The following is a 114,692-nucleotide window of genomic DNA, read 5'->3' as shown; positions in this document are numbered from 1 at the left end:
CGAGGTCAAGTCGCTGGCGGAGCAGACCGCCAAGGCGACCGACGACATCTCCAACCACATCTCAGGCATGCAGGCGGCGACCCAGGAGTCGGTGACCGCGATCAAGCAGATCGGCGGCACCATCCGCCAGATCTCGACCATCGCCTCGTCGATCGCGACCGCGGTCGAGCAGCAGGGCGGCGCGACCCAGGAGATCGCCAGGAACGTGCAGAGCGTCGCTGCGGGCACGCAGGCCGCCGCCACCGACATCACCCAGGTCAATCGCGGCGCGACCCAGACCGGCGAAGCCTCGGAGGAGGTGCTGCGCTCGGCCCAGTCGCTGTCCTCGGAGAGCGCCCGCCTGCGCGCGGAGCTCAACCGCTTCATGACCAACATCCGCGCGGCGTAAGGTCTCACCACGGCTTGTCCACACTGCATCGGCAGTGAGAGCGGACCTGCTCCCGTCACATTCCGCTGTCGTCCCCGCGCACGCGGGGACCCATACGCCGCAGCAGTCGTGGGACGGGCGGTATCGGTCGCCTGCCCCAATCGTGCAATCCCGCGGTATGGGTCCCAGGTCTGCGCCCGCCGACGCTTCGGGTCAGCGGACTTGCCCGGGACGACAGCCAAGTGTGAGGCGGCATTTTGGGGCTCGCCACGCGACCGTCTGACCCGGCCTGATTGGTGCCGAGAGTAGGTTCCCCACCCCGCTTGGGGGAACCCAGCGCTGGCCGAGACGTTGGGTCGCAGCGGCAGGGTTTCGCTGCCGCATTTGCTTCATCCTCTCGGTCGAGCATGCGGTGCGACCCGCGCCGTCGCATTGGGATTCCATGGCACCCCGACAGGCATCCTTTCCGCACCTCCGCGTCATCACGTCAGCGCCGCCATCCAGCGCGCCGCCGGACGACACGGCAGGCCAGGATCGCGTCATCGAAACCAACATCCCCGCCCGGCTCGACGACCTCCGCTGGAGCGCCTTCCACACCCGCGTCGTGCTCGCGCTCGGCATCACCTGGGTGCTCGACGGGCTCGAGGTGACGCTCGCCGGCGCCTTGTCGGGCGCGCTGAAGCAGAGCCCGGCGCTGCACTTCTCCAATCTCGACATCGGGCTTGCCAACAGCGCCTATCTCGCCGGCGCCGTGCTCGGCGCACTCGGCTTCGGCTGGCTGACCGACCGCATCGGCCGCCGCAAGCTGTTCTTCATCACGCTCGCGCTCTATCTGTCCGCGACCGCCGCCACCGCCTTGTCGTGGAATGTCGCGACCTACGCGCTGTTTCGCTTCCTGACCGGCGCCGGCATCGGCGGCGAGTACACCGCGATCAACTCGACGATCCAGGAGCTGGTGCCGGCGCGCTATCGCGGCTGGACCGATCTCATGATCAACGGCAGCTTCTGGCTGGGCGCCGCGCTCGGCGCCGTCGGCGCCATCGTGCTGCTCGATCCTGATGTCACCGGCCCGGATGTCGGCTGGCGGCTGGCCTACGGCATCGGCGCCTGTCTCGGCCTGGTCGTGCTGATCATGCGGATGTGGATTCCGGAAAGTCCGCGCTGGCTGATGATCCATGGCCATCCGGACCAGGCGCACGACATCGTCGCCGCCATCGAGCGCGACGTCACCGGCCACGACCGCGAGGAGCGCGCCAAATCCCTGCCCAAGATTCGCCTTCGCATGCGCGATCACACGCCGCTCGCCGAGGTCGCGCATACGCTGTTCTCGGTCTATCGCCAGCGCTCGCTGGTCGGCTTGACGCTGATGATCGCGCAGGCGTTCTTCTACAACGCGATTTTCTTCACCTTCGCGCTGGTGCTGACCGACTTCTACGGCATCAAGTCCGATCACGTCGGCTGGTACATCCTGCCCTTCGCGGCCGGCAACGTGCTCGGGCCGCTGCTGCTCGGCCGCCTGTTCGACACGCTCGGCCGCCGCGCCATGATCACCTTCACCTACGGCGTCTCCGGCGTGCTGCTTGCGCTCACCGGCTATCTGTTCTCGATCGGCGTGCTGAGCGCCGCGACCCAGACCGCGGCCTGGATGGTGATCTTCTTTTTCGCGTCGCCGGCCGCAAGCGCCGCCTATCTCACCGTGTCGGAGAATTTTCCGCTGGAGGTGCGCGCGCTCGCGATCGCGCTGTTCTACGCCATCGGTACCGGGATCGGCGGCGTCGCGGGACCGGCGCTGTTCGGCGTGCTGCTCGACAGCGGCGCGCGCGGCGCGGTGTTCGCCGGCTATCTGTTCGGGGCCGCGCTGATGCTGGTGGCGGCGCTCGTCGCCTGGCGCTATGCCATCGCGGCCGAGCGCAAATCGCTCGAGCAGGTGGCGCGCCCGCTCGCCGTCATGGAGTAGATGATGATGTCCGACAACTCCGATCTGATCAGGTCTCCGGCGTCCGAACCCGCCGAGATCGTTCCGGCGCCCGCCAGTCTCGTGCCGCACCTTCGCGAGGTGGCGATCCTGCTCGATATCGACGGGACCCTGCTCGATCTTGCGCCGACGCCGCGCGAGGTGTGGGTGCCGCCGGGTCTCGCCGAGGCACTGAACGCGTTGCTGCAACGAACCTCCGGCGCGCTGGCGCTGGTCTCGGGCCGCTCACTCAACGACATCGATCTCATCTTCGCGCCGGAGGTCTACCCCGCCGTCGGCGGCCATGGCGCGGAGATGCGGCTCGGCGGCGGCGGCGAGGCGGATGCGATCAAGGCGCCGCCGCTGGACAAGGAGCTGAAGCGCAGGCTCGCCGCGATCGCCAAGCTCAGCCCCGGCATTCTGCTCGAGGACAAGGGGTACTCGCTGGCGCTGCATTATCGCCTCGCGCCGCAGGCGGAGAAAGCGATCTACGAGGAGGTGTCGCGCATCCGCGCCGAGTTGCCGGGGGCGCCGATCGAGGTGCTGCCCGGCAAGTGTGTGTGCGAGATCAAGCACGCCGGCTTCACCAAGGCGAGCGGCGTGCGCGAGCTGATGCGGCACGCGCCGTTCAAGGGACGCAAGCCGTTCTTCATCGGCGACGACGTCACCGACGAGACGGTGTTCGCGATCATGCCGGATTTCGCCGGCCTGTCGTTCTCGGTCGGCCGCCGCGCGCTCGGTGTCGACGGACATTTCGACGCACCGGACGACGTGCGCGCGTTCCTGGCGCGCCTCGCCGACGGCGGAACTAATTCGTCGACCTAGCAGTCCGCGCAGGGGTTCCGCATCGCCGCGTTATTAGTTCCATTCGCCATGCATTCGCATGTTGCATGCGTCGCTCTTGATTAGAAACGTTCTGACTTGATTGACGCTGTGATTACACCGCGCGAATGCCCGAATTTGGTTTCATTTGGTTGAAAGGGTGGCCTGGAACCATATTGATGAACAGCTGTTAACCGACATGACCAACAGGAGGGAGCTGTGAACCTCGTCGTGGTTTCGAATCGGGTGGCGCGTGGCAAAGCCAACGAGCCAATGACCGGCGGACTTGCGGCAGCATTGCTGCCCGTTGTGGAGAAATCGGGGGCAGTATGGGTGGGGTCTTCGGGACGTGTGCGCGACGGCGCGCAGACGGAACCGATCGCGGAGATCGAGCAGATCGGTGAAGGCGCGCTGGCGCTGCTCGATCTGCCAGCCGCGCATTATGCCGGCTACTACGAAGGCTTCGCCAATTCGGCACTGTGGCCGGCGCTGCACTCACGCAGCGATTTGATCAGCGTCTCGCAAGATGATTATCGCTCCTATCGCGAGGTCAATGCCTTCGTGGCGCGCGCGCTGCTCCGGTTCCAGAAGCCGGACACATTGTTCTGGATTCAGGACTATCACTTCCTGTCGCTCGGTGCGGAGTTGCGCACGCTCGGTGTGAAGAGCCCGATCGGTTTCTTCCTGCACACGCCGTGGCCCGCGCGCAGCGTCATCGACAGCGTGCCGAATCACCGCGATCTCGTCACCGCGATGCTCGCCTATGATCTGATCGGCTTCCAGACCGAGGATGATCGGGAGAATTTCACCGCCTGCATCCGCACCGATCTCGGCCTTCAGGTGCGCGACGGCGTGGTCAGGTCGCTGCACGGCCGCACGCGTCTGGCCGTGTTCCCGATCGGCATCGACGCCGACAAGTTTGCGCAGCAGGCGGCGAAGGCGGTGGCGCATCCGGACGTGTCGCGGCTGCGCCGCAGCCTGAATGGCGAGAAGCTCGCCATCGGCGTCGACCGGCTCGACTACTCCAAGGGCCTCGTCAACCGCGTCAATGCCTTCGATCGCATGTGGACGATGCACCCGAGCCTGCTGCGTGCCGCGTCGCTGCTGCAGATCGCGACGCCTTCGCGCGAATCGATCGAGGCCTATGGCAATCTGCAGAGCGAAGTCGCGCGCCTCGTCAGCGAGGTCAACGGCCGCCACGGTGAGGTCGACTGGACGCCGATCCGCTACCTCAACAAGGGCTATGGCCAGGGTGTGCTGGCCGGACTCTATCGCAGCGCCCAGGTCGGCGTCGTCACGCCGCTGCACGACGGCATGAACCTGGTGGCGAAGGAGTATGTCGCCGCGCAGAGCCCGGTCGATCCGGGCGTGCTGGTGCTGTCGAAATTCGCCGGCGCCGCCAACGAGCTCGACGCGGCACTCCTGGTCAATCCGCATGACATCGATGGCATGGCCCGGACGATCGCGACGGCGTTGTCGATGCCGCTCAACGAGCGCCGCATGCGCTACGAGATCATGATGACGAAGCTGCGCCGCCATTCGATCCAGCAATGGTTTGCCGACTTCGTCGAAACCCTGCAGGACGGCGACGCCGCCGAGGTCGAGATCGAACCCCTGCCTGCGGCGCCCGCGGGCTTCCTGGCCGGCCGCATGCTCTCGCCTGGTGCGCGCTATCACTGAATGGCTCGCGCCTCGCCGCCGGTGGCGGCGAGGCTCACAGGCTCAATGGCAGTAGGACACGCCGTCGAGCACGGCGCAGCGCAGCTTGTTCGGCGAGCTCGGATTGTCCATCGGCACCATGCCCTTGCCCTGTCCGACGAACACGCCCGGCCCGACGACCACCGAGGCCTTGTTGCCGATGATGACGGACGGGTGTGGATTCAGGCTGGACCTGGTCCCGTCCGGCCACAGGATCGCGTCGCCCTGCCAGATCCCCTTGCGCCCGTCGTCGCAGGTCACGTCGACCCCCTGTTTGGTGCATTGATCGGCGCGCGCCGCCCCGGCGGCGGCGAGGCTGAACGCCGCGGCCAGCAGGATGGCGAGACAGGCAGGGGAGGATGGCGGCATGGCGAGGTCCCTCATGGGCAGCCGGATCGAGGCCGCAAATCAGTGGTCGTGCCGTCCGCCCGGCCGGTTCACGGTGGGGCCGGCCGGGCGGGGGCGATGCCAGATCGAGCCCGCAACCAGGGCGGATTGATGATTTTTATCAGCGATTTGGGGGAAATTTGCCGCCGAGGCCCCCGCCCGGCTTGCAAAACGCCGCCGACCCCGCCAAGAGAGGGCCGCCGGAGAGATGGCCGAGTGGCTTAAGGCGCACGCTTGGAAAGCGTGTGTGCGGGAAACCGTACCGTGGGTTCGAATCCCACTCTCTCCGCCAATATATCCGTTTAAGCCTTTGAAATCATAGCGAAATTACTAAATTGGCGGCTCGGGGCCCCACAATTCACCCCACATTCTGTTTTGGATTGCCCCACCATCAGGAAATAGTCCTAGAGGTGCGCCTCACGTTGCCCTCTCGAGCCTTAAATACGGAGCAGGGGTGCCAAGTCTTGATGGACGGCCACTCGACGCAGCCTGCATCATCAGAGCTTCGAATGCCCGGTTTCTTCCGGCGCAGATATGGTTCACTACACCCAATTCCATTGAACGATCAGATCCAACCAAACCAACACCCAGAACACATTCAGTGCCAGTCAAGCGACCTCTACCGATCCGGAAGCCCATCAAACGCCCGATACCAATAAAGCGCCCGATCCCGCCCAGGCGCCCACGGCCGGCGATTCGTTCCGGCCTGCTCATCCGGTCCAACCACGCGCCGACCTGCTGAATCAACAATTCCACGTCCGGTGTTTGCAAACCGGGGCGCCAGTTGGCCGCGGACTACACCGCGGCAGAAAGTTCAGAGATTCCGAGCCGCGCACGACAAGCTGGCGGCTTCCCACCGGCTCACCCTTTCTCTTTGTCGCAATCCTCGATCCGTCGTTCTTTGCTATGTCCACCTCGGTGGCCTCGTCGAGAAGTGACCCGCCCGTGTGTCACTCGTCCGCCCGACCCTTGCTGGGCGAAGCGAGTCTCTACTTGCTGCTCTACCAAGCCGCGCGCTCAGGATCACCGGCAAGCATTTGAATGTGCTTCTCAAAATTCTGGACAATCGGCATGCCGCCGGCCGATGGCCTTCCCTCACAGCCACACTATCGTCATGCGTATGGGGCGCTTGGCGCGATCACCGCTGTAAGTTGCAATGACCATGTTTTATGATGCCTTTCGGAAGCGTGCTTACTGAGTCGGTGATGCCATGCCTTCTCTTCCTGATGACCTTAGCGAGCTTTTTGCGTTCGATGCGGGTTCGAGAGCCGTCAGCGGACGTGAGAGCAAGCGGCTGGAGTTCAAGCAGGACTATGACCCTGCCGATGTCTCCGAATACACCAAAGTCCTAGCATCCTTCGCCAACACCGCCGGTGGCACCATTGTCTTCGGCATCAGCAACAAACCGAAGCAGATCGTCGGCTGCACCAATATGGTCGATGAGGCGGACTGGGTGAATGCACTTCGTGGCGACTTCGATCCCGAGATCCCCATTTCGGTCAAAGAGTATCGGGTCGGCGGTGCTACGATCTACGCGGTGTCGGTCGATGAGGGCCTTCACAAGCCCATCCTTTGCAAGAGGAATCGCACCAAGCAAGTCACCGACAAGAAGGGCAACAAGAAGGACGTGCTGATCCTGCAGGAGAGCGCGATTTATTTTCGTTACGCTGGCCAGACTAAGACGATCGGATACGCCGATCTCCATAACATGCTGGCCGAGCGCGAGGCGAGCTATCTCCGCAAGATGATGGAAACATTGCAAGTTGTCCAGAAGGTCGGTCTATCCAGCGCCGGGGTCGTAGACCTATCGGCGCCGCGTTCCAGCATTTACATGTCCAGAGAAACGGCGAAGGGCCTCAATTTCATTGATAAGGCGACCGTGGTTGAGGAGAAAGGCGCCCCCGCCTACGCCATCATGGGCAACGTTGAGGTCAAAGATGTCATCCATGCGCCTCTGGATGATGCCGACAAGAACCTGCCTTCCGAAGCCGCGCAGAAGCTGTTACCAACAGTGGTGCAGGCCTATGGCCGAGGTGCCCGTATCTCTCCCTCTCAGGTGACCCAACTCCTCAGGCACCTGAAAATCGACGGCGACAACGTCCACTGCGTTCTCGAACGCAAGCTGCGCCGGAAATACGTCACCCGCATGGGTATTTCGGCGATTGAATCATTCATCCGCGACGAGCCCGAGAAGGCCATCCGTGTTTTTGGTTCCAAGGCATCGATCGCGCATTACGATGCCGAACATAAAAAGCCGGAAGCTGCCGCGGAGGCTGCTGCTGCTCAAGAGAAGCCCAAGAAGGCGGCTAAGCGTGGAGAACCAATCACCGTGAGCGACGGGGGCAGAGTCAACCCTTCTCTATCCGACATGATCCTCGATGAATTCCCACTACCCCTAAAGGACGGTGATAACGTCGAAGTCTAACGATCGACCTCGAAGGAAAAGCTCAAGGGCAATTGCTAGCTAGCGCCTCGGGAGGCGCCGGTGGGCAAATCGACAAGCCGGTCCCGATCGTATGTGGCGTCGCCGCGACGATCCGTTGGCACTCCTGCAAGTGACGCGCACTTGCGGCCTGCGCCCGGGCCAGACACTGCTGGCGAGCTGCGTATTTCGCATTCGCTTGCTGAATTTCGTCTCGATGCCGCGCTTCCGCTGCTTCCCTCTCTTGCTGCAGCCGGAATTGCTCTTGCTTGGCAGCTTCGCTGTCGGGATCCTCGGGCGTCCCGGGAACCACGGGCAACGGCAGTACAATTTGTCCGCTACCGGTCTCATCGATGCGGACCAGCCGCCTCCCCGATCCATTTTCGTAGTGGCCGAAATCGAAATCGTACGCACCGACATAGTGCGCCAAAGCCAAGGTAGTGGCGCAGGCGTCCGTTGTTATTGGCGCCAAAACGCAATAGCCAGGCCAGTACTCGACACGCTTATCTGTGCCGTGATGCGTGTTAGCGAACCAAGTGAGGTGGATGGCAAGTCCGACAGCGGCTACGAAGACTAGACTAAAGAAGTGGCGGATGACAAACATGAAATCGAATGCTTTCTGATGATCGGATGTACTCGTCATGCTGGGGTGCGTCGGCCTAAAAGTGACCCGGGATAAACCTGAAATGTTCTATTGATCGCCCACGGCCTGCGCCCACCGGACAATACGTCTGCTTGGGTTATCGGGTGAGTAATATCACCCTGGTATGTCCGCGGCCGTCTGGCTGCACGGCATAGTGACGAGTGGGCAGGTCTCCCGTAGCCTTTTGCACGGCCCTCATCCGGTCCATCAATTCTATCTGTCGTTGAGAATAGACCTTTCCTTCCGGATCCATCACCGCCACGAGGTGCTTGAAGACGCCCATGTCAACCGTGTACCGAACCTCGCAAGTCGCGCGATCCAGGCCAGGATCGTAGTCAACCGCGGTTGGATCGCGGAAGACGAAGAATCGGTCGCGGATGTTCGGCAGCTCCTTCAGCGTGGGTGCCATCTCACGGTCCGCCGCCGCTTTTAGCATTGTGGCCTTGTTCGCGGCCCGAGCGGCTTCATTCGTGACGCCGCGTTTGGTCAAGGTATAGTCGATAAGCTCGCCGATCACACCATCCGCGCCGACCTCGTCGATCCCGTCAGCCAAATCGGTGAATTTTAGATCGTCAGGCATCTCCAAGAACCTGGCTATGCCGGTCATCAACGATCTCGCGGCATCACTGTCGTTCACGAATAGCTCCCGGAAGGTCGCGAAACCATCGACGCACGATCTGTTGGCGTCGGCCGCCCTAACAGTCGGTGATATTGTTGCGGACGCAAGCAGTGCTACCGCGGCAGCGCAAAGTCTCATCACAATCGATCTCCCTTAAATGAGCCCAACGGGCTGCTCGCAGATGCGCTTGAGGCTTTAAAGCCGTGGGCTAATAAACCACGAATTGGTTGTCTGGGACATGGATCTCCGCCAACTTTTCGCTGCTAACCTTCGGCGTATCCGCCACGAGCGGAAGCTGTCGCAGGAGCAGTTGGCTCACGATGCGGGGGTGGACCGGGCTTATATGAGCCGGGTCGAGCGGGCGGTGACCTACGTCGGCCTAGAGATTATCGGGAAATTGGCCGACGTCCTGGAGGTGGAGCCGGCCGAGTTTTTCCGCCGGCCGACCCGGCCGAATCGCCGGTCTATCTCGTAAAACCGAAAGGGTATCTCAGATCCACGCCGGACCTCTCCGGTCATTCGAATATAATCGGCCTTGTTCGGCACCAGCCCGGGCGGAGAAACGATCCTCTGCCCTCCTAGACGGTGGACTGCAATCTCCCCGGCTGTGGAATAGCCAAAGCGAAGACTATCGCCCTGCGAGGGCGTCATGCCGGGCCCTGCCGTGGGGTCTGATCTAGTATGATCGTAAGCGTCACACGCTGCAATTTCTGCCGAACTTACGAAGCCGACGCTCGCGAGGGCGATTGGTGCTGCGGAGCACACTCGACTCATTACCCAGCTGGTGGATGCTAACGCCGCCAGTGCCTCTTCGTCGCCCACGCAGACCCTGCCGGGACGCCAGCGGAAGTTCATCATAATTCAGGGTGTAAAGCCGTGAGGATGCGAGCTGGCCGGTTGACTCGCAGTAATTGAATCTTGAATTTGATAGGCGGTGTGCGGCCGATTCGCGCATCCGTCGGAAAACCGGGGTCTCGAACACCCCGGCTCCCGTGATCTACAGTAAGCCTTGGAGCTCTTTGCAGATGTCATACACAACTGCACCGTATTGGTGCGGCGACTCCTGTCAAGAGTCTCCTTGGCCTTTTTTGAAAAGGTCAATGAAATGAAGCCTCCGACTTATCAACTGACATTCGAGGATGCTGTGGAAATCTGGCGCCGCCATTGGACGGGAGAATTCCAGCATCGAATCGCTGCCCACTTCGACGTTAATCCGGGCCGCGTAAATGAGGTGCTGAAAGAGTCCCGCCATGTTGGCAGCCGCGAGGCTGCACTCACTGGCAAGTCAGCCTAAGTGCGTTCCTCAGGGCCCGGTCAGCAATGACCGGGCTTTTCATTTCAAATCCTAAGGAGATCTGATCATGGCCAAGAAGCCACCGTCTAAAACAGTCACCGTTCACCCGATCACCGCACCTAAGATCAAGCATATTGCGAGCGTCGCCACGCGGACACCTAGCAAGGTGACGACCAAGCAAACGCAAGAGCTTGGGGCGTCAGTAATGCGGCACATTGAGCCGCGAGGCGGCAAGGTCAAGTAGAGCCCACTTTGTACTGATTGCGCGCTGCGGGACTCGAATAATCCCGCACGCCTGCGCATTGGTTGCTGAATGCCTCTCATCTTAGGCGCCAGCCCGATAGCAAAGATCGTCTCGGCGCGGCGGGACTCTTCACACGACTCAGAATGTACGCCTTATATTCAATCACGAAAAATGTGGACGCGATCTGGCGCCTTTTCGGCGTCGACGGCTCCCGAGATCGTACTGGCGGTCTATCGTCGATGCCGGGCAAGCCAGGCTGAAGGTAGTCGATGGCGACCTTTTTCAACGAGTATTTCGGCGTCTCCCAAGATCAAGTCGATGACTATGGAGCGTTCAACGTTTCGATCATCAATGACTTGCCGTTATTCATCGACCCATTTCTTCTCTTCAACAGCGACAAGCCGGAATACAAGGCACTGCATGACGGCATATTGAAGTATATCGTCTTCCTGCGTGACGCGGTAATTGATCGCCGTGTCAACGGCGACCTTGTAAAGGCGTGGTTCCATTTTCCGGAGGTCAAGCAGAACTGGCTTGGCTTCTCGCTGAGCGGAAACGGTGGCACCGGCTTGGGTGCTGATTTTGCAGCTGCACTGCGGGCAAATCCTGCAACACTGTTCGCAGACTTTGGAGAAGAACAGGTCACGGAGTCGTCCCACCTTGAGAAGGTATGCCTAGTGCGTGACGGCGTCGGCCGTGACAACATCAGCGACTTTACCGTGAACCTCACGCTCGATTTCCTGTGCAGATACACACAGGAGTTCGCTGTCCTCCACATTGATCCATCCCTAAGAAAGATGGTCTGGGTAAAAAAGGCGATCTTCAATTACGAAACGGAAAGCTGGGAACGACGTTCATATGACCTACCATGGATGGACGATGACTTCATTCTTCTCACGCCAAAGGACATCCTGACCAGGGACGAAAATTGGATCAACCGAACGGACATGATCCGCGACTTCGATCGGATACCCTCTGCTATTCCTGATGCAGAGCTTCGCGGGCTGGTCTTCAATTACTTTCAATCTGTACTCTCGCGACCGCCGACCCGCCCCGGGCGGAAGGAGCGCGCTCCGAGCCAAAAGGACCGGGATGCCGCCGCCGCACGAACGCTAACGCAATTTCCGCAGTTGATAGATTATTATATTAAGATCAAGGAAGACACGGGGGACGATGCAGCCGACCTGAGCGCGGAAAAAGTAGCGATTACAAAGTTCGTATTCGAAAAGCAGGTGCGTGATCTACAACAGTCGCTGGCAGCAGAGTCGGCGTTCTATTCGACTACCGGCGGGTCTTATGTCGAGGCTCACCAACGATTAGCTTATCTGAAGGACGTGATCGAAAACAAGGGCGGCCACCGCATATTCTATCACGATGGGAAACCAATTCAGCGCGAGAGCGATCTGCAAATCCTATATCGCTTTGTGTGGTTCGGGACACCGTCGGATGTGGGACGTGAGGCAAACGACGGTCGAGGACCGGTCGATTTCAAGATTTCACGAGGCCGGGATAAGACACTGGTCGAGATGAAGCTGGCCAAGAATACAGCTTTGGAGCGGAACCTTCAAAAGCAGCTGCCCGTCTATCAAGCTGCGAGCGACGCCCAGAATGGTATCAAGGTGATTGTCTATTTCTCGGATCAAGAGAAGGCGCATGTCGAAGGCATCTTGGACAGGCTGAAAATTCTAGGGCACAAGGATATCGTCCTTATCGATGCGCGGAATGACAACAAGCCGTCTGGTTCGAAGGCTTGACTGTAGCGGCTGTGGATGTTGGCTTCGTTTCTTGGGGCGTTTCGAAGAACTATTGTATGCCGCTCCTCGCTGGAGCGGATCGAGAGCCATCTTCTGTATCAGCCCGACGAGCACGCAAAAAAGAGATGGATAAGCTGTTCACTCAGCGTGGTTCGTGACTGGACGCGCTGCTTCCGCGAGGCCGTCAGTGAAGCCCTTTCAGAGCTATCGATCAGGGATGAACGTCCTGCACGTCACGCGAGTCTCGCGGCCGGTCTGGATACACCGAGTGCATACAAATGAACTGAACTGCTCGCCGGTCCGATGATCGGTACGGCGGTGTTCGACGACGGTGCTTGAAGCGACACCTTCGGTTTCGAGACACAATTTACAGATAAATGAGTCGGTAGAGATCATTGAGGCTTTGGTCCTGATCGTTGAGCATCGAGGCTGGGTGCCTCGCCCATTCATTTATCTGACTGCAAAATGAATTCGGCACTGTCGGCGGCGCAGGGTGGGGCGACGGCCAGCGAAGACTGGCCGCCGTCGGATCGGCGATCAAGCTGCCTTCTTGGGCTTCCCGACCGCGCCCGTCTTCGCGGCTTGGCTGAAGATGTCGTCCAACTCGCCGGCACGGACGGCGGCGATCAACGTGTCAATGACGGCCGGCAGCTTGTCCTTCGAGCCGACCACGATCCCCGCTTTGCCCTTCTCAAACTCAACGGGCTTTGCCCCGAACTTGACGGACATTACGACCTGACCGGACGCGTCGGTCTTCCACCATGGTCGGACCGCCTGCTGCTTGGTGACGGCCTGGCGCTCGCCGTTGACCTTGGTCCACCGCTGGACTGTGCGGACGTAGGCCGGGTCTTTCAGGAGCAGTTTTTGCTCCTCCAGCTTGGCGACGAAGTTATCGCGACGCACCTGGACGGGATCGTAGCTGGACTTCGGGAGGGCGGTGAACGAGAGTGATTTGAGGACGGGCATGTGGGGTTCTCCATATTGGACAAACCCGCGCCATCATAACGGGATGCATGAAGTTGTACACAGCACGGTCTCGACAGAAGAAGTTGAGCCCGCGCTGCGAATCAGAGATGGGCGAAGTGAGCAATCACGCTCGCCTGATCTAATTGCCCCAAGTCATAAGCGGAGCTAAGGAGGATGGCCGGAATGCGAACGCCCGACTATGCGAAGCATTATGAAATACTGATGGCAGTCGTGACGCACCTCGCCGTCAACAGGTGGTGCATACGTCAGCCAAAGGGGATCGCAAAAGACCTATCGATCGACGATGTGGATTCCGTTCGGGACGTCCTGAAGACCTTTAAGGGGCTATTCAGGGAGTCACAGGGTACCTCAAAGGACCACGGCGATCACTATTACTCGTTGCATCTGCGATACGCGCGCGATGCAAGCGGCGTCTCTGATGAGGAGCGTCCTCCTCTTGACCCCGATACTCTCTTCTCGTTACTTCGGTTTGTCTCCGACAAGTCGGCCCAACAGTCCCAGCAAGCCACATCTCTCAGGGTTGCCGTAATAACGTCGATCATCTCGCTGATCGTTGCTGCATTCTCGATGGTTGTAGCGCTCCACAAGAGCTAGCGGAGGCGAGCGTTAAGCATGCGACCGCTTCAGCGTAGCAACAAAATGGATTATTAGGCGCGTGGTTGAGCGCATCTGGCTAATGAGCTTGCAAGCCCTCAGAAATCACCGCAACGGGGCCGGCCAAAGCGAGAGAGACCATTATTGACCGACAATGCTACATATAACGGGAAATAGAAAATGCTCGAAGATCTTGCAGATTCCGTTCGCCTTTCGGAGGCTAACATAGAAAGGCGCTGCGTTCAGGTGGCGTCAGCTGCAGACGAGTATGACTTCCCAGGCCGATCCCGAACGTGTGAGCAATACGAGGCTCTAATTCGCCTATTTTCCCGGCTAGACTTCGAGTGCGACAACGATTTGCTCGCTGGCTCCTTGGCCGTCTATGGCTGGATGCCAACGATGATGGACGATCTCGCTTCGAGGGACGCTCTGAAAGCGTTGATTGCCGAACTCAAGCAAGTTAGTTCGGACAGTGTCCCATCGATTCTTGAGAAATACCGGGCAACGGGAGTTCTTAGGGCGATCAACAACAGCATAGTTGGGACGTCGAAACTGCTACATTTTTTTCTTCCAGAGAACATCCCTATCTGGGATTCGGTACTGGGGCGGTCCTTTGGAATGATCCATCGTCACCAGTTTCATCGCGAGGATAGATTCTTAATATACGTGCAGGCTGTCCATAGCGCGGTCCGGTCCGCAGCCATCTCCTGGAAAGAACTGGACATCGTGGCCTCTCAGTCCTCCGGACCCGTGTCCAAGGTTCGGAAAGTCGAATTTGCGCTGTATGCATTTGCTCGACGGCGGATGGCGCTCGAAGGAGTTCCATCCTAGGGGCCGGCAGTTCATTGGAGCCAGACTATGTGGCCCACGAGGACGCCGAGCGCGCGAGTTCTGCCACGGCCGAGATGGCTTGCCGATGAGACCGCGACTGTCGGCCGACTGATGATAGAAGGGCAATTCTATCATCAGTCCCAACAAGCCGTTGACCGAGCAATCAAAATTGCCGCTCGGCCCTGTACGTCCACTTATAACCCGTTACAATTTTGCAGCCTGCCACCAAAAGATAACGGGTCGGAGGATGAAAATGGGATTGGGAAAACAAGCGAAGACGCTGACCAAGGGCCAAATAGAGGCAGCGCTCGCCTACCTATCCAAGACGAGATATCCCGAACGAAACAGGTTGATATTCCTGCTTTCGGCCAAGGCTGGGCTGCGGGCAAAAGAAATCGCTCGACTGACATGGCGCATGATTTTTGATGCCGCGGGAGAGATCGGGCAGACGATCTGTCTTTTCGACTCCGCCAGCAAGGGCAAATCCGGCCGAGTTATCCCCCTAAACAGTGAGGAGAGGCGCGCGCTGATCGACTACCGGACGACGATACGGCACTCAGCCGGGGGGTTCATCATCGTGACCGAAAGGGGTCTATCCACTTCGCCTCAGGCGATCGTAAACATGTTTTACCGATGGTACCGGCACCTCGGTTTCTACGGTTGTTCGAGCCACAGTGGACGACGAACCTTTATCACCAGCGCCGCTAGGAAGATATCGGGCGTCGGAGGATCACTCAGAGACGTTCAGGCCCTGGCTGGCCACTCCAACCTGCGGACCACCCAGGGCTACATCGACCAGGACGTTGATGCTCAGCGGAAAGTCGTGCATTTGCTTTGAGCGAATAATCTATCTCTCGCGCCGTGCTGTCTGCTCGATTCTCTGCAGACACGCCTATCAACTGCTCAGCATTCCAAATCCACTTCGGGACGATTTCGAACCGCGAGAAGGGTGCGGGGTCCAGAAACAGCTATCAGGTCGAGACGTTGCGACGCGGTATCTTTGACGTCCTGGGGCAGAAACAGATTAGATAGGCGAGTCGCTGGCGCGAAAGGCGCTCTACCGGTAGTTGACAATACAAAACGATGGAATAAGCTAGAGACACTAAACAGTCTCCAGAGTTGAACCAAATTCCTTTATCCCGGAGTGGCTTACTATGGCTGACAACGTTAAAGAATTGCAGCAACTCGCCGAGGCGGCAGGCGGCGCGTCTACTCTCGAATGGAGCACGATCAGTCACACTCACGGCGGGGCCGCGGCTGTGAATGCCCAAAATGTCGCGATCGACATCAAAGACGGGATCAACTTCGTTCGCCAACTGCAGCAGCTCCCTCAGCCGGCCGGAGCACAGCCTCTCGATTGGAGCACGATCAGCCACACTCATACTTGAGTCGTCGGCGCAGGTGTTGTGGGCTGACCGTTTGCAACGCAGCCGGGAGGCGTGCAGTCTCCCGTGCTGATATTGTGAGGGAGCGAGTCCCCTTAGAAAGCTGGTCTTTTGTGGACGCTCCAGTGGAGCGTCTGTCGCGATTATCTTCTGGCTTTTGTCTCGGTGCGCGAGTGGAGCTACGCTTTAAAAAAGCCGCTCGATGTGTCGGCGCGTTAGGGGCGGCCGGCATACCACGCTCTCAGATTATCCTGCGTAGTGGATATGACCTAGCGCCGTAGCTATGAAGCATTTGGCTACTAATCCGGCGTTCGCTTCTGCCGAGATCATCCTCGCAATCTCTGTCGTAAGCCAGGCCGTTGCCGAGTCAGATCGAAAAGCTGCGGCCAAACTCGCGACTCGACGGCGGCGTGTTCCAGATAGCAGACTTCGCGCCTTTGATGATTATGCGGCCGGAAACGACAGATGATGATCTCTAGTCGCCTGCTTGAAATAGACGATTCAGAACCGCCCGAAAGGGAGGTGTGGGCGGTAAAAGCCATCTCCGCCAAGTGGGCAATAAAAAGGGCTGGCATTTGGACGCATGTTAGCTGTGGCCAACTCGCTAAGTTCGGCTGGAAGGTTCACGTCTCTGCGACTCTGGACGATGCTCCCACCGTGCTCGAATTAGTGTCGAGAATAGCGTTCGATCTCGAGTGCTCATTCAAGCATCTAAGTGGCGTAGATAGCTTCCTTGCACTTCATTTCAAGAATGCAAGCCGGCTTCAAAGTGGGAAGTTTATTGCGTTATATCCAGAAAATGAACTAGTGGCGGCCAGATTGTTGGAGTGCTTAAGCGACTGTCTCTATCCTTACCAAGGTTTGGATATCTTAACTGACCGAGCCTACAAGAATTCGACCAATCTTTTCTATAGATGGGGAGCGTTTCGTAGCACTGGAAGGCTGAATTCCGTAGGTGCGCCTGAAGAGCTGGTCCCTAATGGAAAAGGGCAAATGGTCCCGGATATTCGATATCCGCGTTTCCTACTGCCAGAAGGTATCGTTGATCCTTTTTCCGATGAGCCGTTGCCTATTCCCTTAGAATCGCCGCCAGAATCTGTCTCCCTCGACCAATTCAAAGTAGTTTCAGTTCTTCGGTTCACGAACGCTGGTGGGAGGTACAAGGGCGTATGTCAATTGTCCGGCGCCGAAGTCGTCGTGAAAGAGGCTAGGCCAAACACCGGGTTCGTTGGCAAGGAAAGTGCTATTCCAAGGCTTCATCGAGAGGTTGCGCTGATAGAGAGAATAAATGCCGAGTTCCAGGATTTGGCGCCGCCGGTGTTGCAACAATTTTATGTCCGCGATCATTATTACGTTGCGCTTCAGTACTTGCCCGGAACGCCGTTGAGCGAATGGATAGCTAGAGAAAATCCGCTTTACTCTTGCCTCTATCAGTCCCCAGAACGAACCCGCGAATATTTCAAAAGGGCTACCAGGATCTTGGAGTCAATTCAGGGCGCTCTAAGAAACCTGCACGGGTTGGGCCTGGCCTTTGGCGACCTTAGTCTCGGTAACATTATTATTGATGCGCATGACTATGCTCGCTTTATAGACTTTGAGGCGTGCACATCCGTTGACGACGTTGCGATTGGCCTGCGGACGCCGGACTTTTGCTTACTTTCTCCAAATCGTGAGATCGCCGCGAGGGATAGGGACGTATATGCTTATAATTGTATTGCAATATCTTTGGTCCTGCGATTGACTACTCTGGCGGAAATTTCCGATCACGTTCTGCAAGCCGTCACGGCGGATCTTATCAAGGGCATGCACGAGGTGCCCGAGTGGTGGTTTTCGGCGTGCAACTATCTTACTAGGACGACACAACGGGAGTCGTCGTGTAAGGCGACCGGATTTGTGCCCCCCTTGCTAGACACGGCGTCTTCGAGGCGGGAGTTACGGCAACTAATCGCAGATGCCGTGCTTGATTCCTGTATTCCGAAAGACGAGTGCCTGTTTCCGACGAGCGCGACTGCTCGGGAGGGAGCATTTCTTAGCTTCGGATTTGGGAGCAGTGGAGTGCTGCGCGCTTTGAAGCTTAATGGGAACCAGATCGATGAGCGCATCATAGCGAAATTTTCGGAAAGCATATGGCGTGCGGTAGAACGGCGGTCGCTCCCAATAAACTACGATGTAGGAATTGTCGGCCTAATTGATGCTTGCTCGTCGCTTGGCCTGGACGACCTGTCCGCAAGGATTCTTGAGATAGTGTGTCGTGATTGGGGGGCGATGACAGATCCAAGTCTTGGGACTGGGCTGGCGGGCATATCATTGGCTTTACGCCGTCAAGGCGATCTAGCGCTGGCGGAAGACGTGATGACGAAAGCAGTTCGTCTTGCGGAGAGCTATAAGTGGACAAAGAATGGATTGCTATATGGACGATCCGGCGTAATTGCCGCTGCGTGCCAATTTAATCCCCTTTTACAATCGAGCGATGAGCTTGAAAAAGTGGTACTTAAGATCATCAGAGAGGAGATTGGACAAACTGTCCGGCACCCCAACGGACATTCACTATCGCTTAGGGGGGAGGTGGACGGGAGTCGCCTTCTTCCATATCTCTGTGATGGTACCGCCGGCCTGTTGCTAGCTTTGCTTGCGGCTAGCGAGAACGAACATATTGATTACGATCTTAGTAGTGATGATGTCGTCGCACTATCGGCCGATCTTGGCACGCCGTTCATGTTGGAAGGGTCGCTAATGGACGGTGCGGCGGGCTTGGCTGTCGTCTTAGAGCTCTCGCGGCGAACCTTTCAGCGTGTGGCGGATAGAATTCCCGAGCCAGGCTGGGGGCGCATTCAAAAATACTTGTTACCTCTCAAATCTGGAGTCGGTGTATTACATCCCCGCACCTTGAGATTCGATATGAGTCATTCACAAGGCTCTATAGGGATATTAGAAGCACTTTTATGGGTTGACGGTTTGGCCGAACTAAACCTCTCGGGTTTGTATTTGCCACCTCTAAGAGTGAATTGATTTCTGATCGGCGGTTTCCATACTGGCTGCGAAGTAATCGGGTGAGTGCCCCCTAAGAGCCTAGCTGCCACCGCATACCGGGTCCTTCTCAGCGTTTGGCCTGCCAGGATAACAAATCTCAAATGGATAAGAAATCTCAGCGTCATTCAAGAACCGCGCACTCCTTTGTAGAGGGGTAACCACGGAAATCCCGGTGGGCTGAGATACCGGTCGGAGCATCGGGCAATCAGCTCGGTCCCCCTCCTTGAGCTAAACGACCAAAGCGGGCACGGTCGCTAAGCCAAGCCCGGCAAGAGACGGAAAAGCTTTAGACCGTCGAGGGTGGCGCGATCGGCGGATCGGTCGTGCCAGGGCCCTGCGCAGACAAGCAGAGGGTAACGGGGCTCACCGCACTGCCGGTCCCGACCGCCACGGTGGTTCCTCTGATCCGATGTGCCCGACGCCGCAATACGCAGACGGGATACACTTCGCCGTAATGGGCGAAGTGTATCCTCAACCACAACCGCAGCCGTTGGAATGTTTGGTTACTGTGGTTGGAAATGCCGTGGTCGTTCGAAGGGCGCTCACCCGAACGAAGTGAGGGTGAGTAGCGATGGTTGAGCTAGCGATGTGTGCGGCGGACTCTCGTGTCAAGCAGTCGGCTAGACCCGATGTTCTCGGTTGACCTTGTCGCCCCGCCATCTGAGAAACAGGAAAATCAATCCGAGTCCCGCGAGTTGCTGCAGGAGGCTGGTGCTGATCGCCAACCAGACGGACTTTGTCGCGCCGAAATTGTAGAAAACGCAGAATCCGAATACAGCCACGTAGAGGGCCGCTCCGCCGAACAGCGGTACCTGAGCCAGAGGGTCATTCGAGTTCGAGCCAGCGCTCCAGGCGCTGATAGACATTATCAAGATCGCGATCGGGAAGGCGATGAGGCTGATCCAGGTCGAGCCCAAACCCCAGAAATAAACGTCTCGGCGGTGGAGAGCCAGCACGGTTGCCGCGATCCAGACCAAGAGCAACACCGCAGCGGATGCACCAAGGATTTCTAGGGAAGTCCAGCCGTTCGAGGCCGGCAACGCTGAGTCGACCATGAGAAAAATCCACCCCTGGGGGAAATGCTGTGGAATTAAACCATGGCGTGTGTTTCTCGTACATGGTCCGTGTGGCCGGTGATCTCTCCAGAAGGCCACCGGCATTCGGCACATTTATTTTCTGAGACAGCCGATTTTCTTGGCTGCCGAGCGCTAAATCGGAGGTAGGGCCACGATCTTGTTGGATTGGCCACTCGATTTTTCCCTACTGCATAGGAATTTTGAAATGCGTTCTACGCCGGACCGCATATGGTCCACTATTGCCCAAACCACCCCAACAATTGAAATCAGCGACGTTCATCCACCCGCATTCACGAGCGGAGAACCGGTACATCAGTCAGGCGACCAAGCCGGTACGGCCGCACCGCTCTGCCCGTCAGACAACTCGGCCTGGCATCGACGCACGTCTTGGCCGGAAACGGATTGGCTTACCGGCTATAGCCAGATCGTTTCAGACCGAGTTCGTGATGGCTGGTCCTGCTACCTCTTGACCTTCCTGTTCGATCAGTTCCCCGGCTCACCGGCCGCCGTCATGGCGCAGATGAAGGACCAGGTGCAACGGGTCTATTCGACCCTCGTCACCAGAGTGCACAGGAAACCGAAAACCGCGCCGGTCGACGAGCTTCCGGTCCTGGTCGGATTCCTTGATCGGCCCGTCTACAAGCGTGATCGAGTCACCGCGCCGACTTCTCGCTGCAACGACGGACTTCATTTACACGCCTTGGTCCTGCTGCCGCCCACGTCGCGACTAAAGGAATCGCTCGTCGATCACTTTCGGGACAATGAGAGCCTTTACATCCGGCCCGGCACGTCCGTTCAAAGGATCCATGTCGAGCCGGCGAGTTCGGGCCATGACCGCGTGGTCGACTATGCGCTCAAGACTACCCGCAAGGGTCGCCTATCTTACGAGGACGCGGTCGTGGTCCTTCCGAGGGCGCGCTCGGAGCTTTGACCCCTCGACCGGATCCGGCTGGGTGAGCTAGGCGGCCTGCTCCGCGGGTGGCCCCCCAGCCGGTGCATTGCGCGCAGCGCTCTCCGTCATACGGTGCTCTTCCAACGGTCTCCGCAGCAGCCCGCCCATCCACGCCATGCACATGTCCAGCGTGTGGCCATCGTAGAAGGGGTCAAGAAATTCGAGGACCGGGTCAATTGCCTGAAGAAGGTGCGGCCTCCTGTTCTCCATCCCGGGATACTCCTTCTCGAAGTACTCCGCACTGTTGATGACGTCCCGCCACTTGCCGAAGATGTGCAGCGAGCGCATCTCAGATCTTCCGATCCCCTCGAACTGCGAGGCGTTCAGCTGTACCTCGGCCTCGGCCGGGTCATCAGACAGGTTTTCGTCCCGCAGCTCATTCCACTTAGTCTTAGTCCTGCAAAAGTTGCCGTACTCGGGATCGGGCCGCGCCCCGAGTTCAAGCTGCAGGAAAACGAGCACTGCGGAAAGGGCGACGTCAACGTCGTGGTGCACGAGCGATAGTTCAATCGCCTCCCTCAAGATGAGGTTCACCTTGAAGAAGGTGCTGAAGGTCAACCGCTCGACACGCAACAGCTGCTTCAGCAGCTTCACGCCCTCGCTCCGGTCGCCCGGCGACGTCCTGTAGCGTGCGTGGAAGAACTGCTCGGCGGGCCCCCCGTGCCTCAGGTGCTCATCGCGCGGATCCAAGACGGCCCTGATCGGCATCCAGAATCGGCCATGAGCTTCCCACCTGATGCGCAGGCTTTCCTCCGCATTCGGTCTCCCGTCCTTCTCGACCGGCAAGGACTTCATGCTCTCTGCGTAGATCTGTGCGATGGTCTTCATTTTGCTTGGATGCCTTTCTCTATGCTGGACCACAACGATCACGCGCCGGATTGGTCCTTACTTCCGGGTTGCCTTCAGTTTGCGTCGTTCTGAAGCCGATGCCGTCACATCAGCTTCGCCTTCGACGGCTTCGAAGAGCTTGCGTCGGATCTCGTCTTCCCTCTGGAGAGACAGCAAAGCTGGGAACGTGACCATGACCGACAGGTATTCCAGCTCGGCTGACGCCGACATGGGGCCATCGGCGGCTGCGCGCTGAGCCACGAACCTTTTCACCTCTTTCTCGCTCAGCTCGGGCCGCAGCTTCCCCGACGCAGCCAGCGTTTGGAACAGCGGCTCGGGTAGCTTCGCCACCTCATGCAGCACGGTCCATGCGCAAGGCAGCGATGCCTCGATGCCAGAAAACCTGTCGCGGCACGAATAGATCGTGATGAACTTGCTTAGCGTGCCGGCGGATAACCCGAGCATTTTGGCGAGCTGCCTAAAACCGGTGTGGTCTAGCGCGTCTCTTGCTGCCGAGATGATTGCGGCTGCCTCTAGAGTGGCCAGCGCTGAGCGGCCTAGAGCGGATCGGATTAGGCTCACATAGGCGCCTATGTCCTTGATTTCGGAAAGCGCGCGCTCTCCATAAAGGACAAGAGCATGCGACGCGTTTCCATTTGGAAACGGCTGGGCCGAGACGGCGTGCTCCTTCCGTGGTGCATCGTCGCTCACGACCGCTCCCGGGTGGCAGGAACACCGTCATCGACCAGCCGCTGGATCTCAGCTTCTTTCCACGCAGTAATGCGCGCACCCAGCTTGACTGGTTGCGGATAACGCCCAGCCTTGACGCCTGCCCACCACGAGGAGCGCGACACCGGTATAGGGCCGTCTGGTTTGATGATTGAGCTAAGGCGCAGCAAGCGTCCAGGTGGTGCGTTCATCTCGTTCACTCCGTCCAGCGTTGATCTTCGCCGTCCAGAATGACCCGAGCGATGCCCGGGTTACAGGGACGAATTCCCGGGCATGGGCCCGCTGAATATTTGGCCGGCCTGCTGCAGCGCCTGCTCAATCTCCTTCAGAGTCTTGGGCCTCGGTCTAAGGAAGCGATCAAACTCTTCCGAGAACTCCTTACCGAACGCACGCTTCAAGCCACGGAAGAAGTCTTTATTCATCGGCCCGACATCTTTAAGCAGCTTTTCAATTCGTTCGCGTCCCACGCCATCCGGGTACTTCGTTTTGTACGAGCCGCGCTCAGAGTTGAGCTTTTTGTATGCTTTGTCGATGCTGAAGCGTTTGCCCTCCTTTTTGAATTCGGCATTAATCTTGAGTAGGTCAAAGCCCAGCTGCAAGGTGCGTTTGGCGGGCCATTGTCTCGGGCCAGGTAATGCCAAAAAAGTGCGGCACAAAACCTCTAGGAGAGTTCGCCATACGAACGGATCGGTGCCGTCTGCGAGATGGCGAGTGACGTAATATTTGCCGTGGGCAAGCTGCTTGGCCTTGGGTATTCTGTAAAGTGGCTCAAGGTCGTCATAGGTTAGCATTCCGAGATCGATAGCTAGTCCGATCCGCGGATCGTTCGTCTCGATCCCGCCGACGCGTTGATCGGCTAATCCAAGGCGTTTTGCAGTTTCTATTACAGCCGCTTGTAGCAATGGATCCATAAAGAGACCAGCAATCGAGTCCCTAGTATCGGAGTGAGTAGCAGGCTTATGCGGCAGCGATAGTTCCGACCGTTTGAGGATGGGAGCTTCGAAAAGATAGCGCCAAGGATCGCCCGACAGATCGGAGTCTGTATTCGAATCTTCCCGAGCTTTGCAGGATCTTTTATAGTTGGCCCAGAAATCTTCATAGATCTGAGCGAAGTCAGCCGCATGTTCTCTAACTTTGCCGGAGAATGTCTTATCGCCCACTGCTATTTCCCGTTTCGATGAATTCAGCCCATTCAGCCATCAGCTCTGCTCGCTTTGCGAGGAGGTCGCCTCGCCGATATGCTGCTTCTGTCTTGTCCTTGATTGTGTGCGCCAGGGCCATCTCGCAAACCTCGCGCGGGTAGTTCGTGCATTCTGAGGCCCAATCGCGAAAGGCCGACCGGAAGCCGTGGGCCGTGAAGTCAACTCCCATTCTGCGCAAGACCATCAAGAAGATCATATTCGACATGGGCGTATCGGCATGCCGCCCTGGGAAGATGAAAGAGGAGCCATCAGTCAACTCTCGCGCCGAATGTAGAACAGCAGCGGCGCGCGGTGAAAGCGGCACCCGGTGATCCCGTCCCGCCTTCATCCGTTCTGCCGGAACGAGCCAGATGTTCTTCTCCAGATCGACTTCCCCCCACTCGGCTTTGAGCACCTCATTGGTCCGGGCGGCGGTCAGTATCAGGAATTCGAATGCGAGCTGGGCAAACTGGTTGGTCGGGACTTCTGGCAGTCGGCGGACGAAGCCTGGCACATCGGCATAGGGGATGGCGGTAAAATGCCTCCGACGCTCGCTTTGTCGCGGGAGGCCCTTGATGACGCCATCGACCGGATTGTCACCAGACCGGTAGCCGGCCGCCTTGGCCCAATCTAGAATCATCGATATCCTTTGCCGGAGGCGCCGAGCGGTCTCCGGTCTCGACAGCCAGATCAGCGATAGCACCTTCAGCACGTCAGAGGTTTCCACTTGGTCGAGCCGTTTGTCTCCCATCACCGGGAAAACGTGCCGCTTGAGACTCGACATCCACTGCACTGCGTGCTTCTCGTTCCGCCAGGCCGCGCGTTGCTGATCGAGCGTGATCTGGGCCGCTTCTGCAAATGTCGGAACCACCGCTCGCGATTTTCGCCGGGCCTCGATCGGGTTGCCACCCTCCCTGGCGAGTTTTCGGAATTCAAGGGCCTTCTCCCGTGCCTCGGCCAGTGGGACGAGCCGGAGCCCGCCAAGGCCGATGTCGCGACGCTTGCCCTGGACGATAATGCGCAAGACCCACCGTTTCGCCCCGCTCGGGTCGACGACCAGGTACAATCCATTGCCATCGGCGTACCGCCCTGGTGAGGACAGGTTGTTGACGCGCAGGGCGGACAAGGCCTTGTGGGGATGCTTTCGTGAGGACGTCATGACCACAATCCATACCACAAAAATTTGTGGATTTGGCAGGTCCGCGCCGGTCTAAGTTGGACTATGCTTTCGGCTAAGATATTGAGACTATTGTCTAAGTCGGACGGGGCTGGATCGTGGTGGACTTCAGTTAGGATTCCACTCTCTCCGCCAGCTGCACGATTTTCTACGCCAAACTGCGCTATGGCGGGCCTTCGATAGGCGGCGTCCGCTCGTTGCATGGCGGAACTCGAACGTTCGGCTTGGGGCGAGCCAATTCCCGTCCTTTAACGGAAGGCTCAACTTCTCCTCGATCCAGACGGTCTTCCCCCAAGGTCGCCAACGGGATCGGATCATCCCGCACAACCTCATTGGAGTGGACCGAGCAGCCCCGGCCGTTTGGCACACGTCGGCGGGAGAAATCCAGGAGGTGAACTTCGCGATGCTCGCTCAAGCTCAGAGCGGTCTTGGCCGAACCGCGCGGCGTCGATGGGGCGAAAGCTGGCAGAGAGTCATCTTGTAGGTGCCCTTCGGCAGACTGCGCAGGGTTGCGCTCCCGTGGCTCTCCGTTTTTCCATGCCGAGGATGACAGTCTTCAGGATATTTCGCTCACACGACGCATCTTCAGACGTCGAGCACTTCCTGGACTGCCTCAAATATGTCGTCTGCCGTCCCTTCGATCTTGCTATCGGCCCAGGCTTGGTAAGCCTTGGCGTAAACCAACTTTTCGGCCCCTGGATCGCTCGTCGAGATCATCTCATCTCTGGATGCGCTCAGAGCGAGGGCTTTCACCTCCATGGCAATGGCGGTGATGAACCTCACGCGATCTTCGTGCTCGTCGAAAACATTCGCGGTCATGAGCGCTTCTCCGTATGACGGTCGGCTTGGCGGCTCCTGCTCATGCTGCACGCCGAAATGATCGGCGCTGGTCTATTTTTGCAGTTGCGAGCTACGACCGCGGCTCTCTTGCGGTTGTTCCTTCGGCCGCTCGCTCTTGCATGCGAAACAGACCGAACGTGCAACTTGAGTTCCGTTGATGGCCAACCGTTCGTGGACGTGAGGAGTCCTCATCGTACAGAACTCGCAATATGCCTGCGGCAATCGCAACGCAATTTCTCTTGAAGTGTCCACGAATCATCCCCCGTTCCCACAACATTCACTTCCCTCCTCCTTGGGGCGACTTTGAAGACAACCAGCGCGATGAGTCGTACGCTATCGTACGGACTTTGGACGTGGCGGCCTGCGGCAGCACGACGTCGAGCGAAACGGCGCGGCGGCCGCCGTGCTTCAGATCCCCGCGCGGATCAGTCCTCGTAGCTGTCGATGACCGCGTCAGCAATCGTACGCTTGGTGACGATGCCGACGATGTCAATTACCCGCGGGCGGGAGCCGCCCTGGAAGACGATGGCGGCACCGGCGCCGTGGCGCTTGAGTCTCGCAAACACCAGGCTCAGGAGGTCCTGATCGCGACAAATGACCATCCGCCGTTCGGCAAAGGTTTCGACAAACAGGTCAGGGTTGGTTTGAGATTCCATCCACAGACCCGAACGCGGCGGAATCAGCCCCACGATCCGGCCATCCCGCTCGACGACGATGGCTCGAGCGTCATCGGTATCTTCCGCGGGCAAGGCTTGCTTCAGCGTTGTGCCGGCCCTGGCTACGATAAAGCGACGCTCCATGATGTCTTGCGCCTGCTTAACCAGGTAAAGATTGATATGCCGCTCCTTGGGGATACGGTGGCCGCGATGACGCAGCTTGACCGTGTAGATCGTCTCATTGACGAGCGCGCGCCTTACGCCGGCAGCCAGCGCCACCGCGACGATCACCGGCACAATGATCGCGTAGTCACGCGTCATCTCGAACACCATGACGATGGCCGTCATCACACCGCCGGTTCCCGCGCCGACCATGGCCGCCATTCCAACGATAGCGGCCGAGGACGGCGTCAGCCCGGAATGAGGCAAGATCGAACTGGTCCCGGTCGCAAATGCCGCGCCAAGAGTGGCGCCAAGATAGAGCGAGGGAGAGAAGATCCCGCCTGAGGCCCCGCAGCCAAGGCTGACGGTGGTGGCGAGGAGCTTCAGCGCGAATAGCAGCGCAAGAAGACCCGTCGCGGTCATCTTGTGGTCTAGGATGTCCTGAATGACCGAATAGCCAACCCCATCGACGTAGGAATGGCCGAACGCGTGACTGAGTCCCACCATCATCAGGCCGATCACAGCCATGCCCACGATGTTCTGGACGTACTCGTTTCCGGACAGTTTCGGAAATCCATCCTCCATGAAAACGAGCAGCCGAATGAACGACCAGGCTGCTGCGCCGCACAGCACTCCAAGCAGGACGAACGCAACCGCCTCCTGCGGATTGAACGACGCAACCATGGGAAATTGAACGTCCGGCACCGCAAAGGCCGGGTCCGGGCCGATGAGAATTCGCCCGATCGTCGTCGCAGCGCCCGTCGCCACGACGACGGGAAGGAAGGTGCGGTTCGACACTTCCGGCAGGAGAATTTCGAGGGCGAACAGCACACCGCCAAGCGGCGTGTTGAACGTTGCGGCGATGCCCGCGCCGGCGCCCGCGGACAACAGCGTTATCTTCTGCCGCGTGGAGAGTCCGATGAATTGAGAGAAGGCCGAACCAAGCGCCGAGCCGATCTGGATGATCGGCCCCTCGCGCCCGACGGCGGCGCCGCTACCGATCGATATCGCGGAGGCCAGCGCCTTGATCACGGCGACCGTGCCGCGGATATTGCCGCGCTTGTAGAAGATCGCATCCATCACTTCGGGGACGCCGTGTCCCTTTGCTTCGGGAGCAAAGCGCCTCACGAGAAAAACGACAATCAGGCCCCCGACCATCGGGGACAACAGAACGAAGTCGCCAAAGCGGTTGGGACCCTCGCTGATATTGGCGTCGTAAACGAAACTGAGTCTGCCATTGTAAGAGACGTTGTGCACGAAGCCGATCAGGGCGCGGAACACAACCGCGCCTAGTCCAGTCATCACCCCGATAACCAAGGCGAGGCCACAAAGAACGAGCAGGCTCACCCGCCGTTCCTCCAGCAGCGATTTGCGGCCGCCGGCTGCGATCGCTTTGATATTGTCGGAAGTCAGTCCTGTGGGCATCCGGGTCACACGAAATGGCTCAAGGTGGGGATCGCAAGATACGGACTGGTCGGCCATAAAAGCGTTCCGGACGCCGTCCGCACTGGGCAACAGGGACTTGGACGGCTTTGACGCAGAGTGCAGCGTCAGGGCAAGTGCTAATCGATCGCCCTTCTGCTGAACAATGGCCAACTATACTGCGGAAGTTCCAAGGAATCTGTGATGTCACGCCCGATAGCGAGCCTGGCCAGGCCGGGAAGAGCAAACGCTTTGACCACCAAGTTGCGGAATCGCAGCCCGAACTCTGTCTTCGGTGCAAAAGCACCGGCAAAGCGCTCGGCTCCACGCTGCTTGGCATTGATGTAGCTTCGCAACAATGTTTCGTATCTCCGAAATGCGAGTTGATACTGCCCGTCTGCAGCTGCGAGTTCACCGGCAAGGACGTAAGCCGAGATCATTGCCAGCGCCGAGCCCTGCCCGGCCAGCAGCGAGACGCAGAATGCCGCGTCTCCCACCAGCGCGATGCGGCCGTGGGACCAGTTTTGCATCCGGATCTGACTGACGCTGTCGAAATAGAGCGACTCAGTTTGCTCGAGTTCGGCCAGAATCTTGCAGCATTCCCAGCCATCGTGCCGATAGAGGTCGTCGAGGAGCGCCTTCTGGGCATCCATCGTGGTGGGCAACTCCTCTCTCGTCGAAAGGAAAACAAACAGAAACAGCGTGCGATCGTCGCGCAACGTGAAACGACCGAGCATCCGGCCCGGTCGTCCGTACATCAGATAAATATCCTCGTCGCGAGGGCGATAGCCGCGCGCCTCGAACGCCGCGACGGCATAGCCCAGGTGCTTTTCGAACCTGGATTGCGGTCCGAAGGCGAGTGCGCGCGTACGCGAATGCAATCCGTCCGCGCCAATCACGAGATCGAATCGTCGTTCACGCTCGCGCTCGAACCGGACCCGGACGCAATCCGCCTGCTCTTCCAAGGCGACGATCGTATCGCCGAAGATGCTTTCGACCTGTCCCTGTGATCTCTCAAACAGCAGCCGGGAAAGGTCGCTTCGTTGGAGCGTCACATAGCGCCCGGCAGTCAATTCCGAGAATATCGCTGCGCCGAATCCGGCAACGGACCGGCCCCCGCCGTCTACAATGCGCATCTCCCGCATATGATAACCGACGCGATTGATGTCGCCGAGCAGACCCATGCGCTCCGCGAGATCATAGCCAAGCCCCCAAACGTCGATGACATAGCCACCTTGGCGCAAGGCCGGGGCCCGCTCAACGAGCGTTGGCTCGAAATCGGCCGCCTTCAACCAATATGCGAGCGCAGGCCCCGCGATCCCGGCGCCGGAAATCAAGGCGGTTCTCATGAGGTGGACCAACTTCGCTGATCGAGCGTCCTGTTGCACGTTGGTAACGCATGGACAAATTTTGCGGGCTATCAGCAACAGCGCTTATAGGATGCAAAGTGGAATAGTCGGTACGCTATCGTACGCAGTACAGCGGAGCTTGGTGTGGTTGGCCGCTCCTGGCTCTGTTCTTCGATGGATCATCGAGATGGAGCAGCAGCGGCGAGCTGGCGGTGGCACGGGCGACCATGCCGCTCGTGTTCTACGACAAGGCGGCGTCTGCCAAAGCGTCGGCGCAGATCGCGTTGCCGCTCAATCTGCTGTCGGCCGTCTGGGCGCCTGTCCTGGCTGCGCTGCTCACCAGCTATGGCGGCAACGCGTCGCTGGGGTGACCTTCGCTTGCTCCTCCGCCGCCCCGCTCATGCTGTTGCTGCTTCGCCGGCGGCGACCGGCGCACGTCATGGCCGGCACGTGGTCCGAGCCCCCTCATCGGTGACAGGACGCAATTCCGAAACAGCGGGGCTCGTGCGGCTCGAATGCTCTAAAACCAGCACTGTGGCGCGTGTCGCGCGCCCTCTCCTGTAGTGCCCTCGCCCAGAAATGCCCCCCGTCATCGCCGATCCCTCCCTCCTGCGCGTCCTGATCGTCCTCGCCGTCACGCAGCTCATCGCCTGGGGCACGCTCAGCCTGCCGGCGGTGATCGGCCGGGCCATGGCAGCGGATCTGGAGATGGACCTCACGGCGATCTTCGCCAGCACGACCGTGCTGTACATGTCGATGGGGCTGTGCTCGCCGCTGCTGGCGCGGCCGTTCGTCAAGCAGGGCGGCCGACGCGTCATGATCGCTGGCACGGTGCTGGCCGCACCCGGCTATGCGCTGCTGTCGACCGCGCAGGGGCCGCTGACCTATTATGCGGCGTGGCTGCTGCTCGGCATCGCCGGCAGCGCCACGCTCTCGACCGCCTCCTACATCGTGCTCAACGAGATCGCGGGCCTGCGCGCGCGCAGCGCCATCGGCGCACTGATGCTGGTCACGGGGCTGTCGAGCAGCATCTTCTGGCCGGTGACCTCGGCCCTCTCGGCGCATATCGGCTGGCGCAGCACCTGTCTCGTCTATGCCGGTCTGCTGCTCTTGGTCTCGCTGCCGCTGTTCGTGTTCCTGCTGCCGCGGCGCGTCCATGATCATCTGCCGCCGTCCTCGGATGCGGCAGCGTCCGCCCCCGCATCGACGCCGACGCGTAGCACCTTCTATCTGCTGGTCGGCGCCTCCGGCCTCAACGCCTTCGTCGCGTTCGGAATGGGGGCGGTGCTGATCGAGCTGTTGAAGGCCGAAGGCCTGTCGGCGGCCGAGGCGGTCGGCTTCGGCTCGATGCTGGGCGTGATCCAGATCAGCGCCCGCGCCATCGATTTTCTCGGCGGCGGCCGCTGGGACGGCATCAGCACCGCGATCGTCGCCGGACTGGCGCTGCCGGTGGCAATGCTGCTGCTGATGCTGAGCGACGGCTCGCATGCCGCGATCGGCGGCTTCATCCTGATCTACGGGCTCGGCAGCGGTGCGCTCGCCGTGGCGCGGGCCACGATGCCGCTGGTGTTCTACGACAAGGCCGCGTTCGCCAAGGCGTCAGCCCAGATCGGACTGCCGCTCAACCTGCTGTCGGCGGTGTCGGCGCCCATCCTGGTCGAGCTCCTGACCCGCTACGGCAGCAACGCGCCGCTGGCGCTGAGCCTGGCCTGCTCATGCGCGGCCGTGGTCATCCTGCTGCTGCTGCGGCGGCGCCGTCCGATGCGCGCGGCGGTCTCGTCCTGAGGCGTTCGACTGAGTCGCCCGTCGGGCCGGTCATGGGCTCGGCGGGAAGCGCCGGACCGCGGGACAGGCCGCGTCCGTCCTGCGCCAAAACACGAAGTTCGTTCGTTGCGTCAACGACATCGCCCCGGTGGCGCCCGTCTGCGCAAATTTGTTCTTTCGTTTTATCGGAATTTATGGTTCTCTATCGCCGTCCCGCCTCATCGACGAGGGGCGCTGCGCATCGTCAGGAGCGTTGGGGTGGGATGTGATGGACGGGCGGGCGCCGACTGACGAGCGGCGCCGGCACGGACGGTCAAGTCGCATGGTCCTGGCATCCCGACGCTGATGCCTGCGTGGCGTGCCTTTGGCGCGTCGTCGCAAACGGGGGCAAGAACGCCGGTCCCCGGGGAGAGTGCGAAGCAGCCGTAACACCATTGCGCAGGGAAGGCCGGGCAAACCCGGCTGAACCTGTGGTTCCTGCCCCGTGCATTCCTTTCCGCACGGGGGCCGCAGGAATCAGCCGATGCCTGGTCTTCCCTGCGCCCTCGATGACGTGAGGGCTTCGCTGCACAAAGCTCGGGCGCCTGACGCGTCGCGACGACGAAACTCCGTGGGAACTCGACACCTGACCCACCGGAACTGGCAGGGAACCGGCCGTCTCCTTGGACGATACCTTTGATTATCGCATGTTAATTCGAACGATCGCCACCCCGGGTCGGGTTGGTTGTTCTCTGGCCTGAGTTCGCGTGAGTGGATGATTTGTCCAAAAACTAATTAGTTCGCCGGGGTTCGGGCGGCACGGATAGCAAACCATTAATGTACGGTTGGTATCGTGCATACAGTCCACGCAACGAGAACCAGAAAATGCGACACCTGACTGTCTATCAGCGTCTCGCGGCGATCATCGCCGTGATGTCGATCGCACTGTTCGCCGTCTCCGCCATGCAGATCCTGATGCTGCGCGGAACCGTTCTCGAGGAGCGGCAGACCATGGTCCGCAACCTCGTCGAGTCCGCCGTCAAGGTGCTGAGCTATTATGACGCCGCTGCGACAGCCGGCAAGATGGCGCCGGAGCAGGCGCGGCAGCAGGCTTACGCCGCGATCGGCGCCATGCGCTGGGGCCAATACAACGACTATCTCGGCGTCTACGGAACAGGATCGTCGGATGCGGGCGTGACCTACGTCCACGCCAACCCGAAATACATCAACGTCAACCGCTGGGACTTCAAGGATTCCACCGGCAAGCTCCTGATCCAGGACATCGTCCGCATGGCCCGCGCCGGCGGTGGATTCGTCGAGTACAAGGTGCCGCGTGCCGGGGGCACGACCGAGCTGCCGAAGATGTCCTATGTCGGCGCCTATGGCAGCGGAGACAAGATGCTGGCGATCCAGGCCGGCGTGTATGTCGACGACGTCGATGCGGTCGTCTATCAGCGCGCGATGTGGGCCGGCTTCGGCGCGCTTGCCGGTCTGCTGGTTGCCGCGATCGTCGCCTTCTGGCTCGGACGCAGCGTCGTCGTTCCGCTCGACCGCACCTGCGCCGTGATGGACGAGCTGAGCAAGGGCAATCTGAGCTTCGAGGTGCCGTTCACCGATCGCCGGAACGAGATCGGCCGCATGGCGCGCAGCCTGCAGATCTTCAAGGAGCATCTCGCCGAGAGCGAGCGGCTCCGGGCCGAGCAGGAGCAGTCCAAGCAGCAGGCCGCCGAGGAGCGCCGTACGGTGCTGGTGCGGATCGCCGACGAGTTCGAGCGCTCGATCGGGGGCGTGATCCAGACCACCGCGACCGCCGCCGGCGAGCTGCAGACCTCGGCACAGTCGATGTCGAGCATCGTCTCCGGCACCACCGACCAGAGCGCGAAGGTGGCCGCGGCCGCGGAGCAGACCGCCAGGAACGTGCAGACGGTGTCGGCATCCGCCGAGCAACTGTCGTCATCGATCCAGGAGATCGCCAAGCAGGTTACGCAGTCGTCGTCGATCGCCCAGAACGCGGTCGGGCAGGCGACGCGGACGGAGGCGATGGTCGACCGGCTGGTCCACGCCTCGCAGAAGATCGGCGAGGTCATGGCGCTGATCCAGACCATCGCCGGCCAGACCAACCTGCTGGCGCTGAACGCCACCATCGAATCGGCGCGTGCCGGCGAGGCCGGCAAGGGCTTCGCGGTGGTCGCCAACGAGGTCAAGGCGCTGTCGGCGCAGACCGCCAAGGCGACCGAGGAGATCACCAGCCAGATCGAAGCCATCCGCGACGCCACCGGCTCCACCGTCAACGCCATCCGCGAGATCGGCGCGACCATCGGCCAGATGAACGAGATCACCGACGCGATCGCGGCCGCGGTTGAGGAGCAGGGCGCGGCGACGAAGGAAATCGCCCGCAGCGTGCAGCAGGCGGCGCAGGGCACGCAGGGCGTCATGCAGCACATCGTCGGCGTGCGCGAGGCGTCCGGCCAGGTCGGCGCCGCGGCGGCGCAGGTGCTGAGCGCAGCCTCCCAGCTCGGCAGTCAGTCGGATCAGCTCAAGACCCAGACCGGACGATTCCTCGGCAACGTCCGCGCGGCGTGACGCCGGCGGCGGATGGTGACAGCTCACCCTCCGCCGATCGCCACGAGGCGGTCGAGCAGTGTGGCCTGGGCCGGATTGATCCGGACCCTCGCCTCGGCGAGGTCGAACCAGGCGGCGCGGTCGACCTCGGGAAAACGCTGGAGACGGCCGCTGCGCGGCGGCCATTCGAGCTCGAATGCGTTGCTGGTGATGCCGCCGGCATCGAGATCGGTCTCGGCGGCGAATGCCTCGACCACCTTGCCGCCGCGCTGCTTGATCTCGCCGAGCGGGACGAGCGGCACCGTCAGCGCGGTGCCAAGCTCCTCGGCGAATTCGCGCCGCGCCACGGCTTCGGCCGCCTCGCCGGCGCCGAATTCGCCCTTCGGGATCGACCAGGCGCCGAGATCCTTGTGGCGCCAGAACGGGCCGCCGGGATGCACCAGCAGTACTTCCAATCCGTCGGCGGTCCTGCGAAACGCGAGCACGCCCGCGCTGCGCGCCGGCATGCCGCTACGCCTCGCCGGTGCGCTGGATGAGATCGCGCTCCCAGCCGAACACCGAGCGGCCGTCGAGCTCGGGCGAGGCGGCGCGCTCGGTGGCGATGTAGGCCTCGAGCGAGGGGCCGGTCGCGCTGCGCTCCAGCCGGCGCGCTTGGTCGTCGAGCCGCTTCAGGGCCGACAGCGCCTCGTCGCGGCCGAGCCTGGCGTTGCCGACGGCTGATTTGAGCACGCGGATGGTCTCGTCATAGACCTTGATCGGCACCGGATAGGGATGCCGGTCCTTGCCGCCATGCGCCAGCGAGAACCGCGCCGGATCGCTGAATCGATAGGGCGCGCCGTGCACGACCTCGGCGACCATGGCGAGCGAGCGCACGGTGCGGGCGCCGACGCCCGGCGTCAGCAGCAGGTCGGGAAAGTCGACGGGACCGCGCTCGGCCGCGGCAGCGAGCGTGCCGTGGAGGCGGCGGGCGAACACGTCCTTCGGCCTGACGTCGTGATGATCAGGCATGACCAGATGCGGCAGCAGGCCTTGGGCGGGCTCCGGCGTGCTCAGCCGCTCGAACTCGGTGACGACCCGGTCGGGGCCGAGATCGGTGAGCAGCTCGAGCTGCGCGTCGCGCGACGGCGCGGCGCGCTTGTCGGTGAGGTTGACGATCTCGCCCTGGACGGGACCATCGATGGCGCTGTGCGGCGCGTCGACGAAGCTCGCAAGCTCGCGCGAGTGCCAGTGATAGCGCCGCGCTTGGCGGGCGTCGCCATTCATGCCCTGCTGCACCACGGTCCATTTGCCGTCCGCGGTGACGAAGAAGCCGTGCAGATAGAGGTCGAAGCCGTCCTGCACCGCGGCGCTGTCGACCTTGGCGACCAGCTTGCTGGTCCGCACCAGCTCCTCGCCGTCGAGGCCGAGCCGGTCGCTGAGCAGGCGCAACTCGTCGGGCGTCTTGCGCGAGTGTTCGCCGCGGCCGCCGCAGACGTAGATGCCGAGCTCGCCGGACAGCGGCTTCAGTCCGCGCTTCAGCGCGCCGATCACGCTGGTGGTGATGCCGGAGGAATGCCAGTCCATGCCCATCACGGCGCCGAACGACTGGAACCAGAACGGATGCGACATCCGCGCCAGGAATTCGTCGCGGCCGTAATGATGCACGATCGCCTGGGTGATGATGGCGCCAAGCGAGGCCATGCGCATGCCGAGCCAGGCCGGCACGCGTCCGGAATGGAGCGGAAGATCGGCGCTGCCGGTACGTCGGGCCATCGGAACCTTGCAGAGGAGGCGTGTCGCACCAATCTAACAGAAGGCGCGCCGATGCGCGATCGATCCGATGTCGGGCGGACTTTGGCGTTAGCCGGTCTGCCCGAGATGGGCGATCCAGTTCCTGAACAGCGTCTGTGCAGCGCTTTCGGCGGCGAGGTCAGGCCGCAACGTCAACCCCGGAAGCTCGGCCGCCAGCGTCGGGTCGCGCCTTTCCTTGGCCCGCCACTCGAACGCGTTGAGCACCGCCTCGCTCTCGGCGCTGAAGTAGGATTTCGGCAGCCGCGGATAGTCGTCGCGCTGACCGGCGAGAAACCGCGCGATGTCGCGCATGTATTCGCGCTGCAGGGAGAGCGCGTCATATTCGGGATGGCCCTGGAAGAACACGAACCGGCTTGGCATCGAGCGCGCGAAGATGTCGACGCCGACCTCGTCAGACCGGGTCAGGATGTCGTAGCCGCGCTCCGCCAGCAGCGGCTCGTTGACGGCGTTGAGGCGGGAGTGCGGCACTTGGAGCGGCAAATGGATGCCGTGCGTGAGCCAGTCGTCCTGGACCTTCTCGCAGTCGAAGATGCCGGAGCATTTGCTCGCCAGCCGCTGCCGCTCGATGTCGTCGAGATGCAGCACGGCCGCGTGGGCCGCGAGACAGGACCAGATCGTCGAGCGGGTGTTGGTTCTGGCCCAGTCGATGACCGAGGTGAGGTCCGACCAATAAGGCTCGTCGCGCAAGGCCGCCGCGACGGGCTCGGCGCCGGTCACGATCAGGCCGTCGATGCCGAGCCGGTCGAGCGACCCGATGTCGGCGTAGGACTGGGCGACGTGGTGCCTCGCCGCCTGCGAGCGCATGATGGAGGGCAGCGAGAAGCAGTGCAGGCGGATGCGGACGTGCCGCGGCGCGCACTGTTGCAGCAGGCGGGCGATCTGGAGATCGGTCGCCTTCAAGGCGCTGTCCGGCATGTTGTTGACGAGGCCGATCGAAAGCTCGATCGGGCGCCGGCCCCGGTCGTCGAACTCGGCGGGCGCGAGGGCAGGGCTCGCGATCCTGCGATGTCGGTCGAACAGCAGGGTCATCGGCTGATCGCTCTACTCCGCCGCATCCAATTGACGCGGGCGAGGGCAGGCCTGGGCGAGCGCCTGGTCGAGATCCTCGATGATGTCGCTGACATGCTCGATGCCGATCGACAGCCGGATCGTCTCGGGAAGGACGCCCGCCTTGCGCTGGTCGTCCGGCGGCATCTGCCGATGCGTGGTCGATGCGGGATGGCAGGCCAGCGACTTCGCATCGCCGATATTGACCAGCCGCGTGACCAGCTTCAGGGCGTCGTAGAACGCCTTGCCGGCCTCCATGCCGCCGTTGATCCCGAACGTGAACAGCGACGACGCGCGACCGTCGAGATATTTCTGGACCAGCGGGTAATAGCGGCTGTCGGCGAAGCCCGCGTAGTTGACCCATGCCACGCGCGGATCGTTGCGGAGGAATTCGGCGACCTTGCGCGCATTCTCGACGTGACGCTCCATGCGCAGCGCGACGGTCTCGATGCCCTGCAGCAGCAGGAAGGCATTGAACGGCGACAGCACCGCGCCCATGGTGCGCTGATAGACGCTGCGCGCGCGCTGGATGTAGGCGCTGCGGCCGAAATGATCGGCGTAGACCATCCCGTGATAGGACGCATCGGGCTGGGTAAAGGCGGGAAAGCGGTCGGCGTGATCCTTCCAGGGGAAGTTGCCGCTGTCGACCAGCATGCCACCCAGCGTCGTGCCATGGCCGCCGAGAAATTTGGTCAGCGAATGCACCGCGATGTCGGCGCCGTAGTCGAACGGCCGCAGCAGGATCGGTGTCGCGACGGTGTTGTCGACGATCAGTGGCACGCCGTTGCGATGCGCGACCTTGGCCAACGCCTCGATGTCGCAGACATTGCCGGCGGGGTTGCCGATCGTCTCCGCGAACACCGCCTTGGTGTTGTCGTCGATGAGACGCTCGATGGCGTCGGGCGCATCGCTGTCGGCAAAGCGTCCAGTGATGCCTTGACGCGGCAGGATGTGACCGAGCAGCGTGTGCGTGGTGCCGTAGAGCTGCGGCACCGAAACGATGTTGCCGCCGCCATCGGCGAGGTTGACGAATGCAAAGTGGAGCGCCGCCTGCCCGGTGCCGACGGCGAGCGCGCCGACGCCGCCCTCGAGCTCGCTGACGCGCTTCTCGAGCACCGCCGTGGTCGGATTGGAGATGCGGCTGTAGCGGTAGCCCTCGGCTTCGAGATTGAACAGGGCGGCGCCGTGGTCGGCGCTGTCGAAGGCGTAGGCGGCGGTCTGATAGATCGGAACCGCGACGGCCTTGGTGGTCGCCTCCGGCTCATAGCCTGCGTGGATTGCAATCGTCTCGTTGCGCATCGGCGATCTCCACGCTCGCTTCGACCAATGCGGCGAGCTGCTCGTATTCCGCGAGTGGTGTCGTTGTAGGAGCGCAGGCGTAAAGCGGGCAATAATTCGCGACAAGAACGACGAAATAACCCTAACGAGATGTGGCCGAAGAACTTCGAATTAGCGCATAGAAGAAACCCGCAGCAGCGACCGGATCTGCTGCCCGACCAGCTCCAGCGCGACCTTGGCCTGCGGCAGGATCGCACCGAGCGCGTGGAAATTGTGGACCATGCCGTCGTGACAGACATGCGCGACCGTGACGCCGGCCTCCGCCAGCCGTGCCGCATAGGCATTTCCCTCGTCACGCATCGGATCGAACTCTGCGGTGTGGATCACGGCGGGCGGAAGCCCGGCCAGCGTCTCGCGGCACAGCGGCGATATCAGTGGATGCGCGACATCGGTCTTGCCGTCCAGACAGTCGCCGAGGTCGGCCTGCCAGGTCGCCCTGTTGATCAGGTAGCCGGTGCCGAACAGCTCGCGCGACGGCCAGGGGCTGGAAAAATCGAGCACCGGGCAGATCAGGCACTGCAGCGCGATTCTGAGAGGGCTGTCGCCGGCGGCCTGCTGACAAACGGCGGCCGCGAGCGTGGCGCCCGCGGAATCGCCGCCGAGCACAATGCGATTGCCGTCGATGCCGAGTGCGGCCGCGTGATCGATCGCGAAGTGAACGGCAGCGATCGCATCCTCGATCGCTGCCGGGAACGGGTGCTCGGGCGCGAGGCGGTAGTCGATCGAGAGCAGCCGGCAGCGCGAGGCGGCGGCAAGCGCAGCGGCGACCTTGTCGTGTGTGTCGATGCTGCCCGCCACGAGACCGCCGCCATGAAAGTATACGAAGCCAGGCGGCATCCCGAGATCGTCCGGACCCGCTGCCGGCGTGTACAGGCGGTAGCGAAGCTGCCCGGAGGGACCGGAGAAATCGCCATCCCGCGTGATGACGGCGCCGCAGTCGTTCCGCGCGAACTGCATCAGCTTGGCCAGCGACTGCCGGCGTTGCCCGACACTCGGATGCTGCCGGCTTTCCGGCATAGCGGCAGCTACCATCGAAAGCAGGCGCCGGGCGCGAGGGTCGAGCGGCATGACAGCTCCAGTTAACCAAGGCAGCGACCATTGTGCCCATCAGCAGTGAATCGATCATGAGCGGCAGGCCGCGACGGGGAAATCCTTAAAATCTTCACGCCAGAAGTGCAGACAACGATCGATGCCGAACGGGAGCGCCGCCATGACCCACATCGTCAAGCCTGTCAGCTACTCGCAGACCTGGACCTTCTTCGACGGCGAATGGCGCGAGGGCAATGCGCCGATCATGGGCGTACGGACCCACGCGACCTGGCTCGCATCGACCGTGTTCGACGGGGCGCGCGCGTTCGAAGGCGTGACGCCCGATCTCGATCGGCACTGCGCGCGTGTGAATCAGTCCGCGATCAATTTCCGGCTCAAACCCGTGGTGGACGTCGAGACCTGGATGGGGCTGGCGCGGGAAGGGATCGCGCGGTTCGGAGCGGGAGCCGAGCTCTACATCCGCCCGATGTACTGGGCGCAGCATGGCGCCGGCGGCGGTGTCCTGTTCGATCCCGACACCACCAATTGGTGCCTGTGCATCTATGAGGCGCCGATGCCGCAGCCAACGGGCAACGCCATCACGCTGTCGCCATTCCGAAGGCCGACGGCCGAATGCGCGCCGGTCGACGCCAAGGCGGCATGCCTCTATCCGAACAATTCGCGCGCGCTGATCGAAGCGGCCTCGCGCGGCTTCAACAACTGCCTGATGCTGGATCTGCTCGGCAACGTCGCGGAGTTCGGCAATGCCAACGTGTTCATGGTCAAGGATGGCGTTGTCTTCACGCCGGTGCCGAACGGGACCTTCCTCAACGGGATCACGCGACAGCGCGTGATCGAATTGCTGCGAGGCGATGGTGTGAGTGTGGTCGAGACGACGCTCCGATATGACGATTTCCTGAACGCCGACGAGATATTCTCGTCGGGCAACTTCGCCAAGGTCGCGCCGGTGATCCGCATCGACGACCGGACGCTGCCAATCGGTCCCGTCTTCAGCCGCGCACGCAGGCTGTACTGGGACTATGCCCACCGGGTCAGGGCCGCGGCATAGGTCAGGACCCATAGACGGGAAGTTCGGTATCGCTGAGATCGCCGAGCCGCCCCGGCTCCGGTCCCTTGACGTATTTGCGGCCGCGGCGTTCGGTGTAGACGCCGTAGAGCCCGGCAATCGGCCCGTCGGCGTCGACGACGACGGACACGCGTCCGCGCGGCAGCAGGAAACGGCCCACGGCGCCGGCGCAGGCAACATAGTCGGAGGTGCCGCGGCAGTAGATCAGCTGCATTGCCGGCAATGCGAACCGTCCTTGCCGGACCCGGAGCTGCTGCAACACCAACGGAATCGGGCCATGCTTCGACCGGACCACGATGCTGAGGCAGCCATAGCCTGCGTGGCGGATCAGCAGGTCAGCCTCGCTGGGCGGAAGTCCATCGAGCGCCTGGGCGTCAGCGGCGACCTGCTCCACTTGCGCGCCGCGGCCGGCAAATGACATGGCGGGCACTGAAAAGAACAAGCCGTGACAATAGGGACGAAAGCCCTGCGCCTCGATGATCGGCCAGGTCCGGCGCGCGGCGCTGATGTTGATGTAGGTCACCCCAGGCAAACGCTGTGCGATCCGGGTCAGCATCGTCGCATAGTTGCGAAACGACGGCTCGACATACCAGCTCGACAGGTTGCACCAGATCTGCGGCTGCGCGGGTGTGCCCCGGTTGCTGTAGATCAGCAACAACACGCCGACGGCCGTGCCGTCGTTCTCGAGCAGATAGCCATAGCGGGGATAGCCTTCGGGCGCCGGACGCGTCGTCTGTCGGTGCAGGCCCGTGGCCCAATACGCGCGGGACCGCCGCGGAAATCCGCGCGTGAGCAGATCGGCGACCGCGTCGAGATCGGGCTCCCCGATCTCCCGGCAGCGGATCAGCGGCTTGCGCGCGGTCATGAGATTGTCTGCCGATCTCCCGACGATGGCGACGCGGCGTCAGCCGACGACGTCGGGCTGACGCTCCACCAGCAGCGCGTCGCGCACGCGTGACGGCCAGCGCGTCGGATCGATGCCATGGGTATGGAACAGCGCGACCGCGAGGCGGTCCATGCCGAAGGCCACGCAACCGGTGTGCGCCGGCGCGCCGTCGGCGTCGGCGATGCCCCAGGTCGTGCCGAAATGCTCGCGATGATAGTTGAAGCTCATGCAGGCGGTCGGCTGCTCTTCCGATCGCAACGGCACCAGGAGCTCGAATTTCAGCGCCTGCTGCTTCTGGCTGACCGCCTTCATCTGGCCGACGCGACCGAAGAACGGGTCGCTGGCGTGATCGACGCGGAACGACAGCCCGAGATCGTGGGCGATCGTTTGCGCCTTCACCATCCAACGGTCGCGGAATGCCGAGACGTCGTCGGGTGTGCCGATGCAGACATATTCGCGCATACGGAACGACTGCAGGCGGTCGAGATGCCGCGACGGCTCGCGGCGGAAGCAATCGGCCGCGACGTCGAAGCGTAGGCCGCCGACCGGCAGTGCACCACGGCTCGCCGCGATCGGATACACCGGATAGCAGGCTGCGGGCGACAGCACGAGGTCGGCCGGCGACAACGAGGTGGTCCAGTCGCCGCCCTTGTCGAAACGTGCCACGGCTTCGTGGATGTCCCGCTCGGTGCCGTGCAGGCCACAGACGCAGCCGAGCAGATTTGGAAAGCTCTTGAGATAGCCGGACTTCTCAAGCTGCGTCCGGCTCATGACCGGCGGGAAGCGCATGACCTCCGTGCCGGGCTCACGATGCCGCGTGATGAGCGTCGTGAGCCGCTCCACAACACCTTCATACAGCGCGGTCCGTGCATAGACGCCATCCGCGCCCATGCGATGGAACAGGGCGTCGGTCAGATGATCGAGCGCGTCTGCCGGCTGGGGCGCAATCTCGGGCGACTGCGGGAGAACGGGGATCGTCATTGTGCAAATCCTGGGTGGAGGCAATGGCTGCGATCGGCGCGGTCATTCATGGAGCGAGGCCGGTACCGTGCTCATCAAATTGGCCGTGGCAATGTTCGTGAGAATACGGTCGTTGTTGATCATGATCGGCGCCGACAGAACATCGCGCAGGTGGCGGCCGATCGAGAACTCGCCGTCGTTGCGATAACCCGAGAGCCCGCAGGCGCGCATCGCATGCATCACGGTCTCGACGGCAAGCTCCGAGGCCTGCACCTTCAACAGCGTGATCGAGGATTGGAAGTCGAGCGAGCTCAGCGCCCGCTCGTCATATTCATGGGCGACGAAGGCATCCATGTTGGTGACGATCATTGCGCGCAGCCGGGCCAGCGCCATCTTAGCCGCGGTGTAATGTGCAGCTGCCGGCGGCATCTGTCCGCCGGCGCCGCGAGCGGCCTTGCGCAGGAAGCGCTGGGCGCGCTCCACCGCGGCCGCAGCAATGCCGGCCCAGGCCGATGACCAGCAGAGATGCGCGAACGGCGTCATCGTCTGGCCGTGGATGCGGTCATAGGATTCGGTGAACATGCGGTCGGACGGACAGCTCACCTCCAGCGCGAATCCTGTCGAGCAGGTGCCGCGCATGCCCAGCGTTTCCCAGCCAAGGGTACGCGAGATCGTATAATCGTCCGTCGTCAGCGCCAGCAACACCTGATCAGAGGCGGCTGCGCTGTCGGCGCGACGGGCAATGGTGACGAGGCCGTCGGCTTCGGCACCATAGGAGATCACCGTGGCGTCGCGCTTCAGCGAGATGCGGTTACCGTCGTGGCCGACGGCCGCGGCGCTGGCGCGGATGTTGCCGCCGTTGTGTCCCTCGGTGGTGGAAGAGGCCATCAACAGCTGCTCGGATGCGATACGGCGCATCAGGGATTCCATGTAGCCGCTGCCGCGGCCGTGACGCACAAGGCAGGCGACCTTGGTCTGGTGCATGGCGAAGATCATGGCGCTGGAGGCGCAGGCGCGGCCGAGCGCATAGCAGACGTCGGCGATGTCGTGGATCGACGCCCCGAAGCCGCCGAACTCGACCGGGATCTGCATCCCGAGCAGCTTGTGCTCGCGTGCCGCATCGATTGCGGCCTTGGGGAAGCGGCCGTCACGGTCGACCTCGTCGGCTTCCGCGGCGGCCTGCGCGGCCACAGCCGCGGTCCGCTGCAGGAACAAGGAGCTGCGATCGAGCAGAAGGCTCTCGCCATCATCGGGGATCGGGTTGCGAAGCGCGGTTCCCTGGAGAGTCATGACCGATCGATACTCCGGATTTTGTCTCGTTGAGAGATCGGCACGTGCGTCCTCGCAAGATCAGGACAGATGCACTGCGCCTTCTTTTTGGGGCTGCTCGCAGGGTATGGATTTGATTCAAATACGTCGACGAAATTCAGGGTAAACGCTGTGCAATCGACGGGTGGGGGTTAATTCCTGGTTGTTTCGGTCCGAGAATTTCGGGCCAAGCCGTTAGCGTTAAGACGAGTTCAGACCTGGAACGGGGATGCGGCGTAACTCTTTTGCCGCCGGATTGCGTTATCTCCCTGCGCGAGCGTCGATCAGATTCGACGTGCCGGAACAAGCCGCGAGTGAAGAGGTCCCCATGCCGAGTTTCGATGTCGATGTCAGTCACAGGATCGTGGCGCTCGTCCGCGATATCCTCGCGCAGAACGCCAGTTCTACCGACGTGACGGCGGATGCAAAGCTCGTCGACATCGGGCTGACGTCAATGGACATGGTCAACCTGATGCTGGCGCTCGAATCGGAGTTCGATTTCACCATTCCGCAGGAGCTGATCACGCCGGAGAACTTCCAGTCTGTCGCCACGCTGGAGCGTCTGGTGAGCGGTCAGCTGGCGGCAGCCAAGGCCGCCTGACCCGCTGCCACGCCCCGCGGTTCACCGCGTCGCTGTTTTCAATCCGTCGCAAAGCTGGCATTCTCGTCTCCATTGGAGATGGGGACGTCATGACGAAGGCTGTGCTTGGCATTATCGGCGGCTCGGGCATTTATGATCTGCCGGGACTGGAAGATGCCCGCGAAGAGGTGATCGCGAGCCCCTGGGGCGAGCCGTCGGCGCCATTGCGCCGGGGAACGATCGCGGGGCTGCCGATCGTGTTCCTGCCGCGCCATGACAAGGGACACCGGTTGTCCCCGTCCGACATCAATTACCGCGCCAATATCGACGTGCTGAAGCGCGCTGGCGTCACCGACCTGGTGTCGCTGTCGGCCTGCGGCTCGTTCAAGAAAGAGCTGCCGCCGGGCACCTTCGTGCTGGTCGATCAGTTCGTCGATCGCACCTACAAGCGCGAAAGCTCGTTTTTCGGCAGGGGATGCGTCGCCCACGTCTCGATGGCGCATCCGGTTTCGCCGCGGTTGCGCATTCATCTGGCGGCGGCGGCCGAGGCCGAAGGCATCGCGATCGCGCGCGGCGGCACCTATGTCTGCATGGAGGGACCGCAATTCTCGACCTATGCCGAGAGTATGACCTACAAGGCGTCGGGCTATTCGGTGATCGGCATGACCAACATGCCGGAGGCGAAGCTCGCTCGCGAGGCCGAGATCTGCTACGCGACGGTCGCGATGGTGACCGACTTCGACTGCTGGCATCCGGATCACGACGCCGTTACCGTGCAGGACATCATTCGCGTGCTCACCACCAACGCCGACAAGGCGAAATCACTGGTGGCGCGGCTCGCCCGCGAGTTTCCGCGCGAGCACGAACCGTGCCCGATCGGCTCCGACCGTGCGCTCGACACCGCCTTGATCACTGCGCCGGAGGCGCGCGATCCCGAGCTTCTGAACAAGCTCGATGCGGTCGCAGGCCGTATCTTGCGCGGTTGAAGGGGGATCGAACATGAAGGTGGACGGCCGGCACTATCGCAGCATCTGGCTCGACTCCGACGGCTGGTCGGTCTGCGCGATCGATCAGCGCCGGTTGCCGCACGAGTTCGTGGTGGCGAAGATCACGACATGCGAGGAGGCGGCGGATGCGATCCGCGGCATGCTGGTTCGCGGCGCGCCGCTGATCGGCGCCACCGCCGCCTTCGGCATGGCGCTGGCGATGCGCGACGACCGCTCCGATCCCGGCATCGACCGCGCCTACGAGATGTTGATCGCGACGCGGCCGACGGCGATCAACCTGAAATGGGCGCTCGACACGATGGGCACGATGCTGCGCCGGCTGGCGCCATCGGAGCGGCGAGATACGGCGTATTCCCGCGCCGTCGACATTGCCGGCGAGGACGTCACGATCAACCAGGGCATCGCCGCGCATGGCCTCGCGCTGATCGAAGCGGCCGCGGCGCGCAAGAAGCCGGGCGAAATCGTGAACGTGCTGACCCACTGCAATGCCGGCTGGCTTGCGACCGTCGATTGGGGCACGGCGACCGCGCCGATCTATCTCGCGCATGATCGCGGCATTCCGATCCATGTGTGGGTCGACGAGACCAGGCCGCGCAATCAGGGAGCGTCGCTGACCGCCTGGGAGCTCGGTCATCATGGCGTGGCGCACACCGTCATCCCGGACAACACCGGCGGCCATCTCATGCAGCATGGGATGGTCGATCTCGCCATTGTCGGCACCGACCGCGTCGCCGCCAACGGCGATGTCTGTAACAAGATCGGCACCTATCTCAAGGCGCTCGCGGCACACGACAACGGCGTGCCGTTCTATGTCGCGTTGCCGTCGCCGACGATCGATTTCGCGGTCGCCGAGGGACGACAGATCCCGATCGAGCAGCGCGGTGCGCAGGAAGTCACCGAGATGACCGGCCGCACCGCCGACGGCCGTATCGAGACGGTGCGCATCGTGCCGCCGGGATCGCCGGTCGCAAACTACGGCTTCGACGTCACGCCGGCGCGGCTGGTGAGCGGGCTGATCACCGAGCGCGGCGTGCTGCGGGCCGACGGCGCGGCACTGGCGGCGGCATTTCCGGATCGGGCCAAACAGACGAACGATTAGGATCAGCGCCGTTGCGAGGGCAGCGACGCAAGCCAGAATCCCACGAAGCCTTCGGATTGCTTCGGCGCAAGGATGCCTCGCAATGACGATCAGCGCAGGCTCAGACCCGTCGCGGCTTCCAACTCGGCGATCGCCTGCGCTGCGCTGACCACCTTGATCGTCGTCATGCCCATCTCGCGCGCTGGCTTCAGGTTGATGCCGAGATCGTCGAGGTAGACGCAGTCCGCGGGGCTGACGCCGAGCGTCTCGGTCATCATCTGGTAGATCCGGGGATCGGGCTTGCGCAGGCCGATCTTGGCCGACTCGATCACGTGATCGAACAGCGCCATCACCTCCGCGACGTACAACGAGCGTCCGCCCTGGCTGCCGATTGCGTTCGCCGGCAGATTGTTGGTGATGCAGCCGGTCTTGCACTCCGCCTTGATGCGGCGGAGCGCCTCGACCATGTCGGGACGGAGGTCGCCGGTGAGCAGTGGCAGCACCTCCCGCCCGCTGACCGCAGCGCCGCCCAGCGCCAGCGACTCCTCGGCGAACAGCCGGTCGAAAGTGTCGAGGTCGATCTCGGCCCGCTCGAATTTCGCCCAGGCGTTCTCGAGATGGTTGGCGGCATTGGTGTTGCGGATGATGTCGACAGGATAGCCGCGCTCCTTCTCGAACCGTGCGAATGCCTCGAACGGCGATGTCGTCAGCACGCCACCGAAATCGAAGATCACCGCCTCGACCATGTCAGTCCTGTCCTTCCTTGATCCCTGGATGATCGCTAGCATGGGATGCCGCACTTGGCGACCTCGGTCGCACTTGGCGACCTCGGCGTCAGCCGCTATTGCTGCCGCGATGAAGCCGTCTCACGCAATCATTGCAGCCGCCGCTCTGCTGGCGCCGTCGCAGGCCCTGGCCATCGTCGGCAATGCGCCGGCGCTGAATGATGGCATCGGCCGCGCCGTGGTCACGATCGTCGGCTCGCGCGGCAATTTCTGCAGCGGCGCGCTGATTGCCCCGAAGCTGGTGCTGACCGCCGGGCATTGCGTGCAGCCGGGTCTCGATTACCGCATCGTGGAATACGATCGCGACCGCAGGCCGGTTCTCAAGACGGTCCGGCGGGTGGCGGTGCATCCCAGCTTCAGCGTGCAGGCCATCCTGGCGCATCGCGCCACCGCCGATGTCGCGCTGCTGGAATTGGAGGCGCCAGCGAAGGAGCGCGTGCCGGTGGCGCTCGGCGTGCCGCAGCCGCCGCTTGCCGCCGGCAACGCATTCACGGTCGCAGGCATCGGTGTCGCCGTCCCCGGCGACGGCAAGAGCGGGGGCGTGGTGCGCGGCGCGGCGCTGGTGGCCACAGGCAGGCCAGGCACATTGCAGATCCGGCTGGTCGATCCGGCGACGCAAGGCGCGCGGTCCGGGCTCGGTGGCTGCACCGGGGATTCCGGCGGGCCTGCATTCGAGACGCAGGCGCAAGGACAGGTGCTGATCGGCGTCATCTCATGGTCGACCGGGCCAAATCTCGGCGATGGCTGCGGCGGCATGACCGGCGTCACGCCGCTCACGTTGTATCGCGATTGGGTCGTGCAGACCGCGCGGCAGTGGGGCATGCCGCTCGGCGGAAATTGAGGCGCAGCGTTCACGACGCCGCGCTTCGCGATGGGTTGACCGTCGCTGTGATCGGGTTCAGCCTGTCACGCGAGGAAACAACATCAAGACCAAAGCCCAGGGACTCCCATGAACGTCATCGCGCCCATCCGGGAGGCCGCGTCCTCTCACGCGACCGAACATTTCGACGTGCTCATCGTCGGCGCCGGCATCTCCGGTGTCGGCAGCGCCTATCAGTTGACCAGGCAGATGCCCGACAAGCGCTTCGTGATCCTGGAGAGCCAGGACGGCTTCGGCGGCACCTGGCGGACGCACCGCTATCCCGGCATCCGCTCCGACAGCGACCTGCACACATTTGGATACAGCTTCAAGCCGTGGGTCGGGCCGCCGATCGCGACCGCGGAAGAAATCCTCAGCTACATGGGCGAGGTGATTGAAGAGAACGATCTCGGCCGCCACATCCGCTACGGCCATCGCATCGTGTCGGCCAGCTGGTCGAGCGCGACCAATCTCTGGACGGTCCAAGCCGTGAAGGGCAGGGATCAGCAGCCCGTCACCTTCACCACGAATTTCCTCTGGATGTGCCAGGGCTACTACCGCCACTCCAAGGGCTACACGCCGGAGTGGCCGGACATGGCGAAATTCAAGGGCCGCATCGTGCATCCGCAACTCTGGCCTGAGGATCTCGATCTCACCGGCAAGCAGGTCGTGGTCATCGGCTCCGGTGCGACGGCCGCGACCATCCTGCCGTCGATCGCCGGAAAATGCGCGCATGTGACGATGCTGCAGCGCTCGCCGACCTACTTCCGCATCGGCCGCAACGCGATCGAGCTGGCCGAGGAGTTGCGTCGGCTTGATGTCAAGGAGGAGTGGATCCACGAGATCGTCAGGCGCAAGATCCTGTTCGAGCAGGATTGGTTCACCAAGCGCTGCTTGACGGAGCCCGAGCAGGTCAAGAAGGAGCTGATCGGCCAGATCAGCGCCATCATCGGCCCCGAACAGGCGGCCAGGCATTTCACCCCGAGCTATCGGCCGTGGCGACAGCGCATCGCCTTCGTGCCGGATGCCGATCTGTTCGAGGGCATCAAGAGCGGCAAGGCCTCGGTCGTGACCGATGAGATCGAGCGCTTCACCGAAGGCGGCATCAAGCTGAAGTCCGGCGACGAGATCAAGGCCGACATCATCATCACTGCCACCGGCTTTGATCTTTGCGTGCTCGGCGACATTGCATTCTCGATCGACGGCAAGCCGCTCGACTTTGCCGACACCGTGACCTATCGCGGCATGATGTTCACGGGTGTGCCGAATCTCGCCTGGGTGTTCGGCTATTTCCGCGCCAGCTGGACGTTGCGCACCGATCTGGTCGCGGATTTCGTGTGCCGCCTGCTCGCGCATATGAAGGAGAAGGGCGTGAGCAAGGTCGTGCCGGCGCTGCGCCCGGAGGATCACAACATGCCGCTGCTGCCATGGATCGACCCGGAAAACTTCAATCCCGGCTACATGATGCGCAACATGCATCTGCTGCCCAAGCGCGGCGACAAGCCGGAGTGGCAGCACAGCCAGGATTATTGGAGCGAGAAGGACGAGATCCCTGCGATCGATCTGGATGATCCGGCGTTCGTATATGGGTGAGCGCCGAGGGGTGGAGTACTCGCTGTCGCTCTAACCTCGGTGTCATCCCCGCGAACGCGGGGATCCATAACCACAGCCGGATATGTGAGGCACGACGCCAGCTTACATCCTGCCCCAAGCGAGATCACGCGGTATGGGTCCCGGGTCGGCGCCCGTTGACGCTGTGCGTCAGCGGGCTTGCCCGGGACGACAGCGAGTTTCAGAGCGCGCTTCTGAGTGCGCCGCCCGTCTCATCCCTCCCGCCGCGTCACCCCCGTCGCGATCGCCGCGGCGGCGGTTCGGTTCTCGACGCCGAGCTTGGCGTAGATCTGCTCGAGGTGCTTGTCGACGGTCCGCGGGCTCAGTCCCAGGATCTGTGCGATGTCGCGGTTGGTCTTGCCCTTAGAGAGCCATGACAGCACTTCGCCCTCGCGCGTCGTGAGACCGAACTCGCTGGAGAATTCCTTTGGCAACTCACCGGAGGACTCCTTGGCGAGCCGCAGCAGGAACTCGTTGGGCCCGGCTCCGCCCATGTAGTAGAGGCGCAATTCGGGATGATCGGGGATCGAAGCGGCGGCCTTCCCGCCGCCGTTCTGCGCCTGATCCAGCCAGAGCCGCAGCGCTTCGGGCAGAACGAGCTCGTCGGCGGTGCCGAAACTGTCCGACAGCAGCTTCTGGGCCTGCGGCGTTGCCCACATCAGCCGTCCCTCGCGGTTGACGGCCAGCAGGAAGCGGCCGGAGACGTCGAGCGCGGCGCGGGCGCTCTGCGTCATCCGGGCGTTGGCGAGATGCACGCGGATGCGCGCCAGCATCTCCGAGACGGCGATCGGCTTGGTGACGTAGTCGACGCCGCCGGCCTCCAGTCCCTTCACGATATGCTCGGTATCGGCGAGCCCGGTCATGAAGATGACGGGGACGTTGGAGAGACCTGTCTCGCGCTTGAGCTTGCGGCAGGTCTCAAAGCCGTCCATGCCGGGCATGACCGCGTCGAGCAGGATGATGTCCGGCGTGATCTGGTCGATGATGCGCATGGCCGCGGCGCCATCGAGTGCGACCATGACCGTCATGCCGGCACCATCCAGCGCGTCGGTGAGCAGCCGAAGCGTCTCCGGCGAGTCGTCCACCACCAGCGCGACGTCGCGCTTCCGGCTGTCAGTGCTCATAGGCATGCAAGGTCTTCAGAGTGGCCATGTACTGATCGAGATCGAAGCGGTCGATAAGCGTGCGCATCTGGGCGACGAAGTCGGCATGCTCCGGATGCGCGTTGCTGATGTCGTCGAGCTTGAGCTGAATGGCCCTGATATAGCCAATCTGGCCGAGGCTCATCAGCTCCTCGACATAGTTGAGCGGGGGCCGGGACCCGGTGTCCGGCCGCCAGCGTGGCGGCGCCACTGGGATGTCGGTCTGGTAGCTCCATTCGAGCTTCAGCAACTGACGTATCGCCTCCAGCAGCCTTGGGATGTCGATCGGCTTCATCAGGTAGCTGTCGTGGAATGGTTGCGCCAGCGGCCGGCCATGCGCTTCGAGCGCGCTCGCAGATGTCATCAGGATCCGGGCCTGATGATGACCGCTGTTGCGCAAGGTCTCGGCCACCGTCCAGCCGTCCATGCCGGGCATCGAGATGTCCAGAATGAACAGATCCGGCTGGCAGTGCTGTGCGAGCGCGAGGCAGGCGGGACCGTCGGGCGCGCTCAGCAGGATGAATCCGAGCGGCGTCAGCACCTCGCGCAGGAGGTCGCGATGGACGGGATCGTCGTCGGTGATCAGGATCGTCCTGCGCGGTCCGAGATAGCCGGCGACCGGCGCCTTCACCGGCGCATGCCGCGTCGGGTTGGTGACCTCGGACAGGAGGATCTTGATCTTGAAGGTGCTGCCGGTGCCGACCCTGCTCTCGACCTTGATGTCGCCGCCCATCACCCCGGCGAGCAGGCGGCTGATCGTCAGGCCCAGTCCCGTGCCGGTCTGCGGTTGAGCGGCCCCGAGCGCGCCGCGCTCGAACGGCGCGAAGATGCGCTCGAGGTCGTCGGGCTGGATGCCGGGCCCGGTATCAATCACCTCGAACTCGGCGACCGGACTGCGATAATGCACGACGAACTGGACGCTGCCTTCCGCGGTGAATTTGATCGCATTCGACAGCAGGTTGATCAGGATCTGGCGCAGCCGTTTCTCGTCGGCGTAGACGACCAGCGGCAGCACGGCCGGCCGCTTGAACACGAAGTCGACGCCCTTCGCTGCAGCCTGCAATCGGAACATGCCCACGAGCTGGTCGAGGAATTCGCTGAGACGGACCTCGTCGCGCGACAGATACAGCCGCCCGGCTTCGATCTTGGAGATATCGAGGATGCCGTCGATCAGGCCGGACAGATGATCGGCGCTGCGGCGGACGACGCGGACCTGGTCCCGCGGCTTCGGTGCGAGGCTCGTGTCCTGCTCGAGCAGTTGCGCATAGCCGGAGATCGCGTTCAGCGGCGAGCGCAGCTCGTGGCTGAGGCCGACGACATAGCGGCTCTTGGCGAGGTTGGCGGACTCCGCAACCTCCTTGGCGCGCTGCAGCTCGGCGTCGGTGCGCCTGTGCGCCTCGATCTCCTGAATCAACAGCTGCGTCTGCCGGCGTGTCTCGGCCTCGGCGGCGCGACGGCTCTGCTGCGCCAGCACGAACAGCCAGGTCACGACGCCGATGATGATGGAGAGAGCGAAGAACACCTTCCACAGCACGTCGGAGATGATGCCCTTGAATCCTGGCAGCGCCGCCGAGGTCTCCAGATAGATCATGCCGAGCGTCAGCGCGACGAGTCCGGCCGATGTCAGAAAGACACCGACATAGTGACCGAGCTGCGAGTTGATCTTGGCGAGCACCGACCCCGGCAGCATGCCGCCAAGCGCCGCGGCGACCTGGGCTTGCGCCCGCGCGTGCGGTTTGCACAGATCGTGACAGCGAGCGTCGAGCGAGCAGCACAGCGAGCAGATCGGGCCGGCATAGGCCGGGCAGGAGGCGGTGTCCTCCGGCTCGAAATGATGCTCACAGATGCAGCATTGGATCTGCTCGATGTTCTGCCAGCTCCGCTTCGGCTTGCGCGCCAGATAGTACTTTCCGTCGGTCAGATAGGCGATCGCGGGCGCCGTGACGAGCGCGACGCCGAGCGCGACGAAAGTCGACAGCGCCTTTCCGGTCGGACCGAACAGGCCATAGAAGGCGCAGATCGAGACGATCGTGGCGATCGTCATCGCGCCGACGCCGACCGGATTGATGTCGTAGAGATGGGCGCGCTTGAACTCCATCTGCGGTGGGCGCAGGCCCAGCGGCTTGTTGATCACGAGGTCCGCGACCAGCGCGCCGACCCAGGAGATGGCGATGTTGGAGTACAGCGCCAGCGTCTGCTCCAGCGCCTTGTAGACGCCGATCTCCATCAGCAGCAGCGCGACAACGACGTTGAAGACGAGCCACACGACGCGTCCCGGATGACTGTGGGTCAGGCGGGAGAAGAAGTTCGACCAGGCGATCGAGCCGGCATAGGCATTGGTGACGTTGATCTTGATCTGGGACACGATCACGAAGGTACCTGTCAGCGCAAGCGCCAGGTCCGGCCGGGCCAGCACGTAGCGGAACGCCTCGAGATACATGTGTGCCGGTTCGGCGGCGCGGTCGGCCGAGACTCCATGGCTGAGCGCGAAGTAGGCCAGGAACGAGCCCGCCAGCAGCTTCAGCGCACCGAGCACGATCCAGCCGGGGCCTGCGGATAACAGCGCAATCCACCATGACCGCCTCGACGTGCGGCGATCGCGCGGCAGAAAGCGCAGGAAGTCGACCTGCTCGCCGATCTGGGCGACCAGCGAGAACACGACCGCCGCCGCGGTCCCGAACAGCGCCAGATCGAGATGGCCCATGGGATCGCCATGCTCGCCGGGAAACTGCAGCCAATCGGCGAAGGAGTGCGGGCTCGCATAGGCGATTGCGGCAAAGGGCAGGACGTGCAGCACGACCCACAGCGGCTGCGTCCACAGTTGGAAGCGGCTGATCAGCGTGATGCCGTAGGTCACGAGCGGGATGATGACGACGGCGCTGATGAGATAGCCGACCGGGCGCGGAATGCCGAAGCACATCTCGAGGGCGGAGGCGAGGATCACCGCCTCGATGGCGAAGAAGATGAAGGTGAAGGAGGCGTAGATCAGCGAGGTGATGGTGGAGCCGATGTAGCCGAAGCCGGCGCCACGCGTCAGCAGGTCGATGTCGATGCCGCATTTAGCTGCATGATAGGCGATCGGCAGGCCGCAGCAGAAGATGATCACGCTGGCGACCAGGATGGCGGCGGTCGCATTGGTCACGCCGTAGTTCAAGGTGATTGTGCCGCCGATGGCCTCCAGCGCCAGGAACGAGATTGCGCCCAGCGCGGTGTTGGCGACGCGGGCGGCCGACCAGCGCCGCGCGCTCTTGGCCGTGAAGCGGAGCGCATAGTCCTCCAACGTCTGGTTGGCGACCCACTGGTTGTACTGGCGCCTGACGCGGTCGATCCGCTGCCGCCCTGCCACTTTCGAACTCCTCACCCGCGGGCGCTTGTCCGCAACTCGCCTGCCCCTCGCAAGACCTACGCAGAGCCTACGTCGCGCTTTTGCGGTGCAGTATACGCAATCTTGCGTATCCGTGCGTTGCACAAACCGCGCCATCCTTCGTCTGACCCAACGCGTGTCCTCGAACCAATAAATGGGGTGCTCATGTCAGACGAAACCAAAAAGGGCCTGAAGTCGCCGCTTCGGCGCCAATTGCTGATGGGAATGGCCGCAATCCCGGCGCTGGCCATGATGCCGCGGCCATCCTTTGGCGCCGGCCCCGCAACCTCCGCTGTCAACACCACCGGACTTGCAGTCACCGATAGCGAAGTGACGGTCGGCATCCTGCATTCGGTCACCGGCACGATGGCGATCTCCGAGACCGGGTCGGTGCAGGCCGAGAAGCTCGCGATCGAGCAGATCAATGCCGCCGGCGGCGTGCTCGGCCGCAAGATCAAGTACATCCAGGAGGACGGCGCCTCGGATTGGCCGACCTTCGCGGAGAAGGCCAAGAAGCTCCTGGTCAACGACAAGTGCGCCGCCGTGATGGGCTGCTGGACCTCGGCCTCGCGCAAGGCGGTGCTGCCGGTGTTCGAGCAGTACAACGGCATGCTGTACTACCCGACCTTCTACGAAGGCCTCGAGCAGTCCAAGAACGTCATCTACACCGGCCAGGAAGCCACCCAGCAGATCATCGCCGGCCTCGACTGGGTCAACAAGACCAAGGGTGCGAAGACCTTCTATCTGCTCGGCTCCGACTACATCTGGCCGCGCACCTCGAACAAGATCGCCCGCAAGCACATCGAGGGCCATCTGCAGGGCTGCAAGGTCGTCGGCGAAGAGTACTTCCCGCTCGGCCACACCCAGTTCAATTCGGTCATCAACAAGATCAAGCTGACCAAGCCGGACGTGATCTACGCGATCATCGTCGGCGGCTCCAACGTCGCGTTCTACAAGCAGCTGAAAGCCGCCGGCATCGACATGTCGAAGCAGACCTTGCTCACCATCTCCGTGACCGAAGACGAGATCGACGGCATCGGCGGTGAGAACATCGCGGGCGCCTATGCCTGCATGAAGTACTTCCAGTCGCTCGACAACCCCAACAACAAGGCCTTCGTCGCCGATTTCAAGAAGATGTGGGGTGAGAAGACCGTGATCGGCGACGTGACGCAAGCCGCCTATCTCGGTCCGTGGCTGTGGAAGCTGACCGTCGAGAAGGCCGGCAGCTTCGACATCGACAAGGTCGCCGCCGCCTCGCCCGGCATCGAGTTCAAGGGCGCGCCGGAAGGCTATGTCCGGATCCATGAGAACCACCATCTCTGGTCCAAGACCCGCGTCGGCCGCGCCAAGGCGGACGGTCAGTACGAGCTGATCTACGAGACCGCCGACCTGGTCGAGCCCGATCCGTTCCCGAAGGGCTATCAGTAAGTCGCGAGTCGCGCATTGCGACGGCCGATGAAGCGACGCCGTTGCCGCACAACCAGTGCGCTCCCTCCCCCCTTGTGGGGGAGGGTTGGGGAGGGGGGTACCCCACCCACAGTTCGTCGTGTGGACCCCCCTCCCTGGCCCTCCCCCACAAGGGGGGAGGGAACGACCTTACCGGCGGCAATGCTGCGGGCGCCAACGCGCATCGCAAGTCAGTGCGCACCGACACCACGCATCACAAGAGGACGGATCATGTTCGGTGACTATTCCATCGGCGACCTCGGGGCTATCTTCGCGATGCAGGGGTTCGCAGGCCTCATCCTGTTTTCGGTCTACGTGCTGATGGCGCTGGGGCTTGCCATCATCTTCGGCCAGATGGGCGTCATCAACATGGCGCATGGCGAGTTCATGATCCTCGGCGCCTACGTCACCTGGATGACCTCGAACGCCTTCCAGCATTTCCTGCCGTCGTTGTTTCCGGGCTACTTCTTCGTCGCGATGATGCTGGCCTTCATCGCCTCCGGAGCGCTCGGCATGCTGGTCGAGTGGGCGATGATTCGCCGGCTCTACAAGCGGCCGCTCGATACGCTGCTCGCGACCTGGGGCCTCAGCCTGATCCTGCAGCAGGCCTATCGCTCGGTGTTTGGCGCGCGCGAGGTCGGCGTCGAACTGCCTGAGTGGATGATGGGCTCCTGGCAGGCGACTGACGCGATCCAGATTCCGATCAACGGCATGTTCGTGATGTGCCTGACCATTCTGATCACGATCGTGGTCGCCTATGTCCTCTTCCTGTCGCGCTGGGGCAAGCAGGTCCGCGCCGTCGTGCAGAACCGCGTGATGGCCGGCGCCGTCGGCATCAACACCGAGAAGGTCGACCGCTACACCTTCGGTCTCGGCTGCGGCATCGCCGGTGTCGCCGGCTCCGCCTTCACGATGATCGGCTCGACCGGCCCGACCGCCGGCCAGCTCTACATCGTCGACACCTTCCTGGTCGTCGTGTTCGGCGGCGCCGCCAGCCTGATCGGCACCATCGCCTCTGCCTTCACCATCTCCCAGGCGCAGTCGACGATGGAGTTCTTCATGTCCGGCTCGATGGCCAAGGTGCTCACTCTGCTGGCGATCGTCGCCATCCTGATGCTGCGGCCGCAGGGCCTGTTCGCCCTCAAGGTCCGCAAATAGCCGGAACGCGCAGGAATCGGGAATCAGAAAGCACCGTCATGATCATCAATACGCGCTTCTTCAATCGCTCCGAGCTCATCGGCTTCGTCTCTCTGCTGCTTCTGCTCGTGGTCATCCTGCCGCTGGCGGTCGACATCTTCCGCCTCAACCTGGTCGCGAAGTACCTGACGTACTCCTTCGTCGCCATCGGCCTGGTGCTGTGCTGGGGCTATGGCGGCATTCTGAGCCTGGGGCAGGGTGTGTTCTTCGGCCTCGGCGGCTACTGCATGGCAATGTTCCTCAAGCTTGAGGCCTCCAGCGTCGCCAACACCAAGATCCAGTCGACCCCTGGCATTCCCGACTTCATGGACTGGAATCAGCTGACGCAGCTGCCGTTCTTCTGGAAGCCGTTCCAGAGCTTCCCGTTCGCGCTCGCCGCGATCATCCTGGTGCCGGCGATCTTCGCCTTCATCATCGGCGCTGCGATGTTCAAGCGGCGTGTCGGCGGCGTCTACTTCGCCATCATCACTCAGGCGATCGCGGCCATCATGACCATCCTGATCGTGGGACAGCAGGGCTACACCGGCGGCATCAACGGCATCACCGACCTGCGTACCCTGCACGGCTGGGACATCCGCACCGATCACGCCAAATACATCCTCTACTTCGTCGAGGTGTTTTTCCTGTTCGCCGCCATCCTGGTCGCGCAGTTCATCCGTCTCACCAAGCTCGGCCGCATCCTGGTGGCGATGCGGGAGCAGGAGGACCGGGTCCGCTTCTCCGGCTACAGCGTCGCCAATTTCAAGATCTTCGCCTTCTGCGCCGCGGCGGTATTCGCCGCGGTCGGCGGCGCGCTGTTCACGCTCGAGGTCGGCTTCATGTCGCCGTCCTTCGTCGGCATCGTGCCGTCGATCGAGATGGTGATCTACACGGCGGTCGGCGGCCGGCTCTCGATCTTCGGCGCGGTCTATGGCTCGCTCCTCGTCAACTTCGCCAAGACCAGCCTGTCGGAGACCTTCCCGCAGCTCTGGCTGTTCGGCTTGGGTGCCTTGTTCATCGCCGTGGTTCTCGCCTTCCCGAACGGATTGGCCGGAATCTGGGGTGACTACGTGCAGCCGCGCATCGACCGGCTGCTGGCGTCCCGCAGCAAGAAGCCCGGCAATGGCGGCCTGGTCGCCAACGGCGCCCCCGCAGAGTGAGGAGACAGCGATGCTCATCGGTCATCAGCCCAAGGAATTCCTGCTCGCGGTCGAAGCCCTCACCGTCTCGTTCGACGGCTTCAAGGCGGTCAACGATCTCTCCTTCTACGTCGAAGAGAACGAGATCCGCGTCATCATCGGCCCGAACGGCGCCGGCAAGACCACGGTGCTCGACCTGATCTGCGGCAAAACCAAAGCGACCTCGGGCTCGATCCAGTTCCGCGGCAAGGAGCTGACGAAGCTGCGCGAGAACGAGATCGTCAAGACCGGTGTTGGCCGCAAGTTCCAGACGCCGTCGGTGTTCGAGGATCTCAGCGTGTTCGAGAATCTCGAAATATCCTTTCCGCGCGGCCGCACCGTGTTCGGCTCGCTGACCTTCCAGCGCGACGCGGTCGTCAAGGATCGCGTCGAGGAGGTCGCGGAGATGATCTTCCTGAAGGATCGTCTCAAGACCTCGGCGGCCGAGCTCAGCCACGGCCAGAAGCAGTGGCTCGAGATCGGCATGCTGCTGATCCAGAACCCGGACCTTCTGATGCTCGACGAGCCTGTGGCCGGCATGAGCGTCAGCGAACGCGCCAAGACCGCCGAGCTGCTCAACCGCATCATCAAGGACCGTTCGGTGCTCGTCATCGAGCACGACATGAAGTTCGTCGAGGACATCGCCCACAAGGTCACGGTGCTGCACCAGGGACAGATCCTATCCGAAGGCACGATGGACAAGGTCAAGAACGACCCCAAGGTCGTCGAAGTCTATCTGGGGCACTGAGCGATGATCGCGATCTTGTTTGCTCCGAGTGACGCTGCGTTCCCCTCCCCCTTGTGGGGAGGGGCTAGGGGAGGGGGCCCACGGCGGCAGTATCGCTTGGGGCTACCCCCCTCCCCAACCCTCCCCCACAAGGGGGGAGGGAGCGCACTGCCGATGTTGCTGCAGCCTCGTCCCAATTCATCACTTTGCAGGAGCCATTGATGCTCGCAATCTCCGATCTCCATGTCGCCTATGGCCAGAGCGAGGTGCTGCATGGCCTGAATGTCAAGGTCGCGCCCAACGAGATCGTTGCGATCATGGGGCGCAACGGCATGGGCAAGACCACGCTGATGAAGTCGCTGATGGGCATCCTGCCGTCCAAGAGCGGCTCCATCGACATGAACGGCACCGAGCTGTCGGGCCTGAAGAGCTACGAGCGTGTCGCCAAGGGCCTCGCTTATGTGCCGCAGGGCCGCATGATTTTCTCGACCATGACAGTCAAGGAGAACATCGAGACCGGCCTCGTCGTCTCGGGCGAGTCCGAGGTGCCCGGCGACATCTACGAGCTGTTTCCGGTGTTGCTCGAGATGAAGGGCCGCCGCGGCGGTAATCTCTCCGGCGGCCAGCAGCAGCAGCTCGCGATCGCGCGCGCACTCGCCACCAAGCCGAAGGTGCTGCTGCTCGACGAGCCGACCGAGGGCATCCAGCCGTCGATCATCAAGGAGATGGCGCGCACCTTGAAGCGCATCCGTGACGAGAAGGGATTGTCGATCGTCGTCTCCGAGCAGGTGCTGAGCTTCGCGCTCGACATCGCCGACCGCGTGCTGGTGATCGAGAACGGTGAGATCGTCCGCGACGATCCGCGCGACTCCGTCGATGCCGCGCAGGTCTCGAAATATCTGTCCATCTAACCACTCCGTCCAAGCAAAGGTAAAGGGGAGCTCTTGATGCCTGACACACTGATCAAGGTCGATCTGACCAAGTCGGCCTACGAGAACGACAAGGTGCACAATCGCTGGCACCCGGACATTCCGATGGTGGAGTGGGTCAACCCCGGTGACGACTTCATCATCGAGACCTATGACTGGACCGGCGGCTTCATCAAGAACAACGACTCGGCCGACGACGTGCGCGACATCGACCTGTCGATCGTGCACTTCCTCTCGGGCCCGATCGGCGTCAAGGGCGCCGAGCCGGGCGACCTGCTGGTCGTCGACCTGCTCGACGTCGGTCCGCTGAAGGAGAGCCTGTGGGGCTTCAACGGTTTCTTCTCCAAGCAGAACGGCGGCGGTTTCCTGACCGACCACTTCCCGCTGGCGCAGAAGTCGATCTGGGACATCAAGGGCCTCTACACCTCGTCGCGTCACGTGCCCGGCGTGAACTTCGCCGGCCTGATCCATCCCGGCCTGATTGGCTGTCTGCCCGATCCGAAGCTGCTGGCGACCTGGAACGAGCGTGAGACGGCGTTGATCGCGACCAACCCGACCCGCGTGCCGGGCCTCGCCAATCCGCCGTTCGCACCGACCGCGCATGCCGGCCAGGCCAAGGGCGACGTCAAGGCCAAGATCGGCGCCGAGGGCGCCCGCACCGTGCCGCCGCGCGAGCATGGCGGCAATTGCGACATCAAGGATTTGTCGCGCGGCTCGAAGATCTACTTCCCGGTCTACGTGCCCGGTGGCGGCCTCTCGATGGGCGATCTGCACTTCAGCCAGGGCGACGGCGAGATCACCTTCTGCGGCGCCATCGAGATGGCGGGCTGGCTGCACATCAAGGTCGACGTCATCAAGGACGGCGTCGCGAAGTACGGCATCAAGAACCCGATCTTCAAGCCGTCGCCGATCACGCCGAACTATCGTGACTACCTGATCTTCGAGGGCATCTCGGTCGACGAGGCCGGCAAGCAGCACTATCTCGACGTCCACATCGCCTATCGGCAGGCCTGTCTCAACGCGATCGAGTACCTGAAGAAGTTCGGCTACTCCGGCGCCCAGGCCTATTCGATCCTCGGCACCGCGCCGGTGCAGGGTCACATCTCCGGCGTGGTCGACGTGCCCAATGCCTGCGCGACCCTGTGGCTGCCGACCGAGATCTTCGACTTCGACGTGATGCCGTCGGCGGCGGGACCGATCAAGCACATCAAGGGCGACATCCAGATGCCGATCTCGCCGGATAAATAACCCTCTCCCTGTGCGACGGGATGCGGGACGGCCGCGTATTTGGCCGCCCCGCATCCGCCGCGCGGACGAGAGAGACGATGTTGCGCAGGAGACGAGACAATGCCGGTCTATGAATATCTCTGTGACGAATGCGGCCCCTTCACCGACATGCGCCCGATGTCGGAATGTGACGAGCCGCAGGTCTGTCCGCAATGCCAGGACATGGCGCCGCGGGTGATCCTCACCGCGCCCGCCTTCGCCTGCATGCCGGCGGAGCGGCGTACGGCGCACGCGACCAACGAGCGCAGCCGCCACGCGCCGCAGACGGTTGCCGAGTACAAGGCCAAGCATGGGCCGGCCTGCGGCTGCTGCTCGCCGAAGAAATCGCCGCGGCTGATGACCAAGACCAGGAGCGGCGCCAAGGGCTTTCCGACGGCGCGCCCCTGGATGATCAGCCACTGAACGAACGCGAGGGGCGGCGTGTCCGCCCCTCAGCGTGAGGCCGGCACCCGGCGTGGTCCCGGCGCGGGCTGGCCGCCGAACTTGACCGTCATCGCATTGGCGCCGTCGCTGATGTCGACCAGCGTCTTGCGGCTCTCGTCGATCACCTTGGCGGACTTGCGCTTGAAGCTGTCGACGAGCTCGCGCATCGATTTGATCTGATCGAACAGCTGGCCCGGGTTGCCGTCCGCGAACCCGGGAATGGCGCCGTCGATCTTGGTGACCAGCGTATCGAAGCCCTTGAAGACATCCTCGGCCTTGTCGATCGCAGAGTCGAAGGCGGCGGTCTTGGCCTGCAGCGAGGCGGTCTCCGTTTCGAACGTCTGCAGCGCTTGCTTGATCGCCGGTGCGTTGCTGACGACGTATTTGTCGATGTTGTGCACCGTCTCGACCATCGTCTCCTGGTCCTTGAGGTCGGCCGTCAGCACCGGCACGCCGTCGCGATCCAGCGGCACCGGCGGAGCGGTCGGCGCGCCGCCGACCAGCGAGATCGCAGCGATACCGGTCAGGCCCTGGAACTCGATGCCCGCTGTGGTGTCCTTGCGGATCGGCGCCGACTTGTCGAGCGTGATCATGGCAACGATCTTGCGCGGGCTCTCGAGATTGATCGAGAGGATCTGCCCGGCCTGCACGCCATCGAAATTCACCGGCCCGCCCTTGCGGAGGCCGGCCGCCGAACCGCCGTCGAACACCACGCGCATGGTGCTGCGCTGCTCGGCGATGCGGCGCTTCTGCTTGATCAGGACGCCGCTGATCCCGGCCGCGACGGCCGCGATCGTCAGGGTTCCCACGATAAGATTGATCGCGCGCATTCCGTGTCCACTGCTGCCTTGGCTCGATTTTAGCCGCTATGTCTCCCGGTTGAAAGCTCAGCGCGCGAGGCCCGGCCGGGAGGGCGCGGCGAGGCCGGCCAGCAGCACCGCCAGGATACCGGTGAGAAAAATGCCATCGAACGTCCCGGCGCCGCCGATCGAGGCCACGGGCGCGCCGAGGCTGCCGATCTTGTCGAGGTTCATCAGGTCGGCGCCGACCAGCGTGCCCATCGAGCCGCCGATATAGGCCAGCGGCGCGGCATATTCGCGCGACAGCAGGAACGCCAGGATCGCGGTCACGACCACCGGCGCGAACACCGGCACGGCGATGCCGACGCCTTGCACCGGCGTCGCCATCGCGTGGATGATCACGGCGATCACCAGCACCGCGATCGCGGCGCGCAGCCAGAGCTGGTAGCGCAGCATGAGATAGGTCGACATGATCGTCGGGATCACCGCGCCGCCGACATTCACGGCGAGCAGAGTACCCGGCCATTGATGCACCAACGGCACGACATATTGCATGCCGAAAAAGTCGATGATCTCGCCAGAGCGCGCGACCTGCCCAGGCAGCATGGTGATCGGGATGTTGAAATAGCTGCCGACCAGCGAGCCGAACAGCAGCAGCATCGCGGTGCCCGAGCTGACGCCGAGCTTCATGTAGGCGTAGCGCAGGATGCCGAACTGGATCAGGACGATCAGGACGCCGAAGGCGAGCACCAGGATCGCAAAGAATACGGGCGTGATCGGCAGATATTGGATCTGGGAATGCATGTCGAAAGCGCTTCGATGATGGACCGTGCTGCCCGCGCAGGATCATCTCACGCGGGCGACAGGGTGACAAATGGTCATTCGGCGCCTGGTTCCCAAGGGCAGCCATGGTCTCGTTCATTCTTCAGACGCGATCAGCGTGGCGTGCAGCACGTAGCGCTCCGGGCCCTGTGTCAGCGCGTCGAACGGCCAGCAGGTGGAGAGCACGAGCTCAGGGCGTTCGGTGTCCGGATCGATGCCGGACGCATCGAAACGCACGACGCTGGCCCCGTCGGCGCGATAGCGGAAGGTCTTGCCGTCGCGCCTGACGATGTCGATCTCGTCGCCGATGCTGACGTCCTTCAGGAAGCGGAAATGCGTGTCGCGATGGCCCGAGTAGACGGCGACACCCGGCTCGCCCGGCTCGGCGCTGCCCTCGACATGGCCGGCGCCGAAGGCCAATGACTGGCCGCTCGAGCCGGCCAGCGCGATGGTGGAGACGCCGAGGCTCTTCACCTCGATGCGCGCCACCGGGACCATGTCGGCCCAGGACCACGGCTTGACCGGATGTCCCGTAGCGATGGTCTGGGAGAAGGCACGATCGAGCAGCACCTGCGCGACGATCGCCTTGGCATGGATGAGGGCGCCGTGGCCGAACAGGATGAGGCCGACAAGCGCGACTGCGAGCGGAATGACAAATCGTGGCATTCTCTCTCCTCTCGTCATTGCGAGGAGCGAAGCGACGAAGCAATCCAGAGTCACGTCTTCGGCCCCTAGATTGCTTCCGCCTACGCTCTTCGAGCTTCGGCGGACACGTCGCTTCGCTCGCAATGACGGCGGCGATTAGTTGGCAGCTCGTCGCCTGATAGCGACGAGCCAGATCAGTTCGAGCAGCAGCAGGCCGAGTCCCAGCAGCATGCTCAGCTCGGCATCGGTCGCCGTCTTCGGCAAGGTGATCGTCGCGGGCGCCGCTGGCACCACCGGTCGCTTCAGCGCGGCAAGGTGGACGTCGCGGTCTGCTTCAGCGCGACGCTCCTTCGGCATCGCCGGCATCCGGCCGCGTTCGCCGAACACCTTCTCGTAGTCCCAGCCGGCCGGCAGGTTGATCGGCAGCTCGGCGAGCCTGAGCGGCTCGCCGTCGGGACGGCGCGGCGTCTTGTCGACGGCGACGAGGCTGGTCAGGCGGCTCACCAGCTGGTGCTCCAGCGCGAGCTTCAGAATGGCGCCGTCGGCTTCCTCCGGCGTCATCTGCCGCATCGTCTTCGCCACCTCGGCATCGCCGATCTTGCGCCGCGCCCACAGCTTCGACAGGCCCTTGCCCTCGGCGGCGCCGGACAGCGGCAAAGTGATGGTCCAGGGCTGGTCGCCGATGCGGCCCTTGAGCTGCAGCGATCCGGCGAGACGATCGATCTTCGCGGCGAGCACCAGCGGCTCGTTGCGATAGACGTCCGGCAGCACGGCAGGGGTCAGATCTGCGGAGGCTTCCGAGAACGTCGCGCTGAGGCCGGTCACGACGGGATTTTCCAGCTTGGCGAACAGATCACGCATGCGGTCCTCGACCTGCTCGACCGAACCGATATGAGTGAAGGTGCCGCGGCCGAGCTCGGCGGCGCGCGTCATCAGATAGGTGTTCGGCGCCGAGCCGATGCCGACCATGAAGATGCGCGAGCGGCCGCGCATCGCGGTGATGGTCTCGAACAGCTGCTGCTCGTTGCCGATGGCACCATCGGTCAGAAACACCACCTGACGCACGCGGTCGGAGTCGCTGCCGTCGTCGGTCAGCGCCGCGCGCATCGCCGGCACCATCTCGGTGCCGCCGCGCGCGTCGAGCGCACTGACGAAGCTGGTTGCGCTGCCGACATGCTCGGCATCGGCCGGCACCGAGGCGGGAAACAGCACGGTCATGGTGTCGTCGAAGCGGATCACGTTGAAGCGGTCGCCCGGCTGCAGGCGGTTCAGCGCATAGAGCAGGCTGGCCTTGGCCTGGCGGATCGAGGTGCCGCCCATCGAGCCGGAATTGTCGATCACGAAGATCACGTCGCGCGGCTGCGGACGCTGTGCCGACGCCGTCACTGCGGGAGGCGTGACGAAGGCGAGCAGATAGTCGGCATCGCCGACCTGCTCGTGGAACAGGCCGACCGACGGCGTCGCGGCGGCCGCCGGCTTCCAGGTCAGCTCGAAATCGCGATCGGCCGGCACCACGCCCTCGGCGAGTGTCACGACACGCGTCTTCGCATCGGGGCTGTCGATCGTCACCTGGTGATGGTGGCTCTTGACCTCGCCGATGTCGAAGCCTGCCTGCAGCCGCACCGTGATCCTCGTCGGATTGACCGGATCGGTCTTGGCTGGGTCGAGCACCTCCGGCGAGATGCGGTCGCGATCAGGCACGGGATCGTTGCTCGCTGCGCCCCAGCCGTTGCCGCCCGGGCGCAGATCGACGCTCTGCACGATCGGCGCCGGATTGTAGCGCGGCGCCACGACCAGCGGCACCCGCAGCGAGAACTCGCCGCCGCTCGCGGCCACCGGCTGCTGATATTCGATCTGCACCAGCACGGTCTCGCCGGGGCCGATATTGGCGAGCGAGTTGGTGAAGATGTTCGGTCGCTCCTGCTCGGTGAGCGCCGCGGTCTTGCCGTCGCGCTTGGCCTGCTCATAGATCACCTTGGCCTGTTCGCGCGGCTTGATGTCGCCGACCACGACGCGGTCGCCGACGATCATCTTCAGTGTGTCGACCGCGCTGTCGGGTGGCAGCGGATAGACATAGACCGCCTCCATCCATTGCGAGCTGGTGTTCTTGAACAGCTGCGTCACGCGCGCCCGCGCGGTCGGGCCGGAGACGACGATGTCGACATCGATGCCGAGCCGCGGCGCCTCGGCATAGCGGCCGTCGGACTTGAACAGCAGTGCGCCGGAGCGGGCGTCGCCCGGCCTGGTCAGCGGCGCCAGCGGCCCTTCGGCGGACCAGCCAGGGGTGACGCTGAGAAACAGCGCCGTGAAGCCGACCAGCAGCACGGCGGCGGCCTGGAGCAGCAGGAATAGCAGCATGGTCACGATCCATGACCGGACCGGATGGGTGCTGCTTCTGATATCGTGGTCCATTGTCTCGCTCATCATTGCCTCCGCAACGAACAAATTCGGCAGGCCGAGACTGGGCGCAGCGCGCCGGCACCGCGAGCGGAATGGTCGGTCTTGTTCGGCCGCCGCCCGCCCGCGCATGTCCTGTCGTGGTCGAGAGCGCGGCTGATCTGTCCGGGTTTGTGCTGATTTGTCCGTCTGCTAGAAGAGGTGCGCATCACGCGGCAGGGGACAGGATGTCGATACCGGACAACAGCGAGCTTTCCGACGAGCAGAGCCGGCAGGTCGCCGAGACCGTCCGCGAGGAGATCGCGCGGCGCCGGATGTCGCGGCAGGCGCTGGCGGAGCAGGCCAGGCTGAGCCTCTCGACCCTCGAGAAGGCGCTCGGCGGCCGCCGCCCGTTCACGCTCGCCACCATTGTCCGGCTCGAGCAGGCGCTCGGCATGTCCCTGCGCAAGGCGCCGAGCGCACCTCTCGCCGCGCCTGCCGCGAGCGGCGGCATTGCACCCGACAGCCTCGGCTCCTATTCGCGGCGGGCCGTGGAGTGGATCGAGGGCACCTACGTCACCTTGCGCCCGTCATTCGGCGACAAGGACGCGATCTACGCCTACCGCACCGACATCGTCTGGGACGATGCCGCGTCGTCGCTGATGTTTCGCGAAGGCGCGCGGCTCGATGCGGCGTTCACGCAGTTCGGCGAGGTTGCCGTGCCCAACCAGTCCGGCTTCGTCTACCTCGTCACCAACCGCCACGGCCAGCACCGCCTGATCACGGTCTCCAGGCCGACCATCACCGGTGAGATGTACGGCATCATCACGACGCTCCTGGCGGGCCGCGGCTCGCTGCTGACCCCGATCGCCGCGCCGATCGCGCTGCTGCCGCTGCGCAATGTGGTGGAGCCGAGCTTCGGCAGACTAGGGACTGACGATCTACATTACGGGTTTTATCGCGAGCATCTGCGCAAGACCGTCGAGGAGCCGTTTGCGCTGTTCGTGCAGGGCGTGCCGTGAGATTTGTTAAAGACGACTATGTCGACGATCACGACGCCTGAATCATGGGAAACGACGCGGTGCGCGTGAATGCGCCCTCTCCCCTTGTGGGAGAGGGCATGTAGGAGGTGCGGCAATTGCGGTTGGGTGAGGGGTATGTCTCGGCACGCAACGCTCGTGGAGAGATACCCCTCACCCGATCTCGTGTGTAGATGCAGCTGAGATGCCCTCTCCCACAAGGGGAGAGGGCGCTGCATTGCGCAGCTCCAACGCTGAGACAGATTGCTCACGTTGCATCAACAACCACCCTTGTCATCCCGGCGAACGCCGGGATCCATACCCACAGGGAGTAGTGCTGGGCAGGCCGGTCGTGACCAGCCCGCGCTTCATGGCTGCTGCGGCGCATGGGTCCCGGATCGGCGCCGCGCCGTGCTGGCGCACGTCACGGTTTATCCGGGACGACAGCGATTGATACGACGGATTCACATCTCAAACAGCATGGACACGGACGCGCGTTCTCGCGGCGACACTCGCCCGAGGCCTGTCGTGATCGTGTCCCTCCCAAACAGTGCAGAGGGCGCAGGGAATGCCGGGTGAAGGCCTCACCCATGGCCCGCCTGCGAAAAAAATGCAGGCGGCAGGTACCACAGGCAAAGCCGACCACGCCGGCATTCCCTGCGCGATGGGTTGAACGCTTATACGCAGTCTCCCTGGTGCGCCGGCTTGTTGGCCACCATGCCGCGACAATGCTTGCGCGTTGCGCGGGAGACACCAGCTTCGGGGTGTCAGGACGCTGCGACTTCACGTCCGCAAGCGATCGTTCGTCCGCGCCTTCGTGAGAAGACGCTGCGATCTCTCGCGGCCACCGCATCCCCGCCTCGCGTGTCGTGACGATCGCGCGTAACGCCCCTCCGCAGTGAGGCGGGATGGCGAGAGAGAAACATGGATTCGGAAAAATAGCAAGAAGATTTTGCTTGGCAGAATTTGACCCGATGGCGGTCGACTCCCCTCCCCGCAAGGGGGAGGGGAGTCGACCGGTATCGTGGTTAGAACGTGGGCATCAATTGCGCGCGGGTCTACCACCCGGCGCGTGCGTGAACCTACCCCCCGACGTCAGCGCTGATGATGTCGCCGAACAGGTCCCATTTGCCGTTCTTGAACTGCATCATCTTGAGCTGCTCGATCGGGGCGAAGTCGGTGGGGCCGGTGTTGACCTTGATGCCCGGGATCAGCGTATCCGGTGCAAAATCCTTCAGGCTGGCGGCCTGCTTCATGACGTTCTCGCGGGTGAGAGTGTCGCCGCACTGCTTCAGGGTCTGCACCATGGTCTGCGCCGCGGCGTAGCCATAGGCGAGGTTGGCGTCGGAGATGTTGGCGCCGGGCATGTACTTGTTGATGAAGGCCATGAACTTCTTCATGCCCTCGTCGTCCTTCCACTGCGGATCCGACGGGTCCTTGAGATAGCCGGCGGAGAGCACGCCCTCGGAGGCTTCGAGGCCGGCCGGCTTCATCACGGCGCCGATCGAGATCGAGACGTCGGTCATCAGGTGCATCGGCTTCCACTCGAGCTCGGCGATCTTCTTGATGGCCTGGGCCGCGAATTTCGGCGTCGCGATGTTGACGAACACGTCGGCGCCGGTGCCCTTCAGCTTGACGATGTGAGCGTCGATCGACGGCTCCGAGGTCTCGTAGCTCTCCTCGGCGACGATCATGGTCTTGGCCTTGTCGCCGAGCACCTCCTTGATGCCGAGGACGTAGTCCTTGCCGAAATCGTCATTGGCGTAGAAGATCGCGATCTTCGCGTTCGGCTTTTCCTTCAAGATATACTTGGCGAAGATCCGCGCCTCGACGCGATAGCTGGGCTGGAAGCCCATCGTCCAGGGGAATTCCTTCGGGTCGTTCCACTTGCTGGCGCCGGTGGCGAGGAACAGCTGCGGCACCTTCTTGGCGTTGTGATATTTCTGCACGGCGGTCTGCGTCGGCGTGCCCAGCGCGTTGAACACCAGAAACACCTCGTCGCTCTCGATCAGCTTGCGCACCTGCTCGACCGTCTTCGGCGGACTGTAGCCGTCGTCATAGGAGATGAAGTTGATCCGGCGACCGTTGATGCCGCCCTGGTCGTTGATCATCTTGAAATAGGCTTCCTCGGTCTTGCCGATGATGCCGTAGGCCGAGGCCGGGCCGCTATAGGCCTCGACGTTGCCGATCCTGATCTCGGTGTCGGTGGCGCCGGTGTCGTATTTCTTTTGCGCAAGCGCGCTCTGGCTCGCCAGTACGGAAAAGGCGGCCGCGGCCGCGAATGAGAGCAGAGTCCTGGTCGTCATCGGCAACATTCCCTGGGCTTCCTCTGGTTGAATTTTCGTGATTGTCGTTCTTGCTCTTGGCCTGCGGCGATGGCGACCGTGCAAGGCCGCTCACCACAACGAGTGGGCAGATGTGTGCAATGCACTGTCTTGCGTCCAGGCGCTGGCCCTGGGAAGCCGGCCGGGCCGACCCGGCGCGCCGCAGGTGATTTTGCCAGCCAGCCACTCCACGCAAGTTGATACGGGCGTTTCCGGCGCATCTTCTGAGGCGCACGAAGCAGGATCCTCCCGGCACCGCCATGACGAAAAGCCCGTTCTATACGGCCGAGCACGAGGCCTTCCGCGACGTCATCAAGCGCTTCGTCGACAAGGAGATCGCGCCGTTCGCGAGCGCGTGGGACGAGGCCGGCGAATTTCCGCGCGCGCTGTATCTGAAGGCGGCGGAGATCGGCCTGCTTGGGCTCGGCTTCCCGGAGGAATTCGGCGGCGTGCCGGCCGACCAGTTCATGAAGATCGTATCGTCGCAGGAATTGGCGCGTGCGGGGGCCGGCGGCATCAGTGCCAGCCTGATGAGCCATACGATCGGCGCGCCGCCGATCGCGCGCGCCGCGCAGCCGCAGGTGAGGGCGCGCGTGCTGCCGGAGATTCTTGCGGGGCGCAAGATCTCGGCGCTGGCGATCACCGAGCCGAGCGGTGGCTCTGACGTTGCCAATCTCAGGACCAGGGCCGTCCGCGACGGCGATCACTATGTCGTCAGCGGCGAGAAGACATTCATCACCTCCGGGATGCGGGCCGACTACGTCACCGTCGCGGTGCGCACCGGCGGACCGGGGCCGGCGGGCGTCAGTCTGCTGCTCGTGCCCGGCGATACGCCGGGGCTGACGCGCACCAGGCTCGACAAGATGGGCTGGTGGGCGTCGGACACGGCGACCCTGCATTTCGACGGCTGCCGCGTGCCCGTCGAGAACCTGATCGGAGAGGAAGGGCAGGGCTTCAAGCTGATCATGCACAATTTCAACAGCGAGCGGATGGGCATGGCGGCGAGCTGCACGGCCTACGCCCGTGTCTGCCTCGACGATGCGATCTCCTACGCCCGGGAGCGCCACACCTTCGGCAAGCCGCTCGCGCAGCACCAGGTCATCCGCCACAAGCTGGTCGACATGGCGCAGCGCGTGGCGGCGTCGCAGGCGATGCTGGAAATGCTGGCGTGGCGGCTCGAACAGGGCGACAATCCGGTCGCCGAGATCTGCATGATGAAGAACCAGGCGACGCAGACGATGGCCTACTGCGCCTCGGAAGCCGTGCAGATCTTTGGCGGCGCCGGTTTCATGCGGGGTGTCCGCGTGGAACGGATCTATCGCGAGGTCAAGGTCAACGCCATCGGCGGCGGCACGGAGGAGATCATGAAGGATCTGGCCAGCCGGCAGATGGGATTGTGAGTCGCGGCCTCTCCAAGCCCGTCATTCCAGGTTCAAGGCCTGCGGCCTTGCCCCGGACTGACGATCGTGAAGCAGTTAGATAAGACATAGCGAGATTCCGGGGTCGGCCGCTGCGCGACCGCTCGGAATGACAGGGAATGAAACATGCTCTTCACCGCCGACCACGACGAACCGCGCCGCATCCTGCAGAAGTTCATCGCCGCCGAGATCAATCCTCACGTCGACGCATGGGAGGAGGCCGGCATCTTCCCCGCGCATGAGCTGTTCAAGAAGCTCGGCGACCTCGGCTTTCTCGGCCTCAACAAGCCGGTCGAGTTCGGCGGCCAGGGGCTGGACTATTCCTACGCGCTGATGATGGCGGAAGAGCTCGGCGCCATCAATTGCGGCGCGATCCCGATGGCGATCGGCGTGCAGACCGACATGGCGACCCCGGCGCTGGCGCGGTTCGGCTCCGACGAGGTGCGCAAGGAGTTCCTGGCGCCCGCCATCTCAGGCGACTACGTCGCCTGCATCGGCGTGTCCGAGCCCGGTGCCGGCTCCGACGTCGCCTCGATCAAGACCCAGGCGCGCTCCGATGGCGACGACTACGTCATCAATGGCGGCAAGATGTGGATCACCAACGGTACCCAGGCCGATTTCATCTGCCTGCTCGCCAACACCAGCGACGGACCTGTCCATCGCAACAAGTCGCTGATCTGCGTGCCGATGAAGAGCAAGGGCGTGCAGGTCGCGCGCAAGCTCGACAAGATGGGCATGCGCTCGTCCGACACCGCGCAGATCTTCTTCGACAATGTCCGGGTGCCCAAGCGCAACCGCGTCGGCGAGGAGGGGCAGGGTTTTACTTATCAGATGATGCAGTTCCAGGAGGAGCGGCTGTGGGCCGGCGCCGCCTGCCTGAAGGCGCATGAGTCCATCATCAACGCGACCATCGAGTACACGCGCAACCGCAAGGCCTTCGGCCGCTCGATCCTCGACAACCAGGTCGTCCACTTCAAGCTCGCGGAGATGCAGACCGAGGTCGAGCTGCTGCGCGCGCTGACCTATCAGGCCGCGGAGGCGATGATCGCCGGCGAGGACGTGACGCGGCTCGCAACCATGGTGAAGCTCAAGACCGGCCGGCTCGGCCGCGAGCTCACCGACGCCTGCCTGCAATATTGGGGCGGCATGGGCTTCATGAACGAGACCCCGGTCAGCCGCGCCTATCGCGATTCGCGCCTGAGCTCGATCGGCGGCGGCGCCGACGAGGTCATGTTGACCATCCTGTGCAAGATGATGGGGACTTTGCCCGGCACCGGCAAAGCGGGGAACGCCTGATGATCACGCTGTATCATTGCGACGGCGCCCGGTCGTTTCGCCCGTTGTGGATGCTGGAAGAGCTTCGACTTAACTACGAGTTGAAGATGCTGCCGTTCCCGCCACGGGTGCTGGCGAAGGAATATCTGGCGATCAATCCGCTGGGCACGATCCCGCTTCTGATCGACGGCGAGACGAAGATGACGGAGTCCTCCGGCATCTGTCACTATCTCGGCATCAAGCACGGCCCGACGCCGCTGATGGTCGGACCTGAGGAGGCGGCCTACGGTGCGTTCCTGAACTGGATGTATTTCTCCGACGCGACGCTGACGTTCCCGCAGACGCTGGTATTGCGATACACTCAGCTCGAGCCGGAAGAGCGTCGTTCGTCGCAAGTCGCCGCCGACTATGCCAAATGGTTCCTGGGCCGGCTGCGCGCGGTGGAGGCAGCGACCGTGAATGCCGAGTTCTTGTGCGCCGGTCGTTTCACCGCGGCCGACATCGTGATCGGCTATGCGTTGCGGCTCGCCGACACGCTCGGCCTTTCCAAGGAGTTCGGGCCGAATGTGGCGGCCTATTGGGCGCGCCTGCAGCAGCGCGATGGCTACCAGAGGGCGCGCGCCGCCGAGCAGCGTGCAGGCGTGGAGCAGGGCATCAAGCCGCGCGTCAGGCCGTGAGTTGCGCACGTCATTCGGGCGTCCCGGAATGACGGATGCATCCTTGAGCACTGGGTTAACCGCGACAAAAATCGGCAGTCATCGCCGATGACAGCGACGCGAATTGCGCTATGGTTCTCTTCCAAAGAAGCGGCCGACAGAGCCGCGCCTCAGGAGGAAGACCATGGATGTGAAGACCATGGACGTGACGCGCCGGGACTCCGGCCATCTCATGCTGATCACGCCCGAGCGCGTCTTCTACGCCGGGCTGCTCGGCCGTCCGCGCCAGCGCTGCTCGGGCGCGTGCCATATCTACGTCGCGCTCACCGGCAGCCTGCGGCTGATTCCCGATGGCGGCGAGGAGCGTTGCGGCGAGCTGCTGGTCGTGCCGCCCAACAGGCAGCACACGATCGAGAGTGATTATCGCACCGTCATCGTCGTGACGATCGAGCCGGAGAGCGTGCCGATCGGCGCCTTGGACCGCTTCGCGAGCAAGGTCACCCGCGAGGCGGAGGCCTATGCCTGCCGCATCCGCGCCGCCTATGAGGAGCTGGTGCAGCGGCCGCTGAGCGGCGACGTCACCAGCGCCGTGTTCGACCGGCTGTGCTTCGGCGAGGTGCTGCCGCAGCGGACGCTCGATCCCCGCGTGGTCAAGGCGATCGGCCTGATCAGCCGCTTCTCCGGCGAGCCGGCGACCGCCGAGAGCTGCGCCGCCGCCGTCGGGCTCTCGACGTCGCGCTTCCTGCATCTGTTCAAGGAGGAGACCGACATCTCCTTCCGCTCGTTCCGGGCCTGGAAGCGCGCGCGGCATCTGCTCAACTACGCCAACCAGGACCTCAATCTGGCGCATCTCGCGCAGGACATCGGCTATCCCGATTCCACGCATTTCAGCCACTCGATCCGCCGCTTCTACGGGCTGAAGCCGCGCGCGATCTTCTCCGGCTCGCGCGATCTCGCGATCTACCGCGCTGGCGAGGCGGCCTTGACCACCTGATCCGGCTTGTCTGCGCGCCGCGACAGCGCGGCGCGCAGCGGAAACTTCGACAGTTCGAGCATGATCAGCGTCGTGATCGCGGCGGCTGCAGTCAGCGCGAGATCGTCGGCGTGCAGCGGTCCGAACCGGAACAGCGCCGCAGCGGCAGGCAGCGTCAGACTTGTCGCGAGCACGGCGACGACGAAGCCGATCACCAGCAGCAGCATGCGGTTCGGCCGCAGCAGCGCCTCGCGCAGCGAGCTCGAGAACGAGCGGTTGACGAAGATCAGGCTGACGATCACCGACACCAGGCTGAAGAACACCAGCGCGCGGAGCTCGTCGTCCGGCATGCCATTGCGGTGTGCAAGCAGCAGTACGCCACCCGTGGCGAGCATCGCCAGGATGCCCTGCAGCGCCCCCCACAGCACCAGCGGCCGCGGCAGCAAAGGCTCCTGCGGATCGCGCGGCGGCCGCCGCATGATGTCGCTCTCCTCGGTCTCGGCCTCGAACACCAGCGAGCAGACGGGATCGATGATCATCTCGAGAAAGGCGATGTGCACGGGTCCGAGCAGCAGCGGCAGGCCCGTGACGAGCGGCAGCAGCGCCAGCCCGGCGATGGGGAAGTGCACGGCGAGGATGAAGCTCATTGCCTTGCGCAGATTGTCGTAGATGCGCCGGCCGAGCCGGATCGCCTTGACGATCGAGCCGAAATCATCGTCGAGCAGCACGATCGCCGAGGCCTCGCGCGCCACGTCGGTGCCGCGGCCGCCCATCGCGATGCCGATATGCGCGGCCTTGAGCGACGGCGCGTCGTTGACGCCGTCGCCGGTCATCGCGACGATCTCGCCACAGGCCTTGAGCGCGGTGACGATGCGCAGCTTCTGCTCCGGCATGATGCGCGCGAACGCCGTCGGCGTGCGCGCCGCGAGCGCCAGGGCGTCGTCGTCGAGATCGACAAGCTCGGGGCCCGCGATGACGCGCTCGGGATCGATCCCGGCCTGCCGCGCAATGGCGGTGGCCGTCGCGGGATAGTCGCCGGTGATCATGATGACGCGGACGCCGGCGGAGCGGCACTCGGCGACGGCATCCTTCACCTCCGGACGCAGCGGGTCGGCGAAGCCGACGAGACCGCGGAATGAGAACGCGAAGTCCTGCTGCGTGTCGGGGAGCGCCTCGCCGCTCCAGCTCGCCTGGGCGACGCCGAGCACGCGCAGGCCATCGGCGGCGAGCGTCTCGACGCGCGCCTGCAGCGCCGCCAGCTCGCCGCCGTCGACGCCGCACAGCTTCGCGATCGCTTCCGGCGCACCCTTGGCCGCTGCGACACCGGCGCCGTCGCGCGACCAGACGTTTGTCATCGCCAGCAGGTCGGGGCGCAAACCGTAGCGCCGCTGCAACGTGGCGCCCGCGGTGGTGTCGGCGCCGAGCGCGTGCAGCGCCTTCTCCATCGGATCATGCGACTGCGGGTCGCAGGCGAGCACGGCGGTGGCGACGAGATCGCGGAACGGCGGTGCGATGGCTTCCGGCGTCGCCGTCGCCGTCGCAGGCTGCAGCACGCCGCCGTCCGGCAGCACCAGCCGGGCCACCATCATGCGGTTTTGCGTCAGGGTGCCGGTCTTGTCGGAGCACAGCACGGTGGCGGCGCCGAGCGATTCGATTGCCGAAGCGCGCCGCGTCAGCACCCGCGCCTGCGAGATGCGCCAGGCGCCCATCGCCAGAAACACCGTCAGCACCACCGGGAATTCCTCAGGGAGCATCGACATGCCCAGCGCGATGCCGGCGAGGATCCCCTCCAGCCAGCCGCCACGATAGAGCGCGTAGAGCACGACCGTGATCGCAACCACGATGGCGCCGGCGATCGCGAACGCCACCACCAGGCGCCGGGTCTGCTGCCGCAGCCGCGGCGTCTCGGTCTCCAGGGCGGTCACCGACTGGCCGATCCTGCCGATCGCCGTGTGCGGCCCTGTCGCCATCACCTCGGCGATGCCGCCGCCGCGCACCACCAGGCTGCCGGAGAATACGAAGGGCTGGTCGTCGCCGCCGGCGATGGTTGCCGCGTCCATCGCTTCGCCGGCGGCCGGCCGCTTGCGCACCGGCACGGATTCGCCTGTCAACAGCGATTCATCCGTGAGCAGATCGTCGCAGTCGCGCAGCACCGCATCGGCTGCGACGCGATCGCCCTCCGAGAGCACGATGAGATCGCCGCGCACCACCTCGCGGCCGGCGATGCGGATGCGCTCGCCGTCGCGGATCACCAGGGCGCGCGGGCTGGACAGGTCGCGCAGCGATTCCAGCACGCGCTCGGTCCGCGCCTCCTGCACGATAGTGATGAAGACGGAGGCCGAGGCGAACACGCCGAGCAGCATCGCTTCCGCCGCGTCGCCCAGCGCGAGATAGATGCCGGCGCCGCCCAGCAGCAGGAGCAGCATCGGTTCCTTCAGAACGTCGGCGACGAGGCGCAGGATCGAGCGCGAGCCCGCTTGCGGCAGCTCGTTGAAGCCTTCCGTCCGCAGCCGGTGCGCTGCCTCCGCCGCGCTCAAGCCATTCGGAAACATCGGCGCAGGTTGTGGGTCGGTCGACATTGCACGCCCGTGAGGAGGAGAAGCAGGAACCGCTTAGCGCCGTTTCCGGCCGCGGACTTGATGCAAAGCAATATCCGGTTGCGCTGCATGTCACCAGCGAGTCAACGCAAGCAGATCCCGGCGTGCGACCGTCATATACGGACCCTGTCAGCACAGCGCCGCCTGCGCGCAGCCCATCGAACGAGTGCCATGAGCGACAAAGCCGTCATCACCTGCGCGCTGAACGGCGTGCTCACCGATCCCAGGCAGCATCACGTGCCGGTCACGCCCGAGGAGATGGCGCGCGAGGCGCGGCGCGCCTATGACGCGGGTGCGGCGATCATGCACATCCATCTGCGCCAGCAGGCCGCTGGCAAGGGGCATCTGCCGTCCTGGGACGTCGACGTCTCCCGCGAGATCCAGCAGGCGATCCGCGAGGCCTGCCCCGGCGTGATCATCAATCACACCTCGGGCGTGTCGGGACCGGACTATCAAGGCGCGCTCGACTGCATCCGGCAGACCCGGCCGGAGATCGCGGCCTGCAATGCCGGCTCGCTGAACTACCTCAAGGTCAAGGCCGACAACACCTGGGCCTGGCAGCCGATGATGTTCGACAATTCGGTCGAGAAGATCCAGGACTATCTCGCCGCGATGAAGGACGCGCACACGATCCCGGAATTCGAATGCTTCGATGTCGGCATCGTGCGCTGTGTCGGGATGTATCGCCAGACCGGCATGTATGACGGCCCGCTCGAATACAACTTCGTGATGGGCGTCGCGTCGGGCATGCCGGCTGATCCCGAGCTGCTGCCGATCCTGCTCAAGCTGAAGCTCGCCGAGGCGCATTGGCAGGTCACCGCGATCGGCCGCGCCGAGATCTGGCCGCTGCACCAACGTTGCGCCGAGCTCGGCGGCCATCTCCGCACCGGACTGGAGGACACGTTCTATCTCGCCGACGGCACCAAGGTGACCTCGAACGGCCAGCTGATCGAGGCCATCGCGGCGTACGCGCGGCGCGCGGGCCGCGAGATCGCCAGCCCCGCCGAGGCGCGGCAGATGTTCGGGACTGTCAACTGATACGATGTGTTGCGTCATTGCGAGCGCAGCGAGGCAATCCAGAACGGCGGGTGGGACCCTGGATTGCTTCCGCCTTCGCCCGATGGGCTTCGGCGGACACGTCGTCGCCTTCGGCTCCTCGCAATGACGTGGATGGAGAGGGAATAGACCAATGACCAATCTCGACGCCACCGGCGGCGTGTCCGGTCCCGGCCGCATCGGCCGGGTTGCGATCGGCGATCTCCTGAAGCGTGCGGCGCGCCGCTTTCCCGAGCGGGTGGCGATCACCGATGGCGCCCGCCAAGTGACGTTCACCGAGCTCGAGCGCGATGCCAACCGGTTTGCGAACCATCTCGTCGCCAAGGGGCTGAAGCCGGGCGCGACAATCTCGACCGTCTGCAACAATTCGATCGAGTTCGTCAAAGCGCTGTTCGGCATCCATCGCGCCGGTCTCGTCTGGGTGCCGATCAACACGATGCTCGGGCCCGCCGACATGGACTACATCCTCGGCCACGCCGAGGTCCGCTTCGCGCTCATCGACGACAATCTGTTTGCGCAGCCGGAGCGGCGGGCGGCGCTGGAACAGCGCGGCGTCGAGCTGATCGCCGTCGATCTCACCGGGACGGCGGGGGCCGCGGGGCTTGCCAGCTTCAACGACCTCATCCAGGGGCATTCGGACGTCGAGCCCGAGATCGAGATCAACGACCGCGATCTCGCGATGATCATCTACACGTCGGGCACGACGTCGCGGCCGAAGGGCGCGATGCATTGTCACCTCGCCGTGGTCATGGCCGTGATGAGCAACTGCATCGAGATGCAGCTCTCGCGCGACGACGGCATCACCGGGCAGTTCCCGCTGTTCCACTGTGCCGGCCACGTGCTGCTGCTCAGCTATCTCTCGGTCGGCGGCCGCATGGCGCTGATGCGCGGCTTCGACCCGGTCGCCTGCATGGAGGCGATCGTGCGCGATCGGCTGACCGTGTTCGTCGGTCTGCCGTTGATGTACCAGGCCATCCTCGATCATCCGCGGCGCAAGGAGTTCGACCTCTCGCATCTGCGCACCTGCCTCTACACCATGGCGCCGATGGGTCGGCCGCTGCTCGAGCGCGCGATCAAGGAGCTGTGTCCGAACTTCGCGCTGACCAGCGGTCAGACCGAGATGTATCCCGCGACGACGATGTCGCGGCCCGAGGTCCAGCTCAACCGCTTCGGCAACTACTGGGGCGAGTCGCTGTTCGTCAACGAGACCGCGATCATGGACGATGCCGGCAATCTGCTGCCGCCGGGCGAGATCGGCGAGCTGGTGCATCGCGGCCCCAACGTGATGTTGGGCTATTACAAGGATCCGAAGTCGACCGAGGACGCCCGCAAGTTCGGCTGGCACCACACCGGCGATCTCGCGGTCATCGACAAGGGCGAGGTGCTGTTCCTCGACCGCAAGAAGGACATGATCAAGTCCGGCGGCGAGAACGTCGCCTCGGTCAAGATCGAGGAGACCCTGCTCGCGCATCCGGCGGTGCAGAATGCCGCCGTCGTCGGCCTGCCGCATCCGCAATGGGGCGAGGCGGTGTCGGCCTTCGTCAAGCTCAAGCCCGGCGCGCAGGCCAGTGAGACCGAGCTGCTCGAGCACTGCCGCAAGTCGCTCGGCGGCTTCCAGGTGCCGAAGCTGTTGCGGGTGCTCGAGGAGATGCCGATGACGGCCACCGGCAAGCTGCGCAAGGTCGAGCTGCGCCAGGCCTATGGCGAGCATTTCGCGGCGAAGAGCGCGTGAGCCGTCTACTCCACTTCCTCCGTCATTGCGGGATGACCCGAAGGGCCAGGCCCGGAATCCATACTCCCCATCGTGGCGATGGATTCCGGGCTCGCGCTCCGCGCGCCCCGGAATGACGCCAAATGAGAGAACCCGTCCGTGGCCGTGATCGACAACACCATCTCTCCCTCCGGCGCCGCCTTCCAGGCCAACCGTGACGGCATGCTCGGCCTGATCGCGCGGATGCGCGATCTCGAGGCGCGCACGCGCAATGCCTCCGCGGCGGCCAAGGAGCGCTTCCATCAGCGCGGTCAGTTGCTGCCGCGCGAGCGCGTCGCCCTGGTGCTCGACCCTGGCGCGCCGTTCCTCGAGCTGTCGACGCTTGCCGGCTACATGTTCGATACGCCGGACCCGGCCAAGAGCGTGCCGGGTGGCGGCGTCATTGCGGGTATCGGCTTCGTCGCCGGCGTGCGCTGCATGGTCTCGGCCAACGACGCCGGCATCGATGCCGGCGCGCTGCAGCCTTACGGCCTCGACAAGACCTTGCGCGTGCAGGAGCTGGCGCTGGAGAACAAGCTGCCCTACGTGCAGCTCGTCGAGAGCGCCGGCGCCAACCTGCTGCGCTACCGCGTCGAGGATTTCGTCCGCGGCGGCAACATCTTTCGCAACCTGGCGCGACTCTCGGCGGCCGGCCTGCCGGTGGTCACCGTGACGCATGGTTCGTCGACCGCGGGCGGTGCCTATCAGACCGGATTGTCCGACTACATCGTCATGGTGCGCGGCCGCACCCGCGCCTTCCTCGCCGGACCGCCGCTGCTGAAGGCCGCGACCGGGGAGATCGCCACCGAGGAGGAGCTCGGCGGCGCCGAGATGCACACCTCGATCTCCGGGCTCGGCGACTATCTCGCCGAGGACGATCGCGACGCGCTGCGCATCGCGCGCGAGATCATGGGCAAGCTCAACTGGGACCGGCCATCGCAGGAGCCATCGCCGGTCAAGCCGCCGCGCTACGATCAGGAGGAGCTGCTCGGCATCATGCCCCTCGACCACAAGCGTCCGGTCGACATGCGCCAGGTCATTGCGCGCATCGTCGACGACAGTGACTTCGTCGAGATGGCTCCGAACTACGGACCGGCCACGGTGTGCGGCCATGCCCGCGTCGAGGGCCAGGCGATCGGCATCGTCACCAACAACGGCCCGCTCGATCCGGCGGGCGCCAACAAGGCGACGCACTTCATCCAGTCCTGTTGCCAGACCCGAACGCCGATCCTCTATCTCAACAACACCACAGGCTACATGGTCGGCCGCGCCTATGAGGAGGCCGGCATGATCAAGCACGGCTCCAAGATGATCCAGGCGGTGACCTCGGCGACCGTGCCGCAGATCACGCTCTATTGCGGCGCCTCGTTCGGCGCCGGCAATTACGGCATGTGTGGCCGTGGGTTCCACCCGCGCTTCTGCTTCTCCTGGCCCAACGCCAAGACCGCCGTGATGGGTGGTGAGCAGGCGGCGGAGACGATGGCGATCGTGACCGAAGCGGCCGCGGCCCGCCGCGGCAAGCCGGTGGAGCGCGAGAAGCTCGACGCCATGAAGGCGCAGATCATCGGCGTGTTCGACAGCCAGATGGACGTATTTGCGACCTCGGCGCGCGTGCTCGACGACGGCGTGATCGATCCGCGCGACACCCGCGCGGTGCTGTCGGAGGTGCTGGCGATCTGCCGCGAGGCGGAGGCGCGACGGCCGCAGCGCATGCAATTCTCGGTGTCCAGGCCATGAGCGGAGAGATGACGGGAATGCAACGCAGGCCGTTCCACAAGGTGCTGATCGCCAACCGCGGCGAGATCGGCTTGCGGATCATGCGCACCGCGCGCCGGCTCGGCTACGGCGTGGTCGCAGTCTATTCCGATGCTGATCATGGTGCGCCGCATGTCCGGCTCGCCGATCAGGCGGTCCGCATCGGCGCGCCACCGCCGGCGCAATCCTATCTGAACATTGCCGCGATCATTGCTGCGGCCAAGGCGAGCGGGGCCGATGCCGTGCATCCCGGCTACGGCTTTCTCGCCGAGAACGAAGGATTCGCGCAGGCCTGCGAGGAGGCGGGGCTGGTCTTCATCGGACCCTCGCCGGTGGCGATCGCGGCGATGGGCAACAAGGCCGGCGCCAAGGACATCATGCACCGCGCCGGGGTCCCCTGCGTGCCCGGCTATCAGGGCGAGGACCAGGGCGACGAGGCGATGCTGCGCGAAGCGCGCCGCATCGGCTTTCCCGTGATGATCAAGGCCGTGGCCGGTGGAGGTGGCCGCGGCATGCGGCTGGTGACGGATGCGGACGCCTTTCCCGACCTGCTGCGCAGCGCACGCTCGGAAGCCGCGACGGCGTTCGGCGACGGCACCGTCATCCTCGAGAAGGCGATCGCCAATCCGCGCCACATCGAGATCCAGGTGTTCGGCGATTCGTTCGGCAATGCCGTCCATCTCGGCGAGCGCGACTGCTCGGTACAGCGGCGGCATCAGAAGCTGATCGAGGAGGCGCCGTCGCCGGCGGTCGGGCCGGAGCTGCGCGCGCGCATGGGCGCGGTGGCGGTGCAGGCGGTGAAGGCGCTGGGCTATGAGGGAGCGGGGACGCTGGAATTCCTGCTCGACGGCGACGGGCAGTTCTACTTCATGGAGATGAACACGCGGCTGCAGGTCGAGCATCCCGTGACAGAGGCCTTGACGGGACTCGATCTCGTCGAATGGCAATTGCGCGTCGCCGCCGGCGAGCCGCTGCCGTTACGCCAGGAGCAGATCAGCTTCTCGGGTCATGCGATCGAGGTGCGACTATGCTCCGAGGATGCGGCGCACGACTTCATGCCGCAGTCCGGGCGGATGGCGCTGTGGCAGATGCCCGAGACGATCCGGGTCGAGCATGCGCTGGAGTCCGGCGCGGAGATCCCGCCCCATTACGATTCGATGATCGCCAAGCTGATCAGCCATGCTGCGACTCGTGAGGAGGCGCGCGCAAGGCTGATCGCCGGATTGGAGCAGGCCGTTGCCTTGGGCGTCCCGACCAACCGGGCCTTCCTGATGTCCTGCCTGCGGCATCCGGCCTTCGCCGCGGGCAAGGCGACCACCGCATTCATCGCGGCGCATCGCGACGAGCTGCGTGCGCCGGCCGCCGAAGCGGCAGACCTCGCGCTGGGCGCGCTGCTGCTCTCCGTCAGCCATCCGCTCGCGCATCCCGTCCGCCGCGGCCGCTCGCTCGCGGCCGCCTTCGCGACGCCGCTCCGGTTCGAGATCGCCGGCGAGGTGGCCGAGTGCGAGCTGCTGCGCGAGCGTGATGGAATCTATCGCGTGACGCGTGGCGATGCAGAGCATCGCTTCGACATCGTATCGCTCACGGATGATACGATCCGCGTTCGTCACGCCGAGACCGTCGAGAGCGTGCGCTTCGTCCGCGACAACGATCGGCTGTTCGTCCAGCATCGCGGCCAGACGCTGGCGCTGCGCGACGTGACGTTGGCCAGGCCGCAATCCTCAGCGGCTGGCGGCGGTGATGGCAGGGTTCGCGCGGCGTTGAATGGTCGTGTGGTCGCGGTGCTGGTGAAGCCGGGCGACAGCGTGGCTGTGGGACAGCCGGTGGTGACGCTCGAGGCGATGAAGATGGAGCACGTCCACACCGCCGGCATCGCCGGAACGGTGACCGCGATCGAGGTTGCCGAGGGCGACCAGGTGACGACGGGCCGGATCGTGGCGGAGATTGCGGCCTGATCGTCGGGCAGGGGAGTGAGCTACGGGAAGATCTGCGACGAAGGCAATCATTGCTTGTCGCAGCGCGTGTGTGCCGACATCTTACGGCTGGCTCGGTGCACCTCTCCCCGCCCGCGGCAAGCGGGGAGAGGCCGGATTGCATCGTCAGATGCAATCCGGGTGAGGGGGGTACAGGTCTATCCACGTATACTTCTCGTGCGGCTGCCCCTCACCCCACCCCTCTCCCCGTAAGAACGGGGCGAGGGAGCCTACCGTCCGTGCCGAAATGGCTCGCTTCTCGTCTCTGCGCGTGTCTCGTCTCCAGCTGTTTGCAAACGAATTCGTCGCAAAGAGGAAAGTACGCGAACCAGCGGGATTTTAGCTCGGTCGCTTGCGACTCTCACTCGTGCAATTGCCGCCTCAGCGCGGCGACCAGCCGTGACGTCTGGAACGGCTTCGACAGCAGCGGTGCCGTAGCGAATTCCTCCGGGCATTGATCGACGGAATAGCCGGTGACGGCGACGAAGGGCACGCCGGCCGCCGCCAAGGCGCGCGCGATCGGCGCCGATGTTTCCTGCCCGAGATTGACGTCGAGCACGGCAAGATCGCAATGATTCCGCTCTAGCAGATGGAGGGCTTTGTGCACGGTCGGCGCCACGCCGACCACCGTGAATCCGGCGGCTTCCAGCTCGACCGCGAGGTCGAAGCCGATCATGGGATCGTCCTCGACGATCAGGAGATGAGTTTTCTCACTGGCGCGCATGATGACGGTCGCGGCAGAGGCGTTGCAGGGGGCACCTCAGGTGCCAGCGCAGTCCGGCCGGCAGGAACTCGACCTCGACCGTTCCATCCAGGCCGGCGCGCACCAGGTCGGAAATCACCCGGCTGCCGAAACCGGTGTGCTCCGGCGGCGCGACCTCAGGCCCGCCGCTCTCGACCCAGGTCATGTCGAAGCTGTCATCGATGCGCAGCCAGCGGATCGCGATCCGTCCGTCGTCGTTCGACAGCGCACCATATTTGGCGGCGTTGGTGGCGAGCTCGTGAACCGCCATGCCGATCGACTGCGCGGCCTCCGGCGTCAGCTCGATCGATGGTCCGTCGATCGCGATGCGGTTGCCGATCAGGTCGTTGAATGCGCCGAGCTGCGAGCGGACGAGGCCGTCGAGCGGAATGAAACGCCAATCGTTCTGAATCAGGAGATCCTGATTGCTCGCGATCGCCTGCAGGCGCTCCAGAAAGCGGTTGAGGTCGAGCTGGCGGCCGTGACGGGTCATCTGCCGGGCGATCGCCTGCACCAGCGACAGCAGGTTCTTGCTGCGGTGGTTCACCTCGGCCAGCAAGGTGCGCAACTGCTCCCTTGTCTGGCGCTTGTCGGTGATGTCACGCACGATCTTGGAGGCGCCGATGATGCGGCCGCTGGAATCCCGGACCGGCGAGACCGTCACCGATACGTCGATGAGTGCCCCATCCTTGCGCAGGCGGATGGTCTCGAAATTGTCGATGATCTCGCCGGACAGCACGGTGGCAAGGATCCGGTCCTCCTCGGCCTGGCGCTCCTGCGGGATGATCGTGCGGATCGAGTGGTTGATCATCTCACCTTCCGAGAAGCCGAAGATGCGTTCGGCGCTCTTGTTCCAGCTGGTGATCGTGCCGTCCAGCGTCTTGCTGACGACGCCGTCCGAGGACGAGGCGACGATGGCCGCGAGCATCGCCGACGCACGCTCGGCCTTCTTCGACAGCGTGACGTCGCGGATGATTTTGGAGATGCCGACGATCACGCCGGTGCTGCTGCGGATCGGTGAAAACGTGATGGAAACCTCGATCGGGCGTCCCGGCTTGGTCAGCCGGACGGTCTCGAAGCTCTCGATCGCTTCGCCCGCGTTGACCCTGGCGCGCAAGGCGCTCGCTTCTTCCGCCAGCTCGGGGGGTATGATCTCGGAGACGGATCTGCCGATCATCTCAGCCGCGGTGAACCCCAGCATCCGTTCGCTAGCCGCATTCCAGCTGCGGATGATGCCGTCTGCGGTGGTGCCGACAATGGCGTCGGCCGAGCACTCCACGATCGCCGCCAGATAGGCCGTATCGTCGTCGGTTACGCGTGGGGCGGGGGAGGCGCCGGGCATTCCGTGCACGTCGCAGGCTCCTTGCTAACAGGTCGACAGAGAAGACGCCGCGCACGGGATTACCAACTTGTTTGTGTACAAATGCAAGGGCTATCTCGATCGCTGCTTGTTGTTGGTTTTTCCGGCAACGAGGACAGGACGACTTGCCGCCAGCAGACCCCCCAGGGGCCGTGCGACGTGCTCCAGCTCACGACGGCGAACACCGAGAACGCAGGCTTGGGCGGTTTGTTCCAAGGGATCCTGTTAAATTGCCGCCGAACCGGCGCCAGGGTGCGCTTGCAGCCGGACGCCGCCGGCCAGGGGCTGCGGCTCAACCCATTGGCGAATGTGGCCTTAATTACTTCCTCAGGCTGAGAATGTAGCCTGCCAGGTCGGCCGCATCATTCGCACTGAGCGGATTGTTGGCCATCGTTGCGTGGGGAAGCAGGAGGAACTTGGTCAGCATCTCCTTCGTCACGTCGTCCCTCGCCGCGATGGCGACGAACGGCCGGGCGCGCCGGAACTTGGTCGGCTTGGTGGCCACCGCGTGGCAGGCGGCGCACCAGCGCTCGGCGAGCTGGCGGCCGTGGTCGAGATCCTCGGCGGCCGCCGGAGCGGAGAGCAGGACCAGCAGCAGCAGCGATGGTACGGAGGCACGTCGCACGCCCGGTTCTCCTCACAGCGGCTGGTCGTCGTCGGTCGACGGCTGGTCCTGCAGCGAGACGATGTCACCGCCGCCGAACTCGTCTTCTGGGGGCGGATAGACCCACATGTGGTCGCGCACGCTCCTGACGCCCTGGACGCTCTTGGCCGCCACGATCGCCGTGGCCCGCTCCTTCTCGTTGCGCACCGCCCCCGTGAGATGCGCGATGCCGTTGCGGACGACGACGTTGAAGCGGCAATGCTTGCAGGCGGCTTGGTCGAGTGAATCGAGGATGGCGCTGCGGATGCCGTCATCGTCGGGGGTGGGGCCCGGAACGGCAGTGGCGAGGTCGGCCACGGTTTGCAGGAAATCCGTATGTGTCACCACGCCGGCCAGCCGGTCGCCACTCATCACCGGGAGACGCTTGATGTTGCGCTTTTCCATGATCTCGGCGATCTCCGCCAGGCTGGCATCGGCGCTGACGGTGACCGGAGGCTGGCTCATGATGTCGCCGACCGTCCGGCCGTGGGAATGGACGAAGTCGGCGCCGATGCGACCGCGGCCGACCAGGAGGTCGAGCCAGCGGCCTTGCCTGCGCTCGGTGCCGAGCTCGGCGCGGCGCAGGAAATCACCGTCCGTCACCATGCCGACGAGCGTACCGGACGCGTCGACCACCGGCAGCCCGCCGATGTGGTTGTGCAGCATGATCCGCGCTGCCTCGGCCACCGGGGTTCCGGGCGTCACCGCGATCACGGATCTGGTCATGATTTGATGAGCGCGCATGTCGTCGTCTCGTGCAATCGCTACGGTCGCAATCGATGGAGAATAGCTCCGCGGCATCGCGCGCGCTTGACCAGGATCAATCCGAGGTCGTGCCGCCCTACACGATCCTTGATGTCTTGTTGCCCCAATAGCGGTCGCGCAGCAGGCGCTTGTAGAGCTTGCCGGTCGGCAGCCGCGGCAGCTCCTTCTCGAAATCGATCGAGCGCGGCACCTTCTGCCGCGACAGCGACTGCCGGCAGAACGCGATCAGCTCCTCTTCCAGCTCAGGCCCGGGCATGATGCCCGACATCGGCTGGACCACCGCCTTCACCTCCTCGCCGAGATCGGGATTGGGCACGCCGAACACGGCGGCATCGGCGACCTTCGGATGCGTGATCAGCAGGTTCTCGCATTCCTGCGGGTAGATGTTCACGCCGCCGGAGATGATCATGAAGGTGGCGCGGTCGGTGAGATAGAGATAGCCGTCGGCATCGACATAGCCGACGTCGCCCACGGTGCTCATGCTGCCGTCGGCCGAACGGGCCTCCTTGGTGCGCTCGGGGTCGTTGAAGTATTCGAACGGCGAGCCCGTCTTGAACCACACCGTGCCGGCGGTCCCGACCGGGCAAGGCTGCATGTTTTCGTCGAGGATGTGCAGGTCGCCGAACAGCACCTTGCCGACCGTGCCGCGATGCGCGAGCCATTCCGCGCTGTCGCAGGCGGTGAAGCCGAGGCCTTCGGTGGCGCCATAATATTCGTGGATGATCGGCCCCCACCATCTGATCATGTCCTCCTTGACCTGCGCCGGGCAGGGCGCTGCGGCGTGGATTGCGACCTCGAGCGAGGAGAGGTCGTAGCGGGTCCGAACGTCCTCCGGCAGCTTGAGCATGCGCGAGAACATCGTCGGCACCAATTGGGTGTGCGTGATGCCCCATTGCTCGACGAGCTGGAGATAACGCTCGGGATCGAACGTCTCCATGATGATGGCGGTGCCGCCGACGCGGATGGTGAGGTTGACCGCGGCCTGCGGCGCGGAGTGATAGAGCGGCGCCGGCGACAGGTAGATCATGCCCTCGCGGTAGCGCCACAGCCTTTCCAGGAAGTCGAAGATCGGAAGCTGCTGCACCGGCGGCTGCTCGGGCAGCGGCCGCAGGATGCCCTTCGGCCGGCCCGTGGTGCCGGAGGAGTACAGCATTGCGGTGCCGACGCATTCGTCGGCGATCGGCGTCGCCGGCAGGCCGGCTGTGGCCTCGGCGAGGCCGACGATCCCCTCGCTCTCGCCTGCGCCATCGGCGACGATGCACAGCTCGATGCCGGGCGCCTCCTTCAGCGCCTCGCGCGCGACGTCGAGCTTGGCGAGGGAAGTGATCAGGAGCCGCGACCGGCTGTTATTGAGGATGTAGGTCAGCTCGCCGGGCGTGAGGTAGGAGTTCACGCAGGTGAAATACAGCCCGGAGCGCTCGCCGGCGCCGCACGCCTCCAGATAGCGGCTGTTGTTCTCCATGAAGATCGAATAGTGGTCGAGCCGCTTCAGGCCGCGTTGGCGGAACAGATGCGCCAGCCGGTTGCTGCGCGCCTCCAGCTCGCGATAGGTCACCGCCTCGCCGGTCGAGGCCATGATGAAGGCAGGCTGCAGTGGGCGCAGCCGGGCGTGCTTGCCGGTGTACATGTGTCCTCCTGCCGATGCGCGCAGCTCGCCGCGGCGCGCGGGCGGGAGGCGCCTGCCGCGGCACCTCGGCATGGCGACGCGATGCAGACGATGCTGCCTCACGCGTCCAGGCGGTTTCCGTCCCTGCGCACCATCCCGGCGGGACGGCTCGTTGTTTGGCGCGAATGTAGCGGAGGAGCCCGCCTCTCTCAACATGGCTGTCAGCCGACTGACCGAGGCGGGAAGGGGATGGGCGCGGCCGGGGTTCTGGCATAACATGAGCGCGCATTCCAACGAATGACATCTCAAGACCAAGAAATGCGGGGAGAGACCATATGAAATCGGGTTTGCTGGCTATTGCGGCCGTCGGTGCGCTGCTGGCGGCGGCGCCGGCGTCGGCACAGGTCAAGATCGGCATCCTCAATGACCAGTCCGGCGTCTATGCCGACTACGGCGGCAAATATTCCGTCGAAGCGGCCAAGATGGCGATCGAGGATTTCGGCGGCGAGGTGCTGGGGCAGAAGGTCGAGCTGGTCACCGCCGACCACCAGAACAAGCCCGATCTCGCCTCCACGATCGCGCGGCGCTGGTACGACACCGAGGGTGTCGACATGATCACCGAGCTGACGACCTCCTCGGTCGCGCTGGCGATCCAGGAGCTGTCGAAGGAGAAGAAGAAGATCGACATCGTCGTCGGCGCCGCGACCTCGCGCATCACGGGCGATGCCTGCACGCCCTACGGCTTCCACTGGGCCTATGACACCCGCGCGCTCGCGGTCGGCACCGGCGGCGCGCTGGTCGAATCCGGCGGCGACACCTGGTTCTTCATGACCGCCGACTACGCCTTCGGCTATGCGCTCGAGAAGGACACCAGCGACATCGTGACGTCGAAGGGCGGCAAGGTGCTGGGCTCGGTGCGCATCCCGCTCAACTCGTCGGACTTCTCCTCCTTCCTGCTGCAGGCGCAGAGCTCGAAGGCCAAGATCATCGGGCTTGCCAATGCCGGCCTCGACACCACCAACTCGATCAAGCAGGCGGCCGAATTCGGCATCGTCAAGGGCGGGCAGAAGCTCGCCGGCCTGCTGATGACCCTGTCCGAGGTGCATGGCCTCGGGCTGGAGGCGGCGCAGGGCCTGATCCTCACCGAAGGCTTCTACTGGGATCGTGACGACAAGTCCCGCGCCTTCGGCGAGCGCTTCATGAAGCGCACCGGCCGGATGCCGAGCATGATCCACGGCGGCACCTATTCCGCGACCTTGTCCTATCTGAAGGCGGTGAAGGCCGCCGGAACCAAGGACTCCGACGCGGTGGCTGCGAAGCTGAAGGAGCTGCCGGTCGACGACGCCTTTGCTCAAGGCAAGGTGCTCGCCAACGGTCGCATGGTGCACGACATGTATCTGTTCGAGGTCAAGAAGCCGTCGGAATCGAAGAAGCCGTGGGACTACTACAAGCAGCTCGCCACGGTGCCCGGCGACAAGGCGTTCTTCACCGCCAAGGAGAGCGGCTGCCCGCTGACGAAGTGATCCTGCCACGCTAAAGGGGTCGTCCCGGCGAAAGCCGGGACGACGGAAGAGGGCGGAGCGGTCAGCCGTGCAGCATGCGCCAGAGAATGGCGATGAGCGCGCCGACCAGCAGCGCCGAGGCGGCGAGCGCCTGCACGCCGAAGCCGGGGCCCCGCTTCTCCGCGGCCTTGGCGTAGGACAACATGTACATCGCGCGGCCCGCGATCCAGACGAGGCCGATCAGGGCCGCGATCGTGTCGCTGACATAGATCGCGAACAGCCACAGCGCCGGCAGGAAGATCGGCAGCCATTCCAGCGTATTCACCTGCACGCGATAGGTGCGCTCGAAATCGAGATTGCCGGTGACGGCCGGCGCCTTCACGCCGAACCGGGCGCGCGCCTGCGCGACGCGGACCGCCATGTAGAAATACAGCATGAGCGCGAGCACGGTGACGAGTGCGGTGAAATGATACATGCGCGGTTCCCCCCTTGATGACGGCCTGTTAATATCCCGTCAGCTCGAGATAGCCCACCCCGGTGTGGCTGCCCTTGAAGCTGATCGGTCCCTCCCAATACGGCACGCGGGTGCCCATCCAGGCCTTGGGGTTGAGCGGCGCGGTGTCGATGGCGATGCCGAGCGCGGCGATCTCGACGCGCCAGCCGACCGGCAGTCGGCGTTCGCCGATCGCAACGACGTCCTTCGGCGTCATCACGATGCCCCCGGGACCAAGCGCGTGTGAGGCGCCGTCGGCCGTGATCCAGGTGCCCGAAATGTAATCGCCATTGCCCTGCCGCATCCGGTACAGCATCAGCTTCTCGCCGCCGGAAAAATGCAGCGCGAACCAGTCCCAGCCGCTCTGGTCGGCGGCCAGCGGCTGGCTGCTCCATTCGCGGTCGAGCCAGGCTTGGCCCGAGACCTCGACCGGCGTGCCGTCGAAGCTGATGCGGCCGCGGGCGCGGTAGAACGGCTGGCTGTAGTAGTACGAGGCCTGGCCGCGCTCGGATTTGCGGCTGTAGCCGCCGATGCCCTGCAGCACCACCGGACGATCCGCCTCCAGATGCAGCGCGTAGGAGAAGTCCGGCCCGGCGGCGGTCATGTCGAGCGGCGCCAGCGATCGATCGTCGGTCGCGGCGGTACCCCGCAATTGCCAATCATCGATCCAGGCCTGGAACGGCTTGGCCTCGACGCCCGCCTGGCCGACACCGCCGCGCGCGAACTTCTCGGTCGAGCGGTGGCTGTCGGCGCGCGTCACCGCGGCATGCGCCATCCAGAGCTGCTGATTGTCGAACCCCTCGGTTTGCGGTCCGGGCCGCGCCGCCGAGCGGAACAGCGTCCATTGCAGGCCATACGCCTTGCCGCTGCTATCGCTGAGATTCGCGGTGACGTACCACCATTCGATGCGGAAATCGTCGTGCGGACCGTGATCGACGGGGAATGAGAACGTCCGGCCCGGCGTCACCGACGCAAAGCCGTCGGCGCTGTCGCTGAGGCCCGCAAAGCCCTGCCCGCCTGCAAGCCGCGGCAGCGCCAGCAGGCCTAGCCCGCCGATCAGCCCGCGCCGCGATATGGTCGCCCTAGCGCTCAATGGTGAAGGTCCTGACCAGATCGGCCGGCTGCATCCGCGCCAGCCGCAGCACCGGCAGCAGCGAGGCGATCACCGCCGCCGCCAACGTGACGATGAGCAGCCGGATGAGCTGCAGCGGAAACACGTCGAACGGCAACCGCCAGCCGAACGCCTTGACGTTGACGATCGCGATCAGGCACCACGCCACGACGAGCCCGAGCGGCAGCGCCAGAAGCGCGGTCAGGCCGGCGAGCGACAGCGTCTTCAACAGCTCCACTTCGGCGAGCCGCCGCCGCGTCAGCCCGATCGCCCAGAGCGGCGCGAGCTGCGGCAGCCGCGAGTTCGCGAGGGTCAGCAGGCTGGTCAGCAGCGCGATCGCCGCGACGCCCAGCGTGAAGGTGTTGAGCGCGCCGGTGACCGCGAAGGTGCGGTTGAAGATCTGCTTCGACTCCTGCTTCACGGTCGCCTGGTCGATGACATTGCGGCCGTCCAGGCCGAACTTGTCGGTGAGAGCAGCGATCAGCCCCGGCACGTCGGCCGGCGCCGCGCGCACGGCCATGCGCGTGATCGGCGTCGCCGGAAAGCGCCGCGTCAGCGCGGCGACGTTGACCGTGACCTGGCCCTTCGGATTGCCATAGTCGGCATAGATCCCCACGACAGTGATGCGCCAATCGCCGGTCGGCGCGGCGAGGTCGATGCTGTCGCCGACAGACAGATGGAGCCGCCGCGCCAACTGCTCGCTGACGAAGCCTGCGTCGCCGCGCACCAGCTGCTTCCACGCGTTGGCGCCGGCCTGCAGCAGCGGCCAGTGGTCGCGATAGGTGTCGTGATCGGGCAGGCCGAGCACATCGATCGGCGCGCCCGCCAACTGCGTCTCGGCGCGGCCGCCGGGCAGCACAGCCTGCACCTCAGGCCGTGTACGCAGCCAGCTTTGAATCTCGCGCGCCTGCGCCTCGTCCGCAGCGCTGATGTAGACGTCGGCGGCGAGCCGGCCGTCGAGCCAGACCAGGAAGGTGCGGCTGAAGGTCTCGACCATCGTGGCGACGCCGACATTGACGGCGAGCGCCAGCAGCAGCGCCATCAGCGCCAGCGACAGGCCCGAGATCTGCTGGCGGCTGTCGGCCCAGAACCACTGCGCCAGCGCCGTCCGCGCGCCGCGCTCGCCGAGCCGCAGCACGAGCTCCAGGACCGCCGGCAGCAGCAGCGCGGCACCGAGCATCATCGCCGCGAGCACGCCGAAGCCGGCCAGCAGCGATTGTCCGAGCCACAGCAGCAGACCTGCTGTGACGAAGAAGGCGAGCGCGATGGCGCTCTGCAGCTGCAGCCAGCGCCGCTGCGCCTCCTGCCACGCATAGGGCTGCGCGGTGGAGAGGATCGGCAGCCGCATCGATTTGATCAGGCTCGTGGTCGCGGCTGCGAGCGCGCCGGCGATGCTGATGACGAGGCCCGCAAGCCACCATTCCGGCTGCAGGCTCAGTTCGCCCGGCACCTGCGCGCCATACAGCCCGCGCAGCGATGCCGCTACGTTCGGCAGCAGCGCGGCGGCGATGATGTAGCCGCACACCAGTCCGGCCAGGCCCGCCACCAAGGCAAAGCCGATCAGCTCGCCGATCAGCACGCCATTGAGCTGCCGCGCCGACACGCCGCAGGCGCGCAAGGTGCGCAGCACCGGCAGGCGCTGCTCGAAGGCAAGACCGATGGCGGAGTTGACGATGAACAGGCCGACGACGAACGACAGCAGGCCGAAGGCGGTGAGGTTGAGGTGGAAGCTGTCGGTCAGCCGCTCCAGGTCGGTCTCGGCCTCCGGCTGCACGAGCTGCAGCCGGCCGCCGGCGAATGATTGCAAAGCGTCTCGCTTGCCCGTCGCCTTGCCGACCAGCAGCCGCGAGATCTGGCCGGGCTTGTCGAGCAGCCGCTGCGCGTCGCTGATATCGACGACGAGCACGCCGGGCGCGAGCTGCTGCTGCGCCATCAAGGGCGGCAGCTTGACATCGTTGCTGAGCCGCGGCGTCGCGCCGTCCTTGACTCCGAGATCGGCCAGCGTGTCCGGCGAGATCAGCGTCCGATGCGGCGGTGTCAGGAACGCCTCGAGCTCGCTGCGGCCGACCATCGGCGCATCGCCGACCTCCCGGGGGATGCTGAACGGCTCGATGCCGAGCAGCCGCAGCGAATGGCCGTCGATCTGCACGCGGCCCTCCAGCACCGGCGACACCGGCCAGCCGGCGCGGCGCAATTCCGCGAACACGCTCTGCGGCAGCATCTTGCCGTCGGTCGCGACCAGCATCGGCGTGCGCGCGCCGCCGAAGATCGCGGCGGCGCGATCATACGAGCTGCGGGCCTGCTGATTCAGCGCCTGCACGCCGCTCCACAGCGCGGTCGCCGAGATCAGCCCGATCAGCAAGGTCGCGAGCTGCATCGGATGCCGGCGCCAGTGGCTGAGCAGCACCGCTAATATCCACAGCGCGCGTCTCATGCGATGCGTCCGGCATGCAGGTGGACGTGACGGTCGAGCATCGCCGCGAGCCGCGCGCTGTGCGTCACCATCAGGAAGCCGCAGCCGGTGCGCGCGACGAGGTCGCGCGTCAGCGCCATCACCTCGTCGGCGGTGTCCTCGTCGAGGTTGCCGGTCGGCTCGTCAGCAAGCAGCAGCGCCGGCTTGATCGCCAGCGCGCGGCCGATCGCGACGCGCTGCTGCTGCCCGCCCGACAATTGCTCGGGATAGCGCTTGAGCAGCGGCTTCAGCCCGAGCCGCTCGACCAGCTCGCTGTGCCACGCCGGATCATGCCGACCGGCCAGCCGCGCCTGGAAGCTGAGATTGTCCTGCACCGACAGGCTCGGCACCAGGTTGAACTGCTGGAACACGAGGCCCAGCCGCTCGCGCCGGACCGCCGCGCGTGCCGAATCGTCGAGCGCGCCAACCGCAGCGCCGTCCAGCAGGATGTCGCCGCCGTCGGCGGCATCGAGCCCGGCGATGAGATGCAGCAGCGTGCTCTTGCCGGAGCCGGATTCGCCGGTTAGCGCGACGCGCTCGCCGGAGGAGACGTCGAGGTCGACGCCACGCAGAACATGGATCGGTTCGCCGCCGGATCGATAGGATTTGGTGAGATGACGGACGCTGAGCACGGGCATGATCGGGGTTGTTGCGTCACAACATAACAAGGGCCAACGCGAACATCACCTGCTCGTTCGTCGTGACGCCGCCGATGTGATGCCGGCCGCGCGCAATCAGGTTGCGAGGGTATCGCGATGCAGCCCAAGAGGGCGGATTCCCGCGTTGCAGCAACAACTTAGCGCGCGAGCCGGTTGCCTGCGGAGCCGCTTCGTGGGTAGCATCGTCGAAACGCCCGGATGACAGGGGCGGATCATGACAGAACGGGGAACGACCATGGCCGCGCCGACGACGCTGAAGGGCACATCCCGCGCAAGCGCGACCCCGAAGGGGGCCTGGAAGATCACCTTCCTGCTGTTCCTGTTCATGCTGGTGAACTTCGCCGACAAGATCGTGGTCGGGCTCGCCGGCGTGCCGATCATGACCGAGCTCAACCTGAACGCCGAGCAGTTCGGCCTGCTCGGATCGTCCTTTTTCTTCCTGTTCTCGATCTCCGCCATCGTCGTCGGCTTCGTCGTCAACAAGGTGCCGACGCGCTGGGTGCTGCTGGTGCTGGCGCTGATCTGGGCGGTGGCGCAGTTTCCGATGGTCGGCACCGTCGGCTTCACCACGCTGCTGATCTGCCGCGTCATTCTCGGCGCCGGCGAAGGTCCCGCCGCGTCCGTGGCCGTTCACGCCGTCTACAAATGGTTTCCCGATGAGAAACGAGCGATGCCGACCGCGATCCTGTCACAGGGGTCGGCGTTCGGCGTCATCCTCGCGGTGCCCGCGCTGAACTGGATCATCGTGAATCATGGCTGGCACTATGCTTTCGGCGCGCTCGGCGTGGTCGGGCTGATGTGGAGCGTGGCGTGGCTGTGGCTGGGCAAGGAAGGGCCGCTGGCCGAGGTCGAATTCGCCGGCCTGCGCGAGCAGCGCGTCCCGTATCTGCAATTGCTGACGTCGCGGACCTTCGTCGGTTGCGTTGCCGCGACCTTCGGCGCCTATTGGGCGCTGTCGCTCGGGCTCACCTGGTTCACGCCGTTCCTGGTGAAGGGCCTCGGCTTCTCGCAGCAGCAGGCCGGCTTCATCTCGATCCTGCCCTGGATCTTCGGCGCGTGCGTGGTGCTGACCACGGGCTTCGTGTCGCAGACGCTGATGGCGCGCGGCGTATCCACCCGCATGGCCCGCGGCGTGCTCGGCGCGACGCCGCTCGTGATCGGCGGCGCCCTGATGGCGATGATGCCGCATGTCGACGCCGCGTCGGCCAAGATCGCACTGCTCGTGGTCGGATCGGGATTGTGCGGCTCGATCTACGTCGTCTGCCCGCCGATGATCGGCGAGTTCACGCCGGTCACGCAGCGGGGCGCCGCCATGGCGATCTACGGCGCGCTCTATACGCTGGCGGGCATCGTGGCGCCGGTGGTGATGGGCAAGATGATCCAGGCCTCCGGCAGCCTGCTCGAAGGCTACATGTCCGGCTTCACCATCAACGCCGTGATCATGGTGATCTCCGGCCTGCTCGGCCTGGCGTTGCTCTGGCCGAACAGCGAACGCGCCCGCCTGCAGGCGCAGCAGGCTGCCGCGCCGGAATTTGCGTGATACAACCCCTGCCGGGGGTCATCAGGAGGCGGCCTCGCATTCATCCTTGCTGAGGTCCTGCACGATGCGCCTGTTTTATCATATGCTGCACTACTGGCGCGGTGCGCGATGCCTGAAGATCGAGGACTTCCCAGGCGCCATCCTCCACTTCAGCAAGGTGATCCAGCTCAACCCGCGCAACTATTACGCCTACCATAATCGTGGCGTCGCCCTTCAGGGCATGGGAAGCCACGCCAGTTCGATCGCGGATTTCGGCCTGGCCCTCAAGCTGAAGCCGAACGCGCAGACATTCGGCGCCCGGGGCGTGTCGCGGAAACTCCTTGGCGACTTCGACGGCGCCTTTGATGACCAGACGCGAGCTCTCGCTCTCGACCCCAGGGTCGCCGCGGCTCATGGCGAACTCGCGTTCCTTCATCACGTGAAGGGCGATTCGGATCGCGCGATCGTCGAGAGCACGACGGCGATCGGCCTCGCACCCAATGACCCCATCATGCAGAGGGGGCGTGGCTATATCCAGTTTTGCCGCGGCAGGTTCGATGCCGCGGCAGCGGACATGGAAAGATCGCTCGCGCTCGAGTTCGATCCCTATGCGGTTCTGTTTCTTTACCTGTCGCTCGCCCGGTTGTCGGGGCGCGCCAGGCCGGACCTCGCCGCTGTCGCATCGCGCTGGACTGCGGCGCAGTGGCCTGGACCGGTGTTCGATCTGCTGATGGAGCGTTCGACGGCGCAGCAGGTGCTGAATGCGACCGCAACGGCTCCCGAACAGGCTGAAGCCTATTTCTACATCGGTGAGTGGCATCTGTTGAACGGCCGCCACGACGAGGCCGCAAGAGCACTCGAAATCGCCCTGCGCTCGTTGCCGCCATGGTTCAACGAATACTCGGCCGCACGATCCGAGCTTGCAAGGCTCGCCGAGACGGTCGCCGCGGCCAGTTGATGTCTCAGCTCACACGGCGCGCTCCCCTGACCAGCCGCCCCGGCCGTGCGCCGGTGGCCTCGCCGTGGCGGCGCGTGACCACGCCGGACACGATCGTCGCGTCGTAGCCGTCGACCTCCTGCATCAGGCGGCGGCCGCCGACCGGCAGGTCGTAATGCACTTTCGGCGGATGCAGGTGCAGCCGGTCGTAGTCGATGACATTGACGTCCGCCTTGTAGCCCGGCGCGATCAGGCCGCGATCGTCGAGGCCGACGGAGAGTGCGGTCTTGCGCGACTGCGCGGCGACGACGAAGGGAATCGACAGTCTGTCGCCGCGCTTGCGGTCGCGGGTCCAGTGCGTGAGCAGATAGGTCGGGAAGCTGGCATCGCAGATGATGCCGCAATGCGCGCCGCCATCGCTGAGGCCGGGCACGCTGCGCGGGTCACGCAGCATCTCGTAGGTGGCATCGAGATTGCCGTCGGCATAATTGAGGAACGGCACGTAGAGCATGCCGCGCCCGCCGTCCGTCAGCATCGCGTCATAGGCCAGTTCCTCGGGGCGACAGCCGCGGGCGCGGGCCTGGGCGCCGAGCGACCGCTCGGGCGGCTGCTCATAGTCCGGCGGATCGCCGAGCAGGTACATCTTGTCGTAGTTCGGCTTGAAGAACAGCGGGTCGTCGGTCGCGCTGGCCTGCTCGCTCAGGATCGCCGCGCGAACCTGCGGATCGCGCATCCGGGTGACGCGCTCCGCCAGCGGCAGATGCGCGATCGCCTGATAGCTCGGATGCGTCTGCAGCGGGTTGCGCGACAGCTCCAGCCCGAGCAGCAGCCCGACCGGACGCGCCGCGATCTGCGCCGTCACCGACAGGCCGCGCGCAGCGGCGGCGTTGATCTCGGCCAGCGTCTGCCGCCAGCGCTGCGGCGCGCGGTCGTTCTGCGTCACCGAGAACGAGATCGGGCATTTCGTTGCCTCGGCAATGCGCAGCATCATCGGCAGGTCTTCATGGATGGTCGAGATGTCGAGCACGAATTGCAGCACGCTGCGGCCGGCGCCGTGCATGGCCTGCGCGATCGTCGTCAGCTCGTCCTCGCCGGCCTTCAAGGTCGGCGTGTAGTCGCCGGTCGAGGTCCGGTGGTTGAGCGTGCGCGAGGTCGAGAAGCCGAGCGCGCCGGCCTTGACCGCATCGCGCGCCAGCGCCGCCATCGCGCGGTTGTCGTCGGCGGTGGCGGGATCACGCCGCGCGCCGCGCTCGCCCATCACATAGACGCGCAGCGCCGCATGCGGCAGTTGCGCGCCGATGTCGAGATCGAATTCACGCTTGCCCAGCCACTCCATGTAGTCCGGAAAGCTCTCCCATTCCCAGGGAATGCCGGCCTCGAGCACCGGCTCGGGAATGTCTTCGACGCCCTCCATCAACTGGATCAGCCGCTGATGATCGGCCGGCCGGCACGGCGCGAAGCCGACGCCGCAATTGCCCATGATCGCTGACGTGACGCCGTTCTGCGACGACGGCGAGATGTCGTGGCTCCAGGTGACCTGGCCGTCGTAATGGGTGTGGACGTCGACGAAGCCGGGCGTGACCAGTTTGCCGCGTGCGTCGATCTCCTCGCGGCCGGATGCTGTGACCTTGCCAACTTCGGCGATGCGGCCGTCCGCAATCGCCACATCAGCCTCACGCAGCTCGCCGCCTGAGCCATCGGCAACGGTTCCACCGCGGATCACGAGATCTGGCTGCGTCATGGCGTGTCTTCCCCGATATTGTCATTATCGGGACATCATCGACGCATGCACGATGATGTCAACACGCGGGAAGAGACAGCAGCGTTGCATGGAGAGGTGGAAGCGCGTCTCAAACGTCGCGCAACTATCAGAGGTGCTCATGATTGCGCCCTCTCCCCTTGTGGGAGAGGGCATGTAGGACAGATCAGCAAGCTCGGTCGGGTGAGGGGTCTCTCTTGGGGTATCTCTCCGCCGGCTTCCTTCGCAGAGCGAGCCCCCTCACCCGACGGAGCACGCGGCTGCGCCGGCGATGCCCTCTCCCACAAGGGGAGAGGGCGCTGCATCGGGCAGCGCGGACGAACTAATAGCTTACTGTCCCTAGGGTGGCAAAGCGACGCCATCAGGCGCTGCGTGCCCACCGTTGGTAGCTGTGGTGTCGGTGACAAATGGTGGGCACGCGTCGCTTTGCCCACCCTACGTCGAAAACTACGCCTTGGCCTTCTTCGGCTCGGTGAAGAACGCCAGCACGATGGTCAGCAGCATGAACACGACCGAGGCGCCGAACACCCAGCGGGGCGCGTTCATGTCCATGATCCAGCCGAACAGCAGCGGGCTGACCACGCCGGCGAAGTTGAAGCCGGTCGAGACGATGCCGAAGGCGCGGCCGGCGGCACCTGGAGGAGCCGCGTTGCGCACCAGCATGTCGCGCGACGGCGCGATCACGCCGCTCATGAAGCCGGCGATCAGCATGATCGCCACCAGCAGCACCGTCGGCAGGCTGACGAAGGTGATGACGAGCACCAGCACGGCGTTGATCGCATAGGCGACGGCCGCGACCAGGTTGTGATGCCTGATGCGGTCGGCGAGCTGGCCGCCGGCGAGCACGCCGACGGCGCTGGCGCCGAGGAATGCGGTCAGCGCGATATTGGCGGTCGAGAACGAGATGCCGTAGCCGTTCATGAATGCGACCACGCCGAAGCTGGCGATGCCGGCGTTGGACAGGCTGAGCAGCATGAAGAACACGGTCAGCAGCATCAGCATCGGCGTCAGCAGGCTGGGCTGCTTCGCCTTGCTGCCGTCGGCAGCGGTGTGGTGCGGATGCGGCGGCACCTCCGGCACGTTGCCGACGAGCAGCAGCAGCGCCGCGAGCGGTCCGACCAGGCCGGCCGCGATCAGCGCGCCGGAGCCGCCGACGGTGGTGACCAGCGCCGCCATCACGGCGGGCGCGACCGCGCCGCCGAGATAGCCAGCGAAGGTGTGCACGCCGAAGGCGCGGCCCATCCGCTTCTCGTCCATGTGGGCCGACAGCAGGGCATAGTCCGAGGGATGGTAGACCGCGTTGGCGAGGCCGAGCAGCACCGCCGAGACGACGAGGCTCGTGTAGGTCAGGTAGAACCCGAGCAGCGCCAGCGACAGGCCGCCGAGCGTGAGGCCGAGCAGCAGGATGCGGCGGGCGCCGGCGCGGTCGACGAGATAGCCGACCGGGGCCTGGGTCAGCGCCGACACCACAGCGAACACGGTGAGCGGAAAGCCGAGCTCGACATAGCCGACGCCGAGCTTCTCCTTGAGGTACGGAAACAGCATCGGCAGCACCAGCATGTGCAGGTGGCTGACCCAATGCGCCAGCGAGATCAGCGCCAGCGTGCGCAGCGGGGAGGCGGCCCGGACCGGAGCACGGACATGTTGCGGTGCGGCGAGAACGTCAGCCATGGTCGATCCGTGTGGCTCCGGTCGTCAGCGATGGAAAAGAGGACGCGTTGCCGGCAAACCGCCGATGCTGCCTAAACAGAGGCGCGCGACACAACGCCACACTATCGGATTGCGGTTCATTGTCCATGAACGCCCGCGCATGGCACCTGCGCGGGATGGCCGGCGGCCGAGGGGCGGCAAGTCACCCGCCGCCGTTCCGGGGTTGTGGGCAGGAAGGCACGGTGTGTCCCCACCACAGGTGTCGTCCCCGCGAACGCGGGGACCCATAACCGCCGGCGGATGTTTGTTGCGCGAGTCGTGCAACACGCAGCCTGCCTCGAGACGGATCACGCGGTATGGGTCCCGGGTCGGCGCCCGCTGACGCTTCGCGTCAACGGTCTTGCCCGGGACGACAGCGAGTGTGGGGCGCGGTCGAAGGCTGCCGAAAGGTGGGAGAGGAGAGCGAGAGCGTAACTCCCTACGGCACCACCGGTCCGCCGGCCTTCTTCCACGCGTCCAGTCCGCCCTCGATATGTGCCGTATTCGCAAGCCCCGCCGCTTGCGCGGTCTGCACGGCCATCGCCGAGCGCTCGCCATAGGCGCAGAAGAACACGATGCGGCGGCCGGTGGCGGCGGCAACCTCGCGCAGCATGCCGCCGGGCTTGAGATTGTCGGCGATCGCAGGATAGGGCGCGTGCAGCGCGCCGGACAGCGTGCCGTGCTTGGCGCGCTCGGCGGCCTCGCGCAGATCGACCAGCAGCACGTCGGGACGTCCCAGGCATTCGATCGCCTCACGTGCCGACAGCGACAGGCCCTGCTTCGCCAGTTCCTCCTGATGCAGCCCGACGCGCATGTTGGCGGGCACCGCGACATCCATCATCTTCGGATTCGGCAGCTTCAGATTCGCCATCAGCGCGACGTAGTCGTCGACCGACTTAACCTGCAGGCGCGGATTGTAGCGGCGCTCCTCGCCGATGGTGGAGACGGTGTCGCCCTTGTAGTCGTGCGCGGGATAGACCAGCGTGTCGTCGGGCAGCCGCAGCAGCCTGTTGAAGATGGAGTCGTACTGCTGCCGCGCATCGCCGTTCTGGAAATCGGTGCGGCCGGTGCCGCGGATCAGCAGCGTGTCGCCGGTGAAGACGCGGTCGCCCATCGAGAAACTATAGGAATCGTCGGTGTGCCCGGGCGTGTACATCACGTCCAGGCTGATGCCTTCGATGGCGATCTTGTCGCCTTCGGCGACGCGCATCGCCACCACGTCGGCTTTGGTCTGCTCGCCCATGATGGTGACGCAATGGGTGCGGTCGCGCAACGCGCCCAGGCCGGTGACGTGGTCGGCGTGCAGGTGGGTGTCGACGGCCTTCACCAGGCGCAAATCGAGCTCACGCAACAGCTGGCAGTAGCGGTCGACCTTCTCCAGCACAGGATCGATGATGACAGCCTCGCCGCCGGTGCGGCTGGCAAGGATGTAGCTGTAGGTGCCGGAGACGCTGTCGAACAATTGGCGGAAGATCATCGGCGCCTCCTTTCGATCAGGATCGTCGTGGCATTAGCACGATCGGCCCGATGTCACCAATGCGGCGGACGCTCGGCAGGCCGGATTGCACCGCGCCATCCGCGGTCACGATTGCGATGCAAATCCGGGATTGCCGTCGACGCCCGAGAGCGTGACCTTGTTGGTTCCGACCAGCACCAGCTGACCGTCGCGCAGGTGGTTGGCGACCACGTCCCACACCGGCTTGCCGTCTTGCGGGTTCATCGAGGCCCAGCCGGCGACCTTGTAGCTCTTGCGCGCGTCGAGCGGGCGGCCATCGTCGCGCGTGAGATCGGAGATGCGGCGGCCGATCGGCTCGGCGGGCGCGCAGCGGTAGGACAGCCCGCCGGTGCGCACCATGTCGCCGCCCTGCTGCAGATACGGATCGGCGTTGAACAGATTGTCGCAGACGTCCTCGAGCACGTTCTTGATCTCTGCGCCCGTCATCCGCTGCACATAGGTCTCGGGATAGGTGATGGCGGTCTGCGCCAGCACGTCCTCCAGCAGGATGGACTGGTTGGCGAGCAAGGTCGGACCCCAGCGGAATCCGGGCGACAGCGCAATCTCGGCGTCGAGCTCGCGGCGCAGCGCCGCGCAGATCAGGTCGTCGGTCGCGCCTTCGAAATTGCCGCGCCGGTACAGCAGCCGGTCCGATGTTGCGAGCTTCTCGCTCCAGGCCGCGACCTGCGGCTGCTGCGTCTGGTCGATCAGCGCCTGCATCGCGGGATCGGGCTTCAGCAGCTCCGAGTAGATGGGCAGCAGCCGATAGCGTGCATCGGCGACGCGGCCCTTGCCGACATCGAGATCGAGCACGGCGAGAAATTTGCCGTTCGAGCCGGCATTGGTGACCAAGGTCGCGCCCTTGGCGTTGCTGACCGCGACCGGTTGCGGAACCGCGTCATGGGTATGGCCGCCGAGGATGACGTCGATGCCGGTGACGCGGCTCGCGAGCTTGAGGTCGACATCCATGCCGTTATGCGACAGCAGGATCACGGCATCGACCTTGTCGGCGCCGCGCAGGCCATCGACCAGCTTCTGCAACTCCTCCTCGCGGATGCCGAACGTCCAGTCCGGCGTGAAGCGGCGCGGATGCGCGATCGGCACGTAGGGGAAAGCCTGGCCGATCACGGCAATGCGGGCGCCGCCGATCTCCTTGATGGTGGCCGGCTTGAACACGCGCCCCGATCCGGGATCGAATGCCTTGGCGTCGTTGAACGCGGCCTCCTCGGTCAGGAACACATTCTGCGCCAGGAACTCGCCCTTGAAGCGGGCGAGGTTGGCGCGCAGCGCCTCCTCGCCATAGGTGAACTCCCAATGCCCGGTCATCGCGTCGATGCCGAGCAGATTGGCGGCGCTCACCATGTCGGCGCCGCGCATCGCATTGGCGAGCCCGGTGCCCTGCCAGAGGTCGCCGCCATCGAGCAGCACCGAGCGATGGTCGCCGGCATCGGCGCGCAGCTTGTCGACCAGCGTCTTCAGATGTGCGAAGCCGCCCATCCGGCCGAAGCGGACGGCGTATTTCTCGAACTCGAACGAGGTGAAGGCATAAGCCTCCGCGCTGTCGGGCCGGATGCCGTAGCGGTCGAGGAAGGCGCGCTCGACCAGATGCGGCGGCCGTCCCCACATCTCGCCGATGCCGAGATTGACGCTGGGCTCGCGGAACAACAGCGGCCGCAGCTGCGCATGCGTGTCCGTGATGTGCAGGATGCGCGCGTTGCCGAATTTCTCGATGTCGTACAGGCTGACGGTGTCGGCGGCGGTCGCGCCGCGCAGCAGCGCCGGCGCGGCGATGGCCGCGACAGCCGATGCTTTCAGAAAATCCCGGCGCCGCATCGTCATGGCCAGCGTTCTAGATCATGATGCGATTCCATGGAATCGCATCATGATCCATCCCTTTGTGTGAGCATGATCTCCGCGCAAACGCCTTCGGCGGTTGTCGCGAGGGAGAACCGGTTGCCACGTCTCCGGATCATGCTCTAGCGGATCTCCATGTCCTTCCAGCGCTGCTTCTCGCTGGTGGCCTGGACGATCGAGGCCTTGGCGAGCGCCTCGGCCTCCTGCGCCGATTTCAGCGCCGAATCGAAATTGCCGGAATCCGCTGCCTTCTTCGCAGCGGTGAGTGCGGCCTGGGTCACGGTCCATTGGTTGCGCAGACGTCCGGCTTCCTTGTTGGCGCTCTCGGCCGCCGCGACCGCCGAGAGATAGTCGGCCTCCGACGCGGCCCGCGCGGAGCCGGCGCCGACCGCGGATACCATCATGGCGAACACGATCTTTTTCATGACGCCTGCTGTCGTGACATTTTTCATGGCCGCGCTCCCGGTCCTGAAACCGGCAGGCCGTTCGACACGTAGGACAGATAATATTCGAGGTTGCGGTATTCGTCCGACTGCGGCTCCAGCGGCACGGCGCGGGTCTGGCTGTTGCAAGTGACGAAGCGCCGGCTGATCGTGCCCATGCCGCTCCATTCCGAGCGGTAGATCGGCATCGCGTTGAGGATGCCGAGCGCCGGCGCCAGGATCTCGGCGCGGATGCGCTCGCCCGGGCTCTGCACATGGCAGCTCGCGCAGGAGAAGTTCAGCTGGCCGCGGCGGGTGTAGAAATACTCCTTGCCCTTCTCGAACGCCTCGAGCGCCCGCGGGTCATCGGGGATCTTGATGTCGAAGCGCTTGCCGCGCGAGGTGAACGCCATGTAGGCGGTCAGCGAGGCCATCTCGTCCTTGACGTAGGAGTAGGGCTGCTCGCCATTGGCCTCGCGGCAGCGGTTCAGCGCCAGCTCCAGCGTGATGACCTTGCCTTCCTTGTCGTCGAAATAGGGATAGTTCTGGCGGATGCCGATGCCGCCGTTCGGGAAGCAGTCGGCATAGGTCTTGCCGTTCTTGAACGGCTTGGCGAACATCTCCTTGCCGGCATCGAGCGCGAACTCGTAAGGAGGGAACTCCTCCTTCTCTTCCCATTGCTTGCGCATGTCGGCGTTCATCGAATACGGCCCGTTGACGAAATCATCGAACGCCACCTTCGGGAACTTCTTGACGAAGTAATCCTGGAACGCCTTGGCGTCGGCGGCCGGGTTCGGCTTGTCCGCGGCCGCGGCGCCGCAGGCGCCGAGAGCGAGCGCGGCCGCGACAGTCAGCGCGAGGCACGGCGCCCTCATTGGATCGTCGCCGTCAGGCTGTCGGTCGCGCCCTTGCTGTCGACCCAGCTCACCTTGAGCTCGTCGCCCTTGGCCGCGCCCTTGAAGGCGAACTTGACATAGGGGTCCTTCGAGACCGCGGTGCCCCAATCGGCCAGGAACACCGTCTTGTCCTTGTGCACGAAGGTGACCTGCTGGATGTAGTGCGCCGGGATCAGCTCTCCCTTGGCGTCCTTGACCAGGCCCGTATCCATCGGGTGCTGGATCAGGGTCTGGACCTCGGCGATGTCGCCGTTCAGGACGGCGCGGACGCGGATGCTCGATGCCATGATGATCTCCTGACCTTAGCCGCCGCAGCCGCCGACGGTGACCTTGACCTCCTTGGTCGCGCTGTAGAGCTTGCCGCCGGATTCGACGAGCGCGATCACGTTGGAGGTCTTGGCCATCTTGAGCCGGTTCGCCACCGCGGGCACGGTGCCGTCGGGGATGTGGTACGACGCCGCCAGCGCGAACGGATTCTCGCTGACGATGAAAGCGATCGAGGTGACGTTCGGCAGCGTGGTCGTCACCGCGATCGGCACCACGCCGCCGTTCTCGGCGATCTCCGGCGCGTCGAGCTTGATCTTGTCGGACGCTTCGTGGTCGCGGCCGTACAGCGCCTTGACCGCGTCGCCCGCGTTCTTCTGCTTGAAGGCGTCTTCCGGATATTTGTTATCGTTGGTCGCCGCGAAGGCGGGCGCGGCGTGCAGCACGGCGTTGCCGAGGCCGATCAGCGCGACGAGACCGGCGCCCTTCAGGAACAGGCGGCGGTGGGCCAACGGGCCGGACGAGGCAGTCATGGCGGTCTCCAAACGGAATCAGAGGGTCTGCAGGAAATCGACGATGGCGCTGATTTCCTGCTCGGTCAGGATGCGGTTGCGGCCGAACGGCGGCATCACCGTCAGCGGATTGCGCCTGGTCTCGTCGTTGAGAATCGCGATCAGCTCGGCGCGGTCGTATCTCGCCTTGAGGTTCTCCAGCTTCGGGCCGATCGAGCCCGGCAGGTCGCCGCCCTTGATCTCGTGGCAGGTCAGGCAGTTGCCCTTGCCGCGGTCGAAGGCGAGCTTCTGGCCGTCGACGGCACCGGACTGGGCGTGAGCGGCCATGGACATGGCGAGCGAGAGCCCCATCGCCAGGGCGGTACGCAGGACAGGTGTGATCAAGGTGGAATTCCGACGTCTCGGTGATCTCGGTATTATAGGAGCTGCAAAGCATAAAGACCATCGGCTGACAATGCAGCTATGGTGGCCGCCGCAACGCGGTTAACGAGGGCCGTTCATCTGGCGCCGGGAGAGTGGGCATGGCGGAGTATGTCGTGGAGTTCGGCCGGGACGGCCGGCCGGTGGAACCGGACGGACGGCTCGACGCGGCCGCGTTCCACCGCAACCACCAGCCGATCTGGGCGGTGCTGGGCCGGCTGCTGGCGGGCAAGACCGGCGACGTGCTGGAGGCCGGCAGCGGCACCGGCCAGCATGTCGTGCATTTCGCCTCCCAGCGCCCGGACCTGACGTGGTGGCCGAGCGATCTCAACGCCAACCACCTCGCCAGCATCGCGGCGTGGCGCCGGCATGCCGGGCGGTCCAACATCCGCGACGCCCAGCGCATCGACCTGTCCGATCCCGGCTGGCCTGCAGTGTTCCGCGCCGCGGGCGGCCCGTCGCAGCTCATCGCGATCTTCTGCGCCAATGTGATTCACATCGCGCCGTGGGCGGTGGCGGAGGGATTGTTCGCCGGCGCCGGGCAGGCGCTGTCGGCGGACGGCGTGCTGGTGCTCTACGGCCCGTTCAAGCGTGACGGCAAGCACACCGCGGTCAGCAATGCCGTGTTCGACACCTCCCTGCGTGAGCGCGATCCGGACTGGGGCGTGCGCGACATCGCCGATCTCGACGCGCTCGCCGCGCGCAATGGCCTCGCCTTGCGCGAGACGGTGGAGATGCCGGCCAACAACATGATCCTGGTGTTCGGTCGGACGTCGTGAGTTGTCGACGGCGCTGCTCCGAATTCCGCCGTCGTCCCGGCGAACGCCGGGACCCATAGCCACAGGGTCCAGTTGTGACGCGAGATCGGCGTGACATCTGCCCTCGCGACAAACTCCTGCCGCGGAGTATGGGTCCCGGCGTTCGCCGGGACGACAGCGGTGGGTGGGGCCGGCAGCACGGTAACGGAGCGTAGGCGCTACGCCATCTCCAAGCCCACATGCCGCGCGAGAAACCGCGTGCCCAGCGTGATGAAGCTGGCGCGCTCGCGGTTGTCGGTGCCATAGCCATGGCCGCCGGCGGCGGGTTCGTAGAACCAGGCGTCGTAGCCCATGGCCTGCAGCTTGGCGGTCATCTTGCGAGCGTGGCCGGGATGGACGCGGTCGTCGCGCCGCGTGGTCGCGATCAGGATCGGCGGATAGGGCTGGCCGGGCGTGGCGGTGTGATAGGCCGAATAGGTCTGCAGCCAGCTCCAATCCGCGTCCTGGTCGGGATCGCCATATTCGGCGATCCAGCTCGCGCCGGCGAGCAGCTTGGTATAGCGGCGCATGTCGATCAGCGGGATGGTGCAGAACAAGGCGCCGAAGCGCTCGGGGTAGCGCACCAGCATGTTGGTGATCAGGATGCCGCCATTGGAGCCGCCTTGCGCCGCGATGCGCTTCGGCACCGTGACGCCGCGGCGGACGAGATCGGCGGCGACCGCGGCGAAATCATCATGCGCGAGCCGCTTGCCGGCATAGCGGCCGGCGTCGTGCCAGGCGGTGCCGAACTCGCCGCCGCCGCGGATGTTGGCCTCGACCAGCGTGCCGCCGCGCTCCAGCCACAGCTTGCCCAGCGCCGCATTGTAGGCCGGACGCAGCGTGTGACCGAAGCCGCCATAGGCGCTCATGTGCACCGGCGCGTCGCCGGTCAGCGCGGCCGGCCCGGTCTGGGTGTAGGGAATACGCTCGCCATCCACCGAGATCGCCTCGTGCCGCGTGACGACGTGGCCCTCGGCGCTGAAGGTGCGAGGCGCCTGCTTCAGGATCACGGGTGCAGCGAAGCCCTCGATCAGTTGCAGCGACGGCGGCGTCAGCGGATCCTGGACATTGGCGAGCAGGTCGCCGTTGCTTTCCGCTTCGTCGGTGTCCAGGCGCCAGACGTCCACGGTCGCGATCTCCGGCAGGCCGGGCAGCCGCTCGCAGCTCCACGCCTCCTGCGACGGCGTCCACACCTCGAACCTGGCCCTGAGCTCGTCGAGGATCGACAGCACCAGCCGGCCGCCGGCCCAGGACAGGCCCTGCAGCGCGCGTCGCGGCGCGGGCTCGAACACGCGGGTGAAATCGCGGCGCCCGGCAAGGAATGCCGACAGCCGGAGACCGAGCACCACGTCCGCAGGATGGGTGACCTCGCCGAGGCTCCAGGGCTGGCGCAGCTTGATGGCCATCCAGTCGCCATGCGCCGACATCCAGCAGTCGGTCGGCAGATCGAGCCTGGTCCGCGCGCCGCTGCCGTCGCCGAGCCAGAGATGCTGGTTGAAGAAGTCGATGCCCTCGGCGAACCACACCCGTGCCGGCGCGACGCTGCGATCGACGCCGACATGCACCCATGTCGACTGGCTGCCTTCGGCGCTGAAGATCACCTCCGCCTGCTCGACCGGCTGGCCGCGCCGCCAGCGCCGCACCGTCCGAGCGTAGCCGGACGGCGTCGCCATGCCCGGGCCGAACGCGCTCGCCAGCAGCAGCGTGTCGGCATCGAGCCAGGCGGCGCTGCCCTTGGCCTCCGAGAGCGTGAAGCCGCCCGTGACAAAGCGCTTCGCCGCGAGGTCGAACTCGCGCAGCACCACGGCGTCGCTGCCGCCGCGTGACAGGCTCAGGATGGCGTGCTCATGGGCCGGCGGCAGGCTCGAGACTCCGTTCAGCGCCCAGTCCTCGCCTTCGTCGGCGGCGAGTCGGTCGATGTCGAGCAGGTCCTCCCATTGCGGTTGCGCCTTGCGGAACTCCGTCAGCGTCGTACGCCGCCACAAGCCGCGCGGATGCGCCGCATCCTTCCATTGATTGTACAGCAGCCCGCCGCGTCGGCTCACAAACGGGATGTTGTCGGGCCGGTCCAGAATGGCAGCTAGTGCGTCGCGGTCGCGTGCGAAGGCCGCATCGCCGAACGCGGCGAGCGTGCGCTGGTTCTGCGCCGCGACGAAGGCGAGCGCGCGCTCGCCGTCGATCTCCTCGAGCCACAGATACGGATCGTCATCGGGCGCTGCGATGGTCGGACGATCATCGATTGACATGGCTCAAGCTCCGCGGGCGCCGTTGACGCGAGAATACCGCCGGCTTGATTAGCCGGGCCCGTCGGGAGTGTCGAATCACGCTCGGTGGCGCGGTCGCTGCCGCATGGCTTGTCTCCGTTCGCGCCCGTTGCCTCGGGCGCGCGCTTCCCGCAATAGTGCGGCTGAACCAGCAAGGCGGGAGCGTGCGCGCCACGCCTCCGGATACCTGAGATGATCGATCTGACCGTGAGCGAAGACACTTCCGATGATGCCCGCGCTCGCCGCAACGTGGCGCGGCTCGCGGCCGCCCAGGCGCTGACCGGCGCCAACTCGGCCGTGATCTTCGCGACCGGCGCGATCGTCGGCGTCACCATTGCCCCGAACATCGGGCTCGCGACGGTGCCGATCTCGATGTACGTCGTCGGCCTCGCCGCCGGCACCCTGCCGACCGGCGCGATCTCGCGGCGCTATGGCCGCCGGGCGGCCTTCCTCATCGGTACCGGCTGCGGCGCCGTCACCGGCGTGCTCGGCTGCCTCGCGATTCTGCGCGGCTCGTTCGCACTGTTCTGCCTGGCGACGTTCCTCGGCGGCCTCTATGGCGCGGTCGCGCAATCCTATCGCTTCGCTGCTGCCGACGGCGCCAGCGCCGCGTTCCGGCCCAAGGCGGTGTCGTGGGTGATGGCAGGCGGCATCTTCGCCGGTCTGCTCGGTCCACAGCTCGTGCAATGGACCATGGACGTCTGGCAGCCCTATCTGTTCGCGTTCAGCTATCTGATCCAGGCGGCGGTCGCGCTGGTCGCGATGGGGATCGTGGCCGGCGTCGATCTGCCGAAGCCTGAAGCTGCCGATCTGCATGGCGGCCGGCCGCTGTCCGAGATCGTGCGCCAGCCGCGCTTCATCGCAGCCGCGCTGTGCGGCACCATCGCCTATCCCGTCATGAACCTGGTGATGACGTCGGCGCCGCTGGCGATGCAGATGTGCGGGCTCACCGTGTCGGATTCCAATTTCGGCCTGCAATGGCACATCGTCGCGATGTACGGCCCGAGCTTCTTCACGGGATCGCTGATCGCGCGCTTCGGTGCGCCAGCCATCGTCGCGCTGGGCCTGGGGCTCGAAGCGGTCGCGGCCGTCATCGGCCTGTCCGGCCTGACCGCGATGCACTTCTGGGCCACACTGGTCATGCTCGGCGTCGGCTGGAATTTCGGCTTCGTCGGCGCCTCCGCACTGGTGCTGGAGACGCATACGTCCGCCGAGCGCAACAAGGTGCAGGCGTTCAACGATTTCCTGATCTTCGGCCTGATGGCGCTGGGCTCGTTCTCCTCGGGCCAGCTGCTCGCCCATTTCGGCTGGTCGGCGGTCAACCTCGTGGTGTTCCCGCCGGTGCTGCTGGGCTTGTGCGTACTGGCGCTGGTGTGGTCGTCGAAGCGGCGCGAGGCGGCGGCGGGCTGAGGTAGAGCGCTTAGAGGCAAGTTCGCGCGGCACGCACGGTGCGCCCCCCTCCCCGCAAGGGGGAGGGGAGCGTACCGGTTTCGTGACGACGGGCTCGCTTTAGTCAGCCGGCCTCACTTCAACTCCGAAACCTCGCCCTCCGGCAGATCGAACTCGAACGTGTTCAGCGTCATCGAGACCATCGTGTAGTAGCCGCAGAGGCCGATGATCTCGACGACGCCGCGCTCGCCGAGCGTTGCGATCGCGTCCTTGTAGAGCGCATCCGTCAGCCCATGGCCCTCATGCAGCGACTTGGCGACGTCGTAGATCACTTTCGCCTTGGGATCGGAGAACTCCGGCGTGCGGCGGTCGCGGATGGCGTCGATAATCTTGATGTCCAATCCGCCGGCCAACGCGAGGCGCTTGTGCGCGTACCATTCGTAATGCGCGGTCCAGTGCCGGGCCGTCACCAGGATCGCGATCTCCGACAATGCTGCGGGAAATACCGTGTCGTAGCGCAGGAAGGCGCCGAGCCGTGTTGCATGCCGCGCCATCTCGGGACTGTTGAGCCAGGCCATCATCGGCGGCGGCGGCGAGCCGCGCTTGCTGGCGATCGACTCGTCGTAGGTCTGGCGCTGGTCGGCGCTCATTTCGCCAGGCGAAAGAAGTTTCAGGCGCATGTTCGTTTCCTCGTATTTCACGCGGCGGCATCATGACCATAGAACGCCCGGCAAGGCGAGGGTGCCCGCGGCGACATCGATGTTGAATTCCGCCAAGCGCTGAGGTTAGGTCTTGCCAACGACAGCAATCATGGAAACGCGTGAGGACCTGGCATGGCCGATCTCGACACATTCCGCCGCGAAACGCGGGCCTGGCTGGAGGCCAATTGTCCGCCGGAGATGCGCCGGCCGATGACCTCCGAGGAGGATACGTTCTGGGGCGGCCGCAATGCGAAATTCTCCTCCGAGCCGCAGCGCATCTGGTTTGAGCGCATGCGCGAGAAGGGCTGGACCGTGCCGCACTGGCCGAAAGAATACGGCGGCGGCGGCCTCGACGGCGAGGAGGCCAAGATCGTGCGCCAGGAGATGGCGGCGATCGGGGCGCGCGCGCCGATCACCTCGTTCGGCATCTCGATGCTCGGGCCGGCGCTGCTGAAATACGGCACCGACGACCAGAAGCGCGAGCATCTGCCCAAGATCACCGCCGGCCTGATCCGCTGGTGCCAGGGCTATTCCGAGCCGAACGCCGGCTCCGATCTCGCCTCGTTGCAGACCCGCGCCGAGAGCGATGGTGATGACTACATCATCAACGGCCAGAAGATCTGGACCTCCTACGCCAACTACGCCGACTGGATCTTCTGCCTGGTGCGCACCGACCCCGCGGCGAAGAAGCATGACGGCATCAGCTTCATCCTGTTCGACATGACGTCGAAGGGCGTGTCGACCAAGCCGATTCTCCTGATCTCCGGCCGCTCGCCGTTCTGCGAGACCTTCTTCGACAATGTCCGGGTGCCCAAGGCGAACGTGCTCGGCACCGTCAACCGTGGTTGGGACGTTGCGAAGTACCTGCTGCAACACGAGCGCGCGATGATCTCGGGCATGGGCGAGCGCGGGGGCAGCCGGCCGCTCGGCCAGGTCGCGGCCGACTCCGTCGGCAGCGACGGGCAGGGCCGTCTCGACGACGCGCTGCTGCGCGCCGAGATCGCGACCTTCGATGTCGACGAGGCGGCGCTCGCGGCGGCCGCCGAGCGCATGGTCGATCTCGCCAAGGCGGGGCAGGGCCATCCGGCGTTCTCCTCGGCGATGAAGTATTACGGTACGGAGCTCAACAAGCGCCGGTATGAGCTGTTGATGTCGGCCGGCGGCATCGACGCGCTGGAATGGGAGAGCGAACGCTCCCATGAAGGCGCCCGCCCGCGCGCCTGGCTCCGCACCAAGGCCAACTCGATCGAAGGCGGCACCTCCGAGGTCATGCTCGGCATCGTCGCCAAGCGCATCCTCGATCTGCCGGGGGCGTAGTTCATCACTCTCTCCGTCATGGCCGGGCTTGACCCGGCCATCCACGTCTTTCCTCGTGACGTGAGACATGGATGCCCGGGTCAAGCCCGGGCATGACGAGTGGAGAGAGCCCGCATCCAACAAACAAAATTCTTGGAAACAGCCCATGCCTCTCCTCCTCACCGAAGAACAATCCATGCTGCGCGACAGCGCGCGCGGGCTGATCAACGACAAGGCGCCGGTGTCGCACCTGCGCAAGCTGCGCGACGTCAGAGACGAGACCGGCTTCTCCAGGGAGCTCTGGGCCACCTTCGCCGAGATGGGCTTTGCCGGCCTGCTCGTGCCGGAAGAGCACGGCGGCTCCGGCCTCGGCGCGGTCGAAGCCGGCGTCGTGATGGAGGAGATCGGCCGCACCTTGATGCCGTCGCCGTTTTTCGCCACTGCCGTGCTGTCAGCCTCGGCGCTCACCCGCGCCGGCTCGGCCGCCCAGAAGTCGGAGTATCTGCCGAAGATCGCCAATGGCGCGCTGCTCGCCGCGCTGGCGTTGGACGAGGGCGCGAAACATCGTCCGCTGCACACAACGCTGCAGGCCGCGCGCTCCGGCAACGGCTTCAAGCTCAGCGGCGCCAAGGCGATGGTGGTCGACGGCCACGTCGCCGATCTCCTGCTGGTCGTCGGCCGCAGCGCTGGCGCGCCCGGCGAGCGCGATGGCCTCACGCTGTTCCTGGTCGATCCCAAGGCCAAGGGCGTGGCGATCGAACGCACCATCATGGTCGACGCGCACAACGCCGCGCGGGTCACGCTCGACAACGTCGAGGTGACCGCCGATCACGTGCTCGGCGAGGTCGATGGGGGTGCTGCCACGCTCAGCGCCGTGCTCGATCTCGGCCGTGGCGCGGTTGCCTCCGAGATGGTGGGACTGAGCGAGGAGGTGTTCGGCCGCACCGTTGCCTATCTCAAGGAGCGCAAGCAGTTCGGCAAGGCGATCGGCGAATTTCAGGCGCTGCAGCATCGTGCCGCGCAGCTCTACATTGAGATCGAGATCACGCGCGCCGCCGTGCTGAAGGCGCTGCAGGCGCTCGATGCCGATCCTGCCGGCGCGCCGGCGGCCGTGGCGGTTGCCAAGGCGCGCGCCGGCACGACCGCGACCCGCGCCGTCCAGGAGGGCGTGCAGATGCATGGCGGCATGGGCATGACCGACCAGTTCGACATCGGCTTCTTCATGAAGCGCGCCCGCGTCTGCGAGGAGATGTTAGGCGACGCCAACTACCACGCGGCGCAATTGGCGCAGCTGAGGGGGTATTGAATAAGGCTGCGCTCGCGAGACATCACTCTCTCCACAGGTACGGCCCAACTCGTGCCACACCCAGCGCCGTCGTCCCGGCGAACGCCGGGACTCATAACCACAGGATGACGTGGTGACCCGCGCTGGCAGCTTCAGCCTTCGCCAAATCCCGGACGGTGGCTATGGGTCCCGGCTCAAGGCCGGGACGACACCGATGTTGTTGGGACGATATCGGCCCTCATCGGCCATTTGCGTCCCCGCGATCTTCAACGTCGCGATCTCAGAGATCACTGACAAAGAGCGCGCCATCACCGATGGCGCGCCCTCGTCGCATCAATGATGCATCGCCGACTTCGCCGGCGGCAGCAGCACCTTGTCGATGACGTGGATGACGCCGTTCGAGGCCATGACGTCGGCCTGCACCACATGCGCGTCGTTGACCTGCACGCCGAAGAAGGTGCCGTCGACATCGACCTTCTGGCCCTGCGCGGTCTTCACGCTGAGCTTCTTGCCGGCGACGTCGCCGGCCTTCACCGCGCCGGGAATCACGTGGTACTTGAGGATCGCGGCGAGCTTGGCCTTGTTCTTCGGCTTGAGCAGATCCTCGACGGTGCCCGGCGGCAGCGCGGCGAACGCCGCGTCAGTCGGGGCGAACACGGTGAACGGGCCCTTGCTCTTCAGCACCGGCACGACGCCTGCGGCCTTGGCGGCCGCCACCAGCGTCTTGAACTGGCCTGCACCGACGGCAGTGTCGACGATATCGGCCGCACGAGCGGCGGTGGCGGACATGGAGAGCGCGCCCAGCATCAACGCGCCGGCCACGAACGAACGGATTCCCAGCGTCATTCGAATTTTTCCCTGTGAACTGAACTAATGAGTTGGTTGATGCGCAAAAGGGATTTGCGGCCCCTGTTCGCCCTGTCCTCCAGGTCGCATCACCCCGACCGGATTGGTCAGGCTCGTTACGATCGCTGCGTTCGGATGGATTTGAGGATGAGTTCACGAACTCGTGAGCCGCCTCTGAGGCCTGCAGGGCAGTGCGTCCGAGAGCCATGAATCCGCGGGACTAATTGCTTTGTAGGAGCATCCGCATTGCCCGTCGTGCCATTTTGTCGCAACCCGACGGGCGTTGTGTCGTCGGGCAGATCAGCCGCACATTTACCGCCGTCACGGCCCGCAAGAGGGACGCTTCGCGATCGTTACGAAACGTGGGCCGGCGACGCGATGGACGCATCGGATCGCAGCGCGCGAGATCGCGCCGACGAACGATGACGGTGCGGACGTAAAAGCGCGTGGTCCTGGCGCCCCGATGCTGGCGTCAAGTCGATGGGAGTGATCCCGAACGACGACGGTGGCTAACAGGCCGGACACCGGGGAGAGCGCGCCATAAGCGTTAACACCATCGCGCAGGGAAGGCCGGGTTGTCCCGGCTGAGCCTGTGGTTCTGCCGCCTGCATTTTTTTCGCAGGCGGACCGCAGGTGCCAGTCGGCACCTGGCCTTCCCTGCGCCCTCGATTTACGGAGGGTGGAGATTTGGCAAAGCTCGGACGCGGAGGGCGTCGCGAGAAGGTTACGTCATGCTCCGTCATTGCGAGCGAAGTGTTCAGCCCGGGGACATGGCTGACAGGTGTTCGGAGACATGGTTGACACCTCAAAATTGGCTCGATTCGTCAAG

97 protein-coding genes, 1 tRNA gene and 1 pseudogene (1 of these 99 running past the window's edge) are annotated in these 114,692 nt (G+C 64.3%); 48 read left to right on the top strand and 51 right to left on the bottom strand.

Annotation, left to right across the window (positions count from 1 at the left end; translation table 11 throughout):
* The 4 genes from ACQR1X_RS11555 to ACQR1X_RS11540 form a co-directional block, all read left to right on the top strand.
* Positions 1–388: the 3' end of a methyl-accepting chemotaxis protein gene (locus ACQR1X_RS11555; protein ID WP_434898873.1), read on the top strand. 1,649 nt of this gene lie to the left of the window's left edge; the window shows 388 of its 2,037 coding nt (coding positions 1,650–2,037); its start codon lies beyond the left edge, outside the window; it ends in the stop codon at positions 386–388.
* A gap of 421 nt (positions 389–809) precedes the next feature.
* The gene (locus ACQR1X_RS11550) at positions 810–2,324 is read left to right on the top strand and encodes an MFS transporter (RefSeq protein ID WP_434898872.1); all 1,515 of its coding nucleotides are present in this window, start codon (positions 810–812) and stop codon (positions 2,322–2,324) included.
* The gene (otsB, locus tag ACQR1X_RS11545; RefSeq protein WP_434898871.1) at positions 2,325–3,146 is read left to right on the top strand and encodes a trehalose-phosphatase; all 822 of its coding nucleotides are present in this window, start codon (positions 2,325–2,327) and stop codon (positions 3,144–3,146) included.
* A gap of 216 nt (positions 3,147–3,362) precedes the next feature.
* Positions 3,363–4,823 (top strand): trehalose-6-phosphate synthase, encoded by a 1,461-nt coding sequence (locus ACQR1X_RS11540; RefSeq protein ID WP_434898870.1) that lies wholly within the window; start codon positions 3,363–3,365, stop codon positions 4,821–4,823.
* Between the two features lie 42 nt (positions 4,824–4,865).
* Here the strand turns inward: ACQR1X_RS11540 and ACQR1X_RS11535 are convergent, their stop codons facing one another.
* Complete coding sequence (locus ACQR1X_RS11535; protein WP_316215259.1) at positions 4,866–5,210, bottom strand: hypothetical protein; 345 nt, start codon at positions 5,208–5,210, stop codon at positions 4,866–4,868.
* A gap of 220 nt (positions 5,211–5,430) precedes the next feature.
* Between ACQR1X_RS11535 and ACQR1X_RS11530 the strand changes: the two genes are divergently transcribed.
* Together ACQR1X_RS11530 and ACQR1X_RS11525 are read left to right on the top strand one after the other, a co-directional pair.
* Positions 5,431–5,520 (top strand) — tRNA-Ser (locus tag ACQR1X_RS11530).
* A gap of 918 nt (positions 5,521–6,438) precedes the next feature.
* Positions 6,439–7,653 carry an AlbA family DNA-binding domain-containing protein gene (locus ACQR1X_RS11525; RefSeq protein ID WP_434898869.1) on the top strand — a complete coding sequence of 405 codons (1,215 nt, stop codon included), beginning with the start codon at positions 6,439–6,441 and terminating at the stop codon, positions 7,651–7,653.
* A gap of 22 nt (positions 7,654–7,675) precedes the next feature.
* Here ACQR1X_RS11525 and ACQR1X_RS11520 read toward each other — a convergent pair whose 3' ends face one another.
* On the bottom strand, positions 7,676–8,293 hold the full coding sequence (locus ACQR1X_RS11520; RefSeq protein ID WP_434898868.1) for a hypothetical protein: 618 nt from the start codon (positions 8,291–8,293) through the stop codon (positions 7,676–7,678).
* Between the two features lie 97 nt (positions 8,294–8,390).
* On the bottom strand, positions 8,391–8,930 hold the full coding sequence (locus ACQR1X_RS11515) for a hypothetical protein (RefSeq protein WP_434898867.1): 540 nt from the start codon (positions 8,928–8,930) through the stop codon (positions 8,391–8,393).
* Positions 8,931–9,150: 220 nt separating this feature from the next.
* Between ACQR1X_RS11515 and ACQR1X_RS11510 the strand changes: the two genes are divergently transcribed.
* The 4 genes from ACQR1X_RS11510 to ACQR1X_RS11495 all read left to right on the top strand — a co-directional run bounded on the left by ACQR1X_RS11510 (position 9,151) and on the right by ACQR1X_RS11495 (position 12,204).
* Complete coding sequence (locus ACQR1X_RS11510) at positions 9,151–9,387, top strand: helix-turn-helix domain-containing protein (protein ID WP_434898866.1); 237 nt, start codon at positions 9,151–9,153, stop codon at positions 9,385–9,387.
* A gap of 603 nt (positions 9,388–9,990) precedes the next feature.
* On the top strand, positions 9,991–10,206 hold the full coding sequence (locus tag ACQR1X_RS11505; RefSeq protein ID WP_434898865.1) for a hypothetical protein: 216 nt from the start codon (positions 9,991–9,993) through the stop codon (positions 10,204–10,206).
* A gap of 67 nt (positions 10,207–10,273) precedes the next feature.
* Positions 10,274–10,450: a hypothetical protein gene (locus ACQR1X_RS11500; RefSeq protein ID WP_434898864.1), complete on the top strand. Its 177-nt coding sequence runs from the start codon at positions 10,274–10,276 to the stop codon at positions 10,448–10,450.
* Positions 10,451–10,719: 269 nt separating this feature from the next.
* Positions 10,720–12,204 carry a hypothetical protein gene (locus tag ACQR1X_RS11495; RefSeq protein WP_434898863.1) on the top strand — a complete coding sequence of 495 codons (1,485 nt, stop codon included), beginning with the start codon at positions 10,720–10,722 and terminating at the stop codon, positions 12,202–12,204.
* Positions 12,205–12,741: 537 nt separating this feature from the next.
* Here the strand turns inward: ACQR1X_RS11495 and ACQR1X_RS11490 are convergent.
* Positions 12,742–13,170, bottom strand: coding sequence for a DUF6641 family protein (locus ACQR1X_RS11490; protein ID WP_434898862.1), 429 nt, complete (start codon positions 13,168–13,170; stop codon positions 12,742–12,744).
* A gap of 183 nt (positions 13,171–13,353) precedes the next feature.
* On the opposite strand from ACQR1X_RS11490, the gene ACQR1X_RS11485 reads away from it, so the two are divergent.
* The 5 genes from ACQR1X_RS11485 to ACQR1X_RS11465 all read left to right on the top strand — a co-directional run bounded on the left by ACQR1X_RS11485 (position 13,354) and on the right by ACQR1X_RS11465 (position 19,010).
* Positions 13,354–13,785, top strand: a complete 432-nt coding sequence (locus ACQR1X_RS11485) for a hypothetical protein (protein WP_434898861.1) — start codon at positions 13,354–13,356, stop codon at positions 13,783–13,785.
* Positions 13,786–14,184: 399 nt separating this feature from the next.
* Positions 14,185–14,616, top strand: coding sequence for a hypothetical protein (locus ACQR1X_RS11480; RefSeq protein WP_434898860.1), 432 nt, complete (start codon positions 14,185–14,187; stop codon positions 14,614–14,616).
* A 253-nt stretch (positions 14,617–14,869) separates the two neighbouring features.
* Positions 14,870–15,454: a tyrosine-type recombinase/integrase gene (locus ACQR1X_RS11475; protein ID WP_434898859.1), complete on the top strand. Its 585-nt coding sequence runs from the start codon at positions 14,870–14,872 to the stop codon at positions 15,452–15,454.
* 316 nt (positions 15,455–15,770) lie between these two features.
* The gene (locus tag ACQR1X_RS11470; protein WP_434898858.1) at positions 15,771–16,004 is read left to right on the top strand and encodes a hypothetical protein; all 234 of its coding nucleotides are present in this window, start codon (positions 15,771–15,773) and stop codon (positions 16,002–16,004) included.
* Between the two features lie 462 nt (positions 16,005–16,466).
* Positions 16,467–19,010, top strand: a complete 2,544-nt coding sequence (locus ACQR1X_RS11465; protein ID WP_434898857.1) for a hypothetical protein — start codon at positions 16,467–16,469, stop codon at positions 19,008–19,010.
* Positions 19,011–19,651: 641 nt separating this feature from the next.
* On the opposite strand, the gene ACQR1X_RS11460 is transcribed toward ACQR1X_RS11465, so the two are convergent.
* On the bottom strand, positions 19,652–20,086 hold the full coding sequence (locus tag ACQR1X_RS11460) for a hypothetical protein (protein WP_434898856.1): 435 nt from the start codon (positions 20,084–20,086) through the stop codon (positions 19,652–19,654).
* Between the two features lie 487 nt (positions 20,087–20,573).
* Between ACQR1X_RS11460 and ACQR1X_RS11455 the strand changes: the two genes are divergently transcribed.
* Positions 20,574–21,038 carry a hypothetical protein gene (locus ACQR1X_RS11455; protein WP_434898855.1) on the top strand — a complete coding sequence of 155 codons (465 nt, stop codon included), beginning with the start codon at positions 20,574–20,576 and terminating at the stop codon, positions 21,036–21,038.
* 27 nt (positions 21,039–21,065) lie between these two features.
* Here the strand turns inward: ACQR1X_RS11455 and ACQR1X_RS11450 are convergent, their stop codons facing one another.
* The 8 genes from ACQR1X_RS11450 to ACQR1X_RS11415 form a co-directional block, all read right to left on the bottom strand.
* Entirely contained in the window at positions 21,066–21,887 is an 822-nt protein-coding gene (locus ACQR1X_RS11450) for a hypothetical protein (RefSeq protein ID WP_434898854.1), read from the bottom strand.
* Positions 21,888–21,944: 57 nt separating this feature from the next.
* Positions 21,945–22,598: a hypothetical protein gene (locus ACQR1X_RS11445; RefSeq protein WP_434898853.1), complete on the bottom strand. Its 654-nt coding sequence runs from the start codon at positions 22,596–22,598 to the stop codon at positions 21,945–21,947.
* The gene (locus ACQR1X_RS11440) at positions 22,595–22,807 is read right to left on the bottom strand and encodes a helix-turn-helix transcriptional regulator (protein ID WP_434898852.1); all 213 of its coding nucleotides are present in this window, start codon (positions 22,805–22,807) and stop codon (positions 22,595–22,597) included. Before ACQR1X_RS11440 ends, ACQR1X_RS11445 begins: the two co-directional genes overlap by 4 nt.
* A gap of 60 nt (positions 22,808–22,867) precedes the next feature.
* Entirely contained in the window at positions 22,868–23,776 is a 909-nt protein-coding gene (locus ACQR1X_RS11435) for a hypothetical protein (protein ID WP_434898851.1), read from the bottom strand.
* Positions 23,766–24,956, bottom strand: a complete 1,191-nt coding sequence (locus tag ACQR1X_RS11430; RefSeq protein ID WP_434898850.1) for a tyrosine-type recombinase/integrase — start codon at positions 24,954–24,956, stop codon at positions 23,766–23,768. Before ACQR1X_RS11430 ends, ACQR1X_RS11435 begins: the two co-directional genes overlap by 11 nt.
* A gap of 603 nt (positions 24,957–25,559) precedes the next feature.
* On the bottom strand, positions 25,560–25,793 hold the full coding sequence (locus tag ACQR1X_RS11425) for a hypothetical protein (RefSeq protein WP_316238044.1): 234 nt from the start codon (positions 25,791–25,793) through the stop codon (positions 25,560–25,562).
* Between the two features lie 446 nt (positions 25,794–26,239).
* Entirely contained in the window at positions 26,240–28,114 is a 1,875-nt protein-coding gene (locus tag ACQR1X_RS11420; protein ID WP_434898849.1) for a chloride channel protein, read from the bottom strand.
* An 80-nt stretch (positions 28,115–28,194) separates the two neighbouring features.
* Positions 28,195–29,391 carry an FAD-binding domain gene (locus tag ACQR1X_RS11415; protein ID WP_434898848.1) on the bottom strand — a complete coding sequence of 399 codons (1,197 nt, stop codon included), beginning with the start codon at positions 29,389–29,391 and terminating at the stop codon, positions 28,195–28,197.
* A 209-nt stretch (positions 29,392–29,600) separates the two neighbouring features.
* Here ACQR1X_RS11415 and ACQR1X_RS11410 point away from each other — a divergent pair.
* The 3 genes and pseudogenes from ACQR1X_RS11410 to ACQR1X_RS11400 form a co-directional block, all read left to right on the top strand.
* Positions 29,601–29,878, top strand: a pseudogene (locus ACQR1X_RS11410) (MFS transporter); the annotation flags it as partial.
* A 104-nt stretch (positions 29,879–29,982) separates the two neighbouring features.
* Positions 29,983–31,188: an MFS transporter gene (locus ACQR1X_RS11405; protein WP_434898847.1), complete on the top strand. Its 1,206-nt coding sequence runs from the start codon at positions 29,983–29,985 to the stop codon at positions 31,186–31,188.
* 843 nt (positions 31,189–32,031) lie between these two features.
* Complete coding sequence (locus ACQR1X_RS11400) at positions 32,032–33,729, top strand: methyl-accepting chemotaxis protein (protein WP_434881456.1); 1,698 nt, start codon at positions 32,032–32,034, stop codon at positions 33,727–33,729.
* 23 nt (positions 33,730–33,752) lie between these two features.
* On the opposite strand, the gene ACQR1X_RS11395 is transcribed toward ACQR1X_RS11400, so the two are convergent.
* The 5 genes from ACQR1X_RS11395 to ACQR1X_RS11375 form a co-directional block, all read right to left on the bottom strand.
* Positions 33,753–34,214: an NUDIX domain-containing protein gene (locus tag ACQR1X_RS11395; RefSeq protein ID WP_315801700.1), complete on the bottom strand. Its 462-nt coding sequence runs from the start codon at positions 34,212–34,214 to the stop codon at positions 33,753–33,755.
* Between the two features lie 4 nt (positions 34,215–34,218).
* Positions 34,219–35,460, bottom strand: a complete 1,242-nt coding sequence (locus ACQR1X_RS11390; protein ID WP_434898846.1) for a DUF763 domain-containing protein — start codon at positions 35,458–35,460, stop codon at positions 34,219–34,221.
* A gap of 87 nt (positions 35,461–35,547) precedes the next feature.
* Complete coding sequence (gene metA / locus ACQR1X_RS11385; RefSeq protein WP_315801698.1) at positions 35,548–36,528, bottom strand: homoserine O-succinyltransferase MetA; 981 nt, start codon at positions 36,526–36,528, stop codon at positions 35,548–35,550.
* A 12-nt stretch (positions 36,529–36,540) separates the two neighbouring features.
* A complete protein-coding gene (locus ACQR1X_RS11380) occupies positions 36,541–37,845 on the bottom strand; it encodes an O-acetylhomoserine aminocarboxypropyltransferase/cysteine synthase family protein (protein ID WP_315801697.1) in 1,305 nt (434 codons plus the stop codon).
* 150 nt (positions 37,846–37,995) lie between these two features.
* Positions 37,996–38,952 carry an alpha/beta hydrolase gene (locus tag ACQR1X_RS11375; RefSeq protein ID WP_434898845.1) on the bottom strand — a complete coding sequence of 319 codons (957 nt, stop codon included), beginning with the start codon at positions 38,950–38,952 and terminating at the stop codon, positions 37,996–37,998.
* 142 nt (positions 38,953–39,094) lie between these two features.
* On the opposite strand from ACQR1X_RS11375, the gene ACQR1X_RS11370 reads away from it, so the two are divergent.
* Positions 39,095–39,982, top strand: a complete 888-nt coding sequence (locus tag ACQR1X_RS11370) for a branched-chain amino acid aminotransferase (RefSeq protein ID WP_316179334.1) — start codon at positions 39,095–39,097, stop codon at positions 39,980–39,982.
* 1 nt (position 39,983) lies between these two features.
* On the opposite strand, the gene ACQR1X_RS11365 is transcribed toward ACQR1X_RS11370, so the two are convergent.
* The 3 genes from ACQR1X_RS11365 to ACQR1X_RS11355 are packed head-to-tail and all read right to left on the bottom strand — an operon-like array spanning position 39,984 to position 43,136.
* Entirely contained in the window at positions 39,984–40,865 is an 882-nt protein-coding gene (locus ACQR1X_RS11365; RefSeq protein WP_434898844.1) for an acyl-CoA acyltransferase, read from the bottom strand.
* Positions 40,866–40,904: 39 nt separating this feature from the next.
* Positions 40,905–41,867 carry an amino acid--[acyl-carrier-protein] ligase gene (locus ACQR1X_RS11360; RefSeq protein ID WP_434898843.1) on the bottom strand — a complete coding sequence of 321 codons (963 nt, stop codon included), beginning with the start codon at positions 41,865–41,867 and terminating at the stop codon, positions 40,905–40,907.
* Positions 41,868–41,909: 42 nt separating this feature from the next.
* A complete protein-coding gene (locus tag ACQR1X_RS11355; protein ID WP_434898842.1) occupies positions 41,910–43,136 on the bottom strand; it encodes an acyl-CoA dehydrogenase family protein in 1,227 nt (408 codons plus the stop codon).
* A 346-nt stretch (positions 43,137–43,482) separates the two neighbouring features.
* Between ACQR1X_RS11355 and ACQR1X_RS11350 the strand changes: the two genes are divergently transcribed.
* The 3 genes from ACQR1X_RS11350 to mtnA all read left to right on the top strand — a co-directional run bounded on the left by ACQR1X_RS11350 (position 43,483) and on the right by mtnA (position 45,840).
* Complete coding sequence (locus ACQR1X_RS11350; RefSeq protein WP_315801779.1) at positions 43,483–43,755, top strand: phosphopantetheine-binding protein; 273 nt, start codon at positions 43,483–43,485, stop codon at positions 43,753–43,755.
* Between the two features lie 89 nt (positions 43,756–43,844).
* On the top strand, positions 43,845–44,720 hold the full coding sequence (locus ACQR1X_RS11345; RefSeq protein ID WP_434848380.1) for an S-methyl-5'-thioadenosine phosphorylase: 876 nt from the start codon (positions 43,845–43,847) through the stop codon (positions 44,718–44,720).
* Between the two features lie 13 nt (positions 44,721–44,733).
* Positions 44,734–45,840: an S-methyl-5-thioribose-1-phosphate isomerase gene (gene mtnA / locus ACQR1X_RS11340; protein ID WP_434898841.1), complete on the top strand. Its 1,107-nt coding sequence runs from the start codon at positions 44,734–44,736 to the stop codon at positions 45,838–45,840.
* Between the two features lie 89 nt (positions 45,841–45,929).
* Here the strand turns inward: mtnA and ACQR1X_RS11335 are convergent, their stop codons facing one another.
* Positions 45,930–46,565 (bottom strand): HAD-IA family hydrolase, encoded by a 636-nt coding sequence (locus ACQR1X_RS11335; RefSeq protein WP_315801689.1) that lies wholly within the window; start codon positions 46,563–46,565, stop codon positions 45,930–45,932.
* A 109-nt stretch (positions 46,566–46,674) separates the two neighbouring features.
* Here ACQR1X_RS11335 and ACQR1X_RS11330 point away from each other — a divergent pair, with 109 nt between their 5' ends.
* Positions 46,675–47,445, top strand: coding sequence for a S1 family peptidase (locus tag ACQR1X_RS11330; RefSeq protein WP_434898840.1), 771 nt, complete (start codon positions 46,675–46,677; stop codon positions 47,443–47,445).
* A gap of 108 nt (positions 47,446–47,553) precedes the next feature.
* Complete coding sequence (locus ACQR1X_RS11325; RefSeq protein WP_434898839.1) at positions 47,554–49,056, top strand: flavin-containing monooxygenase; 1,503 nt, start codon at positions 47,554–47,556, stop codon at positions 49,054–49,056.
* Positions 49,057–49,286: 230 nt separating this feature from the next.
* Here the strand turns inward: ACQR1X_RS11325 and ACQR1X_RS11320 are convergent, their stop codons facing one another.
* On the bottom strand, positions 49,287–50,198 hold the full coding sequence (locus ACQR1X_RS11320) for a response regulator transcription factor (RefSeq protein ID WP_315801777.1): 912 nt from the start codon (positions 50,196–50,198) through the stop codon (positions 49,287–49,289).
* A complete protein-coding gene (locus ACQR1X_RS11315) occupies positions 50,188–53,562 on the bottom strand; it encodes a hybrid sensor histidine kinase/response regulator (protein WP_434898838.1) in 3,375 nt (1,124 codons plus the stop codon). The genes ACQR1X_RS11320 and ACQR1X_RS11315 overlap by 11 nt, the downstream gene beginning before the upstream one ends.
* A 183-nt stretch (positions 53,563–53,745) precedes the next feature.
* On the opposite strand from ACQR1X_RS11315, the gene urtA reads away from it, so the two are divergent.
* The 7 genes from urtA (at position 53,746) to ACQR1X_RS11280 (ending at position 60,725) form a co-directional block, all read left to right on the top strand.
* A complete protein-coding gene (gene urtA / locus ACQR1X_RS11310; protein WP_315801686.1) occupies positions 53,746–55,008 on the top strand; it encodes an urea ABC transporter substrate-binding protein in 1,263 nt (420 codons plus the stop codon).
* 249 nt (positions 55,009–55,257) lie between these two features.
* Positions 55,258–56,184, top strand: coding sequence for an urea ABC transporter permease subunit UrtB (gene urtB, locus ACQR1X_RS11305; protein ID WP_315801685.1), 927 nt, complete (start codon positions 55,258–55,260; stop codon positions 56,182–56,184).
* A 38-nt stretch (positions 56,185–56,222) separates the two neighbouring features.
* Complete coding sequence (urtC, locus tag ACQR1X_RS11300) at positions 56,223–57,362, top strand: urea ABC transporter permease subunit UrtC (protein ID WP_315801684.1); 1,140 nt, start codon at positions 56,223–56,225, stop codon at positions 57,360–57,362.
* Between the two features lie 10 nt (positions 57,363–57,372).
* Entirely contained in the window at positions 57,373–58,128 is a 756-nt protein-coding gene (urtD, locus tag ACQR1X_RS11295) for an urea ABC transporter ATP-binding protein UrtD (RefSeq protein ID WP_315801683.1), read from the top strand.
* Between the two features lie 200 nt (positions 58,129–58,328).
* On the top strand, positions 58,329–59,018 hold the full coding sequence (urtE, locus tag ACQR1X_RS11290; RefSeq protein WP_434898837.1) for an urea ABC transporter ATP-binding subunit UrtE: 690 nt from the start codon (positions 58,329–58,331) through the stop codon (positions 59,016–59,018).
* A 36-nt stretch (positions 59,019–59,054) separates the two neighbouring features.
* Complete coding sequence (fmdA, locus tag ACQR1X_RS11285; RefSeq protein ID WP_009031409.1) at positions 59,055–60,284, top strand: formamidase; 1,230 nt, start codon at positions 59,055–59,057, stop codon at positions 60,282–60,284.
* A 99-nt stretch (positions 60,285–60,383) separates the two neighbouring features.
* Positions 60,384–60,725, top strand: a complete 342-nt coding sequence (locus tag ACQR1X_RS11280; protein WP_315801681.1) for an FmdB family zinc ribbon protein — start codon at positions 60,384–60,386, stop codon at positions 60,723–60,725.
* A gap of 29 nt (positions 60,726–60,754) precedes the next feature.
* On the opposite strand, the gene ACQR1X_RS11275 is transcribed toward ACQR1X_RS11280, so the two are convergent.
* The 4 genes from ACQR1X_RS11275 to ACQR1X_RS11260 form a co-directional block, all read right to left on the bottom strand.
* On the bottom strand, positions 60,755–61,576 hold the full coding sequence (locus ACQR1X_RS11275; RefSeq protein WP_316215232.1) for an MlaD family protein: 822 nt from the start codon (positions 61,574–61,576) through the stop codon (positions 60,755–60,757).
* A 57-nt stretch (positions 61,577–61,633) separates the two neighbouring features.
* On the bottom strand, positions 61,634–62,350 hold the full coding sequence (locus ACQR1X_RS11270) for a DUF1614 domain-containing protein (RefSeq protein WP_316238058.1): 717 nt from the start codon (positions 62,348–62,350) through the stop codon (positions 61,634–61,636).
* A 114-nt stretch (positions 62,351–62,464) separates the two neighbouring features.
* Positions 62,465–63,034: a class GN sortase gene (locus tag ACQR1X_RS11265; RefSeq protein ID WP_434898836.1), complete on the bottom strand. Its 570-nt coding sequence runs from the start codon at positions 63,032–63,034 to the stop codon at positions 62,465–62,467.
* A gap of 135 nt (positions 63,035–63,169) precedes the next feature.
* Positions 63,170–65,437 carry a marine proteobacterial sortase target protein gene (locus tag ACQR1X_RS11260; RefSeq protein WP_434898835.1) on the bottom strand — a complete coding sequence of 756 codons (2,268 nt, stop codon included), beginning with the start codon at positions 65,435–65,437 and terminating at the stop codon, positions 63,170–63,172.
* Between the two features lie 200 nt (positions 65,438–65,637).
* Here ACQR1X_RS11260 and ACQR1X_RS11255 point away from each other — a divergent pair, with 200 nt between their 5' ends.
* A complete protein-coding gene (locus ACQR1X_RS11255) occupies positions 65,638–66,411 on the top strand; it encodes a helix-turn-helix domain-containing protein (RefSeq protein WP_434898834.1) in 774 nt (257 codons plus the stop codon).
* 1,079 nt (positions 66,412–67,490) lie between these two features.
* Here ACQR1X_RS11255 and ACQR1X_RS11250 read toward each other — a convergent pair.
* Entirely contained in the window at positions 67,491–68,723 is a 1,233-nt protein-coding gene (locus ACQR1X_RS11250) for an ABC transporter substrate-binding protein (RefSeq protein ID WP_434889717.1), read from the bottom strand.
* A 269-nt stretch (positions 68,724–68,992) separates the two neighbouring features.
* Here ACQR1X_RS11250 and ACQR1X_RS11245 point away from each other — a divergent pair, with 269 nt between their 5' ends.
* The 4 genes from ACQR1X_RS11245 to ACQR1X_RS11230 all read left to right on the top strand — a co-directional run bounded on the left by ACQR1X_RS11245 (position 68,993) and on the right by ACQR1X_RS11230 (position 73,075).
* Positions 68,993–70,132, top strand: a complete 1,140-nt coding sequence (locus ACQR1X_RS11245; RefSeq protein WP_434898833.1) for an acyl-CoA dehydrogenase family protein — start codon at positions 68,993–68,995, stop codon at positions 70,130–70,132.
* A 144-nt stretch (positions 70,133–70,276) separates the two neighbouring features.
* A complete protein-coding gene (locus ACQR1X_RS11240) occupies positions 70,277–71,446 on the top strand; it encodes an acyl-CoA dehydrogenase family protein (protein ID WP_434889719.1) in 1,170 nt (389 codons plus the stop codon).
* Entirely contained in the window at positions 71,446–72,102 is a 657-nt protein-coding gene (locus ACQR1X_RS11235) for a glutathione S-transferase family protein (RefSeq protein ID WP_434898832.1), read from the top strand. Before ACQR1X_RS11240 ends, ACQR1X_RS11235 begins: the two co-directional genes overlap by 1 nt.
* Positions 72,103–72,280: 178 nt before the next feature.
* Positions 72,281–73,075: a helix-turn-helix domain-containing protein gene (locus ACQR1X_RS11230; protein WP_315801776.1), complete on the top strand. Its 795-nt coding sequence runs from the start codon at positions 72,281–72,283 to the stop codon at positions 73,073–73,075.
* Here ACQR1X_RS11230 and ACQR1X_RS11225 read toward each other — a convergent pair.
* Complete coding sequence (locus tag ACQR1X_RS11225) at positions 73,042–75,633, bottom strand: cation-translocating P-type ATPase (RefSeq protein ID WP_434898831.1); 2,592 nt, start codon at positions 75,631–75,633, stop codon at positions 73,042–73,044. The genes ACQR1X_RS11230 and ACQR1X_RS11225 overlap by 34 nt on opposite strands.
* Positions 75,634–75,822: 189 nt before the next feature.
* Here ACQR1X_RS11225 and ACQR1X_RS11220 point away from each other — a divergent pair, with 189 nt between their 5' ends.
* The 4 genes from ACQR1X_RS11220 to ACQR1X_RS11205 all read left to right on the top strand — a co-directional run bounded on the left by ACQR1X_RS11220 (position 75,823) and on the right by ACQR1X_RS11205 (position 82,167).
* Positions 75,823–76,689: a 3-keto-5-aminohexanoate cleavage protein gene (locus ACQR1X_RS11220; protein ID WP_434898830.1), complete on the top strand. Its 867-nt coding sequence runs from the start codon at positions 75,823–75,825 to the stop codon at positions 76,687–76,689.
* A 151-nt stretch (positions 76,690–76,840) separates the two neighbouring features.
* The gene (locus ACQR1X_RS11215) at positions 76,841–78,439 is read left to right on the top strand and encodes an AMP-binding protein (RefSeq protein ID WP_434898829.1); all 1,599 of its coding nucleotides are present in this window, start codon (positions 76,841–76,843) and stop codon (positions 78,437–78,439) included.
* Positions 78,440–78,577: 138 nt separating this feature from the next.
* Positions 78,578–80,194: an acyl-CoA carboxylase subunit beta gene (locus tag ACQR1X_RS11210; protein WP_434898828.1), complete on the top strand. Its 1,617-nt coding sequence runs from the start codon at positions 78,578–78,580 to the stop codon at positions 80,192–80,194.
* Between the two features lie 17 nt (positions 80,195–80,211).
* Positions 80,212–82,167, top strand: a complete 1,956-nt coding sequence (locus ACQR1X_RS11205) for an acetyl/propionyl/methylcrotonyl-CoA carboxylase subunit alpha (protein WP_434899026.1) — start codon at positions 80,212–80,214, stop codon at positions 82,165–82,167.
* Between the two features lie 379 nt (positions 82,168–82,546).
* Here the strand turns inward: ACQR1X_RS11205 and ACQR1X_RS11200 are convergent, their stop codons facing one another.
* The 5 genes from ACQR1X_RS11200 to ACQR1X_RS11180 form a co-directional block, all read right to left on the bottom strand.
* Positions 82,547–82,909 carry a response regulator gene (locus ACQR1X_RS11200; RefSeq protein WP_315801667.1) on the bottom strand — a complete coding sequence of 121 codons (363 nt, stop codon included), beginning with the start codon at positions 82,907–82,909 and terminating at the stop codon, positions 82,547–82,549.
* Complete coding sequence (locus tag ACQR1X_RS11195) at positions 82,896–84,278, bottom strand: sensor histidine kinase (protein ID WP_434881474.1); 1,383 nt, start codon at positions 84,276–84,278, stop codon at positions 82,896–82,898. Before ACQR1X_RS11195 ends, ACQR1X_RS11200 begins: the two co-directional genes overlap by 14 nt.
* 328 nt (positions 84,279–84,606) lie before the next feature.
* On the bottom strand, positions 84,607–84,912 hold the full coding sequence (locus ACQR1X_RS11190) for a c-type cytochrome (protein ID WP_316218713.1): 306 nt from the start codon (positions 84,910–84,912) through the stop codon (positions 84,607–84,609).
* 12 nt (positions 84,913–84,924) lie between these two features.
* The gene (locus tag ACQR1X_RS11185; protein ID WP_315801664.1) at positions 84,925–85,674 is read right to left on the bottom strand and encodes a CBS domain-containing protein; all 750 of its coding nucleotides are present in this window, start codon (positions 85,672–85,674) and stop codon (positions 84,925–84,927) included.
* 97 nt (positions 85,675–85,771) lie between these two features.
* Positions 85,772–87,322 carry an AMP-binding protein gene (locus ACQR1X_RS11180; protein ID WP_434874051.1) on the bottom strand — a complete coding sequence of 517 codons (1,551 nt, stop codon included), beginning with the start codon at positions 87,320–87,322 and terminating at the stop codon, positions 85,772–85,774.
* Positions 87,323–87,636: 314 nt separating this feature from the next.
* Between ACQR1X_RS11180 and ACQR1X_RS11175 the strand changes: the two genes are divergently transcribed.
* Positions 87,637–88,824 carry an ABC transporter substrate-binding protein gene (locus tag ACQR1X_RS11175; protein ID WP_434898827.1) on the top strand — a complete coding sequence of 396 codons (1,188 nt, stop codon included), beginning with the start codon at positions 87,637–87,639 and terminating at the stop codon, positions 88,822–88,824.
* 61 nt (positions 88,825–88,885) lie between these two features.
* Here the strand turns inward: ACQR1X_RS11175 and ACQR1X_RS11170 are convergent, their stop codons facing one another.
* From ACQR1X_RS11170 to ACQR1X_RS11155, 4 genes are read right to left on the bottom strand one after another with little or no spacing between them, the layout of a single operon-like run.
* Positions 88,886–89,278 carry an MAPEG family protein gene (locus ACQR1X_RS11170; protein WP_315801661.1) on the bottom strand — a complete coding sequence of 131 codons (393 nt, stop codon included), beginning with the start codon at positions 89,276–89,278 and terminating at the stop codon, positions 88,886–88,888.
* A 28-nt stretch (positions 89,279–89,306) separates the two neighbouring features.
* Entirely contained in the window at positions 89,307–90,389 is a 1,083-nt protein-coding gene (locus ACQR1X_RS11165) for a lipocalin-like domain-containing protein (protein WP_434898826.1), read from the bottom strand.
* Complete coding sequence (locus ACQR1X_RS11160; protein ID WP_434898825.1) at positions 90,379–92,841, bottom strand: FtsX-like permease family protein; 2,463 nt, start codon at positions 92,839–92,841, stop codon at positions 90,379–90,381. The genes ACQR1X_RS11165 and ACQR1X_RS11160 overlap by 11 nt, the downstream gene beginning before the upstream one ends.
* Positions 92,838–93,497, bottom strand: a complete 660-nt coding sequence (locus tag ACQR1X_RS11155) for an ABC transporter ATP-binding protein (RefSeq protein WP_434881480.1) — start codon at positions 93,495–93,497, stop codon at positions 92,838–92,840. The genes ACQR1X_RS11160 and ACQR1X_RS11155 overlap by 4 nt, the downstream gene beginning before the upstream one ends.
* Before the next feature lie 256 nt (positions 93,498–93,753).
* Here ACQR1X_RS11155 and ACQR1X_RS11150 point away from each other — a divergent pair, with 256 nt between their 5' ends.
* Positions 93,754–95,058 (top strand): MFS transporter, encoded by a 1,305-nt coding sequence (locus ACQR1X_RS11150; RefSeq protein WP_316238086.1) that lies wholly within the window; start codon positions 93,754–93,756, stop codon positions 95,056–95,058.
* Between the two features lie 82 nt (positions 95,059–95,140).
* On the top strand, positions 95,141–95,995 hold the full coding sequence (locus ACQR1X_RS11145; RefSeq protein WP_434898824.1) for a tetratricopeptide repeat protein: 855 nt from the start codon (positions 95,141–95,143) through the stop codon (positions 95,993–95,995).
* Between the two features lie 4 nt (positions 95,996–95,999).
* On the opposite strand, the gene ACQR1X_RS11140 is transcribed toward ACQR1X_RS11145, so the two are convergent.
* The 9 genes from ACQR1X_RS11140 to soxX all read right to left on the bottom strand — a co-directional run bounded on the left by ACQR1X_RS11140 (position 96,000) and on the right by soxX (position 105,198).
* Positions 96,000–97,715: an N-acyl-D-amino-acid deacylase family protein gene (locus tag ACQR1X_RS11140; protein WP_434881482.1), complete on the bottom strand. Its 1,716-nt coding sequence runs from the start codon at positions 97,713–97,715 to the stop codon at positions 96,000–96,002.
* Between the two features lie 465 nt (positions 97,716–98,180).
* A complete protein-coding gene (locus ACQR1X_RS11135; protein WP_434881483.1) occupies positions 98,181–99,404 on the bottom strand; it encodes an MFS transporter in 1,224 nt (407 codons plus the stop codon).
* A gap of 457 nt (positions 99,405–99,861) precedes the next feature.
* Entirely contained in the window at positions 99,862–100,899 is a 1,038-nt protein-coding gene (locus tag ACQR1X_RS11130; protein WP_434881484.1) for an MBL fold metallo-hydrolase, read from the bottom strand.
* A gap of 105 nt (positions 100,900–101,004) precedes the next feature.
* Complete coding sequence (gene soxB, locus ACQR1X_RS11125; RefSeq protein ID WP_434881485.1) at positions 101,005–102,756, bottom strand: thiosulfohydrolase SoxB; 1,752 nt, start codon at positions 102,754–102,756, stop codon at positions 101,005–101,007.
* A 137-nt stretch (positions 102,757–102,893) separates the two neighbouring features.
* A complete protein-coding gene (locus ACQR1X_RS11120) occupies positions 102,894–103,196 on the bottom strand; it encodes a hypothetical protein (RefSeq protein ID WP_410053204.1) in 303 nt (100 codons plus the stop codon).
* A 23-nt stretch (positions 103,197–103,219) separates the two neighbouring features.
* A complete protein-coding gene (gene soxA, locus ACQR1X_RS11115; RefSeq protein WP_316179398.1) occupies positions 103,220–104,068 on the bottom strand; it encodes a sulfur oxidation c-type cytochrome SoxA in 849 nt (282 codons plus the stop codon).
* Entirely contained in the window at positions 104,065–104,376 is a 312-nt protein-coding gene (soxZ, locus tag ACQR1X_RS11110) for a thiosulfate oxidation carrier complex protein SoxZ (RefSeq protein WP_315801650.1), read from the bottom strand. The genes soxA and soxZ overlap by 4 nt, the downstream gene beginning before the upstream one ends.
* A gap of 15 nt (positions 104,377–104,391) precedes the next feature.
* Positions 104,392–104,886, bottom strand: coding sequence for a thiosulfate oxidation carrier protein SoxY (gene soxY / locus ACQR1X_RS11105; RefSeq protein WP_434838142.1), 495 nt, complete (start codon positions 104,884–104,886; stop codon positions 104,392–104,394).
* An 18-nt stretch (positions 104,887–104,904) separates the two neighbouring features.
* Positions 104,905–105,198 carry a sulfur oxidation c-type cytochrome SoxX gene (gene soxX, locus ACQR1X_RS11100; protein ID WP_315717170.1) on the bottom strand — a complete coding sequence of 98 codons (294 nt, stop codon included), beginning with the start codon at positions 105,196–105,198 and terminating at the stop codon, positions 104,905–104,907.
* 188 nt (positions 105,199–105,386) lie between these two features.
* Here soxX and ACQR1X_RS11095 point away from each other — a divergent pair, with 188 nt between their 5' ends.
* Positions 105,387–106,064, top strand: coding sequence for a DUF938 domain-containing protein (locus ACQR1X_RS11095; protein ID WP_434898823.1), 678 nt, complete (start codon positions 105,387–105,389; stop codon positions 106,062–106,064).
* Positions 106,065–106,261: 197 nt separating this feature from the next.
* Here ACQR1X_RS11095 and ACQR1X_RS11090 read toward each other — a convergent pair whose 3' ends face one another.
* Positions 106,262–108,328 carry a prolyl oligopeptidase family serine peptidase gene (locus ACQR1X_RS11090; RefSeq protein WP_434898822.1) on the bottom strand — a complete coding sequence of 689 codons (2,067 nt, stop codon included), beginning with the start codon at positions 108,326–108,328 and terminating at the stop codon, positions 106,262–106,264.
* Between the two features lie 210 nt (positions 108,329–108,538).
* Here ACQR1X_RS11090 and ACQR1X_RS11085 point away from each other — a divergent pair, with 210 nt between their 5' ends.
* Positions 108,539–109,756: an MFS transporter gene (locus ACQR1X_RS11085; protein WP_315801646.1), complete on the top strand. Its 1,218-nt coding sequence runs from the start codon at positions 108,539–108,541 to the stop codon at positions 109,754–109,756.
* Positions 109,757–109,869: 113 nt separating this feature from the next.
* Here ACQR1X_RS11085 and ACQR1X_RS11080 read toward each other — a convergent pair whose 3' ends face one another.
* Positions 109,870–110,415, bottom strand: coding sequence for a carboxymuconolactone decarboxylase family protein (locus tag ACQR1X_RS11080; RefSeq protein WP_434881489.1), 546 nt, complete (start codon positions 110,413–110,415; stop codon positions 109,870–109,872).
* Between the two features lie 153 nt (positions 110,416–110,568).
* On the opposite strand from ACQR1X_RS11080, the gene ACQR1X_RS11075 reads away from it, so the two are divergent.
* Entirely contained in the window at positions 110,569–111,753 is a 1,185-nt protein-coding gene (locus tag ACQR1X_RS11075; RefSeq protein WP_434898821.1) for an acyl-CoA dehydrogenase family protein, read from the top strand.
* A gap of 145 nt (positions 111,754–111,898) precedes the next feature.
* Positions 111,899–113,038 carry an acyl-CoA dehydrogenase family protein gene (locus tag ACQR1X_RS11070; RefSeq protein ID WP_434898820.1) on the top strand — a complete coding sequence of 380 codons (1,140 nt, stop codon included), beginning with the start codon at positions 111,899–111,901 and terminating at the stop codon, positions 113,036–113,038.
* A gap of 312 nt (positions 113,039–113,350) precedes the next feature.
* Here ACQR1X_RS11070 and ACQR1X_RS11065 read toward each other — a convergent pair whose 3' ends face one another.
* The gene (locus ACQR1X_RS11065) at positions 113,351–113,806 is read right to left on the bottom strand and encodes a fasciclin domain-containing protein (RefSeq protein WP_316218747.1); all 456 of its coding nucleotides are present in this window, start codon (positions 113,804–113,806) and stop codon (positions 113,351–113,353) included.
* Between the last annotated feature and the right edge of the window lie 886 nt (positions 113,807–114,692).

Origin of the sequence: Bradyrhizobium sp. HKCCYLRH3073 (assembly GCF_051167995.1) — a bacterium.
GTDB lineage: Bacteria > Pseudomonadota > Alphaproteobacteria > Rhizobiales > Xanthobacteraceae > Bradyrhizobium.
The sequence above is the reverse complement of the archived record's forward strand: the minus strand, read 5'-3'. Positions and strand labels throughout refer to the sequence as shown.

Coding starts and splice junctions, on each gene's coding strand:
- ACQR1X_RS11550 (WP_434898872.1), top strand. CDS start 810: ATGGCACCCCGACAGGCATCCTTTCCGCACCTCCGCGTCATCACGTCA.
- otsB (WP_434898871.1), top strand. CDS start 2,325: ATGATGATGTCCGACAACTCCGATCTGATCAGGTCTCCGGCGTCCGAA.
- ACQR1X_RS11535 (WP_316215259.1), bottom strand. CDS start 5,210: ATGCCGCCATCCTCCCCTGCCTGTCTCGCCATCCTGCTGGCCGCGGCG.
- ACQR1X_RS11525 (WP_434898869.1), top strand. CDS start 6,439: ATGCCTTCTCTTCCTGATGACCTTAGCGAGCTTTTTGCGTTCGATGCG.
- ACQR1X_RS11520 (WP_434898868.1), bottom strand. CDS start 8,293: ATGACGAGTACATCCGATCATCAGAAAGCATTCGATTTCATGTTTGTC.
- ACQR1X_RS11510 (WP_434898866.1), top strand. CDS start 9,151: ATGGATCTCCGCCAACTTTTCGCTGCTAACCTTCGGCGTATCCGCCAC.
- ACQR1X_RS11500 (WP_434898864.1), top strand. CDS start 10,274: ATGGCCAAGAAGCCACCGTCTAAAACAGTCACCGTTCACCCGATCACC.
- ACQR1X_RS11495 (WP_434898863.1), top strand. CDS start 10,720: ATGGCGACCTTTTTCAACGAGTATTTCGGCGTCTCCCAAGATCAAGTC.
- ACQR1X_RS11490 (WP_434898862.1), bottom strand. CDS start 13,170: ATGCCCGTCCTCAAATCACTCTCGTTCACCGCCCTCCCGAAGTCCAGC.
- ACQR1X_RS11485 (WP_434898861.1), top strand. CDS start 13,354: ATGCGAACGCCCGACTATGCGAAGCATTATGAAATACTGATGGCAGTC.
- ACQR1X_RS11480 (WP_434898860.1), top strand. CDS start 14,185: ATGATGGACGATCTCGCTTCGAGGGACGCTCTGAAAGCGTTGATTGCC.
- ACQR1X_RS11475 (WP_434898859.1), top strand. CDS start 14,870: ATGGGATTGGGAAAACAAGCGAAGACGCTGACCAAGGGCCAAATAGAG.
- ACQR1X_RS11470 (WP_434898858.1), top strand. CDS start 15,771: ATGGCTGACAACGTTAAAGAATTGCAGCAACTCGCCGAGGCGGCAGGC.
- ACQR1X_RS11465 (WP_434898857.1), top strand. CDS start 16,467: ATGATGATCTCTAGTCGCCTGCTTGAAATAGACGATTCAGAACCGCCC.
- ACQR1X_RS11460 (WP_434898856.1), bottom strand. CDS start 20,086: ATGGTCGACTCAGCGTTGCCGGCCTCGAACGGCTGGACTTCCCTAGAA.
- ACQR1X_RS11450 (WP_434898854.1), bottom strand. CDS start 21,887: ATGAAGACCATCGCACAGATCTACGCAGAGAGCATGAAGTCCTTGCCG.
- ACQR1X_RS11440 (WP_434898852.1), bottom strand. CDS start 22,807: ATGAACGCACCACCTGGACGCTTGCTGCGCCTTAGCTCAATCATCAAA.
- ACQR1X_RS11430 (WP_434898850.1), bottom strand. CDS start 24,956: ATGACGTCCTCACGAAAGCATCCCCACAAGGCCTTGTCCGCCCTGCGC.
- ACQR1X_RS11425 (WP_316238044.1), bottom strand. CDS start 25,793: ATGACCGCGAATGTTTTCGACGAGCACGAAGATCGCGTGAGGTTCATC.
- ACQR1X_RS11420 (WP_434898849.1), bottom strand. CDS start 28,114: ATGGCCGACCAGTCCGTATCTTGCGATCCCCACCTTGAGCCATTTCGT.
- ACQR1X_RS11405 (WP_434898847.1), top strand. CDS start 29,983: ATGCCCCCCGTCATCGCCGATCCCTCCCTCCTGCGCGTCCTGATCGTC.
- ACQR1X_RS11400 (WP_434881456.1), top strand. CDS start 32,032: ATGCGACACCTGACTGTCTATCAGCGTCTCGCGGCGATCATCGCCGTG.
- ACQR1X_RS11395 (WP_315801700.1), bottom strand. CDS start 34,214: ATGCCGGCGCGCAGCGCGGGCGTGCTCGCGTTTCGCAGGACCGCCGAC.
- ACQR1X_RS11390 (WP_434898846.1), bottom strand. CDS start 35,460: ATGGCCCGACGTACCGGCAGCGCCGATCTTCCGCTCCATTCCGGACGC.
- metA (WP_315801698.1), bottom strand. CDS start 36,528: ATGACCCTGCTGTTCGACCGACATCGCAGGATCGCGAGCCCTGCCCTC.
- ACQR1X_RS11380 (WP_315801697.1), bottom strand. CDS start 37,845: ATGCGCAACGAGACGATTGCAATCCACGCAGGCTATGAGCCGGAGGCG.
- ACQR1X_RS11375 (WP_434898845.1), bottom strand. CDS start 38,952: ATGCCGCTCGACCCTCGCGCCCGGCGCCTGCTTTCGATGGTAGCTGCC.
- ACQR1X_RS11370 (WP_316179334.1), top strand. CDS start 39,095: ATGACCCACATCGTCAAGCCTGTCAGCTACTCGCAGACCTGGACCTTC.
- ACQR1X_RS11365 (WP_434898844.1), bottom strand. CDS start 40,865: ATGACCGCGCGCAAGCCGCTGATCCGCTGCCGGGAGATCGGGGAGCCC.
- ACQR1X_RS11360 (WP_434898843.1), bottom strand. CDS start 41,867: ATGACGATCCCCGTTCTCCCGCAGTCGCCCGAGATTGCGCCCCAGCCG.
- ACQR1X_RS11355 (WP_434898842.1), bottom strand. CDS start 43,136: ATGACTCTCCAGGGAACCGCGCTTCGCAACCCGATCCCCGATGATGGC.
- ACQR1X_RS11350 (WP_315801779.1), top strand. CDS start 43,483: ATGCCGAGTTTCGATGTCGATGTCAGTCACAGGATCGTGGCGCTCGTC.
- ACQR1X_RS11345 (WP_434848380.1), top strand. CDS start 43,845: ATGACGAAGGCTGTGCTTGGCATTATCGGCGGCTCGGGCATTTATGAT.
- mtnA (WP_434898841.1), top strand. CDS start 44,734: ATGAAGGTGGACGGCCGGCACTATCGCAGCATCTGGCTCGACTCCGAC.
- ACQR1X_RS11335 (WP_315801689.1), bottom strand. CDS start 46,565: ATGGTCGAGGCGGTGATCTTCGATTTCGGTGGCGTGCTGACGACATCG.
- ACQR1X_RS11330 (WP_434898840.1), top strand. CDS start 46,675: ATGAAGCCGTCTCACGCAATCATTGCAGCCGCCGCTCTGCTGGCGCCG.
- ACQR1X_RS11325 (WP_434898839.1), top strand. CDS start 47,554: ATGAACGTCATCGCGCCCATCCGGGAGGCCGCGTCCTCTCACGCGACC.
- ACQR1X_RS11320 (WP_315801777.1), bottom strand. CDS start 50,198: ATGAGCACTGACAGCCGGAAGCGCGACGTCGCGCTGGTGGTGGACGAC.
- urtA (WP_315801686.1), top strand. CDS start 53,746: ATGTCAGACGAAACCAAAAAGGGCCTGAAGTCGCCGCTTCGGCGCCAA.
- urtB (WP_315801685.1), top strand. CDS start 55,258: ATGTTCGGTGACTATTCCATCGGCGACCTCGGGGCTATCTTCGCGATG.
- urtC (WP_315801684.1), top strand. CDS start 56,223: ATGATCATCAATACGCGCTTCTTCAATCGCTCCGAGCTCATCGGCTTC.
- urtD (WP_315801683.1), top strand. CDS start 57,373: ATGCTCATCGGTCATCAGCCCAAGGAATTCCTGCTCGCGGTCGAAGCC.
- urtE (WP_434898837.1), top strand. CDS start 58,329: ATGCTCGCAATCTCCGATCTCCATGTCGCCTATGGCCAGAGCGAGGTG.
- fmdA (WP_009031409.1), top strand. CDS start 59,055: ATGCCTGACACACTGATCAAGGTCGATCTGACCAAGTCGGCCTACGAG.
- ACQR1X_RS11280 (WP_315801681.1), top strand. CDS start 60,384: ATGCCGGTCTATGAATATCTCTGTGACGAATGCGGCCCCTTCACCGAC.
- ACQR1X_RS11275 (WP_316215232.1), bottom strand. CDS start 61,576: ATGCGCGCGATCAATCTTATCGTGGGAACCCTGACGATCGCGGCCGTC.
- ACQR1X_RS11270 (WP_316238058.1), bottom strand. CDS start 62,350: ATGCATTCCCAGATCCAATATCTGCCGATCACGCCCGTATTCTTTGCG.
- ACQR1X_RS11265 (WP_434898836.1), bottom strand. CDS start 63,034: ATGCCACGATTTGTCATTCCGCTCGCAGTCGCGCTTGTCGGCCTCATC.
- ACQR1X_RS11260 (WP_434898835.1), bottom strand. CDS start 65,437: ATGAGCGAGACAATGGACCACGATATCAGAAGCAGCACCCATCCGGTC.
- ACQR1X_RS11255 (WP_434898834.1), top strand. CDS start 65,638: ATGTCGATACCGGACAACAGCGAGCTTTCCGACGAGCAGAGCCGGCAG.
- ACQR1X_RS11250 (WP_434889717.1), bottom strand. CDS start 68,723: ATGTTGCCGATGACGACCAGGACTCTGCTCTCATTCGCGGCCGCGGCC.
- ACQR1X_RS11245 (WP_434898833.1), top strand. CDS start 68,993: ATGACGAAAAGCCCGTTCTATACGGCCGAGCACGAGGCCTTCCGCGAC.
- ACQR1X_RS11240 (WP_434889719.1), top strand. CDS start 70,277: ATGCTCTTCACCGCCGACCACGACGAACCGCGCCGCATCCTGCAGAAG.
- ACQR1X_RS11235 (WP_434898832.1), top strand. CDS start 71,446: ATGATCACGCTGTATCATTGCGACGGCGCCCGGTCGTTTCGCCCGTTG.
- ACQR1X_RS11230 (WP_315801776.1), top strand. CDS start 72,281: ATGGACGTGACGCGCCGGGACTCCGGCCATCTCATGCTGATCACGCCC.
- ACQR1X_RS11225 (WP_434898831.1), bottom strand. CDS start 75,633: ATGTCGACCGACCCACAACCTGCGCCGATGTTTCCGAATGGCTTGAGC.
- ACQR1X_RS11220 (WP_434898830.1), top strand. CDS start 75,823: ATGAGCGACAAAGCCGTCATCACCTGCGCGCTGAACGGCGTGCTCACC.
- ACQR1X_RS11215 (WP_434898829.1), top strand. CDS start 76,841: ATGACCAATCTCGACGCCACCGGCGGCGTGTCCGGTCCCGGCCGCATC.
- ACQR1X_RS11205 (WP_434899026.1), top strand. CDS start 80,212: ATGCAACGCAGGCCGTTCCACAAGGTGCTGATCGCCAACCGCGGCGAG.
- ACQR1X_RS11200 (WP_315801667.1), bottom strand. CDS start 82,909: ATGCGCGCCAGTGAGAAAACTCATCTCCTGATCGTCGAGGACGATCCC.
- ACQR1X_RS11185 (WP_315801664.1), bottom strand. CDS start 85,674: ATGCGCGCTCATCAAATCATGACCAGATCCGTGATCGCGGTGACGCCC.
- ACQR1X_RS11180 (WP_434874051.1), bottom strand. CDS start 87,322: ATGTACACCGGCAAGCACGCCCGGCTGCGCCCACTGCAGCCTGCCTTC.
- ACQR1X_RS11175 (WP_434898827.1), top strand. CDS start 87,637: ATGAAATCGGGTTTGCTGGCTATTGCGGCCGTCGGTGCGCTGCTGGCG.
- ACQR1X_RS11170 (WP_315801661.1), bottom strand. CDS start 89,278: ATGTATCATTTCACCGCACTCGTCACCGTGCTCGCGCTCATGCTGTAT.
- ACQR1X_RS11160 (WP_434898825.1), bottom strand. CDS start 92,841: ATGAGACGCGCGCTGTGGATATTAGCGGTGCTGCTCAGCCACTGGCGC.
- ACQR1X_RS11155 (WP_434881480.1), bottom strand. CDS start 93,497: ATGCCCGTGCTCAGCGTCCGTCATCTCACCAAATCCTATCGATCCGGC.
- ACQR1X_RS11150 (WP_316238086.1), top strand. CDS start 93,754: ATGGCCGCGCCGACGACGCTGAAGGGCACATCCCGCGCAAGCGCGACC.
- ACQR1X_RS11145 (WP_434898824.1), top strand. CDS start 95,141: ATGCTGCACTACTGGCGCGGTGCGCGATGCCTGAAGATCGAGGACTTC.
- ACQR1X_RS11140 (WP_434881482.1), bottom strand. CDS start 97,715: ATGACGCAGCCAGATCTCGTGATCCGCGGTGGAACCGTTGCCGATGGC.
- ACQR1X_RS11135 (WP_434881483.1), bottom strand. CDS start 99,404: ATGGCTGACGTTCTCGCCGCACCGCAACATGTCCGTGCTCCGGTCCGG.
- ACQR1X_RS11130 (WP_434881484.1), bottom strand. CDS start 100,899: ATGATCTTCCGCCAATTGTTCGACAGCGTCTCCGGCACCTACAGCTAC.
- soxB (WP_434881485.1), bottom strand. CDS start 102,756: ATGACGATGCGGCGCCGGGATTTTCTGAAAGCATCGGCTGTCGCGGCC.
- ACQR1X_RS11120 (WP_410053204.1), bottom strand. CDS start 103,196: ATGAAAAAGATCGTGTTCGCCATGATGGTATCCGCGGTCGGCGCCGGC.
- soxA (WP_316179398.1), bottom strand. CDS start 104,068: ATGAGGGCGCCGTGCCTCGCGCTGACTGTCGCGGCCGCGCTCGCTCTC.
- soxZ (WP_315801650.1), bottom strand. CDS start 104,376: ATGGCATCGAGCATCCGCGTCCGCGCCGTCCTGAACGGCGACATCGCC.
- soxY (WP_434838142.1), bottom strand. CDS start 104,886: ATGACTGCCTCGTCCGGCCCGTTGGCCCACCGCCGCCTGTTCCTGAAG.
- soxX (WP_315717170.1), bottom strand. CDS start 105,198: ATGTCCATGGCCGCTCACGCCCAGTCCGGTGCCGTCGACGGCCAGAAG.
- ACQR1X_RS11095 (WP_434898823.1), top strand. CDS start 105,387: ATGGCGGAGTATGTCGTGGAGTTCGGCCGGGACGGCCGGCCGGTGGAA.
- ACQR1X_RS11090 (WP_434898822.1), bottom strand. CDS start 108,328: ATGTCAATCGATGATCGTCCGACCATCGCAGCGCCCGATGACGATCCG.
- ACQR1X_RS11085 (WP_315801646.1), top strand. CDS start 108,539: ATGATCGATCTGACCGTGAGCGAAGACACTTCCGATGATGCCCGCGCT.
- ACQR1X_RS11080 (WP_434881489.1), bottom strand. CDS start 110,415: ATGCGCCTGAAACTTCTTTCGCCTGGCGAAATGAGCGCCGACCAGCGC.
- ACQR1X_RS11075 (WP_434898821.1), top strand. CDS start 110,569: ATGGCCGATCTCGACACATTCCGCCGCGAAACGCGGGCCTGGCTGGAG.
- ACQR1X_RS11070 (WP_434898820.1), top strand. CDS start 111,899: ATGCCTCTCCTCCTCACCGAAGAACAATCCATGCTGCGCGACAGCGCG.
- ACQR1X_RS11065 (WP_316218747.1), bottom strand. CDS start 113,806: ATGTCCGCCACCGCCGCTCGTGCGGCCGATATCGTCGACACTGCCGTC.